Annotated in this window: 105 protein-coding genes, 14 pseudogenes and 1 riboswitch (2 of these 120 running past the window's edge); of the genes and pseudogenes, 63 read left to right on the top strand and 56 right to left on the bottom strand. The window is 71.7% G+C overall.

The features are described 5' to 3' along the window. The 3 genes from Q3Y56_RS32035 to Q3Y56_RS32025 form a co-directional block, all read right to left on the bottom strand. On the bottom strand, positions 1 to 171 hold the 5' portion of the coding sequence (locus tag Q3Y56_RS32035) for an SMC family ATPase (protein WP_304465224.1). Its footprint begins 2,922 nt before the window's first position; only the first 171 of its 3,093 coding nucleotides appear in the window; the start codon lies at positions 169 to 171; the stop codon falls past the left edge of the window. Then, entirely contained in the window at positions 168 to 1,361 is a 1,194-nt protein-coding gene (locus tag Q3Y56_RS32030) for an exonuclease SbcCD subunit D (RefSeq protein ID WP_304465223.1), read from the bottom strand. The genes Q3Y56_RS32035 and Q3Y56_RS32030 overlap by 4 nt, the downstream gene beginning before the upstream one ends. A 128-nt stretch (positions 1,362 to 1,489) precedes the next feature. Beyond that, positions 1,490 to 1,861: a VOC family protein gene (locus Q3Y56_RS32025; protein ID WP_304465222.1), complete on the bottom strand. Its 372-nt coding sequence runs from the start codon at positions 1,859 to 1,861 to the stop codon at positions 1,490 to 1,492. Positions 1,862 to 1,988: 127 nt separating this feature from the next. Between Q3Y56_RS32025 and Q3Y56_RS32020 the strand changes: the two genes are divergently transcribed. Further along, complete coding sequence (locus tag Q3Y56_RS32020) at positions 1,989 to 2,549, top strand: helix-turn-helix domain-containing protein (protein WP_304465221.1); 561 nt, start codon at positions 1,989 to 1,991, stop codon at positions 2,547 to 2,549. A 50-nt stretch (positions 2,550 to 2,599) separates the two neighbouring features. Continuing rightward, entirely contained in the window at positions 2,600 to 3,118 is a 519-nt protein-coding gene (locus Q3Y56_RS32015) for a GNAT family N-acetyltransferase (RefSeq protein WP_304465220.1), read from the top strand. 46 nt (positions 3,119 to 3,164) lie between these two features. On the opposite strand, the gene Q3Y56_RS32010 is transcribed toward Q3Y56_RS32015, so the two are convergent. Beyond that, positions 3,165 to 3,791, bottom strand: coding sequence for a YigZ family protein (locus tag Q3Y56_RS32010; protein ID WP_304465219.1), 627 nt, complete (start codon positions 3,789 to 3,791; stop codon positions 3,165 to 3,167). A gap of 77 nt (positions 3,792 to 3,868) precedes the next feature. Here Q3Y56_RS32010 and Q3Y56_RS32005 point away from each other — a divergent pair, with 77 nt between their 5' ends. Continuing rightward, complete coding sequence (locus Q3Y56_RS32005; RefSeq protein WP_304465218.1) at positions 3,869 to 3,988, top strand: LPFR motif small protein; 120 nt, start codon at positions 3,869 to 3,871, stop codon at positions 3,986 to 3,988. Positions 3,989 to 4,169: 181 nt separating this feature from the next. Further along, entirely contained in the window at positions 4,170 to 5,573 is a 1,404-nt protein-coding gene (locus tag Q3Y56_RS32000) for a cytochrome P450 (RefSeq protein WP_304465217.1), read from the top strand. 9 nt (positions 5,574 to 5,582) lie between these two features. Here the strand turns inward: Q3Y56_RS32000 and Q3Y56_RS31995 are convergent, their stop codons facing one another. Further along, positions 5,583 to 5,774, bottom strand: coding sequence for a DUF6381 family protein (locus Q3Y56_RS31995; protein WP_304465216.1), 192 nt, complete (start codon positions 5,772 to 5,774; stop codon positions 5,583 to 5,585). A 169-nt stretch (positions 5,775 to 5,943) separates the two neighbouring features. Here Q3Y56_RS31995 and Q3Y56_RS31990 point away from each other — a divergent pair, with 169 nt between their 5' ends. Together Q3Y56_RS31990 and Q3Y56_RS31985 are read left to right on the top strand one after the other, a co-directional pair. Next, positions 5,944 to 6,351, top strand: coding sequence for a CoA-binding protein (locus tag Q3Y56_RS31990; RefSeq protein ID WP_304465215.1), 408 nt, complete (start codon positions 5,944 to 5,946; stop codon positions 6,349 to 6,351). 56 nt (positions 6,352 to 6,407) lie between these two features. Beyond that, positions 6,408 to 6,890: a GNAT family N-acetyltransferase gene (locus Q3Y56_RS31985; protein ID WP_304465214.1), complete on the top strand. Its 483-nt coding sequence runs from the start codon at positions 6,408 to 6,410 to the stop codon at positions 6,888 to 6,890. 22 nt (positions 6,891 to 6,912) lie between these two features. Here Q3Y56_RS31985 and Q3Y56_RS31980 read toward each other — a convergent pair whose 3' ends face one another. Together Q3Y56_RS31980 and Q3Y56_RS31975 are read right to left on the bottom strand one after the other, a co-directional pair. Beyond that, the gene (locus tag Q3Y56_RS31980) at positions 6,913 to 7,467 is read right to left on the bottom strand and encodes a YbaK/EbsC family protein (RefSeq protein WP_304465213.1); all 555 of its coding nucleotides are present in this window, start codon (positions 7,465 to 7,467) and stop codon (positions 6,913 to 6,915) included. Positions 7,468 to 7,566: 99 nt separating this feature from the next. Then, a complete protein-coding gene (locus Q3Y56_RS31975) occupies positions 7,567 to 8,352 on the bottom strand; it encodes a DapH/DapD/GlmU-related protein (RefSeq protein ID WP_304465212.1) in 786 nt (261 codons plus the stop codon). 154 nt (positions 8,353 to 8,506) lie between these two features. On the opposite strand from Q3Y56_RS31975, the gene Q3Y56_RS31970 reads away from it, so the two are divergent. Next, positions 8,507 to 9,040, top strand: a complete 534-nt coding sequence (locus Q3Y56_RS31970; RefSeq protein WP_304465211.1) for a gamma carbonic anhydrase family protein — start codon at positions 8,507 to 8,509, stop codon at positions 9,038 to 9,040. 193 nt (positions 9,041 to 9,233) lie between these two features. On the opposite strand, the gene Q3Y56_RS31965 is transcribed toward Q3Y56_RS31970, so the two are convergent. The 4 genes from Q3Y56_RS31965 to Q3Y56_RS31950 form a co-directional block, all read right to left on the bottom strand. Further along, positions 9,234 to 9,929, bottom strand: coding sequence for a DedA family protein (locus tag Q3Y56_RS31965; protein ID WP_304465210.1), 696 nt, complete (start codon positions 9,927 to 9,929; stop codon positions 9,234 to 9,236). A 139-nt stretch (positions 9,930 to 10,068) separates the two neighbouring features. After that, positions 10,069 to 12,288, bottom strand: coding sequence for a glycoside hydrolase family 3 protein (locus Q3Y56_RS31960; protein ID WP_304465890.1), 2,220 nt, complete (start codon positions 12,286 to 12,288; stop codon positions 10,069 to 10,071). A gap of 127 nt (positions 12,289 to 12,415) precedes the next feature. Then, entirely contained in the window at positions 12,416 to 12,547 is a 132-nt protein-coding gene (locus tag Q3Y56_RS31955; RefSeq protein WP_304465209.1) for a hypothetical protein, read from the bottom strand. 195 nt (positions 12,548 to 12,742) lie between these two features. Next, positions 12,743 to 13,180, bottom strand: a complete 438-nt coding sequence (locus Q3Y56_RS31950; protein ID WP_304465889.1) for a DUF4442 domain-containing protein — start codon at positions 13,178 to 13,180, stop codon at positions 12,743 to 12,745. A 110-nt stretch (positions 13,181 to 13,290) separates the two neighbouring features. On the opposite strand from Q3Y56_RS31950, the gene Q3Y56_RS31945 reads away from it, so the two are divergent. Beyond that, positions 13,291 to 14,439: a hypothetical protein gene (locus tag Q3Y56_RS31945; protein WP_304465208.1), complete on the top strand. Its 1,149-nt coding sequence runs from the start codon at positions 13,291 to 13,293 to the stop codon at positions 14,437 to 14,439. 126 nt (positions 14,440 to 14,565) lie between these two features. Here Q3Y56_RS31945 and Q3Y56_RS31940 read toward each other — a convergent pair whose 3' ends face one another. Together Q3Y56_RS31940 and tuf are read right to left on the bottom strand one after the other, a co-directional pair. Then, on the bottom strand, positions 14,566 to 15,411 hold the full coding sequence (locus Q3Y56_RS31940) for a spermidine synthase (protein WP_304465207.1): 846 nt from the start codon (positions 15,409 to 15,411) through the stop codon (positions 14,566 to 14,568). Positions 15,412 to 15,644: 233 nt separating this feature from the next. Next, the gene (tuf, locus tag Q3Y56_RS31935) at positions 15,645 to 16,832 is read right to left on the bottom strand and encodes an elongation factor Tu (protein WP_304465206.1); all 1,188 of its coding nucleotides are present in this window, start codon (positions 16,830 to 16,832) and stop codon (positions 15,645 to 15,647) included. Positions 16,833 to 17,108: 276 nt separating this feature from the next. Between tuf and Q3Y56_RS31930 the strand changes: the two genes are divergently transcribed. Both Q3Y56_RS31930 and Q3Y56_RS31925 read left to right on the top strand, forming a co-directional pair. Then, entirely contained in the window at positions 17,109 to 17,951 is an 843-nt protein-coding gene (locus tag Q3Y56_RS31930; protein ID WP_304465205.1) for a TVP38/TMEM64 family protein, read from the top strand. Positions 17,952 to 17,975: 24 nt separating this feature from the next. Beyond that, complete coding sequence (locus Q3Y56_RS31925; RefSeq protein ID WP_304465204.1) at positions 17,976 to 18,851, top strand: undecaprenyl-diphosphate phosphatase; 876 nt, start codon at positions 17,976 to 17,978, stop codon at positions 18,849 to 18,851. A 114-nt stretch (positions 18,852 to 18,965) separates the two neighbouring features. On the opposite strand, the gene Q3Y56_RS31920 is transcribed toward Q3Y56_RS31925, so the two are convergent. Further along, the gene (locus Q3Y56_RS31920; RefSeq protein ID WP_304465203.1) at positions 18,966 to 19,592 is read right to left on the bottom strand and encodes a flavin reductase family protein; all 627 of its coding nucleotides are present in this window, start codon (positions 19,590 to 19,592) and stop codon (positions 18,966 to 18,968) included. Positions 19,593 to 19,934: 342 nt separating this feature from the next. On the opposite strand from Q3Y56_RS31920, the pseudogene Q3Y56_RS33655 reads away from it, so the two are divergent. Beyond that, positions 19,935 to 20,178: pseudogene (locus Q3Y56_RS33655) on the top strand (hypothetical protein); the annotation flags it as partial. Between the two features lie 139 nt (positions 20,179 to 20,317). On the opposite strand, the gene Q3Y56_RS31910 reads toward Q3Y56_RS33655, so the two are convergent. Beyond that, positions 20,318 to 20,743 carry a VOC family protein gene (locus Q3Y56_RS31910; RefSeq protein WP_304465201.1) on the bottom strand — a complete coding sequence of 142 codons (426 nt, stop codon included), beginning with the start codon at positions 20,741 to 20,743 and terminating at the stop codon, positions 20,318 to 20,320. 277 nt (positions 20,744 to 21,020) lie between these two features. On the opposite strand from Q3Y56_RS31910, the gene Q3Y56_RS31905 reads away from it, so the two are divergent. From Q3Y56_RS31905 to Q3Y56_RS31890, 4 genes and pseudogenes are all read left to right on the top strand, one after another. Continuing rightward, a complete protein-coding gene (locus Q3Y56_RS31905) occupies positions 21,021 to 21,590 on the top strand; it encodes a pyridoxamine 5'-phosphate oxidase family protein (RefSeq protein ID WP_304465200.1) in 570 nt (189 codons plus the stop codon). Positions 21,591 to 21,779: 189 nt separating this feature from the next. After that, positions 21,780 to 21,935 carry a hypothetical protein gene (locus Q3Y56_RS31900; RefSeq protein ID WP_304465199.1) on the top strand — a complete coding sequence of 52 codons (156 nt, stop codon included), beginning with the start codon at positions 21,780 to 21,782 and terminating at the stop codon, positions 21,933 to 21,935. Between the two features lie 138 nt (positions 21,936 to 22,073). After that, the gene (locus Q3Y56_RS31895) at positions 22,074 to 22,493 is read left to right on the top strand and encodes a YciI family protein (RefSeq protein WP_304465198.1); all 420 of its coding nucleotides are present in this window, start codon (positions 22,074 to 22,076) and stop codon (positions 22,491 to 22,493) included. A gap of 7 nt (positions 22,494 to 22,500) precedes the next feature. Next, positions 22,501 to 23,433, top strand: a pseudogene (locus tag Q3Y56_RS31890) (RNA polymerase sigma factor). Between the two features lie 106 nt (positions 23,434 to 23,539). On the opposite strand, the pseudogene Q3Y56_RS31885 reads toward Q3Y56_RS31890, so the two are convergent. Then, a pseudogene (locus Q3Y56_RS31885) lies at positions 23,540 to 23,955 on the bottom strand (VOC family protein). A gap of 211 nt (positions 23,956 to 24,166) precedes the next feature. Next, entirely contained in the window at positions 24,167 to 25,627 is a 1,461-nt protein-coding gene (locus tag Q3Y56_RS31880; RefSeq protein WP_304465197.1) for an MFS transporter, read from the bottom strand. 181 nt (positions 25,628 to 25,808) lie between these two features. Between Q3Y56_RS31880 and Q3Y56_RS31875 the strand changes: the two genes are divergently transcribed. The 4 genes and pseudogenes from Q3Y56_RS31875 to Q3Y56_RS31860 all read left to right on the top strand — a co-directional run bounded on the left by Q3Y56_RS31875 (position 25,809) and on the right by Q3Y56_RS31860 (position 28,899). Beyond that, positions 25,809 to 26,156, top strand: a complete 348-nt coding sequence (locus Q3Y56_RS31875) for a YciI family protein (protein ID WP_304465196.1) — start codon at positions 25,809 to 25,811, stop codon at positions 26,154 to 26,156. 53 nt (positions 26,157 to 26,209) lie between these two features. Beyond that, positions 26,210 to 27,493 (top strand): RNA polymerase sigma factor, encoded by a 1,284-nt coding sequence (locus Q3Y56_RS31870; RefSeq protein ID WP_304465195.1) that lies wholly within the window; start codon positions 26,210 to 26,212, stop codon positions 27,491 to 27,493. Between the two features lie 19 nt (positions 27,494 to 27,512). Then, positions 27,513 to 27,964 (top strand): annotated as a pseudogene (locus Q3Y56_RS31865) (endo alpha-1,4 polygalactosaminidase); the annotation flags it as partial. Positions 27,965 to 28,020: 56 nt separating this feature from the next. Then, positions 28,021 to 28,899 carry an IS5 family transposase gene (locus Q3Y56_RS31860; protein WP_304465194.1) on the top strand — a complete coding sequence of 293 codons (879 nt, stop codon included), beginning with the start codon at positions 28,021 to 28,023 and terminating at the stop codon, positions 28,897 to 28,899. Positions 28,900 to 29,018: 119 nt separating this feature from the next. Here Q3Y56_RS31860 and Q3Y56_RS31855 read toward each other — a convergent pair whose 3' ends face one another. Then, entirely contained in the window at positions 29,019 to 30,077 is a 1,059-nt protein-coding gene (locus tag Q3Y56_RS31855) for a hypothetical protein (RefSeq protein WP_304465193.1), read from the bottom strand. Beyond that, entirely contained in the window at positions 30,074 to 31,069 is a 996-nt protein-coding gene (locus Q3Y56_RS31850) for a hypothetical protein (protein WP_304465192.1), read from the bottom strand. Before Q3Y56_RS31850 ends, Q3Y56_RS31855 begins: the two co-directional genes overlap by 4 nt. Before the next feature lie 728 nt (positions 31,070 to 31,797). Between Q3Y56_RS31850 and Q3Y56_RS31845 the strand changes: the two genes are divergently transcribed. After that, entirely contained in the window at positions 31,798 to 32,022 is a 225-nt protein-coding gene (locus tag Q3Y56_RS31845; protein WP_304465191.1) for a hypothetical protein, read from the top strand. Between the two features lie 189 nt (positions 32,023 to 32,211). Here the strand turns inward: Q3Y56_RS31845 and Q3Y56_RS31840 are convergent, their stop codons facing one another. Then, positions 32,212 to 32,991: a transposase gene (locus Q3Y56_RS31840; RefSeq protein ID WP_304461596.1), complete on the bottom strand. Its 780-nt coding sequence runs from the start codon at positions 32,989 to 32,991 to the stop codon at positions 32,212 to 32,214. Positions 32,992 to 33,032: 41 nt separating this feature from the next. On the opposite strand from Q3Y56_RS31840, the pseudogene Q3Y56_RS31835 reads away from it, so the two are divergent. Next, a pseudogene (locus Q3Y56_RS31835) lies at positions 33,033 to 33,566 on the top strand (dihydrofolate reductase family protein); the annotation flags it as partial. 49 nt (positions 33,567 to 33,615) lie between these two features. Here the strand turns inward: Q3Y56_RS31835 and Q3Y56_RS31830 are convergent. Both Q3Y56_RS31830 and Q3Y56_RS31825 read right to left on the bottom strand, forming a co-directional pair. Next, a pseudogene (locus tag Q3Y56_RS31830) lies at positions 33,616 to 33,747 on the bottom strand (DUF5701 family protein); the annotation flags it as partial. 57 nt (positions 33,748 to 33,804) lie between these two features. Next, positions 33,805 to 34,047, bottom strand: a complete 243-nt coding sequence (locus Q3Y56_RS31825; protein WP_304465190.1) for a hypothetical protein — start codon at positions 34,045 to 34,047, stop codon at positions 33,805 to 33,807. A gap of 30 nt (positions 34,048 to 34,077) precedes the next feature. Here Q3Y56_RS31825 and Q3Y56_RS31820 point away from each other — a divergent pair. After that, positions 34,078 to 34,862 (top strand): annotated as a pseudogene (locus Q3Y56_RS31820) (FAD-dependent oxidoreductase). Positions 34,863 to 34,942: 80 nt separating this feature from the next. On the opposite strand, the gene Q3Y56_RS31815 reads toward Q3Y56_RS31820, so the two are convergent. Further along, positions 34,943 to 36,109, bottom strand: a complete 1,167-nt coding sequence (locus Q3Y56_RS31815) for an MFS transporter (protein WP_304465189.1) — start codon at positions 36,107 to 36,109, stop codon at positions 34,943 to 34,945. Between the two features lie 72 nt (positions 36,110 to 36,181). On the opposite strand from Q3Y56_RS31815, the gene Q3Y56_RS31810 reads away from it, so the two are divergent. Continuing rightward, positions 36,182 to 37,024, top strand: a complete 843-nt coding sequence (locus Q3Y56_RS31810; protein WP_304465188.1) for a LysR family transcriptional regulator — start codon at positions 36,182 to 36,184, stop codon at positions 37,022 to 37,024. 344 nt (positions 37,025 to 37,368) lie between these two features. Here the strand turns inward: Q3Y56_RS31810 and Q3Y56_RS31805 are convergent, their stop codons facing one another. Continuing rightward, complete coding sequence (locus Q3Y56_RS31805) at positions 37,369 to 37,503, bottom strand: hypothetical protein (protein WP_304465187.1); 135 nt, start codon at positions 37,501 to 37,503, stop codon at positions 37,369 to 37,371. Positions 37,504 to 37,591: 88 nt separating this feature from the next. Here Q3Y56_RS31805 and Q3Y56_RS31800 point away from each other — a divergent pair, with 88 nt between their 5' ends. Further along, complete coding sequence (locus Q3Y56_RS31800) at positions 37,592 to 37,927, top strand: hypothetical protein (RefSeq protein WP_304465186.1); 336 nt, start codon at positions 37,592 to 37,594, stop codon at positions 37,925 to 37,927. A gap of 313 nt (positions 37,928 to 38,240) precedes the next feature. Here Q3Y56_RS31800 and Q3Y56_RS31795 read toward each other — a convergent pair whose 3' ends face one another. After that, a complete protein-coding gene (locus Q3Y56_RS31795; RefSeq protein ID WP_304465185.1) occupies positions 38,241 to 38,831 on the bottom strand; it encodes a TetR/AcrR family transcriptional regulator in 591 nt (196 codons plus the stop codon). A 157-nt stretch (positions 38,832 to 38,988) separates the two neighbouring features. Here Q3Y56_RS31795 and Q3Y56_RS31790 point away from each other — a divergent pair, with 157 nt between their 5' ends. From Q3Y56_RS31790 to Q3Y56_RS31775, 5 genes and pseudogenes are all read left to right on the top strand, one after another. Beyond that, a complete protein-coding gene (locus tag Q3Y56_RS31790; RefSeq protein WP_304465184.1) occupies positions 38,989 to 40,008 on the top strand; it encodes an aldo/keto reductase in 1,020 nt (339 codons plus the stop codon). A gap of 347 nt (positions 40,009 to 40,355) precedes the next feature. Beyond that, positions 40,356 to 40,529: pseudogene (locus Q3Y56_RS31785) on the top strand (IS5/IS1182 family transposase); the annotation flags it as partial. Positions 40,530 to 40,787: 258 nt separating this feature from the next. Then, positions 40,788 to 41,240: a DUF1062 domain-containing protein gene (locus Q3Y56_RS31780; protein WP_304465183.1), complete on the top strand. Its 453-nt coding sequence runs from the start codon at positions 40,788 to 40,790 to the stop codon at positions 41,238 to 41,240. Then, positions 41,192 to 41,365 (top strand): annotated as a pseudogene (locus Q3Y56_RS33650) (DUF1062 domain-containing protein); the annotation flags it as partial. The gene Q3Y56_RS31780 and the pseudogene Q3Y56_RS33650, both read left to right, overlap by 49 nt. Positions 41,366 to 41,574: 209 nt before the next feature. After that, positions 41,575 to 41,970 carry a VOC family protein gene (locus Q3Y56_RS31775; protein WP_304465182.1) on the top strand — a complete coding sequence of 132 codons (396 nt, stop codon included), beginning with the start codon at positions 41,575 to 41,577 and terminating at the stop codon, positions 41,968 to 41,970. Between the two features lie 275 nt (positions 41,971 to 42,245). Here the strand turns inward: Q3Y56_RS31775 and Q3Y56_RS31770 are convergent, their stop codons facing one another. Together Q3Y56_RS31770 and Q3Y56_RS31765 are read right to left on the bottom strand one after the other, a co-directional pair. Then, complete coding sequence (locus Q3Y56_RS31770) at positions 42,246 to 42,641, bottom strand: SRPBCC domain-containing protein (protein ID WP_304465181.1); 396 nt, start codon at positions 42,639 to 42,641, stop codon at positions 42,246 to 42,248. A 5-nt stretch (positions 42,642 to 42,646) separates the two neighbouring features. After that, on the bottom strand, positions 42,647 to 43,249 hold the full coding sequence (locus Q3Y56_RS31765) for a CGNR zinc finger domain-containing protein (protein WP_304465180.1): 603 nt from the start codon (positions 43,247 to 43,249) through the stop codon (positions 42,647 to 42,649). A gap of 21 nt (positions 43,250 to 43,270) precedes the next feature. Between Q3Y56_RS31765 and Q3Y56_RS31760 the strand changes: the two genes are divergently transcribed. Then, a complete protein-coding gene (locus Q3Y56_RS31760) occupies positions 43,271 to 43,723 on the top strand; it encodes a VOC family protein (RefSeq protein ID WP_304465179.1) in 453 nt (150 codons plus the stop codon). 250 nt (positions 43,724 to 43,973) lie between these two features. On the opposite strand, the gene Q3Y56_RS31755 is transcribed toward Q3Y56_RS31760, so the two are convergent. After that, positions 43,974 to 44,807, bottom strand: coding sequence for a dienelactone hydrolase family protein (locus Q3Y56_RS31755; RefSeq protein WP_304465178.1), 834 nt, complete (start codon positions 44,805 to 44,807; stop codon positions 43,974 to 43,976). A gap of 275 nt (positions 44,808 to 45,082) precedes the next feature. Here Q3Y56_RS31755 and Q3Y56_RS31750 point away from each other — a divergent pair, with 275 nt between their 5' ends. Together Q3Y56_RS31750 and katG are read left to right on the top strand one after the other, a co-directional pair. After that, the gene (locus Q3Y56_RS31750; RefSeq protein ID WP_369696828.1) at positions 45,083 to 45,634 is read left to right on the top strand and encodes a nucleoside-triphosphatase; all 552 of its coding nucleotides are present in this window, start codon (positions 45,083 to 45,085) and stop codon (positions 45,632 to 45,634) included. 364 nt (positions 45,635 to 45,998) lie between these two features. Continuing rightward, entirely contained in the window at positions 45,999 to 48,188 is a 2,190-nt protein-coding gene (gene katG / locus Q3Y56_RS31745; protein ID WP_304465888.1) for a catalase/peroxidase HPI, read from the top strand. A 77-nt stretch (positions 48,189 to 48,265) separates the two neighbouring features. Here katG and Q3Y56_RS31740 read toward each other — a convergent pair whose 3' ends face one another. Then, positions 48,266 to 48,517: an EF-hand domain-containing protein gene (locus tag Q3Y56_RS31740; protein WP_304465176.1), complete on the bottom strand. Its 252-nt coding sequence runs from the start codon at positions 48,515 to 48,517 to the stop codon at positions 48,266 to 48,268. A 126-nt stretch (positions 48,518 to 48,643) separates the two neighbouring features. Next, a complete protein-coding gene (locus Q3Y56_RS31735; RefSeq protein WP_304465175.1) occupies positions 48,644 to 48,997 on the bottom strand; it encodes a helix-turn-helix domain-containing protein in 354 nt (117 codons plus the stop codon). Positions 48,998 to 49,105: 108 nt separating this feature from the next. Here Q3Y56_RS31735 and Q3Y56_RS31730 point away from each other — a divergent pair, with 108 nt between their 5' ends. Together Q3Y56_RS31730 and Q3Y56_RS31725 are read left to right on the top strand one after the other, a co-directional pair. Next, on the top strand, positions 49,106 to 50,104 hold the full coding sequence (locus Q3Y56_RS31730; RefSeq protein WP_304465174.1) for a nitronate monooxygenase family protein: 999 nt from the start codon (positions 49,106 to 49,108) through the stop codon (positions 50,102 to 50,104). Positions 50,105 to 50,285: 181 nt separating this feature from the next. Beyond that, positions 50,286 to 50,726, top strand: a complete 441-nt coding sequence (locus Q3Y56_RS31725; protein ID WP_304465173.1) for a protein kilB — start codon at positions 50,286 to 50,288, stop codon at positions 50,724 to 50,726. Between the two features lie 371 nt (positions 50,727 to 51,097). Here Q3Y56_RS31725 and Q3Y56_RS31720 read toward each other — a convergent pair whose 3' ends face one another. After that, positions 51,098 to 51,598, bottom strand: coding sequence for a peptidylprolyl isomerase (locus Q3Y56_RS31720; RefSeq protein WP_304465172.1), 501 nt, complete (start codon positions 51,596 to 51,598; stop codon positions 51,098 to 51,100). Positions 51,599 to 52,048: 450 nt separating this feature from the next. On the opposite strand from Q3Y56_RS31720, the gene Q3Y56_RS31715 reads away from it, so the two are divergent. Together Q3Y56_RS31715 and Q3Y56_RS31710 are read left to right on the top strand one after the other, a co-directional pair. Continuing rightward, positions 52,049 to 53,134, top strand: coding sequence for a hypothetical protein (locus Q3Y56_RS31715; protein ID WP_304465171.1), 1,086 nt, complete (start codon positions 52,049 to 52,051; stop codon positions 53,132 to 53,134). A 367-nt stretch (positions 53,135 to 53,501) separates the two neighbouring features. After that, positions 53,502 to 54,053, top strand: coding sequence for a hypothetical protein (locus tag Q3Y56_RS31710; protein WP_304465170.1), 552 nt, complete (start codon positions 53,502 to 53,504; stop codon positions 54,051 to 54,053). 70 nt (positions 54,054 to 54,123) lie between these two features. On the opposite strand, the gene Q3Y56_RS31705 is transcribed toward Q3Y56_RS31710, so the two are convergent. The 3 genes from Q3Y56_RS31705 to Q3Y56_RS31695 all read right to left on the bottom strand — a co-directional run bounded on the left by Q3Y56_RS31705 (position 54,124) and on the right by Q3Y56_RS31695 (position 56,333). Then, a complete protein-coding gene (locus Q3Y56_RS31705; RefSeq protein WP_304465169.1) occupies positions 54,124 to 54,648 on the bottom strand; it encodes a hypothetical protein in 525 nt (174 codons plus the stop codon). A 9-nt stretch (positions 54,649 to 54,657) separates the two neighbouring features. Then, positions 54,658 to 55,491, bottom strand: a complete 834-nt coding sequence (locus tag Q3Y56_RS31700; RefSeq protein WP_304465168.1) for a hypothetical protein — start codon at positions 55,489 to 55,491, stop codon at positions 54,658 to 54,660. A 74-nt stretch (positions 55,492 to 55,565) separates the two neighbouring features. Then, the gene (locus Q3Y56_RS31695) at positions 55,566 to 56,333 is read right to left on the bottom strand and encodes a TnsA-like heteromeric transposase endonuclease subunit (protein ID WP_304465167.1); all 768 of its coding nucleotides are present in this window, start codon (positions 56,331 to 56,333) and stop codon (positions 55,566 to 55,568) included. Between the two features lie 191 nt (positions 56,334 to 56,524). Between Q3Y56_RS31695 and Q3Y56_RS31690 the strand changes: the two genes are divergently transcribed. Then, positions 56,525 to 57,394, top strand: coding sequence for a carbon-nitrogen hydrolase family protein (locus Q3Y56_RS31690; RefSeq protein WP_304465166.1), 870 nt, complete (start codon positions 56,525 to 56,527; stop codon positions 57,392 to 57,394). 185 nt (positions 57,395 to 57,579) lie between these two features. Here the strand turns inward: Q3Y56_RS31690 and Q3Y56_RS33645 are convergent. Both Q3Y56_RS33645 and Q3Y56_RS31685 read right to left on the bottom strand, forming a co-directional pair. Beyond that, positions 57,580 to 57,759 (bottom strand): annotated as a pseudogene (locus Q3Y56_RS33645) (LysR family transcriptional regulator); the annotation flags it as partial. 13 nt (positions 57,760 to 57,772) lie between these two features. Then, positions 57,773 to 58,795 carry a LysR family transcriptional regulator gene (locus Q3Y56_RS31685; protein WP_304465165.1) on the bottom strand — a complete coding sequence of 341 codons (1,023 nt, stop codon included), beginning with the start codon at positions 58,793 to 58,795 and terminating at the stop codon, positions 57,773 to 57,775. Positions 58,796 to 59,078: 283 nt separating this feature from the next. Here Q3Y56_RS31685 and Q3Y56_RS31680 point away from each other — a divergent pair, with 283 nt between their 5' ends. The 6 genes from Q3Y56_RS31680 to trxB all read left to right on the top strand — a co-directional run bounded on the left by Q3Y56_RS31680 (position 59,079) and on the right by trxB (position 64,461). After that, positions 59,079 to 59,798: a tRNA-dependent cyclodipeptide synthase gene (locus Q3Y56_RS31680; RefSeq protein ID WP_304465164.1), complete on the top strand. Its 720-nt coding sequence runs from the start codon at positions 59,079 to 59,081 to the stop codon at positions 59,796 to 59,798. Next, positions 59,798 to 61,156 (top strand): cytosine permease, encoded by a 1,359-nt coding sequence (locus Q3Y56_RS31675; RefSeq protein WP_304465163.1) that lies wholly within the window; start codon positions 59,798 to 59,800, stop codon positions 61,154 to 61,156. Before Q3Y56_RS31680 ends, Q3Y56_RS31675 begins: the two co-directional genes overlap by 1 nt. Before the next feature lie 13 nt (positions 61,157 to 61,169). Next, positions 61,170 to 61,523, top strand: a complete 354-nt coding sequence (locus Q3Y56_RS31670) for a rhodanese-like domain-containing protein (RefSeq protein WP_304465162.1) — start codon at positions 61,170 to 61,172, stop codon at positions 61,521 to 61,523. A 58-nt stretch (positions 61,524 to 61,581) separates the two neighbouring features. Further along, positions 61,582 to 62,028: a co-chaperone YbbN gene (locus Q3Y56_RS31665; RefSeq protein WP_304465161.1), complete on the top strand. Its 447-nt coding sequence runs from the start codon at positions 61,582 to 61,584 to the stop codon at positions 62,026 to 62,028. A gap of 196 nt (positions 62,029 to 62,224) precedes the next feature. Continuing rightward, entirely contained in the window at positions 62,225 to 63,469 is a 1,245-nt protein-coding gene (locus Q3Y56_RS31660) for a S8 family serine peptidase (protein ID WP_304465160.1), read from the top strand. Then, on the top strand, positions 63,466 to 64,461 hold the full coding sequence (trxB, locus tag Q3Y56_RS31655) for a thioredoxin-disulfide reductase (protein WP_304465159.1): 996 nt from the start codon (positions 63,466 to 63,468) through the stop codon (positions 64,459 to 64,461). The genes Q3Y56_RS31660 and trxB overlap by 4 nt, the downstream gene beginning before the upstream one ends. A gap of 380 nt (positions 64,462 to 64,841) precedes the next feature. Here trxB and Q3Y56_RS31650 read toward each other — a convergent pair whose 3' ends face one another. Together Q3Y56_RS31650 and Q3Y56_RS31645 are read right to left on the bottom strand one after the other, a co-directional pair. Continuing rightward, entirely contained in the window at positions 64,842 to 65,831 is a 990-nt protein-coding gene (locus Q3Y56_RS31650) for an ornithine cyclodeaminase family protein (RefSeq protein WP_304465158.1), read from the bottom strand. A 328-nt stretch (positions 65,832 to 66,159) separates the two neighbouring features. Continuing rightward, a pseudogene (locus Q3Y56_RS31645) lies at positions 66,160 to 66,891 on the bottom strand (helix-turn-helix transcriptional regulator). 303 nt (positions 66,892 to 67,194) lie between these two features. Between Q3Y56_RS31645 and Q3Y56_RS31640 the strand changes: the two are divergent. Then, a pseudogene (locus tag Q3Y56_RS31640) lies at positions 67,195 to 67,389 on the top strand (MFS transporter); the annotation flags it as partial. 217 nt (positions 67,390 to 67,606) lie between these two features. Here the strand turns inward: Q3Y56_RS31640 and Q3Y56_RS31635 are convergent. Together Q3Y56_RS31635 and Q3Y56_RS31630 are read right to left on the bottom strand one after the other, a co-directional pair. Continuing rightward, the gene (locus tag Q3Y56_RS31635) at positions 67,607 to 67,954 is read right to left on the bottom strand and encodes a phage capsid protein (protein ID WP_304465157.1); all 348 of its coding nucleotides are present in this window, start codon (positions 67,952 to 67,954) and stop codon (positions 67,607 to 67,609) included. Positions 67,955 to 67,989: 35 nt separating this feature from the next. Further along, entirely contained in the window at positions 67,990 to 69,036 is a 1,047-nt protein-coding gene (locus Q3Y56_RS31630) for a hypothetical protein (protein WP_304465156.1), read from the bottom strand. Between the two features lie 110 nt (positions 69,037 to 69,146). Here Q3Y56_RS31630 and Q3Y56_RS31625 point away from each other — a divergent pair, with 110 nt between their 5' ends. Then, on the top strand, positions 69,147 to 69,548 hold the full coding sequence (locus tag Q3Y56_RS31625; protein ID WP_304465155.1) for a hypothetical protein: 402 nt from the start codon (positions 69,147 to 69,149) through the stop codon (positions 69,546 to 69,548). Positions 69,549 to 69,754: 206 nt separating this feature from the next. After that, entirely contained in the window at positions 69,755 to 70,033 is a 279-nt protein-coding gene (locus Q3Y56_RS31620; RefSeq protein WP_304465154.1) for a hypothetical protein, read from the top strand. Positions 70,034 to 70,189: 156 nt separating this feature from the next. On the opposite strand, the gene Q3Y56_RS31615 is transcribed toward Q3Y56_RS31620, so the two are convergent. Next, a complete protein-coding gene (locus Q3Y56_RS31615) occupies positions 70,190 to 70,387 on the bottom strand; it encodes a hypothetical protein (RefSeq protein ID WP_304465153.1) in 198 nt (65 codons plus the stop codon). A gap of 383 nt (positions 70,388 to 70,770) precedes the next feature. On the opposite strand from Q3Y56_RS31615, the pseudogene Q3Y56_RS31610 reads away from it, so the two are divergent. The 4 genes and pseudogenes from Q3Y56_RS31610 to Q3Y56_RS31595 form a co-directional block, all read left to right on the top strand. Beyond that, positions 70,771 to 72,017, top strand: a pseudogene (locus Q3Y56_RS31610) (glycoside hydrolase family 27 protein); the annotation flags it as partial. Positions 72,018 to 72,147: 130 nt separating this feature from the next. Continuing rightward, positions 72,148 to 74,460 carry a beta-galactosidase gene (locus tag Q3Y56_RS31605; RefSeq protein WP_304465152.1) on the top strand — a complete coding sequence of 771 codons (2,313 nt, stop codon included), beginning with the start codon at positions 72,148 to 72,150 and terminating at the stop codon, positions 74,458 to 74,460. A 127-nt stretch (positions 74,461 to 74,587) separates the two neighbouring features. Further along, entirely contained in the window at positions 74,588 to 76,252 is a 1,665-nt protein-coding gene (locus Q3Y56_RS31600; protein WP_304465151.1) for an AMP-binding protein, read from the top strand. A 10-nt stretch (positions 76,253 to 76,262) separates the two neighbouring features. Continuing rightward, a complete protein-coding gene (locus Q3Y56_RS31595) occupies positions 76,263 to 76,739 on the top strand; it encodes a VOC family protein (protein WP_304465150.1) in 477 nt (158 codons plus the stop codon). Here the strand turns inward: Q3Y56_RS31595 and Q3Y56_RS31590 are convergent, their stop codons facing one another. Then, positions 76,740 to 77,642, bottom strand: a complete 903-nt coding sequence (locus Q3Y56_RS31590) for a LysR family transcriptional regulator ArgP (RefSeq protein ID WP_304465149.1) — start codon at positions 77,640 to 77,642, stop codon at positions 76,740 to 76,742. Between the two features lie 69 nt (positions 77,643 to 77,711). Here Q3Y56_RS31590 and Q3Y56_RS31585 point away from each other — a divergent pair, with 69 nt between their 5' ends. Beyond that, positions 77,712 to 78,335 (top strand): LysE/ArgO family amino acid transporter, encoded by a 624-nt coding sequence (locus tag Q3Y56_RS31585; RefSeq protein ID WP_304465148.1) that lies wholly within the window; start codon positions 77,712 to 77,714, stop codon positions 78,333 to 78,335. An 81-nt stretch (positions 78,336 to 78,416) separates the two neighbouring features. On the opposite strand, the gene Q3Y56_RS31580 is transcribed toward Q3Y56_RS31585, so the two are convergent. Then, complete coding sequence (locus Q3Y56_RS31580; RefSeq protein ID WP_304465887.1) at positions 78,417 to 79,298, bottom strand: zinc-dependent alcohol dehydrogenase family protein; 882 nt, start codon at positions 79,296 to 79,298, stop codon at positions 78,417 to 78,419. On the opposite strand from Q3Y56_RS31580, the gene Q3Y56_RS31575 reads away from it, so the two are divergent. Then, entirely contained in the window at positions 79,297 to 80,208 is a 912-nt protein-coding gene (locus Q3Y56_RS31575; RefSeq protein WP_304465147.1) for an AraC family transcriptional regulator, read from the top strand. The genes Q3Y56_RS31580 and Q3Y56_RS31575 overlap by 2 nt on opposite strands. On the opposite strand, the gene Q3Y56_RS31570 is transcribed toward Q3Y56_RS31575, so the two are convergent. Both Q3Y56_RS31570 and Q3Y56_RS31565 read right to left on the bottom strand, forming a co-directional pair. After that, positions 80,169 to 81,686: a triacylglycerol lipase gene (locus Q3Y56_RS31570; RefSeq protein WP_304465146.1), complete on the bottom strand. Its 1,518-nt coding sequence runs from the start codon at positions 81,684 to 81,686 to the stop codon at positions 80,169 to 80,171. The genes Q3Y56_RS31575 and Q3Y56_RS31570 overlap by 40 nt on opposite strands. 76 nt (positions 81,687 to 81,762) lie before the next feature. Further along, on the bottom strand, positions 81,763 to 83,826 hold the full coding sequence (locus Q3Y56_RS31565) for a SpoIIE family protein phosphatase (RefSeq protein ID WP_304465145.1): 2,064 nt from the start codon (positions 83,824 to 83,826) through the stop codon (positions 81,763 to 81,765). 125 nt (positions 83,827 to 83,951) lie between these two features. Between Q3Y56_RS31565 and Q3Y56_RS31560 the strand changes: the two genes are divergently transcribed. Genes Q3Y56_RS31560 through Q3Y56_RS31550 form a run of 3 tightly spaced genes read left to right on the top strand, consistent with a single transcriptional unit; the run spans position 83,952 to position 85,621 of the window. Further along, positions 83,952 to 84,269 (top strand): DUF4326 domain-containing protein, encoded by a 318-nt coding sequence (locus tag Q3Y56_RS31560; protein ID WP_304465144.1) that lies wholly within the window; start codon positions 83,952 to 83,954, stop codon positions 84,267 to 84,269. A gap of 56 nt (positions 84,270 to 84,325) precedes the next feature. Beyond that, positions 84,326 to 84,994, top strand: coding sequence for a TetR/AcrR family transcriptional regulator (locus tag Q3Y56_RS31555; RefSeq protein WP_304465143.1), 669 nt, complete (start codon positions 84,326 to 84,328; stop codon positions 84,992 to 84,994). Positions 84,995 to 85,018: 24 nt separating this feature from the next. Further along, complete coding sequence (locus Q3Y56_RS31550) at positions 85,019 to 85,621, top strand: DUF2867 domain-containing protein (protein WP_304465142.1); 603 nt, start codon at positions 85,019 to 85,021, stop codon at positions 85,619 to 85,621. Between the two features lie 304 nt (positions 85,622 to 85,925). Here Q3Y56_RS31550 and Q3Y56_RS31545 read toward each other — a convergent pair whose 3' ends face one another. Further along, positions 85,926 to 86,507, bottom strand: a complete 582-nt coding sequence (locus Q3Y56_RS31545; RefSeq protein ID WP_304465141.1) for a TetR/AcrR family transcriptional regulator — start codon at positions 86,505 to 86,507, stop codon at positions 85,926 to 85,928. Between the two features lie 133 nt (positions 86,508 to 86,640). On the opposite strand from Q3Y56_RS31545, the gene Q3Y56_RS31540 reads away from it, so the two are divergent. Next, positions 86,641 to 87,771: an NAD(P)/FAD-dependent oxidoreductase gene (locus tag Q3Y56_RS31540; protein WP_304465140.1), complete on the top strand. Its 1,131-nt coding sequence runs from the start codon at positions 86,641 to 86,643 to the stop codon at positions 87,769 to 87,771. Here the strand turns inward: Q3Y56_RS31540 and Q3Y56_RS31535 are convergent. From Q3Y56_RS31535 to aceA, 5 genes and pseudogenes are all read right to left on the bottom strand, one after another. After that, positions 87,731 to 90,022, bottom strand: a complete 2,292-nt coding sequence (locus Q3Y56_RS31535) for an MMPL family transporter (RefSeq protein WP_304465139.1) — start codon at positions 90,020 to 90,022, stop codon at positions 87,731 to 87,733. The genes Q3Y56_RS31540 and Q3Y56_RS31535 overlap by 41 nt on opposite strands. Positions 90,023 to 90,112: 90 nt before the next feature. Continuing rightward, positions 90,113 to 92,436, bottom strand: a pseudogene (gene metE, locus Q3Y56_RS31530) (5-methyltetrahydropteroyltriglutamate--homocysteine S-methyltransferase). Between the two features lie 206 nt (positions 92,437 to 92,642). Beyond that, positions 92,643 to 92,794: riboswitch (cobalamin riboswitch) on the bottom strand. A gap of 54 nt (positions 92,795 to 92,848) precedes the next feature. Then, positions 92,849 to 93,715, bottom strand: coding sequence for a 3-hydroxybutyryl-CoA dehydrogenase (locus tag Q3Y56_RS31525; protein ID WP_304465886.1), 867 nt, complete (start codon positions 93,713 to 93,715; stop codon positions 92,849 to 92,851). A gap of 17 nt (positions 93,716 to 93,732) precedes the next feature. After that, positions 93,733 to 95,325, bottom strand: coding sequence for a malate synthase A (gene aceB / locus Q3Y56_RS31520; protein WP_304465138.1), 1,593 nt, complete (start codon positions 95,323 to 95,325; stop codon positions 93,733 to 93,735). Between the two features lie 107 nt (positions 95,326 to 95,432). Then, complete coding sequence (gene aceA, locus Q3Y56_RS31515; protein WP_304465137.1) at positions 95,433 to 96,722, bottom strand: isocitrate lyase; 1,290 nt, start codon at positions 96,720 to 96,722, stop codon at positions 95,433 to 95,435. 222 nt (positions 96,723 to 96,944) lie between these two features. On the opposite strand from aceA, the gene Q3Y56_RS31510 reads away from it, so the two are divergent. Next, positions 96,945 to 98,414, top strand: a complete 1,470-nt coding sequence (locus tag Q3Y56_RS31510; protein WP_304465136.1) for a short-chain fatty acyl-CoA regulator family protein — start codon at positions 96,945 to 96,947, stop codon at positions 98,412 to 98,414. A gap of 104 nt (positions 98,415 to 98,518) precedes the next feature. Continuing rightward, entirely contained in the window at positions 98,519 to 99,682 is a 1,164-nt protein-coding gene (locus tag Q3Y56_RS31505) for an AAA family ATPase (RefSeq protein ID WP_304465135.1), read from the top strand. A 32-nt stretch (positions 99,683 to 99,714) separates the two neighbouring features. On the opposite strand, the gene Q3Y56_RS31500 is transcribed toward Q3Y56_RS31505, so the two are convergent. Then, positions 99,715 to 101,505: a DUF885 domain-containing protein gene (locus Q3Y56_RS31500; protein WP_304465134.1), complete on the bottom strand. Its 1,791-nt coding sequence runs from the start codon at positions 101,503 to 101,505 to the stop codon at positions 99,715 to 99,717. A 214-nt stretch (positions 101,506 to 101,719) separates the two neighbouring features. On the opposite strand from Q3Y56_RS31500, the gene Q3Y56_RS31495 reads away from it, so the two are divergent. The 5 genes from Q3Y56_RS31495 (at position 101,720) to Q3Y56_RS31475 (ending at position 105,640) form a co-directional block, all read left to right on the top strand. Further along, positions 101,720 to 102,430: a hypothetical protein gene (locus Q3Y56_RS31495; protein WP_304465133.1), complete on the top strand. Its 711-nt coding sequence runs from the start codon at positions 101,720 to 101,722 to the stop codon at positions 102,428 to 102,430. A 164-nt stretch (positions 102,431 to 102,594) separates the two neighbouring features. Further along, positions 102,595 to 104,088 carry a PepSY domain-containing protein gene (locus Q3Y56_RS31490; RefSeq protein WP_304465132.1) on the top strand — a complete coding sequence of 498 codons (1,494 nt, stop codon included), beginning with the start codon at positions 102,595 to 102,597 and terminating at the stop codon, positions 104,086 to 104,088. Positions 104,089 to 104,153: 65 nt separating this feature from the next. Further along, positions 104,154 to 104,513, top strand: a complete 360-nt coding sequence (locus Q3Y56_RS31485) for a UBP-type zinc finger domain-containing protein (RefSeq protein WP_304465131.1) — start codon at positions 104,154 to 104,156, stop codon at positions 104,511 to 104,513. Positions 104,514 to 104,614: 101 nt separating this feature from the next. Then, a complete protein-coding gene (locus Q3Y56_RS31480; RefSeq protein ID WP_304465130.1) occupies positions 104,615 to 105,049 on the top strand; it encodes a hypothetical protein in 435 nt (144 codons plus the stop codon). Positions 105,050 to 105,055: 6 nt separating this feature from the next. Beyond that, positions 105,056 to 105,640 carry a YceI family protein gene (locus Q3Y56_RS31475; RefSeq protein ID WP_304465129.1) on the top strand — a complete coding sequence of 195 codons (585 nt, stop codon included), beginning with the start codon at positions 105,056 to 105,058 and terminating at the stop codon, positions 105,638 to 105,640. A gap of 40 nt (positions 105,641 to 105,680) precedes the next feature. Here Q3Y56_RS31475 and Q3Y56_RS31470 read toward each other — a convergent pair whose 3' ends face one another. From Q3Y56_RS31470 to Q3Y56_RS31455, 4 genes are all read right to left on the bottom strand, one after another. Further along, complete coding sequence (locus Q3Y56_RS31470; RefSeq protein ID WP_304465128.1) at positions 105,681 to 106,946, bottom strand: alpha/beta fold hydrolase; 1,266 nt, start codon at positions 106,944 to 106,946, stop codon at positions 105,681 to 105,683. A 131-nt stretch (positions 106,947 to 107,077) separates the two neighbouring features. After that, positions 107,078 to 107,749, bottom strand: a complete 672-nt coding sequence (locus Q3Y56_RS31465; RefSeq protein WP_304465127.1) for a GntR family transcriptional regulator — start codon at positions 107,747 to 107,749, stop codon at positions 107,078 to 107,080. 52 nt (positions 107,750 to 107,801) lie between these two features. Beyond that, a complete protein-coding gene (locus tag Q3Y56_RS31460; protein ID WP_304465126.1) occupies positions 107,802 to 109,175 on the bottom strand; it encodes an aldehyde dehydrogenase in 1,374 nt (457 codons plus the stop codon). Then, positions 109,172 to 109,781, bottom strand: the 3' portion of a protein-coding gene (locus Q3Y56_RS31455; RefSeq protein WP_304465125.1) for a proline racemase family protein. It continues 392 nt past the right edge of the window; the window shows 610 of its 1,002 coding nt (coding positions 393–1,002); its start codon lies beyond the right edge, outside the window; its stop codon occupies positions 109,172 to 109,174. The genes Q3Y56_RS31460 and Q3Y56_RS31455 overlap by 4 nt, the downstream gene beginning before the upstream one ends.

Genomic DNA, 109,781 nt, shown 5'->3' with positions numbered 1-109,781 from the left:
GGGCACCGCGCCGTACAGCGCGAAGCAGACGGCGTCCAGGACGGAGGTCTTGCCCGCGCCGGTCTGGCCGTGCAGCAGGAACAGCCCGGCGGTGGACAGCTCGTCGAAGTCGACCTCCTGGGTGCCGGCGAACGGCCCGAAGGCGGTGACGGCCAGCCGGTGCAGCCTCATCGGGCGACCTCACCGAGGCTGTCGGCGAGGCGTACGTCGTCCAGGGCGCCGGTGAGCACCGCGCGCTCGGCGGCGTCCGGCCCGTGGCCGCCGCGCACATGGGCCACGAAGTCCTCGGTGACCTGCTGGTCGGTGCGGCCGCGCAGCCGCTGGGCGTACGAGCCGCCCGGGTCCTGCGGGGTGCGTTCGGGCTCGAAGGCGATGCTGACCGTGTGCGGGAAGCGGGCGGCGAGCCGGGCCATCGGCTCGTGCGGCCGGACGGGGTCGGTGAGGGTCGCCTCGACCCACGCGTCCCGGTGGGCCTCCAGCTCCGGATCGGCCAGCAGCTCCTCCAGTCGGCCGCGGAGCCGGGCCAGCGGCCGGGGCACCGGCCAGTCGACGCGCCGGGCGGCGAGCTCGCCGCGGGCGCCGAGGTCGATCAGCCACATGCTCTTGCGGTGCCGGGCTTCGGAGAAGGAGTACGCGAGCGGGGAACCGGAGTACCGGACCCGCTCGCTGAGGGTCTGGCAGCCGTGCAGATGGCCGAGCGCGGCGTAGTCGACGCCGTCGAAGACCTCCAGCGGGACGGAGGCGACGCCGCCGACGCTGATGTCGCGTTCGCTGTCGCTGGTGGCGCCGCCGGTGACGAAGGCGTGCGCGAGGACGACGGAGCGGGTGCCCGCGGGCCGCGTGGCGAGGTCGGCGCGGACCCGGTCCATGGCGGCGCCGAGGACCGCCGCGTGCCCTCCCCCAGCTACCGCTGGGAGGTGCCCCCACCGCGGGGTGCCGAACTCCCGTCGTACCAGGGCGGGTTCCAGGTACGGCAGCCCGTAGAAGGCCACGTCGCCGTGGTCGTCGGAGAGCACCACGGGGGTGCCGCAGGCCGCGGGGTCGGTCCGCAGGTGGACGCCGGCGCGCCGCATGAGCCCGGAGCCGACGCCCAGGCGGCGGGCGGAGTCGTGGTTGCCGGAGATCAGGATGGCGGGCACGCCGAGGGCGGCGAGCTGGTGCAGGGCGTCGTCGAAGAGCTCCACGGCAGCCAGCGGCGGTACGGCGCGGTCGTAGACGTCGCCGGCGATGAGCACGGCGTCGACGCGCTCTTCGGCGACCGTGCGGACGAGGTGGGCGATGATCTCGCGCTGCGCGTCGCGCAGGCTGATCCGGTGGAACGACCTGCCCAGATGCCAGTCCGAGGTGTGCAGAATCCTCACCGCGCCGCTCCGACCCGCATCTGTTCCCTTCCTCCGACCGCCCGGGACACGGTAATGCCCCCGACGGCCCGCTCGGGCGCCGGCCTCCTTTTTCGGTCAGCGGGGGCGGCGGGAACGGACGGGGTCGGTCAGGCGGCGCTGATGCAGAAGGGCTGCCCGGAGGGGTCCAGCAGCACCGTCCAGTGCTTGCCGCCGGGCTGGTGGTCCGGCTTGGTGGCGCCGAGCGCGAGCAGGCGCTCCTCGGCGGCCGCGACGTCGTCGAAGGCCAGGTCCAGGTGGAAGACGAGTTCGTCCTCGGGCCAGTTGGGCGCGGTGAAGCTCTTGGCGGTGTAGAAGACGTAGGTGGTCGTGCCGTCGCTGATCATCGCCGCGCTGTCGCCGAAGGTCTGGGTGACCTTCCAGCCCAGGGCGGCGGCGTAGAAGTCCGCGAGCGCCTTGCCGTCGTGTCCCCAGAAGGCCGCGCACTTGATCTTGGCTGTCGGGGCGGTGGTGCTGGTCATCGCGGTCGTCAGTCCTGTTCTCAAGGGGAGTGGGTGATGCGGCCACGCTATGACCGGTTGAGGACAGTGGCTGACCTAGACACTCACCCCCTTCCCTGCTTCCCATATCCGGGATAACATCCTGGATATGGGAGAAGACATCGAGGCCCGCCTGGCGGCGCGGTTGGCGGAGCTGCGGGCGGAGCGCGGCTGGTCGCTCGAGGAGGTCGCGCGGCGCGCCGACGTGAGCCGTTCGACGCTGTCGCGGCTGGAGCGGGCCGAGATCAGCCCGACGGCGGCGCTGCTGGGCAGGCTGTGCGTGGCGTACGAGCGGACGATGTCGCAGTTGCTGGCCGAGGTCGAGTCGGAGCCGCCGCAGCTGGTCCGGGCCGACCGGCAGACGGTGTGGCAGGACGAGGCCTCGGGCTTCACCCGCCGGTCGGTGTCCCCGCCCCATCCCGGCCTGCGCGGCGAGATCGTCGAGGGCGTCCTGCGGCCGGGTGCGGACATCTCGTACGACGGGCCGCCCGTGCCCGGCCTGGAGCAGCACATCTGGGTGCTGGAGGGCGCGCTGGAGGTCACCGCGGGCGGCGCCGCGCACCTGATACGGGCCGGGGACTGCCTGCGCTTCCGGTTGTGGGACCGGTCGCGGTTCCGCTGCCCGGGGCCCGACCCGGTCCGTTACGCGCTGGTGCTCGTCCTGCCGTGAGCCGGGCCGCCGCTCCCCTCACATCCCACCCATACCGAAGGAACCCCGCTGTGCGCACGATCACCCGCCTGTCCGCCGACGACTTCCGCGACAGCCTCAAGAGCCTGGCCGACCTCCTCGTCGACGCCGTGGACGACGGCTCCTCCCTCGGCTTCCTCGCCCCGTTCCACCAGGAGGCGGCAGCGGCCTGGTGGCGCACCCGGCAGCCCGCCGTGGCCGACGGCAGCCTCATGGTGTGGGCCGCCCAGGGGCCCGACGGCATAGCCGGTACGGTCAGCCTCGCCCTGGAGCCCAAGCCCGCAGGCCGGCACCGGGCCGAGATAGTCAAACTCATGGTGCACCGCGACGCCCGCGGCCAGGGGCTGGGCCGCGCGCTCCTCACCACCGCCGAACAGGCAGCCGCCCGGGCTGGCATCACCCTGCTGCTGCTCGACACCGAGTCCGGCACCACCGCGGAGGGGCTGTACCGCTCCACGGGCTGGACCCGGTACGGCATCGTCCCCGACTACGCGGCCGAGCCCGCGGGTTCACTCCGCGACTGCAGTTTCTTCTACAAGCGGCTCGGCTGAGCCGGTACAAGCGGCTCGGCTGATCCGGCGCCCGGCGGTCAGGCGGTCAGGCGTCGCCGTACGCCTCGCCGCCCACCTCCAGCGTCGCCGTGCCCGCGGTGGCGTCCGCCAGCCATGCCCCGAACGCCTCGATGTCGGCCTCCGGCAGCCCGATCTCGATCGTGACGGTCTCGGCGTACCGCACGTCGCGCACGGCCCGGCCGGTCGCCCGCAGATCGTTCTCGACCTTCCCGGCCCGCTGGTGGTCCACGGTGACGGTCGCCAGCCGGAAGCGCTGCCGGGTTACCGTGCCCAGGGCGTCGAGCGCCTCGCCGACCGCGCCGCCGTAGGCGCGGATGAGACCCCCCGCGCCGAGCTTGACCCCGCCGAAGTACCGGGTGACGACGGCCACGACGTACCGCATCTCGCGGCGCACCAGCATCTGGAGCATGGGCACACCCGCCGTACCACCCGGCTCTCCGTCGTCGCTCGCCTTCTGGACGCCGCCGTCGGCGCCGATCACGTAGGCGAAGCAGTTGTGGGTCGCGGTCGGGTGCTCGGCACGGACACGGCGGACGAAGTCCTGCGCCTCCCGCTCCGTGGCGGCGGGGGCGAGCGCGCAGATGAAGCGCGACTTGCTGATCTCGACCTCGTGCACGCCTTCGCGCGCGACGGTCCGGTACCGCTCCTGCATCACCCCACCCTACGCGGCCCCCGAAGCGAGATCCGAGGGAGGAGGATGGGGGTGGTATTCCCAGCGAGGAGGTGGCCATGTTCAGCGCCATCGCCGATGTGCTCCGCGCCATCGGCCACGCGATCGCGACCGTCGTCACCCTGCCGTTCCGGGCACTCGCCCGGCTCTTCGGGGGCGCCTCACGCCCCGCCCACTGACGCGGGCCCGGCGCGGGCCTTTCGGGTGAGGGGTGTCCCGCGGCGGTACGCGCGGTACGGGGCCGGGTAGCCGTCGATCAAGCAGGCGCACGGGGCGTCTGGCCCGGTCGTCGATCAAGCAGGCGCCGAGGCGCCTGGCTCGGTCGGGGACGGCGGACGACGGCGGAAGGGGCACGCGCCCGTGGAGCGTTCGAGCACCGCCGCGATCCGCCTGGCGTCGCCCCGGGACCGGGCCCGTGTGGCGGCCGTGGTGATGGCGCCGCTCATCGCGCAGGGGGCTGTCCTCAGGCGGCCGCGGATGCTCGCGCTTGCCGACCGGTGGGACACCAACCGCAAAGCCTGCGACCTCATGGGTGAGCTGCGCGGGCGGTACGGCGACGCGCCCCTGTCGGTCGATCTGATGGGCCGCCGGATCCTGCTGCTGCTGTCACCGGGGGACGTGCGGGCGGTGCTGTCCGCCACGCCCCGGCCGTTCACGCCCGCCGGCCGCGAGAAGCGCGCCGCGCTGGCGCACTTCCAGCCCGACGGAGTCCTGATCTCGCCGCTGCCGGACCGGGACGACCGCAGACGGTTCAACGAGGCCGTGCTGGACACCGCGCGTCCGGTGCACCGGCTCGCGGACGCCATGGCCGGGCGGATCCGCGAGGAGGCCGCGGAACTGGCGGCGACCGCCCGCGGCAGCGCCCTGCTGACCTGGGACGCGTTCGCCCCGGCCGCCGACCGCGTCGTCCGGCGGATCGTGCTGGGGGACGGAGCCCGGGACGACCAGCGGCTCACCGAGCTGCTGCGCGCGCTGCGCGCCGACGCCAACTGGTCCTACCTGCGCCGCCCGCGGCACCGACTACGGGAACGATTCACCCAGCGGCTGCGCGCACACCTGGAGCGCGCCGAGCCGGGCAGCCTCGCGTCGCTGCTGCGGCAGGCGCCCCGTACCGCGCGGACCGAGCCCGAGGGGCAGGTCCCGCACTGGCTGTTCGCCTACGACGCCGTCGCCATGACCACTTTCACCACCCTGGCCGTGCTCGCCGCTCAGCCGGACCAGGCGGACCAGGTGCGCGAGGAGCTCGCGCGGCGCGGCGCGAGCCGGACCGCGGACCCGAACGGTACGCCGCGCCTGCGGGCCTGCTTCCTGGAGACGCTGCGGCTGTGGCCCACGACGCCGGTGATCCTGCGCGAGACCACGGACTCGACGCCCTGGCACGGCGGGACGATTCCGCCGGGAGTCACCACGGTGACGGTGAGTACGTTCTTCCACCGGGACCCGGAGCACCTGCCGCACCCGGACCTCTTCATGCCCGAGCGGTGGCTCGACGGCGACGCCGATCCCGGGCCGGGGGTGGTGCCGTTCACCGCCGGGCCCGCCGAGTGCCCGGGCCGGAACCTGGTGCTGTTCACCGCCGTCACGCTGCTCGCCGCGCTCCTGGAGGAGACCGGGTACCGGCCGCTGACACCGGGTCTGGCCGCGTACCGGCGGCTTCCGTGCACGGTCGACCACACGGCGCTGCGCCTGCGCGCCGAGCCCGCGCCGACCGTCGCCGAGGACGCACCGACTGCTGCCGAGCCCGCGCCGACCGCCGCGGGGTGATCCGCCGCCTCACTCCCGGGGGTAGATGTCCCCTGCCGCCATGCCGCTCTCCTGCTCGCTCTGGCTCTCCAACCGGCGGGCCTCCTCCTGGAGCCGCTTGCGCTCCGCGGGGTCCTTCGCGCGCTCCGCGGCCTGCTTCGTCTCCCGGGCCTTCTCCCGCAGCTGCTTGGCCCTGCCGCGGGACTCGCCTGCGTCGCCCATGATCGCTCCCTGGTGTCGGGTGGTGCTGGTCATCAGCGAAGCACCGGCTCAGGACCGACGCATCCGGAAGGCGCACCCGTGGCCGTTGGGCCCCCGCGCGGGGAATCTTGGGGACGGGCACGCGGTTGTGCCCAGCACGACCGGTTTTCGTCCCCCAGGGAGGCAGGGCATGTACGGCGATCCAGCGACGGTTCGCAAGATCCTCACGGAACTCGGCGACACGTGGGCGGTCGTGGGCCTGTCCGCCAACCAGCGGCGCGCGGCGTACGGCGTGGCGGAGGTCCTCCAGCGCTACGGCAAGCGGATCGTGCCCGTGCACCCGAAGGCAGAGACGGTGCACGGGGAGAAGGGATACGCCTCCCTGTCCGAGGTGCCCTTCGAGATCGACGTGGTGGACGTCTTCGTCAACAGCGACCTCGCCGGAGGCATCGCCGACGAGGCGGTCGCCGTCGGGGCCAAGGCGGTCTGGTTCCAGCTCGGCGTGGTGGACGAGGAGGCGTGGCACCGCACCCGCGCGGCGGGCCTGGACATGGTGATGGACCGCTGCCCGGCGATCGAGATACCCCGCCTCGGCTGAGCGGAGGCCCGGTGAGTGGATACCCGCCGAGCGGAAGTCTGCGCTAGCGTCCGTCCATGATCACGATACGTGCCGCAGGCCCCGACGACGCCGTGGAACTGGTGCGCCTGCGCAGGCTGATGTTCGCGGACATGAGCGGGCGCGACGAACCAGGTCCGTGGGAGGAGACGGCGCGGCGGACGGCGGCGCGGCAGCTGGCCGAGGACGCGCCGGTGCTGGGCGCGTTCGTGGTGGACGGCGAGGCGGCCGACGGGGGTCGTCACCTCGCCGCCTGCGCGGTGGGGCGGGTGGAGGAGCGGCTGCCCGCGCCCGGCCATCCCACCGGGCGCTTCGGGTTCGTCTTCACCGTGTGCACCGACCCCCGGTACCGGGGCCGGGGGTATGCCCGCGCGACGACCGAGGCCCTGCTGGACTGGTTCGCGACGCGGGGCGTCACCCGGGTCGATCTGCACGCGACCCCGGACGCGGAGGCGCTGTACCGGGGCCTGGGGTTCGCCGAGCACTCCATCGCGCTGTCGCTGGACCTGTCCGAGCGCTGAGTGCGGGGCTCCCGGGGCGCCGTCAGACGGCCAGCCCCTCCAGCACGGTGGCGCCGGGGAGCCCGGCCAGAGCCTTGCCCGGCACGATCAGCTTGCCCCGGCGGCTGCCGCTGCCGATGAGCGCGTACGGAGCGTCGGCGACGGCGGCGTCGACCAGCAGCGGCCAGTCGGCGGGCAGGCCGATCGGGGTGATGCCGCCGAACTCCATGCCGGTCGCGCCGATGGCGGTGTCCATCGGCGCGAACGAGGCCTTGCGCGCCCCGAGATGGCGGCGGACGACGCCGTTGACGTCCGCCCGGGTGTGCGCGAGGACCAGGCACGCGGCGAGGGTCGACTCGCCACCGCGCTTGCCCGCGACGACGACGCAGTTGGCGGACTGCTCCAGCAGCCAGGAGCCGTAGTTCTCCACGAGGACGGCCGTGTCCGCCTTCTCGGGGTCGGTGTCCACGTAGGACAGCTGGTCCACCGGCACCGGCCCGCTCCAGGCGCGCAGCGCGGCGGCGACGGGCTCGGTCAGCAGATCCAGGCACTCGATCGCGGGCCGGACATCGTCGAAGGCATCCATCGGTGTCCTCATGGTCGCCAAGGTAACAGCAGCTCCGGGGCGGTCGCGGCGCCGTCTCGGCGGGCGGGAGGCGGGCTCGCCCGCCGGCGCGGTGGAGCGGGCCTCCGCGGGCTAGGCGGTGTCCGGGGCCGCCGCCGGCCGGGGCTCCGGCTCACCCGCCGCCGGGTCCTCCAGGGCGGCCAGGGCCAGCAGTTCGTCGGCGGTCATGCCCACCGGTACGGGCACGGGCGGCGGGGTGCGCAGAGGCGGCTGCCAGCCCGTCCCCGGGTCCCAGCGCCGCACGATCTTCGCGGGCGCGCCCGCGACCACGGCGTGGTCGGGCACCTGGCCCCGTACGACGGCGCCCGCCGCGACCACCACGTTCCGGCCGAGCCGTGCGCCGGGCAGGACGACGGCGCCGGCGCCGAGCCAGCTGCCCGCGCCGATCGTCACCGGCGCGCAGCGCGGCCACTGCCTGCCGACGGGCTGGTCGGGGTCGTCGTAACTGTGGTTGTCGCTGGTGATGTAGACGTACGGGCCGCAGAAGACGTCGCGTTCGATGACGACCGGCCGGGAGGCCACCACGTGGCTGCCCCGCCCGAGGACCACGCCGTCCGCCAGCCGCAGCACCGGATCAGGGCCGAGGTCGACGCCGGGCATCATCCCGGCGGTGAGGGTGACCTGCTCGGCTATGACGCAGTGCTCACCGAGCTCGATCCACTCCTCGCCGAACACCGTGCCCAGCGGGAACGCCAGGCGGGTGCCGGTGCCGATGCGGCGGAAGCGGTACGGGCCGGGGCGCTGGGCGGTCACCGCGCCCGCCTCGCGCACCCACCGCCAGCCGCGGTGCACCGCGCGCGAGACGGCCCGGCGCCGGGCGGCGGCGAGCGATGAGAACACGTTCCGGTTCTTCGGCACCCGCCCACCGTATCGGCCCCGCGCGGCGCCTCCGGCGCCGGTCCGGGAGCTGTGATCTTGCCCGCACCCGTGCCCGGCGGTCCGGCCGGTCGCCTACGGTGCCCCCAGGCGCGACATGTGAGTGGCTGGGCCTTGAGAGAACCGAGGAGCGAGCGTGACGATGAGTGCGTTGATCGCGGGTGTGGGCGGGCATGAGCCGAAGATCGATCCGGGGGCGTTCACCGCGCCGACCTCGGTCGTGCTCGGCGACGTCACGCTGGCCGCGGGCGCGAGCGTCTGGTACCACGCCGTCCTGCGCGCGGACTGCGGCCCGATCGTGCTCGGGGCCGACAGCAACATCCAGGACAACTGCACCGTGCACGTGGACCCCGGGTTCCCGGTCAGCGTCGGCGCGCGGGTGACCGTCGGGCACAACGCCGTGCTGCACGGCTGCACGGTCGAGGACGACGTGCTCGTCGGCATGGGCGCGACGATCCTCAACGGCGCCCGGATCGGGGCGGGCTCGCTGGTGGCGGCTCAGGCGCTGGTCCCGCAGGGGATGCAGGTCCCGCCCGGCTCGCTGGTCGCCGGGGTGCCCGCCAAGGTCAGGCGGGAGCTGACCGCGGAGGAGCGCGAGCACATCAAGCTCAACGCGGCGATGTACCTCGGGCTGGCCGAGGCCCACCGCGAGGTGCCGCCCGGCGACTGAGTCCCGCGGCCAGGTCCCGACCGGGCCGCCGCCCGGCGGCTTCGGGTCGGGCCGCCGGGGCATGCCCCCGAGGTCCCGCCCCGCAGCGCGTGCGCCCGCCGAAACGGCGATCACCCGGGCCGGCCGAGGCCGGTCCGGGTGATCGTCGTGTGGAGGGCGCGAGCGCGGGTCCGGGTCGGGCCCGGCTCGGCGGTCAGTCCCGCGCGGGCACCGACGCCGGGGCGCTCTCCCCGGCGGGTTCCGGCGTGGACAGCGCGGCCTGCGCCTCGGCCGCCTCGCGGGCCGCGGCGGCCTTCTTCGCGCGCATCTTCATCATGACCAGCGAGCCGAGGCCGAAGAGCAGCGCCGCGACCAGGCCCAGCCAGGAGAACTTCTTGAGGTAGTCCTCGGCGACCTTGCCGACGGAGTAGATGACCGCGACGGTGCCGCCCGCCCAGATGATGCCGCCGAGGACGTTGGCGATGGCGAACTTCCAGTACGGCATCCGCAGGACACCGGCGAGCGGACCGGCGAAGATCCGCAGCAGGGCGATGAAGCGGCCGAAGAAGACGGCCCACATGCCCCACTTCTGGAACGACCGCTCGGCGGTCGCCACATGATCGGCGCTGAAGTGCTTGGGGAACTTTCGCCCCAGCCAGTTCAGCAGCGGTTGCCCGCCCTTGCGCCCGATCAGATAGCCGATCGAGTCACCGATGACCGCGCCCGCGATGGCGCAGGCACCGAGGATGTACGGGTTGATGTGGTCCTGTGAGGACGCCATCAGCGTCGCGGTGACCAGAACGATCTCGCCTGGCAGCGGGATGCCCAGGCTCTCCAGCCCGATGACCACCCCCACGATCGCGTACACGCTGACCGCGGGCACGCTCTCCAGCCACTGTTCGATATGCAACGCCGTGTCCTCCCGTGTGACTGTCTGGAGCCCCCGATGTGCGCCCGGCTCCGGGCGCACACCCGGGGAAGACTACTGGATCGCCGCGGCGGTTCCCCTCGTCAGCGGTGCGTCTGCGCATCAGCGGGACATCGGTACATCACCGTGACATCGGCACGTCGACGGAGCCGCGCAGCCGCAGGTCGCGGGAGGAGGAGCCGACCTCGACGGTACGGCGGCCGGTGCCCGCCACCCAGTCGTGCCGGGCGGTGTCCCACGAGGACAGGGTCCGGCGGGTGATGCGGACCCGGAGCGTGCGGGCCTCCCCCGGGCGCAGTTCGACGCGCTGGTAGCCGGCGAGGATCCGTACCGGCTGGGGCATCTGGATGCCGGGCGCCGGGCCGAGGTAGACCTGGGCGACCTCGGCTCCGGTCCGCCGCCCGGTGTTGCGGACGGTGAAGCTCGCCTCCACGTCGCCGCCGCGGGCCAGCAGTCGCAGCCCGCGGTAGTCGAACGTGGTGTACGACAGGCCGTGGCCGAAGGGGAACAGCGGCGCGGTGCGCTGCGCGTCGTACCAGCGGTAGCCGAGGAAGACGCCCTCGGAGTACTCCTCGCGGCCGAGGACGCCGGGGTAGCGCAGGGTGTCCCCGGCGACGGGGTGGCGGGTGTCGGAGGCCGGGAAGGACTGGGTGAGCTTGCCGCCGGGGTTGGCGTCGCCGAAGAGCAGTGCGGTGGTGGCGCCGGCCCCTTCCTGTCCCGGGTAGTACATCTGCAGCACGGCGCCGGTGCGCGCGAGCCAGGGCATGGCGGTGCAGGAGGAGGTGTTGAGGACGACGGTGGTGCGCGGGTTGGCAGCCGTGACCGCCGCGATGAGCTCCTCCTGGTGGCCGGGCAGGGCGATGGTGGTGCGGTCCTGGCCCTCGGTGGCGTCCTCGTACGCGAACAGCACGGCGCTGCGGGCGGCGCGGGCGGCGCGGGCGGCCTCGGCGACGTCGGCGGCGCGGGTGGCGGCGGTGATCCGGCGCAGCCGGATGGTCTGCCCGGCGTCGCCGCCCCGGGCGGTGATCCGCAGCCGGTGCGGGCCCGCCGGGAGCCGGTCGTAGGTGTGGCGGCGTACGGAGAGGCCGTCCGGCGCGGTGCCGACCAGGCCGCCGGTGAAGTACTCGCCGAGGCCGGGGATCGCCGGGAAGAGTTCGACGCCGTCGAGGGTGACGGCGGGGCGCCGGCCGGAGTAGTGGAGGACGAAGGTCCATTCCTCGGCCGCGCCGACGGTGAGGGTGCCGTCGTAGGTCCAGGTCTGTCCGGCAGGTACCCGCTGCTCCTCCAGGTCGGCGGCGGGGCTGAGCGCTCCGGCGGGCAGGGGCTTGCCGTACAGGTCCTCGCCGAGGGCGTAGGCGACGCGGGCGCCGCGTCCGGCGCGGGCCCGGATGGCGTCCAGCGGGCTGTCGGCCCGGTCGGGGATGACGTGGGCGCTGCCACCGCCGCTGACGAAGGGGACGCTGCCGGTGGGGCCGATGACGGCGATGTCGCGGGCGGCGGGGCCGGTGAGCGGCAGGGTGGCGCGCTCGTTGCGGAGCAGGACGCCGCCCGCGAGGGCGACCCTCAGCGCGGTACGGGCGCCGGCGGCCGGGTCGCGCTCGGGTCGGGGCGGCGCGCTGCCGTCGAGCAGGCCGAAGCGGTCCAGGACGGTCAGCACGCGGCCGGCGGCACGGTCGACGTGGGCGCGGGGGACGAGCCCGGTGGTGACGGCCGCCTTGAGCGCGGCGCCGAAGTACGTGTCGTTCGGCATCTCCATGTCGAGCCCGGCGGCGAGGGCGGGGCCGGTGCTGTGGGTGGCGAACCAGTCGGACATCACCCAGCCGGTGAAGCCCCAGCGGTCGCGCAGGATGCCGGTCAGCAGGGCCTGGTTCTCGCAGGCGTAGGTGCCGTTGACCTTGTTGTACGCGCCCATGACGGCCCCGGCGCCGGCCCGTACGGCGGCCTCGAAGCCGCGCAGCTCGGTCTCGTGCAGGGTGCGTTCGTCGATCCGGACGTCGATCGACATCCGCTCGTGCTCCTGGTTGTTCACGGCGTAGTGCTTGACGGTGGCGATCAGGCCCTCGGCCTGGATGCCCTGGATCTCGGCGGCCACCAGGTCGGCGGAGAGCAGCGGGTCCTCGGCGAAGGTCTCGAAGTTCCGTCCGGCGTACGGAGTGCGGATGAGGTTGACCATCGGGGACAGCAGGACGTCCTGGCCCAGGGCCCGGCCCTCGTGTCCGATGGTGCGGCCGTAGGCGCGGGCGAGCTCGGGGTCGAAGGCGGAGGCGAGCAGGACGGGGGCGGGCAGCGCGGTGGCGTGGCGGGTGACCCGTACTCCGGCGGGCCCGTCGGCGAGCCGGATCGGGGGGATGCCGAGCCTGGGGACGCCGGGGAGGTATCCGGCCTGGCCGAGCTTGGCGGGGTCGGTGGCGCCGTGCAGCAGGGAGATCTTCTCGTCGAGGGTCAGCCGACCCAGCAGGGACGCGATGTCAGCGGCGGGGGCGGTCGGCGGGCGGGGGCTCGGGGGCGGCGGCCGCTGGGGAGGCGCCGGTGGCCGCGGCGACGGAGATCGCCCCGCCCAGGAGTCGGATCGCGGACCTTCGGGTCACTGCGTCGGGCATGGGCCGTCACTCCCTATGTCTCCTATGAGGGGGGAAGAGGTGCGGAACTGCGCGATGTCGCGCTGTGTCCAGTGTTGGCCTACGAAGCGTGACGGCCAAGGGGCGACGCGCCGCGAATTCGAAACGGTGGCGGACATGCCGCTGCCCGCCGCACCAGGGGTGCGACGGGCAGCGACGGGTGGGACTGATGGGGTGTCAGCTGTTCGGGCGCAGGGTCCAGACGATGGTCATCTCACCGGTGACGGCGCCGTCCTCGCGGGTGATGGCGATGTTCACCGGGAACTCGGGGCGCTCGCCGGCGTCGAGCGCGGCGACCACCTCGGCGACCGGCCGGCCGATCTCGGCGGTGGCGGTGACCGGGCCCTTGGCGAGCTTCTTGTAGCCGATCTCGGCCCGGACGGCGAGCGGGACGGCGCGGGAGAGCTGGTCGCCGAAGGCGGCGAGGACGATGGCGCCGCTCGCGGACTCGGCGAGGGTGAACATCGCGCCCGCGTGCGGTCCCGCGACGTGGTTGTGGAAGTCCGGCTGGTCGGGCAGACGCAGGACGGCGCGCTCGGTCGAGGTCTCCAGGAACTCCAGGTTCAGGGTGCGCACCATGGGCACCGTGGCGGCGAGCATCTCGCCGATCGACATCCGGGACTGGGGCTGAGTCTGTGACATACCGGAAAGTTACCAGCGGGTAGCCACGGTGGGGAAGACCGGGCGTGGCAGCGCCCCTACCGGCCCGTTTAGGGTTACGTGCCATGTGGCCAGGACAGCAGCCGCCCGGGGGCGAGCAGAACCCGCAGCAGCCGAACCCGTACCAGCAGCCCGGGTATCCGCAGCCGGGCTACCAGCAGCCCGGGTATCCGCAGCAGGATTACCAGCAGCCTGGGTACCAGCAGCCGGGGCCTCCGCAGCCGGGTCCGTACCAGCAGCCGGGCCCCTATCAGCAGCCGCCGGGCCATCAGCAGCCGAACCCGTACCAGCAGCCGGCCGGCCAGAACCCCTATCAGCAGTCCGGGCAGCAGCCGTACGACCAGCCGAACACGGACCGGAACGCGTCGGCCGGTCCGTCCGGCGCCCCCGAACCGCCCCGGAACGGCGGCAAGCGGACCGCCACCATCGCGATCGTGGCGGCGGTCGCCGTCATCGCGGCGGCCGTGGTGACCGGCGTCCTGGTGCTCGGCAAGGACGACGACGGCGGGGGCGAGGCCAAGGGCGCCGCGCGGCCCTCCTCCCCGCCGTCCGCCTCCGCGCAGGACCCCGGGGGCTCGGGCGCGGACGGGGACAACGGGCAGACCGGCGGCGACGGCGAGGTCAAGGCGGTCGTCCCCGGCTGGGATGTCGTGGTCAACCGCAAGCGGCTCAACGCCTTCGACGTGCCCGACGACGACTGGAACGTCAAGGGCTCGTCGTGGTCGACCGGCTTCGCGGACGACAAGGGCAAGCCCTTGGTGCGCATGTCCGCACCCGCGTTCTTCCAGGAAAAGTGGTGCAAAGACAACAAGGGTGGCCACCAGGCCGTCAGTTCGCTGGCGGGCGTGGGCACGAAGGGCGCGCAGGGGGCCAAGAACGAGGCCGAGGCCGCCCGGGTCGAGGCCGGCAACTGGGCGGTCGCCGGATTCGACCAGGACCAGAAGGGCGATCTCAAGGTCTCGGCGGCCAAGCCGTTCCGGAGCGAGCACGGCCTCAAGGGCTATGTCTCCTCGGCCACGGTCACCGGCGTGCCGAAGGAGGGCAAGTGTGACAGCGACGGCAAGGCTTACGCCGTCGCCTACACCGACGCCAACGGGGAATACGCGGTCTGGGTGCTGTACGCCGCCAAGAACGTCACGGGTGAGCTGCCGGACGCGACCATCGAGAAGATCATGAAGACGCTGCGTCCGCTCAAGCCGGCCACCACGTCCTGACCACCGCCGGCCGCCACGTCCCGACCACTCCCGGCCGCCACCTGACCGCCGTCGGCCTTCGCTGACCGGCGCTCATCGTGGCGCTGACCCGTTGAGGTCGGGCGGCCGGGTGGCCGGGTGGCCGGGTCAGCCGATGGTGAAGGCCCCGCCCGGCGGCTGCGGGGAGGGCACGGCGTCCGCGTCCCGGACGGGCGCGGCTCCCGCGGTGAAGCGGTCCAGCGCCGGACCGTATTCCACGCGGGCCGGGAACGCGTCGGCGGCGGTGCGGCGGGCCAGGGCACCGACCGGCAGTTCCGTCTGGGAGGCCAGCAGGACGGCGTTGCCGAAGCGGCGGCCGCGCAGCACCGCGGGCTCGGCGATCAGGCACAGGTGCGCGAAGGCCGTGGCGAACGTGGCGACCTGTGACCGGAGGAAGGCGAACGGGGCGCCGTCGGCGAGGTTCGCCGCGTACCGGCCGCCGGGGCGCAGCGCGCGGGCGGCCGCGTGCGCGTACTCCACGGACGTGAGGTGCGCGGGCACCCGCGAGCCGGTGAAGACGTCCGCGACCACCACGTCGGCGGCGGCGGGCGGCGCGGCCTCCAGCACCGTGCGGGCGTCCGCCCGGCACAGGTCGATCCCGGACCCGGGCTCCACCGGCAGCACCTCGGTGACCAGGTCCAGCAGACCGCCGTCGGCCTCGACGACGCGCTGCCGGGACCCGGGGCGGGTGGCCGCGACATAGCGGGGCAGGGTCAGCGCGCCGCCTCCGAGGTGCAGGACGTCGAGCGGGGCGCCGGGGGCCGCGGCGGTGTCGAGGACGTGGGCGAGCCGCCTCGCGTACTCGAACTCCAGGTGGGCGGGGTCGTCCAGGTCGACGTACGACTGGGGGGCGCCGTCGACGGTGAGCAGCCAGGCCCGCGCACGGTCCACGTCGGGCATCAGCTTGGCGGTGCCGCCGTCCACGGCGCGACTCACGGGTATGGGCTCGTCCACCCCCACATTGTGCCGGGTACGGCGCGCCCGGATGTCGCCGGTGGCTGCGCGCCTGCGCGGCCTCCGGCGCCGCCGCGGGGAGCTGCCGCACGCGGTCCCCGGCGCCGCCGGTGGAAGTTCGGCGTACGGCGCCCCCCGGTGTCGCCGGTGAAGGCGGCCCCGTAGGCGGCCCTCGGCGTCCCCGCTGGAGGCGCCGCACCCGGCCCCTGGTCAGCGCCCTACGCGGGCTCCGGTCAGTCCGCGACCGCGGTCACCGTGCCGGCGCCGACCGTGCGCCCACCCTCGCGGATCGCGAACCCGAGCCCCGCCTCGAGCGGCACGTCGCGGCCCAGCTCGACGCGCATCTCCACCGTCTCGCCGGGGCGCGCCACGCCGGTGGCGCCCAGGTCCACGTCCCCCACCACGTCGGCCGTCCGCAGATAGAACTGCGGCCGGTAACCGGTGGTGAGCGGGGTACGGCGGCCGCCTTCCACGGTGGACAGGACGTAGACCCGGGCGGTGAAGCGCCGCCGGGGGGTGACACTGCCCGGCGCCGCGACGACCTGCCCGCGGCGCACCGCGTCGCGGGCGACACCACGCAGCAGCAGCGCGACGTTGTCCCCGGCCTGGGCGTACTCCATCGGCCTGCCGAACGTCTCCACGCCGGTGACGACGGTGGTGGCGCCCATCGCGTCCGTCCCGCCGAGGAGTTCGACGCGGTCGCCGACGCGGACCGTGCCGCGCTCGACGGCTCCGGTGACCACGGTCCCGCGGCCGGTGATGGTGAGGGCGTTCTCCACCGCCAGCAGGAACGGCGCGTCGGTGTAGCGCACGGGCATCGGCACGAAGGTGTCGACGGCGTCGAGCAGCGCCTCCACCGCGCCGGTCCAGCGCGGGTCGCCGTCCAGCGCGCGCAGCCCGGAGACCCGCACCACGGGAGTGGTGTCGCCGGGGTAGCCGTGCGCGGTCAGCAGGTCGCGGACCTCCAGTTCGACGAGGTCGGTGAGGTCGGGGTCGCCCGCGTCCGCCTTGTTGAGCGCCACGACGATGTGGTCGACCCCGACCTGGCGGGCGAGCAGCACGTGTTCGGCGGTCTGCGGCATGACGCCGTCGAGCGCGGAGACCACCAGGATCGCCCCGTCCAACTGGGCGGCGCCGGTGACCATGTTCTTGACGTAGTCGGCGTGGCCGGGCATGTCGACGTGGGCGTAGTGCCGGGTGTCCGTCTCGTACTCGACGTGCGCGAGGTTGATGGTGATGCCGCGCGCGGCCTCCTCCGGCGCCCGGTCGATCCGGTCGAACGGGACGTAGGCGCCGCCGCTGCCGCGGTCGCTGAGGACCTTGGTGATGGCGGCGGTCAGGGTGGTCTTGCCGTGGTCGACATGGCCCATGGTGCCGATGTTGAGGTGCGGCTTGGTGCGGACGTAAGGCTGCTTCGACATGGGCTTTTCCGTTCCTTCCTCGGAACAGGGGTGAACGTCGCGGACCCCGAGGGCCGGACCGACCCTCCCCTGGCGGGGTCCGTCGGAAGATCCGAGGAGGGTCAGCTTCGGGCGCCGTCGAAACAGGCGGCCACCGAGGCGAGAGGGTGGCGGACGGCAGCCTTCGGCGCGTCCGCGAGGGCGGACGTCGGCTTCGGGAAGGCGTACCGGGGCATGTCGCTGATCATGGCCCCACGGGCTGGGGGGCGTCGACTGGTTTTCCGATACGCTCCTTCGATGCCCCATGCCGCCGCTCCGCCCCCGCGCCCGGCCCCGCGCCGCGCCCGCGTGCTGCTGTCCCCGTGGTCGCGGCTGGGGCTGCTGTTGGTCCTGCTGGCCGGTGCGGCGACGGCGGTGCTGGTCTGGGAGCCGCAGCGGCTGATCGCCGACGGCTGGCCGGATCGGCTGTCCGGCTCGGGCGCCATCGTGGTGTTCGCACTCGCGTACGGGGTGTGTACGGCGGCGCTGGTGCCGAGGCCGCTGCTGAACCTGGCGGCAGGGGCACTGTTCGGCACCCTGGCAGGACTGCCCGGCGCCGTGGTGGGGACCGTACTCGGCGCAGGAATCGCCTTCGGGTTGGGCAGGCTGCTGGGGCAGGACGCGTTGCGGCCGCTGCTGCGCGGCCGCTGGCTGACGGCGGCCGACCGCCAGCTGTCGCGGCACGGCTTCCGCTCGATGCTCGCGCTGCGCCTCTTCCCCGGCGTGCCGTTCGCGGCCGCGAACTACTGTGCCGCGGTGTCGCGGATGGGCTGGCTGCCGTTCCTGCTGGCGACGGGTCTGGGCAGCGTGCCGAACACCGCCGCGTACGTGGTGGCGGGCAGCCGGGCGGCGACGCCCACCTCACCGGTCTTCATGGCGGCCATGGCCTTCATCGCGCTGACCGGGCTGGGCGCGCTGGTCGTCGCCTGGCGCAGACGGGGGCGGCTGCGCCCGGCCGCGGAGGCGGCGGTGAACGGGGACCTTGTGCGGAGCGCCGGGCCCGGGGACGCTACGCTGCCCCGGCCGCCCGGTGATCTCAAGTCGCCCTGGCCTCCCACCCGGAACCCCGCCTGGCCTGCACGTTCGTGGACCAGCGCATGATCAACCTTGGATAGCGTAGACGCAATGTCATGGTTCGAATCACTCATCCTCGGACTCGTCCAGGGGTTGACCGAGTTCCTGCCGATCTCCTCCAGCGCGCATCTGCGGCTGACCGCGGCCTTCGCGGGCTGGGACGATCCCGGCGCGGCGTTCACCGCCATCACGCAGATCGGCACCGAGGCCGCGGTGATCATCTACTTCCGCAAGGACATCGGGCGGATCATCTCGGCGTGGTTCCGGTCTCTGGTGGACAAGCGCATGCGGTCCGACCACGACGCCCAGATGGGCTGGCTGGTGATCGTCGGATCGATCCCGATCGGTGTGCTGGGCCTGACCCTCAAGGACCAGATCGAGGGACCGTTCCGCGATCTGCGGCTGACCGCCACCATGTTGATCGTCATGGGCATCGTGCTGGGTGCGGCGGACCGGCTGGCGGCGCGTGACGAGAACGGCGGTCGGCACCGCGCGGTCAAGCAGCGCAAGACGCTCAAGGAACTGAGCGTCAAGGACGGTCTGATCTACGGCGTGTGCCAGGCGATGGCGCTGGTGCCCGGCGTCTCCCGGTCGGGAGCGACGATCAGCGGCGGTCTGCTGATGGGCTACACGCGCGAGGCGGCGGCCCGCTACTCGTTCCTGCTCGCGATCCCCGCGGTGCTGGCCTCGGGAACGTTCGAACTCAAGGACGCGGCGGAGGGCGGGCACGTCTCCTGGGGCCCCACGATATTCGCGACGATCATCGCGTTCTTCGTCGGCTACGCCGTGATCGCGTGGTTCATGAAGTTCATCTCGACGAAGAGCTTCATGCCGTTCGTGGTCTACCGGATCCTGCTCGGCGTGGTCATCTTCGCGCTGGTCGGTATGGACGCGCTGAGCCCGCACGCGGGCGAGTCGGGCGACTGACGGACCGAACGCACGATACGGCTGTCGCGAGGCCCCGCCCGGATCTTCCGGGCGGGGCCTCGCGCGTACCGTTCCGGCGGCGGAGCAAGGGCGCGCCGCACCGTGACCGGAGGACTATGCGGTGGGACCGCCCGTGCGGTGGCCGGGCCAGTCCGCGTACCGGATACGGCCCAGGTCCGAGACCTCCCCCAGCGTCGCCCACTCGTCCCGGCCCAGGCGGCTGAGCGGACGCAGCCGCGTCACCTCCGGGTGCCCGTCGTCGACGACCTGCTCGGCCACGGCAGCGTGCACGACCCGGCCGAACACCACGGTGGAGTCGCCCAGCCGCAGCGTGCTGTGCAGCACGCACTCCAGAGCCACCGGCGAGTCCGCCACACGCGGCGCCTTGACCCGCAGGCTCGGCTCGCGGCCGATCCCCACGGCATCGAACTCGCTGACACCGCGCGGGAAGTCCACCGCGGTCTCGTTGATCTGCTCGAAGAGGTGCTCGGGGGCGAGGTTGACCACGAACTCGCCGGTGTCCTCGACGTTCCGCAGCGAGTCCTTGCGTCCCACGGAGGTGAACTGGACGACCGGCGGCGCCACGGAGGAGATGGTGAAGAAGGAGTGCGGGGCGAGGTTGTCGGTGCCGTCCGCCGAGACGGTGGAGACCCACGCGATGGGGCGGGGCACGACGGTGGCGGTCAGCAGCCGGTAGAACGCGTGCCGGTCGCACTGCTCGGGGTCGAAGTCGATGCGCATGGCAGCCAGTATCCACACCGAAGCGGCGCACCCTGACGGCGGACCGACGGCCTGGCCCACCCCTGGCGTTTCGGCGGAAGGTGCCCGCATGTTCGGTAGACATCGACTACCGGAGCAGCATCCCTCTGTCGACACCCCCACCTGCGACGACTTCCCCCCCCTCGCCCCCGCAGGCCCGACGCGGTCGGATCACCCTCAACCTGTGGCGACCAGCTCTCGGCCTACCTCCCTCGGCGCCCCGGCGGCTACCTGCGCATCTCCTCCGACCGCTTCGGCCTGGAGGCCGGCGTCGACCGGTTCACGCTGCCCGAGCGCCGCGAGATCAAGAAGATCGCCAAGTCCAAGTTCGGGCCGCTCAACCTGATGCCCCACCCCGGAAAGCAGTGGGCCGAGCGGGGTGGCAAGTACAGGACCCCGACGGCTCAACCGCATCGAGGCCCAGTTCACCGCCCTGCGCTACTTCACCCTCGACGGTACCGACCACGCCGACCACAAGGAGCAGGGCAGCATGATCCGCCGCTACATCATCTGGCGAAACCGTCACGCCGACGACCGGCGCCTACGCGCCGTCGTCGACAGGGCGAGCGGCAACCGGAACGCCCCGGCGAACACACTGGGCATTCGCCATGTCGCGTTCGCCGTCGAGGACATTGACGCCGTCGTCACCGGTCTGCGAGCCCGCGGCGAAGGGTGGAGCTGGACAGATTGACACCCGGGGGTTCTCCTCAGACGACCGGTTCGCCGATGCCCAGCAGGTTCCCCTCGCTGTCACGGAACCAGGCGCCGCGTTCGCCTCGTGCCCCCTTGCTCGGGTAGTTCCCGTCGATGTCGGCGATCCCGTCCCTCGTTCGAAGCCCGGGTACGTCGACGTCTTCGAACACCACACCGCGCTGTTTGAGCTCCGACACGACTGTCTCGATGTCGTCGACCTCCCACCCCATCTGAGTGAAGGTGCCGGGCGAAGCCCCCGTCGATTGGAACAGCGCGAAGTCCACGCCTCCGCACCGGTACAGCAGCCCACCGGGCCGTTCATCGACGGGCTCCAGACCGAGCTGCTCGGAGTAGAAGCGCCGGGCCCGGTCCAGGTCCTGGGCTGGAAGCCTGGTCGCCACGCGTGCCCGGGCCAGAACGTTGCCGCCGCCTGCGTTCATGGCCCCACTGTGCCGTGAACAGCGGCCAAAGAGGCGCAGGCAGCAGGTGCGTGCCACGGCGGTCTCACCGATCGGGTGAAATCCAGGGGCGTCGCACAGCGTGAGCCACCAGGCGTACGGGCCCGCCTGCAGCCGATCCCCATCTCGATCAAGATCCGGGTCCGGGTCCGGGTCCGGGATCAGCCCCAGGCACCGGTTTGCGATGAGTCCGGTCGGCGGGCGGAGTCAGTACGTGAGGGGGACCATGTGAACGACCGAGGGCCGAGAGGAGTCCGCCATGCCGGCACAGGCTCAGAGGCAGGAACCGCAGACCGATCTGGACGCGCGCTACAGCTCCCCCGGCGCCACCGCCACGCCCTGGGCCGAGGCCGTCTCCCGTCTCGAGAAGGCCGAGATCTTCTGGCTGTCGACGGTCCGTCCGGACGGCCGCCCCCACGTCACGCCGGTGATGACGGTGTGGATGGACGGGGCGCTCCACTTCACCACCGGTGAGCGGGAGCGCAAAGGGCTCAACCTCGCCGCCAACCCGCACGTCGTCCTTACCACCGGCACCAACGCCTATGGCGAGGGCTGCGACCTGGTGGTCGAGGGCGAGGCGGTCCGGGTCACCGACGAGAAGCGGCTGGCCGAGCTGGCGGCCGCCTGGGAGGCGAAGTACGGCCCGGGCTGGCACTTCGAGGTGCGGGACGGCGCCTTCAGCCTCGCTACGACGACGGCAGCCCCGCCACCGACCGAGGAGACCAGGGACGCGGGCCGTGCCGTGGTCTTCGAGGTGGCGCCGCGGACCGCCTTCGGATTCGGCAGGGGCGAGGGCTTCAGCCAGACCCGCTGGCGCTTCACTCACTGAGAGCGGTACGCCTACGGAATGGCCTCTTGAGGTGGTCGTCGTGCCGGTCACCGATACGGCTCAGGCCCCGAGCCCACAGACCAGTGCGGCTTCTACGCCGACGCCGACGTGTCTTTTCGTCACCGTGACCACGTCCGACATCGGCTTTCATGTCGCGCAGAGGGCTGGCCGCTCGGGGCGGGCGGGCACGTGATCGTCACGGGACGGGCCCCCGAGAAGCGCCGCCAGGCGGTCGAGCGACTGCGTCGCGAGGACATGGGCGGCGAAGAGCAGGTCTGTCCCGCCTGCGGACAGCCCGTCGAGTGCGAGACGTACATCGAGGAGGGCGCCGAGCACGAGGGGTAGCCCGGCCTGTCCGCCACGGAAGAATCATGACCCCGAGCCCCGAAGCCATGTCGAGAATCCCTGCCCGGCTCCGACGTCCCCTGTGAGAGCCGCCCACCGAGGGGCGGCGGAGCCGACGCACACCGAAGGAGCTGACTGATGAAGTACCTGGTCATGGTGCAGGGCACGCAGACGGACTACGACGCCATGCGAGGCAAGGCGTCCGAGCACTCCCCTGCCTGGAGCGAGGAGGAGATGCAGGCCATGTACGCCTACATGAACGCGATCAACGACGACCTCTCCGAGAGCGGCGAGTTCGTCGACGGCCAGGGACTGGCCGAACCGGACCGGACCCGGCTGGTCTCCCTGGACGCGGACGGCAATCCCGTCATCACCGACGGGCCGTACGCCGAGACCAAGGAGTTGCCGGCCGGCTACTGGGTGCTGGACTGCGCGAGCCTGGAGCGGGTCACGGCGATCGCCGAGCGTGTCGCCCGGTGCCCTCAGCCCGCCGGGGCACCCGAGTACCCGGTGGTGATCCGCCCCATCATGGAAGGCGGCGCCGGGGACATCTGCTGAGGTGCCTGTGAGAGCGACCACCGAAACCGAGGACCTGCTGCGCGGGCACGCACCGCAGGTCCTCGGTTTCGGTGGTCAGGCGGTACGGGCACTTCGACGCTGCCGAGGACGCCGTACAGGAGGCGCTGCTCGCGGCCGCCGGGCAGTGGCCGCGGACCGGCTTCCGGACAACCCACGCGGCTGGCTGATCAAGGTCGCCTCGCGGCGGCTGACGGATGCCCTGCGTAGCCGCCCAGGTCGCGCTCACCCTGCGTGCGGTCGGCGGTCTGACGACGGCGGAGATCGCCCGCGCGTACCTGGTCCCGGAGGCGACGATGGCACTGGGGGTGCCCCCTCTGGGGGAGCATCAGCCGCGCCAAGCAGAAGGTGCGGGGCGTGCGCTTCGGGCATCCGGAGAACTGGGAGGAGCGCCTCCCGGCCGTGCTGCACACCCTCTACCTGATCTTCAACGAGGGCTACACGGCCACCTCCGGCGCCGCCCTCCAACGGCAACGACCTGGCGGACGAGGCCATCCGGCTGACCCGCAGGGGCCACCGGCTGCTGCCCGACGACCGCGAGATGACCGGCCTGCTGGCCCTGATGCTGCGCGCCGCGATCGCCGCCGTGCACGACGAGACGCCGCCGGCCGAGGCCACGGACTGGCGGGAGATCCTGGGCCTGTACGACGTCCTCGTACGCCTGGTCCCCGGCCCCGTCGAACGCCTCAACCGGGCCGTCGCCGTCGCCATGGTCCACGGCCCGCGCGCCGGACTGGCCGAACTTGACTCGTTGGAGGGAGAGTTGAAGGGACACCGCTTGGACGCGGTCCGCGGCCACCTCCTGGAACGCACCGGCGAGACCGAGGCGGCCCGAGCCGCCTACGAATCGGCGGCCGCCCAGACCCTGAGCCTGCCGGAACAGCGCTACCTCCGGGCACGCGCGGCCCGCCTGAGGCGCTGAGAGCTGTCCGATGGGCCAGGTGACGGCCCGTCGGACGCGCCCCGGCGGGACCTGGATGCGGACACAGGTCAGCGACCCCTGCGATCGCCGGCGTGTCGACGCCGGATCAGGTCTGCTGTTCGCTGATGTTGACCATCCACGTGATACCGAACGTGTCCGTGCACATGCCGAACACGTCGCCCCACATCTGCTTCTCCAGGGGGACGGACACCGTGCCGCCGCCGGACAGCTTGTCCCAGTAGCCGCGCAGTTCGTCCGCATCGTCGCCGCTCAGACTCACCGCGATGTTGTTCCCGGGTCTGTGCTCCGTCCCGGGCGGATTGTCGGCCCCCATCAGGGTGAATCCACCGGCGGTCTCGAGCATGCTGTGCATGATCTTGTCGCCGTATCCGGGGGCGTCTCGGAGCCGAAGTCGCCATAGGTGTGGACGGCCAGGCTGCCGCCGAAGACCTCCTTGTAGAACTCCATGGCTTGCTTCGCTTCACCGGAGAAGCTGATGTACGGGTTGAGACGAGAGGCCACGTCCAGTCCTTTCTGACGGATGATCAGTGCGGGCAGCCTACGTGCGCCAGAGGCGAAACCGGCTTGCGCGCCACCCTCGACAGACGACTGCCGCGCCCGAAGGGCCCAAGCCGTAGTCGGCCGGGGCCGGCGGGGCGGCCCGCTCTCACCATCTCCGCCAGTGCGGCGGCTCTATGCGAGCCCAGCGGCGCGAATCGGCGCGGTGTCCCGGCTACGCGCCCGTCAGGCCGACGTCGGCGGGCCGTGTGGTCCGGCGCGTCGTCGCCTCCGGGGGCTGGACTTCGCGCGGGGGTGCGAGCAGCGCCGAGACGATGCCGCCCGCCGCCAGGCCCGCGCCGACCCACAGGGCGGGTTTGAAGGCGTCGACGAAGGCGTCCGGCGTTCCGTAGACGGTCGGGCCCGTGAAGACGGCCGCGAGGACGGCGACCCCGAAGACGCCGCCGAGCTCGCGGATGGCGCTGTTGGTCCCCGAGGCGACGCCGGCCTCCTGGTGCGGAACGGCGCCCATGACCGCGTTGGCCACGGTCGGGAAGCACATCGACGTCCCGATCCCGGCCACCGTGAGGGCGATGCTGAGCTGGGCGTACCCCATGCCGGGCTGGGCGATCGCGGCGACCCAGCCGAGCCCGACCGCCTGCAGCGCCAGCCCTGCGGCCATGAACGGGCGGTTGCCCCAGCGGTCGGCCAGGGCGCCGGCCACGGGCGCGATCACCATCGGCGTCGCGGTCCAGGGAAGAATGCGCAGGCCCGCTTCGAGGGGCGAATTGCCGAGCCCGGTCTGCAGGAACTGGGCCATCAGGAACAGCGCGCCGAAGAGCGAGGCGTACATGAAGAAGCTCACGCCGTTCGCTGTCGTGAAGCCGCGCAGCCGGAACAGGCTCAGGGGAACCATCGGGCTGCGGGCCCGGCGCTGCCAGGACAGGAAGCTGGCGACCAGGACGGCCCCGGCCACGAGCGCCGAGACCACCTCTGCACTGGCCCAGCCGACCGTGTTGGCGCGTACGAGTCCCCAGGTCAGGCCCAGGAAGCCGGCACCGGCAAGGGCGAGTCCGACGAGGTCGAGACGTGGCCGGGGGCCGAAGCTCTCGGTGAGCCTGGCGAGGGCGAGCGGGGCCAGGGCCAACCCGATCGGGACGTTGAGCCAGAAGATCCACTGCCAGTCGAGGCCGTCGGTGATGGCTCCGCCGACGACGGGTCCCATGGCGACCGCCGTACCGGCGACGCCGCCCCACAGGCCGATGGCCATCCCGCGCTTCTCGGCCGGGAACGCCTGGCTGATCAGGGTGAGGGTCAGGGGCATCACGACCGCCGCGAAGGCGCCCTGCACCGCGCGGGCGGCGACCAGGGCGCCGACGGACGTCGAAAGGGCCGCTGCCGCGGAGGCGACGGCGAATCCGAGCAGGCCGACGGCGTACATGCGCCGCCTGCCGAACCGGTCGCCGAGCGCGGCCCCGGTCAGCAGCAGGCAGGCGAAGGCCAGGTTGTAGGCGTTCACCGTCCATTCGAGGTCGGTGAGGGTCGCCTCCAGGTCGAGCCGGAGCACGGGCAGGGCGGTCGCGACGACCAGCGTGTCGAGGGCGACCATGAACAGCCCGAGTGAGGACAGGAACAGGGTCCAGCCCTGGTGGGGCCGGGCCGACACCGGGGCGCGGGGAGGACTCTGGTACGGCATGGCGTCCGCTCCTTGCTGTCGTGTGGCGGATTCCGTCTCACCCCTTCGACGGGCGAGGAGGCGACGTATCGACACGAAGCGCCAGAAAATTGTTCACAGGGTGGTGTCGATACGGGCGGGCGCCGGACGTCGGCATCGATGAGAGGCTCGATCGGCGGGCCCGGACGAGAGGGGTCGCGCCATGGCGCAGTACCTGATCCTGGTCTACGCGGACGAGGCGTCCTTGTACGAAGCCGCGAAGGAGGTGTGGGACGAGGAATACCGGGCGCACCAGGCATTCGGCGAGGCCAACGCGGCCGCCATCCTCGGGAGCAACGCGCTGCACCCGACCAGCACCGCCACCTCGATCCGCCGGGACGACTCGGGCGGCTTCGCCGTCACGGACGGGCCGTTCGCCGAGACGAAAGAGGCACTGGGCGGCTACTACCTGGTGGAGGCCTCCGACCTTGACGAGGCCATCGCCGTGGCCAAGCAGGTGCCGTCCCGCTTCGGCGGTGTCGAGGTCCGCCCGGTGATGGTGTTCGACTGACGGGGACTGACAGGGACTAACAGGGACTGACGGGGACTGACGGGAGGCCCTCGGTGGCCCGAGACCACGTGGCCCCGGCCGTCGCCACCGCGGTCGCGGACGCGCATCGCCGCGAGTGGGCCTTCGTGCTCGCCGCGACGGCGCGCGTCACGCGCGACCTCGACCTGGCGGAGGAGTGCGTGCAGGACGCGTACGCCAAGGCCCTGACGGCATGGAGCGAACGCGGCATCCCCCGCCGCCCCGGAGCATGGCTGACCACGACGGCCCGTAACCGAGCCCTGGACGAGCTGCGGCGGAACGCGGCCCTGCGCCGGTCGCTGCCCCAGCTCCTCGACCGCTCCTCCGACCCGGAGCCGGAGCCGGAGGCCGCGGCGGACACGGATGCGGCAGAGGAGTTCCCGGACGACCGGCTGCGGCTGATCTTCACCTGCTGCCACCCCGCCCTCGCCCAGGAGGCGAAGATCGCGCTGACGCTGCGGCTGCTGTGCGGCCTGACCACAGCGGAGGTGGCACGTGCTTTCCTCGTCGGCGAGTCGGCCATGGCCGCCCGGATCACCCGGGCCAAGAAGAAGATCGCCGCCGCGCGCATCCCGTACCGAGTGCCACCGGCAGACGAGCTGCCCGCCCGTATCGACGCGGTCCTGACCGTGGTGCACCTGCTCTTCACCACCGGGCACACCGCCCCGACCGGCGACGCCCTCATCCGGCGTGACCTCGTGGAACGGGCTCTCGACCTCGCCCGGATGCTCCGCACACTGCTGCCCGAGGACCCCGACGTCGCCGGGCTGCTCGCCCTGATCCTGCTCACCGACGCCCGGCGCGAGACCCGCTCGACCGACGACGGACGGCTGCTGATCCTCGCCGATCAGGACCGTACGCGGTGGGACCGCGCCGCGATCGACGAGGGGATCACCCTCGTGCGCGAGGCCCTGCGCCACAGGCCACCGGGCCGCTTCACACTGATGGCGGCCATCGCCGCGGTCCACGCCGAGGCTCCGACCTGGCAGGACACCGACTGGCGGGAGGTCGTGGCGCTCTACGACGTACTCGTCCAGATATGGCCGTCACCCGTGGTGGCCCTGAACCGGGCCGTGGCGGTGGGGTTCGCCGACGGCCCTGCCGCAGGGCTCGCCGCACTCGACGCGCTGGCCGCCGAGCCGCAACTGGCGAGCTACGGCTATCTGGCCGCCGCCCGCGCGGACTTGCTGCGCCGCCTCGGGCGCACCGCACAGGCACGAGCGGCGTACGAGGAGGCGCTACTCCTCACCGAGAACACCGTCGAACGGAACTTCCTGGAAGACCGCCTCCGGCAGCTCGACCGCGGCGGCAACCCCTGAGCGGACCACGTCCGACGCGATGTGGAGGACGCACCCGACGCCGGCTGCTCGGACGACCGAGCGCGAGGTGGTGCTTCCCGCGTCCCACGTCGGCTTCGATTACCAGATCGGCGGCGCCTATCCCCCGCCGCCGGGGGTGCGTGCGGTCTCCCGCGACCGCACGGCCAAGCCTCCACCGGGCTGTACAACATCTGCTACGTCAACGCCTTCCAGGCCCAGCCGGACGCAACCGGCTGGTAGCAGAAGAACCACCCCGACCTGCTGCTCCGGGACGACTCCGGAGCGCTGGTGATGGACCAGGACTGGGACGAGGCCCTGCTGGACATCTCCACACCGGCCAAGCGCAAGCGGCTCGCCGGCATCGTCGGGAAGTGGATCGACGGCTGCGCCGCCGAGCTGGCGAAGCAGGGAAGGCGCGCGGGATTCGACGTCGCCGTCGCCGAGGAGTGCGGCAAGTACGACGAATGCGGCTAGGGCGTGTCCGACGGGTCGCGTGACCGAACTGCGCTGGTGTCGTTCCGGCCAGCGTGGGGCGAGGTGATCTGTCGGATCGTGAATGGGCCCGGCTTGAGCCGTACTTGCCGAAGAACACAGGACGGGGCGGGCGGTGGACGTGCCACCGCAAGGTGATCAACGGGATCTTGTTCCGGCAGCGGACCGGTATCCCGTGGCGGGACCTGCCGACGCGGTTCGGGAAGTGGAAGACCTGCCATGACCGGCATCGGAGGTGGTCAGCTGACGGCACGTGGGAACGAGTCCTGCAGGCGGTTCAGGCCGATGCCGACGCGGAGGGCCGCATCGACTGGTCCATGGTCAGCGTCGATTCCACATCCTGCCGCGCCCATCAGCATGCCGCCGGAGCCCACCACCGCCCGGCGCGAATACCCGGCCGACAAAGGCGGCCTGCCCATCACCGGACGGACGAGGCGATCGGCCGCTCACGCGGTGGGCCCACCACCAAGATTCACCTGGCGAGCGATGGCGGCTGCCGTCCGCTGGCCGTCCTGGTCACCCCGGGCCAGTGGGGTGATGCCCCGCAGATGATTCCGGTCCTGGACCGTATCCGTGTCCCGCGCCTGGCCGGAGGGCATCCGAGGACGCGCCCGGACCACGTCTGCGGGGACAAGGCGTACAGTTCCCGCCGCAACCGGCGTTACCTGCGGCGACGGCAGATCCGGCACACAATCCCAGAGCGCCGGGACCAGCGGGCCAACCGCCAACGCCGTGGAAGCCGCGGCGGTCGGCCCACCGGCTTCGACCGGGCCCGCTATGCCCGCAGGAACGAAGTCGAACGAACCGTCAACGCCCTCAAGGGCTTCCGGGCCGTCGCCACCAGATACGACAAGAGAGCGTACGTCTTCCAGGGCACGGTCACCCTCGCCGCGATCCGGCTCTGGCTCCGGTAGGGACCTGCCGGACAGTCCCTAGTCACCTTCGGCGACGATAAATACGCCCGTGACGAGACTCTGGATGGATGTGCGGTCGGATGAGCCGCCATGCGCCGAACCGTCGTCCTCGGTGAGGATCACAGCCCGTGGTCGAAGGCGCGTGCCGCATCGATGGTGTTCAGCAATTTGAACCGGGTCTCGTTGCTCTCGGATGGGCCGATCAGGGCTGCTCCGACGACACTGAGGAACCTCGAGGGGCTACCGAAGGCCGATAGCTTCTGCCTGATCGTGATCGTGTCACCGGTGACCGTCGCCCTTGCCTCATCGTCGGCGGCGAAATTAATCGCGTTCGGGAAGTTGTTGGACTCGACACCGTCGTCGGCGTCAATCCGCCCGGTAAAGGCGCGGACCGCTCCGCCCCTCGAGTATTCGTACGCCGCGAAGTACTCCTGATCCGCCGTTTCGAACCGCACGACGAAGAGCAGTCGGTCGGCAGAGGGGACCTCGTCGACCGCCTCCTCGAATCGCTTCGCATCGCCGACCGACAGCTTAAAGCGGATGTTCGCACCGGCCCTGTCCAATTCGACGCCAGTGAGGTCGGCCCCGGGCAGGTTGGTGCCGCCGCCGATGCGGTTGGGCCATGTGGCGTCGCCGGCGGGATCGGCCATCGGACTCGACGGCACTGGGTCGTTGAACGGGGGTTTCCCGGCGATGAGGCTCGGACCGGTGAGCTGTTTCGCGAAGCGAATGCCGGTGCGGTTGCCGTCGTTGTTGTCATCGCTCCACGTGGTGTACAGACGGCCGTCGGGATCCATGCCCACCCTCATCCAGTTGCGCAGACCTCGGGTACCGCCCGCGGGACAGGTCCCCATTCCGTCGGTGCAGAATCCGCCCGTGTGAACCACGCGATGGTCGATGACCGATTGCGTGAAATCCGGGTTCGAGCTGAGGGCGTTGGCCGAGTGCGCAACGAACGGGTGCCATTCGGCATTGTCCGGCTGAGTGTCGGGGATCCCGGAGCCGTTGGTCCCGTAATAGACGATGGCGACGTTGCCCGGTGAGCCGGCGACGACGTTGCTGACGACAGCCGTTTCCGCGGCCCCCGTCGAAACGCGGACGGGGGTACTCCACGTGCTGCCGGGCTTGCCGCCTTGCGTCGGATCATTGGCCGGGTCGGAGATGTTCGACGTACTCATGACGATGTCGGAGCCGCTCTCTGTTCCCCAAACGGCATAGAGATTTCCGGCGGTATCGACGGTCGCCCACGGAAGGGAGAATCCGCGGTAGACACCCCCGGACCGCAGCCGCCGCATGCCAGGTCGTCCCCGACGTGGTGGGTCTGGAAGGTCTTGGTGCCGTCTGTGGAAACGGCGATGCCGACCCTCGGAGTGTCCTTCGCTAGGGGGTCAAATTCCTCGAACACCTGGTAGATGGTGCCGCGCGCAGGGCTCTGCGCCGACCGGTCCATCACCAATCGTGTCGCACCGCCCGCGCGGTACTTCGGAATCGGATCAACGTTCCACGAGGCCCCGCCGTCCTGTGTGGTCGCGTACTGCACGTCCGGACCCGCCGAAGCCGCCAGCGCCAAGTTGGCCCACTCGAGGTACGCCGTCTGGCCGCCCGGGGAGAGCAACCAGGGCCGGTCCATGCCCCCCGGCACGGTCACCGCGTTGAACGCGGGCCAGGTGTCGCCAGCATTGGAGGACGCGGACGCCGACATGGAGCCGAATCCGGGCACGATTCCCGACAGGTAGACGTTGTCATTGTCAGGGGAGAGCGCAAGGGTGCTGTTGCCCATGCCCGGATCGCCGCAGTGCGGCTGTGAGTTGCTGGTCGGGCAGCTCTCATCGAAGAGCGTCCGGAACGTGTCACCGCGATCGAGCGAACGTGCCACGATATTGGGGAGCGTGATGCTCGTTAGGGGGCGGATCCTGCCCCAGGGGAAGTCGACGAAGACGCGGCCATTGCCCCGCGTGTCCACGTCGACGCCGGGATCCGCTCCCGTCACGCGCTGCAGATCCACCCACGTCGCCGCATTGAACGTGAGCGTGTCCTGCTCCGTGGTGTTCGGCGCCGTATCAATGCCGATGTGACGGTCGGTTGCCGGCCCTGCGTGCCCCACGCCGATGGGTGCGAGGACAAGCGAAAACGCAACGGCACAGAGCACGAGGCGAGCGATTCTTGCCATGAGAGAACCGTCCTTCCTTACCGGGAGGCACCCGGTCACACCGCGACCGGCGGCCCCGTCCACCCCGCTGCACGTCGCCGACACGGCGACTGGGGTCGGCCGAGCGCACGCACCTGCCGTAGGCCGCTTGGCATGGGCCCGCACGAGCCGACCTCCGATGCCCGTTCTGCCTCCGCCAGCACCGCCGCACCCGCGCGGACGCGTGGGCAGCGTCTCGCCGCTCGATCTCGGAGCACATCCCCCACATGGGGGGCGCCAGCGCGCCCCAGCGGTCGCACGGAGGGGCGTGCGGGCCGTGAGGCCAACTCCGACCTAAGCGCCCGGCTCTCGTGGAGGTTCGCGCCGGCGATGACGACAACGGCAGAGTGCTGGCCGTTCTCGCCTATCTCAGGAGCTGACGGCCACGACCCATCGGACAGGACCTAGTACGACCTGCTGACGGATCTCGCGTACTTCCCCGTGGACGGCCTGCGGACGGCCGGGGGAACACGGCCGGCCCCGCGGCGGGCGGCCCGCGACGGTGCCGCGCCCGGCCATGTTCACCCTGCACGTCGTACGCCCACCCCACCGTGCCATGGCACGGCGGCAGCCCGTGATCCGTTCGGCTGAGCCGGACGGCGGAGCTCTGGGGACCATGACAGCCTGTCGGACGGGGAGGGGGATCACGAGGAGGACATGCGGTAAGCGTCAAGCCGATTCCCGAGAAGGACCCGCGTGTAGGAGATCGCATGACTGAAAGCCCGAAGGCGACATTCTTCGAGCGGTGCTTCCCCACAGCCGGCCGACTCAAGGAGCAGCGGCTGCTGCACGTCACCCCGGCTGACGAAGAACTGGTGCTCGTGTACTACGAGTACGAGCTGATGACAGGTGACCGGCATCGAAACGTCGAGGCGATCACCGTGCGGGACGGGCTCATCCAGGAGGTGCAGGTCTTCTTCGGCGGCAAGGTGTGAACGTCCACAACGGCAGCGGCGACCTATCGCCACCGTTCCCGGTGCGCATTCCGGCCGTTCGCCTCAGTCGGCCGTTCAGGCGTTATGGGCCCTGGCAGACGGTCGAACCCGTTACCGAGGAGGACTTCTGATGCGCAGCGTGACCTATTCGATGAGCGTCTCACTAAAGCTTGTCTCGTGACGCTGTGATCAGTGGCTGAGGGCGAGGTTGTGCATGTGGGCGACGCCGCTGGTGGCCCACCAGACGCCGTCGCCTTTCAGGCGGCAGTCGCGCAGGATCTTCCAGTTCTTCATGCGGGCGAAGGCGTGCTCGACGCGGGCGCGTACCCGCCGGTGGGAGGTGTTGTGCTGTTCCTTCCAGTCGGGCAGCCGGTCCTGCCCGGCCTGGCGACGGTGGGGCATCAGGACGCCGGTGCCCTGGTAGCCGCCGTCGGCGAGGACGGTCGCGGTGCCGCATGCCCCCTTGATGCCGGACTCGGCGAAGGCGGTGCAGTCGTTGCGGTTGCCGGGCAGCGGGCGGCCGACGGCCAGCACCACCCGGGTGTCCGCTTTGATCAGGACCTGGAGGTTCGCTGAGTACCGGTAGTTCTTCGACGAGGCCGACACCGTCCGGTCTCTCGTGGGCACCAGTGTGCCGTCCACGATGAGGATGTGGTGCCGTCCGGGCTTGTGCTTGCCCGGGGCCAGGGCCAGCAGGGGCCCGTGCCGGCCGATCATCCGGCCGACGGCCGCGGGGGAGATCCCGAAGAGCGGGGCGAGCTGGCGCATGGTGAGGTTCGTACGGCAGTACATCGCCACGAGCAGGACCCGGTCCTCCAGGGGCAGTGCCCACGGGCGGCCCGGCCGGTCCGGGTCCAGAGCCCGGCCACCGTTGCGGTGGACAGCCCGCACCAGACGCTGGAACTGACGCGGGCGGAGCCCGGTGAACACCTCTATGAGCTCACGTCGTTGAGCCGTGACAACCTGCACGACTAGCTCAACGCCGCACCCGACCGCGAGTTACGAGACAGGCTTTAGACGGCTACATCGTCGGGCCGGACGGCGACTTCGACTGGACGGCGCCCGACGAGGAGGTCTTTCGCTTCTGGATCGACGAGATTCGAGAGGTCGACGTCCACCTGTTGGGGCGACGGCTGTACGAGACGATGCTGTACTGGGAGACCGCCGACCAGGATCCATCGCTCGACGACGCAATGCTTGAGTGGGCCGCGCTCTGGAAGCCGCTCCCGAAGGTGGTGTTCTCGACCACGATGTCGGCGGTGGAGGGCAATGCCCGCCTGGCCTCCGGCGGCCTGGCGGAGGAGATCGAGCGGTTGCGAGCCGAGCCGGGGGCGGGCGACATCGCGATCGGCGGCGCGACTCTCGCCGCCGAGGCGGCCGCGTTGGGTCTGATCGACGAGTACCGGGCCATGGTCTACCCGGTGCTGGTTGGCGGTGGCATTCCGTTCTTTCCCCAACGCGAGCGCCGGGTGGATCTCGAACTCGTCGAGACCCGCACCTTCAGCTCGAGAGTCGTCTACCTCCGCTACCGCGTGGCGCGCTAGGTGTATTGATCACGAGCGTTGTTGACACTCGTGATCAATACACCTAGGGCTCGGTGAGCAGCAGCGGGGTGCGGTCCTGCTCAGCGAGGGCAGGCAGCGCCTTCTTCGGACTCCAGTTGGCCATGTGGTCGCCACGATCGAGGTCGGTGACGAGGGAGAAGGAGACGTCGGGCAGCTCCACGGTGTAATGACCAACAAGGCGGCCTGCCGGAATGTTCCCAGCGCGACCGACGCCCCGTCAGCCGCCCACCAGGACCGACAGATCCTTAGCACCGGTTTTCATGCCGATGCTCACCCCCCCCGCACAACAGTTGTGCTCCAGGTGCTCGGCAAGCGGAGTGTTCGAGGCGTTCCGCCAGTCGTCGAGCGAGAGTCGCGGCGATGCGGACGGTGTCGGTCGCATGTCGGTGTCGGTCGGTCCGTTGTAGACGGCGTGCCGGTGGGGTCTGGAACCTTTCAAGAGATCCTGCCGGGTGCCCATCCGGCAAGCGTGCGACAGCAAGGAACCACCATGACCACTGACGTCACGATCATCGGTGCCGGACTCGGCGGCCTGACGCTCGCCCGCGTCCTGCACGTCCACGGCATCCCGGCCACGGTCTACGAGGCGGAGGTCTCTCCGACGGCGCGTGCGCAGGGCGGGTTGCTCGACATCCACGAGGACAGCGGACAGCCTGCTCTGCAGGCGGCCGGCCTGATGAACGAGTTCCGTAGCCTCATCCTGGAGGGCCGCCAGGCGATACGAGTTCTCGACCGGGACGGGACCGTCCTGTTCGATCATGCCGACGACGGTACGGGTGGCAACCCCGAGGTGCTGCGCGGCGAGCTGCGGCAGATGCTCCTCGACTCCTCCCGGCCGGCACCGTCCGGTGGGGCCACAAGGTCAGCGGTACCCGTGCCCTCGGCGAGGGCCGCCACGAGGTGACCTTCGCCGACGGCACCACCGTCACCACCGGCCTGCTGGTCGGCGCGGACGGCGCGTGGTCCCACGCCCCGCCCATCGAGCACCGGTGGGAGCGGGTGCCGGGGGTGACCCTGCTCGGCGACGCCGCCCACCTCTCGCTCCCGAACGGCGAGGGCGCCAACCTGGCCATGTACGACGGCGCCGAACTGGGCAAGGCTCTCGCCGCGCACCCCGAGGACGTCGAGGCCGCGCTCACCGAGTACGAGCAAGCCATGTTCCCCCGCAGCGCCGCGGCCGCCACCGAAGGCACCCAGGTCCACGAGATGTTCTACGGAGCAGGCGCACCCCACAGCCTGATCAACATGTTCACCGGCCACGAGCAGACCCCGTGAGACGCCGGCCGAGGGCACCCCGGTAACTGGCACCTCTTGCTCAGGCGCCTCACCCTGCTGAGGGTTCAGAGACAGGGGCACTACCGCTGTACCGATGGCACCAAGGCCAGCAGGCATCCAGTCAGCGCGGCCGCGAGGCCGGCCAGCCCTGCCGCCGCGAAGCCGCCCGCTGGACCGGAGACGTCGATTGCCACGCCGACGATCGGGGATCCGAGCGCGAAACCCGCACTCTGCGCCGAGGATTGCAGACCTGTCGCCTCACCCCGCACGCTGGCCGGCGCCAGTCGGCTCACCGCGTCGGCCACCGCGGAAAGGGTCGGCGCGGTGAGAAACCCGGTGCCGACAACGGCCACGCACAACCAGGGCCAGTCGTGGGCAAGCCCTGCGGGAATCGTCACGAGCCCGAGCAAGCCGAGCAGCAACCACGTGGGCAGCGACCGGGACAGCGCACCGTAGATCAGCCCGCCGGCGACAGAGGTCACGCCGAGCACGGCCACGACCACGGCGGCCCAGGACACCTGACCTGCTTCTTCGAGCGTGGCGACGATGGCGAGGTCGACGCCGCTGAGCAGCGTCGTCGTACCGAACGCCATCGTCAGTACGGCAATCATGCCGACGCCCAGCCACTCCCGTCGCGGGGGTCGTCCGGCCGCGCCGGCATCCGCCTCGTCCGCGGCACGCAGCGGCGGGTTGAGCAAGGCGATCCCGGTTCCGCCGGCCACGATCGCGGCGCCGAGCCCCCACGCCACCACACCGGGGGACACCTTCGCGGCGCACAGGATCACGACCGCCGGGCCCACCATGTACGACAGCTCGCCCTGCACCGACTCCAGCGCGAACGCGGCCCGGCGCTGTTCCGCCGTCGTCATCGCGGCGATCGCCTGCCTGGTCACCGGCTGGGCCGGCACCATCAGCAGACCCGCCGCAAAGGCGGCACCCAAGAGGGCCCTGTACGGCAGGGTCGGCACGCTCAGCCAGAAGACGACCTGCACTACGACAGTTACCAGCAGCACCGTACGCAGGCCCCGCCGATCGATCATGCGGCCAAGCAGCGGCCCGCCCAGCGCCAGCCCGGTGGTCAGAGCCGCCGCGACACCGCCGGCTGCCACGTAGCTCATATTCAGGCCCAGCACGACATACATCGTCAGTGCCATCACGACAGCCGTGATCGCGGTACGGGCGAGAAAGGAAACGCCCAACAGCGATGCCATCCCCGGCACGGCGAGTATCTGTCGGTATCCGGTCACTGACGTGACGCTAGATCCCCCGCCAGGTCATAGGTAGTGATTCATTTGCTGTGGCTGACATAATGAATCGTTATGGCCAGGGATCTTGAAACCGCATTGCTGCGGTCCTTCGTCACCATCGTGCAGGTGGGCAGCATCAGCCGCGCCGCGACCACGCTCGGACATACCCAGCCCGCGCTCAGCCAGCAGGTGCGCAAGCTCGAGAGGGCCATCGGCCGTCCGCTGCTTCACCGATCACCGTCCGGTGTCTCGCTGACCCGGGCGGGCGAGGAGCTCCTGCCGTACGCCGAACGCATTCTCTCGCTCTCCGCACAGGCACTCACCGAAACCGGGCGCACGCTTACCGGCCGCTGCGGCGTCGGGTTGCTCGAAGACCTCGCCGCGTCCCAGCTTCCGCAGGCCCTCGCCGACCTCGCCCGGCTGCACCCCGGCGCAACGCTGGAGGTGCTCAGCATGTCCAACGCCGCGATGCGCGAGGCATACGACACGGGCCGCGTCCAACTCGTGCTCAACGAGGTGCCGGCCGTTCCCGGGCCACCGCGCTGGACGGTACGCCGCCCGCTGGTCTGGGCGATCGGCCAGGGTGTGGACGTGGCTGCCGATCCGCTGCCGGTGGTGCTGTTCTCGAACACGTGCTCCTGGCGTACGTCGGTACTGGAAACCCTGGAACGTGCCGATAGGCCCTGGCGGTTGGCCTTCGAAAGCAACAGCCTGGTCGGTGTGCTCGCCGCGGTACGGGCAGGGCTCGGCGTCGCGGCGCTCATGCCCACGAACCTTGAACCGGCCATGGCCTGCCACGACGCGGACGCCCTGCCCACCCTGCCGGACGTCGAACTCGGCCTCGCACGGCACCCACGATCCGAAGGTGATCCGCTGATCGATGCCGTTGAGACCGCGCTACGACGCATGATCTGAGTTGCTACGACGCATGATCTGAGTTTCCCAGCTGGCCGGCGCGCCGGTTTGCGTCCAACCCGCAACAGGAGTTGGCCAGGCGCCCATACGCTGGCGTCGTGGACGTACCAAGCTCCGTGGCGGGACGCCTTCCCTTTCCGGGGTGTCGCCGAGGTGAGCCCAGAAGCCACCAGTTGTTGATCTTGAGGCGTCAGCGCATCCGTCGGGCGGCGGGTCGCGTTCGGCGACGTGCCGGGCGACCGCGTCGACGCTCGGGCGTGCGTACCGCTCCAGGGAGCGGACGGAGTCGTGGCGGGAGCGGGCCAGCAGCATCGGGGTGGTGGTGCCCCCCTCGGCGTCGTGTGTCAGGGAGCTGTGGCGGATCCGGTGCAGTGTCCACCCGTCGCGCGCGGCTCGATGCCGGTGCCCTTGATCGCCTTGGCGAACTCGGCGTCGAACCGCTCCTTGCCGAGCGCGCGGCCGAGTTCGCTGGTCCGCACGCGAGACGGTTTCATCTGCAGGCCCGAGGGCGATGTTCCTCCTCGGCATCGCTGGTCCCTGCGGCCGGCCGCGGTCATCACCGACGACATGCTGCACGCCGTGCTCCGGCGCCGCGCAGGCGGTGAGTCCGTCGAACAGATCCAGCCCGACCTGATCATCCCCACCGGCAAGCGCAAGGGCCAGAACCCGTCCGTCGCGAGCATCTACCGGGCGCTGGCCGAGCACGCCAAGCGCGAGGCGTACCCCGAAGCCGTCGGGCAGGCACACGCCGACTTCGCTGCCCTCCAGGCCAGCGAGGTTCCCGGCCCGCGGGCGGCTGAGCAGGCCGGAGCCCACGCGGTGACCACGTACTCGCCGTCCCCCCATTCAGTCCCGACGGCCCGTTCTCTGGGGGTGGGCTGGGTGTGGTGTGACGTGGGGTGATGGAGGTTCATTGAGCCCTTGGGGCTCGTTCTCGGGGGGCTCTGCGGCGGGTTGTTGTACGACTCGGAGCAGGAGCTGCGGTAGACATCGACTACCGGAGCAGCATCCCTCTGTCGACACCCCCACCTGCGACTGTCGACATCCCCACCTGCGACGACTTCCCCCCTCGCCCCCCCAGGCCCGACGCGGCCGGGTCACCCTCAACCTGTGACGACCGGCCTGCGCGTCTCTTCCGACCGCTTCGGCCTGGAGGTCGGCGTCGACCGGCAGCTCGAAGACGACCTGGACCGCCGCCGCCCTGCCTAGCCGGTAGTCAGTGCGGTCGGCCTAGTCCGGCGATGAGGAGTTCGACCAGTCGACGTGCGTCGTAGCGGGGATCGCTGTCCGCGCCGATGCAGAGGTTCCCGACGCCGCGCATGAGTACGTAGGCGTCCATGTCGGAGCGGATCTCGCCTGCGGCGGCTGCGGCTTCGAGCAGCTGGGCGCACACGGGCACGAGCCGGTCGAGGAAGTAGGCGTGCAGCGCATCGAAGCCGGCGTCGTCGGACTGCAGCACGGCGGCGAGTCCGTGCTTGGTGACCAGGAAGTCGACGAAGAGGTCGATCCATCGCCCCAGTGCGGCGTGAGGAGTCGCGCTGGTCTCCAGCAGGGCTGGACCGGCCTTGGCGCAGGCGTCGACCTGGTGCCGGTAGACGGCGATGATCAGATCCGCTCGCGTCGGGAAGTGGCGGTAGATCGTGCCCAGCCCGACGCCGGCCTGGGCCGCGATGTCGCGTACCGGCGCTTCCACACCTGACGTGACGAAGACCGCGGCGGCCGCGTCGAGCAGCGTTTCCTTGTTGCGCCGGGCGTCCTTCCGCTTGGACTGGGCTGCGTGCCCCGCGCCCTCGTCGCTGTCGTTCACCGCGCCGCCTCCTCCGCTACCACTCTTGCCAAAACGGAACAGCGTTCCGTATCGTTACCGGAACAAGGTTCCGCTTCACTCATGATGCCAGGGCAAGGGCCCGGCAACCAAGCCATGCATTGCCACCACGCTTCACCCGCAATGGAGGAACACGGTCATGCAGTACCGCACCTTGGGCCGCACCGGAGTGCAGGTCAGCTCCCTCGCACTCGGCGCGATGAACTTCGGCACGATCGGGCGCACCACCCAGGACGAGGCCACCGCCATCGTCGACGCCGCCCTTGAGGGCGGCATCAACGTCATCGACACCGCCGACATGTACAGCGACGGCGAATCGGAAGAGATGGTCGGCAAGGCCATCGCCGGCCGCCGCGACGACATCGTGCTGGCCACGAAGGCGAGCATGCCGATGGGTGACGAGCGCAACCACCAGGGCACCTCGCGCCGCTGGCTGGTCACCGAACTGGACAACAGCCTGCGCCGTCTCGGCGTCGACCACGTCGACCTCTACCAGATCCACCGATGGGACCCCAGCACCAGCGACGAGGAGACCCTGTCGGCGTTGACCGACCTGCAACGCGCGGGAAAGATCCGCTACTTCGGCTCCTCGACCTTCCCGGCGTACCGCATCGTGCAAGCACAGTGGGCCGCCCGCGAGCATCACCTGAGCCGCTACGTCACCGAACAGCCCAGCTACTCGATCCTGCAGCGCGGGATCGAGACCCATGTCCTGCCCGTGACCGAGGAGTACGGGCTCGGGGTGCTGGTGTGGAGCCCGCTGGCCTCGGGCTGGCTGTCAGGCGCGATCCGCGAGGGCCAGGACATCACCACCAACCGCTCCACGTTCATGCCACAACGCTTCGACACCACCATCCCCTCCAACCGAGCCAGGCTCGACGCCGTCGAGCAGCTGGCCAAAGTCGCCGACGAAGCCGGCCTGACCATGATCCAGCTCGCGCTCGGATTCGTGACCGCGCACCCCGCCGTAACCAGCGCGCTCATCGGCCCCCGCACCCTGGACCACCTGCACTCACAACTCGCCGCCGCAGACACCGTGCTCCCCGCCGACGTCCTCGACGCGATCGACACCATCGTCACCCCCGGCACCGACCTGGCCCCGCACGAGAAGTACGACACCCCGCCCGCACTACTCGACCCATCACTCCGGCGCCGCTAACCGTCCGCGGGACAGCCTCCACACCCCCTCTCCCGCACTTCCCGAGTTCGTCACGGTGAACACCACGCCCTCGCTGCAAACGACCAAGCGCATCACGTCCCCCACCCTTCCGGAAGCACATTCCGCTTGAACTCGGCAGCGCTCCTCCACCACGAGCCGAGGAGTGACCGGCCTGCGATCAGGCCGCAGTCCCGCGGTGAGCCCGCGGGTGAGTGTGCGTCGGGTGATCAACATTACTGCTCCTGCGAGTTGGGGCTCTTGGGGCGCGGGCGGGACTGCGGAGCACGCCGCAAAGCGGCACGGCGGCGCACGCCAGGTGCGCCGCCGTGCCAAGTGGGGTTAGCCACGGTGGCCGACCCGCAGGTTTCGACCGGCTGCGGTAGGCCCGCAGGAACGAAGTCGAACGGTCGATCAACCGGCTCAAGATGTTCCGCGCGGTAGCGACTCGCTTCGACAAGCGTGCTTACGTCTTTCACGGCACCGTCACCGTTGCCGCGATCCGGCTCTGGCTCCGCCCATAACCCGCCGGACAGTCCTTGGGGCATGTCCGGTGGACCGAGAGCGGTGCGGGAGCCCGCCGCGAGCCATCGCTACCCACCCGAAAATCAGTGGATCCGCACTCCCGTGTGCCGTTACCATCCTCCCGCCCGCAGTCACCCTGTCAAGGACGTGCCGTTGTACACCAAGTGAGACCCCCCAAGCGCTGATCCGTCGCGTGTCGCACATGTGCGCCGCGCTCCCTTCGCTGCGGTCATCTCACTGGAATCCGGTGTATCTCTGTGTCCAAGAACTGGGTGGGCGTGCCCACCTGCCTGCCGATCGTTCTCCGCCATTGCCATAGGTGCGCCTCCGGGCACTTCCGGGCGAGCGGCAAATTCCGCGTCAATGCGAACCACAAGCTCCTCGACGCCTGGCTCCTCGCACTGTGCACCGAGTGCGGGGACACCACCAAGCTCGCTGTCCTGGAGCGGATGAACATGCGTTCCGTACAACCCGAGCTCCTGAACCTGCTGCACGACAACGACCCCGGCCTGGCAGCCGAACTGCTCCAGGACCCGCTCGTACGGCGCCGCGACGTGGGCGGCTCGGGTCGAACCGACCGGCCGGCCTGGCGGTCGCCGTACGGTCCGCCGCCGCACCGGGCGCACCGCGGCCGGTGGGCGCCTGTGCCGGTGTTGGCCAGGTCTCGGTCCGCTGTGCGGCGCCGATACCTATGCGGCCGGTGCGACTGATCGCCGAAGGCTTCGGCTTCTCGCGAGCGGAGGTCGACAGACTGCTCGCCGAGGGGAACCTCGTGTCGACAGTCCGCCTGAGCGGCAGGCTCTCGGGCGACTTATCCTTCACGCTCAAGCGCTGAGTCCTTCCTGGCCCGGGGCCTGTCCGGTATCCGATCCACCGGGCAGGCCCTGGTTGGCGAGCTGAGCATTGCGGCTCCCAGGGGCTTGACACACGTATCTGATGTCGGGTCAAGCCCGACTGATGTCCCTGGTCAGGAAGATCCCGGACCTGTCGGACGGGCGGCACGGGCCCATACTCTGAGTCCCGTCCGCACTATCTGGGAGAGTCATGACAAGTAGGTTCACCGAGTTGGCTGTTGACTGCCACGATCCGGAGAGGCTCGCGGCCTTCTGGTGCGAGGTCCTGGACTTCAAGGTGATCGACCGGAGCGAGGGCAAGGTCGAGATCGGTTCCTGGGTACCGACCGTTGAGGATGTTCGGGCCCGCCAGATGTCGCCCACTCTGCTGTTCATCCAGGTGCCCGAGGGCAAGATCGTGAAGAACCGGCTTCACCTCGACGTCAGCCCGATCGACGGCAGCACCGAGGACGAGGTGACCAGATTGCTCGGCCTGGGCGCCGCCAGGACGGATGTGGGCCAAGGCTCAGGCCGAAACTGGGTGGTCATGGCAGACCCCGAGGGCAACGAGTTCTGCGTCCTTCGCACCCTGGCACCGCAGAACTAGGCCGCGAGCGGGCACGCACACGGCGGCCGGCCGGGCGGTGGCGTGGGGGTCAGCGTCCCCGCCGCAGGCCGGACTCGGTCTTCGCGGACCGGGGCTACGACCACGACATCTTCGCCTGGCTCCACGGCTTCAAGCGCCTCCGCATCCGCCTCCGCTCGGAGAGACGCGCCGCAGTCCACCAAGCACCGCGGTCGGGGTGTCCGGGTCGATGGGCACCGGGGGTCCGGGGGTCCGGCTTGAGGCGCCAGGCTCTGCCCCGGTATTGCACGCCGCCGTCACTGCCGGTCGAGGGCGTCAGCGACCTGGTCCAGGATGCGCTGCCAGTGCGCCCGCTGCTGTTCGCGCTCTTCGGCGCTCGCCAGGTGCTCCTGGTGGAAGCGGAGCATCGTCCGGGCCCCGTCGGCAGTGGGGGCGAGCGCGGCCTGGACCGTGGTGGTGCCGTGGGTGACGCGGATGCGGTCTGCCGGGCGGTAGCCGCGCACCTCGCCCGTCACTCCTGCGGCCGTCCGGTAGGGTGCGCCGCGTTCCGGGGTGAGGACCGCGCCGGGGCCGAGCCAGAGGGCGAGCCCTTCGGGGCTGCTGATGAAGTCCCAGACGACGGGCGCGGGGTGGGGCAGCGTGCGGGACACGCCGATCTGCCAGCCTGCGTCTTTGGTGAGTCCGGTGGGCATCGGGGTCATCCTTCCTCGGAGTGGCGGGCGCGCAGCGCCCTGACCTTGTGCCGGTTGCCGCAGTGCTCCATGGAGCACCAGCGGCGGCGGCCGGGGCGTGAGGTGTCGACGTAGACGAGGTGGCAGTCTTCGGCGGCGCAGGTGCGGATGCGGTGTGCGAAGGGGCCGGTCAGCAACTCGACCGCGTCCCGGGCGACGGTGGCCGCCAGGTGCGTGCCGCTGGGGGTGCCGGCCCACTGCCGCTTCCCGGTCGGCGTGATAGCGGGTGCCAGGGCGGGACGGGCGGCCGCCTCGTTGATGGTCTCCAGGTCACCGGGCGGGTGCGGCTCGCCGCGTGTGTGGGCGATGACCACTCGGAACAGTGCGTCGCGCAGCCTTCGTATGTCGGCCACCTCGGCTTCGGAGATCTCCAGTGCGGGCGTCGGGGTCAGCCGCGATCGGTCCGCCCAGGCGGCCAGGTCGGCGGGCTCGTGCAGGACCTCGTACCGGCGGTATGGGCCTGGGCCGCCGGTGACCAGCAGTTCCAGGCACAGCGCGCCAGGGTCGAACCGGTAGGCGACGCCGGTATGGGAGTGCAGCGTCAGCCCCTTGGTTGCAGTGGAGTCCATGTAACCAATATAACTGGTTACATGGCAATGAGTTGGAAGCTGGTCATCGACAGCACGAACGCACCTGCCCTCGCGGACTTCTGGGCCGCTGCCCTGGAGTACGAGGTGGAAGACCCCAGCGCTCTCATCGAGCAGCTGCTGGCCACCGGCCGCATCGGCGAGGAGGCGGTCATCGAGCATCACGGCCGCAGGAACTTCCGCGGCTACGCCGCGATCCGCCACCCCGAGGACCCGTTCGACGAGGCCAGCGGCGTCGGCCGCGGGCGGAGGCTGCTCTTCCAGGACGTACCCGAGGGCAAGGTGGGCAAGAACCGCCTGCACATCGACATCCACAGCGAACCCGGCGGCCTCGACGAGCTGGTGGCCCGGCTGGAAGACCTGGGGGCAACCCGCGTCCGCGAAGTCGACCAGGGGCCCGCTGGGCACTGGTGGATCATGCAGGACCCGGAAGGCAACGAGTTCTGCGCGGCGTAAAGAGCGGCGTAAAGAGAGCAACGCCTACGGAATGACCCCTTGAGGTGGGCTCCGTGCCGGTCACCGACGTGCGCCAGGCCACGAGCCCACGGACCCGTGCAGCGCCGCGCGCCCAGCGCACCAGGTCGCACCGGATCGGCACGTGCCCACGGCCCGGTCGCCTCCAGGTCGCGGGTGCCGGCGGTCGTCGTACGGCCCCCGGCCCGGGGGCGGGCCGGCGGGCCCACGCGCCGTCCCGGTCGGCCGTGGGTCACGATCCGCGCTGCGCTTCGAGCAGGCGGGTGCGGAAGAGGTCGAGTACCTGGTCCAGCGCCGCGCGGGTCGGCTGGCCGGGTTCGTCGATCAGGTGCTCGGTCAGCACCGAGTGCGGCGGCATGGCCGCGCCGGGGTTGGCGACGGAATCGTCCAGTTCGACGGCGGTGAACGCGTCGCCGAGTTCGCGCCGCAGGAAGGCGAAGCGGTCGCCCGGTACCAACCGGTCCCCGCGGAACCGCAGCCCCATGACGCGAAGACCGTCGCGTTCGCAGCGGCCCCGTACCGCGGCGAGGTCCTCGGCGGAGATGTCGATGCCCGCGGCCCGGCTCCTGGTGAGGGCCAGCGGCAGGGACGGCTGGGACAGAACGGGGGCGAGAAGACGCTCATCGGCGGCCATGGCCAGCGCGAAGCCTCCGGTGAGACACATGCCGACGGCCCCGACCCCGGGGCCCTGGCAGCGCTGGTGCTCGTGCGCGGACAGGGCACGCAGCCAGGTCACCACCGCTGAGGTCTTCCCCGTGGCCAGTAGGGTGAACTCACGGCTCACGCACACCCGCCATATCGACGAGGCCATGTAGCGCCCGGACTTCAGCCGGCCGTCGGCCACGGGGTCGGCACTACGTCCGGGCGTGCCGAAGAGCACCGGGAGCACGGCGGTGCAGCCGATCGCGGCCACCCGTTCCGCGAACTCCAGCACCTTGGGCGTGATCCCCGGGATCTCCGCCATCACGATCACCGCGGGCCCCGTGCCACGCCGGAGGATCCGGCGGGTGGTGCCGTCATGGGTGAAGGTGTCGCGGTCGAACCCGTTCAGATCGTGATCGGCCATGGATTACCACCGTCCTGGTCCACTGGTCGGATTGTGCTCTCCGGGCCGGGGCGCCTCGCCCCGCACCGTGCGATGCAACGCGAGACCGCACAGCGGTCATCCTCGCCCACGCCCGGCGCGTTCGCCGCAGCCGCCGGCCATCGAGTGGTATGACAACTCATCCGGTCACGGCTGGGAGCTGCGGTTTCGCCTCCTTGACTGCCTGGATGTCGGCACCGAACCAGCACCGGTCGCCGCTCCTGCGGACTCGCGCTGCGCGAGGATCGGGGGGCGCCATGAACACATGCTCGGAGGTTGCGATGCCGACACGAATCCTGCTCGAGGGACGCCCTGGCGTGGGCAAGACGACCGTCGTGCGGCGGCTCGCCTCCCTGTTGCACACCCGTACGCCCGTCGGATTCACGACGGAGGAGATCCGGGAGGGCACCGCCCGAGTGGGTTTCGCACTGGAGACGCTGGACGGCAGGCGGGCCGTGCTCGCGCATGTCGCCTTCCCCGGGCCGCCGCGCGTCGGCCGGTACGGTGTCGATCTGCGCGTCATGGAGGAACTGGCGCTGTCGGCCATCGCCCCGCTGACGCGGAACCCGGCACCGGGGGATCTCGCGCTCATCGACGAGCTGGGCCGGATGGAGCTGTCCAGCTCCGCGTTCCGGGAGGCCGTGGAGGAACTGTTCACAGCCGGCATCGACCTCGTCGCCACCGTGCACGCGCACCACGACCCGTTCACCGACGCCCTCAAGCGGCGCGCCGGCATCGAACTGGTCCGGGTGACAGCGCAGAACCGGGATGCGCTGCCCGGGACACTGGCGGCTCGGCTGGAGCCGTAAGGGGGAGGTGATCGGGGGGCCTCGGCCCGGCGCCGGCGCTCGGCCACGTCAGCGGCGTGATCCCGATAATCATAAAGAGCCGCCTTTTCTCGCATGGTTCAGAAGCCGGGAGAGCCGTCGGCCATTGAGCCAAGTCCCGCATTCGCCTACGGATTTTGAGTCCTTGTTACGCGGGGGCGCTCTGCGTGTTCTCGTAGCGGTGCGGTCTGCGATGCGCGACCATACGGACGCCGACACCGGAACAATCACCGGCGTCGTGGTGAGGAAAGGCGAGCGCGGGCCGAACGCTCGACACCGGCAAGGCGAACAACGTCAAGAGCAGCAGCCAGCAGAAGGAAGCACCGAGACAGAAAGAAGGACGGACGTGTCCGGCAGCGAAAGCGAGAACCCAGTAATCCCCTCTCCGGCCCCCACGCCGACTCGCCCCAAGACGAACCGGGACTGGTGGCCGAATCAGCTGGACCTTCAAGTTCTCCACCAGCACTCGCCCCACGCCAATCCGATGGACGAGGACTTCGATTACGCGGAGGAGTTCGCGACCCTCGACCTCGGTGCGCTGAAGCGGGACGTGTTCGAGGTGATGACAGCGTCCCAGGACTGGTGGCCCGCCGACTACGGCCACTACGGGCCGCTCTTCATCCGGATGAGTTGGCATGCCGCGGGAACGTACCGGATCGCCGACGGCCGGGGCGGTGGCGGCAGCGGCGCGCAGCGCTTCGCTCCCCTCAACAGTTGGCCGGACAACGCGAGCCTCGACAAGGCGCGCCGTCTGCTCTGGCCGGTCAAGCAGAAGTACGGCCGGAAAATCTCCTGGGCCGACCTTCTCGTCTTCGCCGGCAACTGCGCCATGGAATCCATGGGGTTCAAGACGTTCGGGTTCGGCTTCGGGCGAGAGGACATCTGGGAACCCGAGGAGATCTTCTGGGGGCTCGAGGACACGTGGCTCGGAGATGAGCGCTACAGCGGCGAAAGAGAGCTCGCCGGTCCTTTCGGTGCCGTGCAGATGGGACTGATCTACGTCAATCCGGAGGGGCCCAACGGCAACCCGGATCCCCTGGCTGCCGCCAGGGACATTCGCGAGACGTTCGGGCGTATGGCGATGAATGACGAGGAGACGGTTGCGCTCATCGTCGGCGGCCACACGTTCGGCAAGTGTCACGGTGCGGTCGATCCCTCGTACATCGGTCCGGAACCCGAGGCCGGCCCCATCGAGCAGCAGGGCCTCGGTTGGAGGAACACCTACGGCAGCGGCAAGGGCGCCGACGCGCTCACCAGTGGGCTCGAGGGCGCATGGACCTTGGAGCCGACGAAGTGGGACAACGGGTACCTGGACAACCTGTTCAGGTACGACTGGGAGCTGACGTCGAGCCCCGCCGGTGCGAACCAGTGGACTCCGACGGATCCGTCGGCCGCGGGCACCGTGCCTGATGCTCATGATCCGTCGAAGAGGCACGCTCCCATGATGCTGACGACGGACCTGGCGCTGAAGGTGGACCCGGTCTACGGGCCGATCGCGAAGAGCTTCCACGAGAACCCCGACAAGCTCGCGGTGGCGTTCGCCAAGGCGTGGTACAAGCTGCTGCACCGCGATATGGGACCCATCGCGCGTTACCTCGGCCCGTGGATTCCCGAGCCGCAGTTGTGGCAGGACCCGGTCCCCGCGGTCGATCACGAACTGGTCGCGGACGAGGACATCGCCGCCCTCAAGGGCAGGATCCTCGACTCGGGACTGTCCGTCGCCCAGCTGGTCACCACCGCTTGGGCGTCGGCGGCGAGCTTCCGCGGCACCGACAAGCGGGGCGGGGCCAACGGGGCACGGATTCGGCTGGCGCCGCAGAAGGACTGGGAGATCAACGACCTGCCCGAGGTGGCCGAGGTGCTGCGGACCCTTGAGCAGATCCGGCAGGACTTCAACCGCTCACAGACCGGCGGAACGAAGGTCTCACTCGCCGACCTGATCGTCCTGGGCGGGTGCGCGGCCGTCGAGCAGGCCGCGAGGAACGCCGGGCACGACATCACCGTCCCGTTCGCCCCGGGGCGCACGGACGCTTCGCAGGAGCAGACGGACGTGGAGTCGTTCGCCGTGCTCGAGCCCAGGGCGGACGGCTTCCGCAACTACGTCCGGGCGGGAGAGAAGCTGTCGCCGGAGACCCTCCTGCTGGACCGCGCCAACCTGCTGACACTGACCGCTCCCGAGATGACGGTTCTGATCGGCGGCATGCGGGCTCTGAACGCCGGCTTCGGGCGGTCCCCGCACGGCGTCCTCACCCACCGGCCGGAGACACTGACCACCGACTTCTTCGTCAACCTGCTCGACATGGGCACCGAGTGGAAGGCGTCGGCTTCGGTCGAGAACGTGTTCGACGGCCGGGATCGCGCCACGGGCGAGGTCAAGTGGACCGCCACCGCCGTCGACCTCATCTTCGGTTCGCACTCCCAGCTCCGTGCGGTCTCGGAGGTCTACGCGTCCGCGGACGCGGGAGAGAAGTTCGTGCGCGACTTCGTGGCGGCGTGGGACAAGGTGATGAACCTCGACCGGTTCGACCTCCCCTGAGCCCGATGTCCCTGTCGGCCGCTCGTCGGCCGGGGACATCCCCGGAGCCGAGAGTGGGGTGTCCTCCTGCCAGCCGACTACCAGCCGAAGCGGCGGTCGACCTCCCGGGCGAACTCCTCATACGTCAGCACGCTGTCGCCGTTCTGGTCGGCGGCGTCGAACAGGGCCGAGGAGGCGTCGACGTCCCCCACGCCCCAGAACGGCAGGTCGCCTTGGGCGGCAAGGGTCGGGCCCTTGGCGCGCAGGGCGAGGATGACCTCCACCCGGGTCAGAGTGCCGTCGTCGTCGAGGTCCAGCGCTTCGAACAGCTTGCGGGCCTTTTCGCTCACGACCACACCGTACTGCGCCGGCCCGACACCTGCCCAACGACTGGGCCGGGAGCCTCTGCGCGCTTGAACAGCGCTGCTGCATGTCGCGTCGCATCGAGCATGTGCGTCGGGCGCGGTCGCGCGCATTCAGCGGTGTTCGTCGTCGGGCTGCTCGGTCAGTGCGGCGGCCCAGGTGGCCGACCAGCCGACGAGGGGGTTGAGCGCCGTGCGGGCCTCCCGTCCGAGCTCGGTGAGGGCGTAGCGGCCGTCCGGGGTTTGGTGCACCAGACGGGCCTCGATCAACTCGACGAGTCGTTGGCGCAGCACGCTGGAGGACATGTTCTCGCAGCGCTCGCGGAGGGCGCGGAAGCCCAGCGCGCCTTCGTGCAGTTCCCACACCACTCGCAGGGTCCACCGCCGACCGAAGAGATCGAGCGCGGCCATCAGGGGGCGTCCGGTGGTCGAGCCGCGTACCGGCCGTCCCGGCGTCGGTGTGGCCATCGCCGCCCTCCCGCGCTGCGGATCCACAGCGCCTAGCGCTTCGGTTTCCGAAACACTAGCATCGTCCGGTGATTCGGAAAGAGAATCACTCTTCGCGGGGAGGACAGCATGGCGGCGTTCACCACACCCCTGTGCGGACGACTGGGCATCGAGGTGCCCGTGGCGCAGGCGCCCATCGGGTCCGCGGTCACCACGGAGCTGGTGGCTGCGGTGGCGGACGCGGGCGGGCTCGGCACCCTCGCTCTGACGTGGGTCACCCCGGAAGAGGCGGTACGCCGGATCCGGGAGGTCCGGCGATTGACGCCGAGGCCGTTCGCGGTGAACTTGGTGCTGGACTTCCCGGTGGACGAGTTGCTCGACGCCTGTCTGGCGGAGGGCGTGCCGATCATCTCGACGTTCTGGGGTGATCCGTCCACTGTCGCCGGACGCGTGCGCTCGGCCGGCGCGGTTCACCTCCACACGGTCGGTTCCGTCACCGAGGCCGAACGCGCCGTCGCCGCGGGCGTGGACGTCGTCGTCGCCCAGGGCTGGGAAGCCGGCGGTCACGTGCGCGGGGAGGTCACCACGATGGCGCTGGTGCCCGCCGTCGTGGACGCCGTGCGTCCGGTGCCGGTCATCGCGGCCGGCGGCATCGCCGACGGGCGCGGGCTCGCGGCGGCACTGGCGCTCGGGGCCCAGGCCGGATGGCTGGGCACCCGCTTCCTGACGGCACGGGAGGCGGCCACGCACGAGGTCTACCGCGACGCCGTGATCCGGGCCGCCTCGCAGGAGGCGGTGCATACGCGGTGCTTCGACGGCGGCTGGCCCAACGCCCCGCACCGCGCCCTGCGCAACTCCACGCTCAGCGCCTGGGAGGCCGCCGGCCGCCCCGCTGCGCCGAACCGCCCCGGCGAAGGCGATGTCGTGGCCCGAAGCGCCGACGGACGGGCCTGGCCGCGTTACGAGGACATGGTCCCCGTGCCCGGCATGTCCGGCGACCTGGGGGCCCTGGCCCTCTACGCGGGCCAGAGCGTCGGGCTGGTCCACTACGTCGCCCCGGCGGGCCGCATCGTGGCGGACATCGCCGCCGATGCCGCGGCCCTCGTGAGACAGCCACGGACACTCTGACCGCGACGCCCGCCCCGGCGGGTCACGTCGATCCGCTGCTCGTGACGGGCGCCGCTGTGCCGAGGAGCCGGCCGCCGGACAGCGGAACCGGCCACCGCCTTCCGCACGATGTACCAGACCTGATGCCGGAGGGCGCTTGCGGCGGCCGGCATCATCACCGCTCCGACAGGAGGTCGTTTCCATGTGGTCCACCGTCATCGCCGTGGCGGGCACGCTGCTCGGCGGCGCGCTCACCGGACTGCTTCAGTTCAGGGGTGAGCGAGCCGCCCGCGCTGAGCGGAGGGCGGAAGCGCTGCGCTTGGCGCTGGGCGAACTCGTGGCCGCCTTGGGTGACCATCGGCGGGCCATGTGGCACCGCGAAGACCTTCGCCTGAACGGGGCGAGCCAGGAAGCCCTCCAGGCAGCCCGTGCAGCGTCCCACGTCACCCGCTCGGCCGTGACCGCCCCCTTGGTCTCGGTCTCCGTCCTCGAACCGTCCCTCGCCGAACCGGCGCGCAAGGCCGCCCTGGCCGCATTGGAGATACGCGACGTCGCCGACCGCACCGTCCTGGCCGCCCGCCGCGAGGCCGCCATCGCGGCGACCGACGACCTGGTCGCCGCCGCGGGCCGCGTCATGGCCTGATGAGCCAGGCGCCCGGCACACAGCTGTGACTGAGCGCTGCACCTGGCGGGGCTCGCCAACTGAAGCGCTCAATCTGCGCGCCTCTGACCTGCGGCGGTGTGACGGAAGGCCCTCCGCCGCGGCGATCCCTCGCCCAGCGACCGTCCACATCAGGCGCACCGGTGGCCCTCCAACGCCCATGAGCGGACCGTACGACCGCTGCGGTCCGACGGCCGGCCCTGCGGCGCCGGGCCAGCTCACCAGCGGTGGCCCGATTCCGTGGGAGACGCGCGGCGCGCGTAGGACGGTCTCATAGCAATAAGTGACGGCGGCACAGACGAACGGCTCCCAGGACCTTCTCGGACCTGGGAGCCGTGTCACCTACTCAAGGCTTACGACGCGCGCTCCGCGCGCTCGATGATCACGGGCTCAACCGGAACGTCCTGATGGTAGCCCTTGGAAGTCGTCTCGACACCCCTGATTGCATCGACGACGTTCATGCCCTCGATGACCTGGCCGAACACCGCGTAGCCCCAGCCCTGCGGCGTCGGCGACGTGTGGTCCAGGAAATCGTTGTCGACGGTGTTGATGAAGAACTGCGCGGTCGCCGAGTGCGGGTCGTTCGTCCGCGCCATGGTCACGGCGCCGCAGATGTTCTCCAGGCCGTTGTTCGCCTCGTTGTCGATCGGGGCGTCGACCGGCTTCTGCGCCATGTCGGCGGTGAAGCCGCCACCCTGGATCATGAAGCCCGGGATCACCCGGTGGAAGATCGTGCCGTTGTAGTGGCCGCGGTCGACATAGTTCAGGAAGTTCTCGACGGTCTTCGGCGCCTTCTCGCTGTTGAGTTCCAGCACGATGTCGCCAAGGCTGGTGCTGAGCCGGACCCTGGTCATGAGTTCCCCACTCTGTTGGTCAGAACACCCTGCTGGGCGTGTGGTCAAAAGTGATCTTGAGTCTGTCACAACGGTGACTTCACCTACGGCGGTGTCACCACGGACGCGGAGGGAGTGGTGCGGCCGAGAACAGTGGCGGGGCTGTTGCTGGATCCCCACGGAGGCGAGGGAGGCCCGCCCGGTGGCGCAGTACGCATCTGCGGCTATCGCTGTTTTCCGCTCCTGACCTGCGAAGACTGGCTGGTACTCAATCCGCCGACTCGGCCGCTCAGCCGCCAGGTGAAGCGCTCAGTCACATCAGTTGTGACTGAGCGCTTCAGTCGGCCGGTTGAGAAAAGGCGGCGCGCCCACACCGTCCGCCCAGCCGGCCTCACTGTCAGCGCTCTGTAACATCATGCGGACGCGTCCCAGGGGAATGGGCCGCGGACTACTGATTGCCAGGGGTTGGGGATGGGTGCGGGTACGGAGCCGGACGGCTCGTCCAGGTCCGACGAGGAGTGGGAGCGGTTTCTTCGCGAGTCGGTGGCGGGTGCCGCCGACGCGCCCAAGGAGCCGTCGGCGCGGGCCCGCGAGGTGGCAAAGCGGCTGCGCGCGGAGCCCGGTCACGGCCTGGAGGGCTGGCGCAGCTACACGCCCGCGCGGCCCAAGCGGCGCACGGGCTGGTACGTGGTCGGGCTGCTGGCCTCGCTGGTGCTGCTGGTAGTGGCGCTCGCGCCGGGGCGGATAGTGGACCTGTTCGCCGACGCTGACTCCCCGCCGCCGGCGGCCCGCCCGACCCAGGTCCCCCCGGCGGAGGCGGCCCAGCGCCCCACCATGGACGAGCCGTTCCGCGGCTCGCCAGCGGCGAGCTGGGCGAGCGGAGCGGCGGGGATCACGGTGCCGAAGGCCGGGGCGATCGGCTGGATGAGCGCGGCCGAGGTCGAGCGGGCCCTGGCCAGCAGCCGGGACTTCCTCGTCGCGTCCAGCCTGGACCGTGGCGTGCTGCGGGGCGAGCGCCCCGAGAAGGCGATTGCACTGATCAACCCGCACCAGAAGGACGTCCAAGACCTTCTGAAAACCGCTTTCCGATCTCCGAGCGAGAAGAACGACCCCCTCCTCCTCTTCAGCCGCTTCCAGCCCTCCCGCACCCACTTGGTCGGCGACGTCGTGAAGACCCGGGGCCGGCTCGCCTACCGGGAGGGCGAGCGCGGCGCGCTCCAGGTGACCGCCGACGTCACCTTCGTCTACCCGGTCACCCGCGCGGACGCGGGCGGCGACGACGAAATCGTGCGCACGATCGTCCGGCGCGAGCTGGTCCTGAGCTGGGACGACCCCGACAAGGTGATCACCGAGCCGGGCACGTTCTCGATCGTCTCGTACAAGTACGACATGACCAACGGCGGCTGCGGCGCCCCCACGGGCTACTTCGTCCCGCCCTTCGGCACGGACCGCCGGGCGGACGAGGCCGGCACGGAGGTCGACCCGTACGACCGCAGCGCGCCGGTCGGGCGGGGCGAGTCCACTGGGGACGAGTGCGCGAGGGCGACACGGTCCTAGCGCGCGTCACCCGGTGGCGGCCACTCCCCCCACGAGGGCGATGAGCATCCAGCCGCCGATCCGCTCCCAGCGTCGGCGCCAGGCCGGTCGGCCGAGCACCGCGCGCAGCCGGACGGCGACGTGCACGAGTGCCAGCCAGTAGACGACGATCGCGACGAGCGCGCCGAGTCAGCCACGTCCGGTACGCAGCACGAGTTGCGCTGGACAGTTCCGCGCTCAACGGCCCAGTGCAATGCTCACTGGCCAACTAGAGCGCTCAGTCACAGCACCGCCGTGACTGAGCGCCTCAGGTGGCGGGTCCGCCCGTTTTCATTGTTTGGGGACTTGCCTCCACCCACCAGGAGCCTCGGTCCGCTTTACTCGACGCATGGCACACCTGGTTTACATCGACGAGACGGGCTCCGTCGGGAAGGGTGCCAACAAGCAGAAGCTGCTGACGCTGGCCGCTGTGCTCGTGCATGAGGACAAGGTGCAGCCCCTCGCGGAGAAGTTCTGCCAGGTAGCGAGGAAGCACCTGCAAAGGGTGCCAGCCGACTTCGAGCTTCACGGAAACGAGATCTGGAATGGCACAGGCCCCTGGGACTCCCTGCTGCCCGCCGGGCTTTTCGCCGTGTACGAGGACGCGATCGCGGTCATCAACGATCTCGACATCGACGTGTCCCACGCCAGCATCCACAAGGAGCGCTTGCACACTCGTTACGGCGGAGATGCAGACGGGAACGCCTACCTCTTGGCCTTGCAGTTCCTCCTGGCGGCCGGGACATCGTCGCCGGGCGGCAGGCCATTCCAGTCCAGTGCCTGCCAGGAGCCCGGCTGCTCGGGGTCTTCGAAGAAGACCTGGCGGCAGTCACGCGGATCGCGGTGGATCGCCCACTTGCCCGCGTGCCGTCCTCCGCGGCCCGAACGCCGGCCCCGGTAGGGATCGAGCACGGGATCGGTGCCGCCGTACCAAAGTCCGCCGATCTTCACCCCGCGCCGGGCGTCGATCTTCACAAAGTGAGCGGGCAGCAGCTCGAAGTACGACTCCGGATCAGGGATCTCCAACTGATCCCGTCGCGGGCGGCCGCCGCAGCGAACAGCGTGTTCGGGCTATGTCGCCCGCCCGCGTCCCAGGCTGGGGCGTACTGGTCCAGCCTGCGGTTTTGCCACACCGTCACGATCCAGCTGGCCAGCAGGTGCTCCATTTGCGAAACCGTCCAGACCGCATCGCCCTCCGGGTCGGCGCCACGGTCGGCAACGTCGGTGCCCCGGTAGCCGAGCAGGAGTTCCAGCAGCAGCGACTGGATTCCGGCGAATGCGCGCTCGACCGCGGCCTTGTCGGTTGGCCGCATGGCGCGGGCCGGCAGTAGATCGATGCCGAGTCGGCGAGCGGAGGCAACGATGTGGTGGTTCTTGTAGACGCTGCCGTGGTCGCTGGTCACCATTTCCGGGGCGAAAAACGGCAGATCCGCCACAGGGCGTCCGGCGAACTCCGCCACCAGCGCGGCCGGCACTCCGGGATAGGTCCAGGCCATCTCCTCTCCTCAGTCCGGGCGCATCGGCAACGGCCGCAGCACGTCCCGCAGCAGCATCGCCACCTCCACCGACGACTCCGACACCGACGTGAGCCGGAAGGCGACCAGGGAATGTGAGTAGGCATCGAGAGCCAGGGTGAGGTGGGCGGTCATCGGACTGCCGAACACATCGTCGAGGACTTTCACTGGCAGCGGGGTGGTATCCAGCGCGACGACCTGCCCGGGGCGGGTGATCACAACTTTCGCCTTGCCCGTCTCCACCGCCGCGGCCGAGCGCAGGTAGCGCTGCCGGGAGCCCTCGGGGCCGAACCACTCCTTCCAGATCTTCGCCGGCGTCGTGTAATGCGGGACGTGTACCTCGGTGCCGAACTTCTCAGCCACATACTGGTGGATCATCCGCTCTTTGGTCTTCATGCTGACCTTCGAGCGGTGCAGGCACTCGGCGTGAACGGCCCGGATCGCCTCGGTGATCTCCTCGGTAACCGCTCGTCGGCCCCGCAGCGGCGGCGTCCACCGCCCGTCTGCTAGCCCCATCAGGCCGTGCTCGGCGTACTGGGCGGCCATCCGCTCCAGCGTGCGCTCGCTGATCCACTCCAGTCCCAGCTGCTTGGCCCCCTGCCGGTCCATCCCTTTCAGCTCAGCCACCTTCGCCCGGCGCCGCTCGGCCAGCGTGGTGCGTGCCGGGTCGTACTCACCCCGCGGCTCTCCCGGCTGGGCCCAGTGCCGACTGCCGCTGCGGAATCCGGTCTGGACCTCAAGCAGATGTGCCGCCCGGATCCGTGCCCGGACCAGGTCGTGTTCGGGCAGATCCTCGCTCCGCAAGCGCTGCCGCCCCTCGGCCATCACCGTCTCCCCACCGGGTAGATCCATGAGGCATCGCCCAGGGGCTGGGCCAGGTCCACCGCCATGCGCCGGTGTCAGAGCAGATGGACGGCATGGGCGCGGGCGACGGCGGGCAGCGACGTAGCCTCGACCAGGTCGCCGAACCGCCGGGGACGCTCGGCAACCATCTCCAACAGCTCATCGTGCAGCCCCAGGCGGTCGGCCATCGGTCGGCGCCGGGCCGACAGCGCGTCCAGCCCTGCTGCCACATGTCGGCGCCAGCCGGTCACCACCAGGTAGCGCCACCCGGCCGAGGCAGCCGCCCGCTCAGCCGCGGCGAACTTCACCAAGTCCTTGTCCTTGACCCGATGACCGGGGCGGACATCGATCAGCACCGCCGTCCCGTTCAGCAGCACCAGGAAGTCCGGGGTGTGGTCCTCGCCTCCGCCGATGGCGGTGAACCTGAGCTTGAACGGCTGGGACAGCACCTCCTCAATACCGCCCGTGAAGTCCAAGGCCAGCAGCAGGCGGCGCTCTTCCAAGCTCTCGAAGCCGTGCATCCGGCTCGTTGCCAGCACAAACTGCAGCCCCGGGCGGTGCCGCTGTCGAGCCTGCCAGGTGAAGCTCCGCACCGGTGCCGAGGCGAGCGTGGGGAAGTCAGCCAGGTCCGGGACCGGGCAGACCACCCGCGCCCGGGACGCCCTCCACACCGCCGTCCACCGACGAGCCCATCCCGGCCCCGCCTCCAGCCGTGCGACCACCGTCGGGTCGACGGCGTACGGCGTGACGAGATCATCCAGGGTGCAGCTATGCGACCACATCGCCCGGGGCTCGACGGCCGGTGTACGGACCGAGATCTCCATACCCTTCAGGACAGCCGGACCGTACGGGTCTGCGTGCCACCTTCCATGAAGCGCCGCAGGTGAGCGAGCTGCCCGCTACCCTGCCCGCCAACTCATACGCTCAGCCCCGCCAACTCGGCCGCTCACCCGCCACCTGAAGCGCTCAGTCACAACAGCCTCCGTCGAAGCCCGGTCTGGCTAGAGTGAGGGCCGTGATCGAACGCCTGGATGATTCCCTGCCGTTGCCCTCCCGCCCGCTTCGCGTCGCCGCCGCGCAGGCCCAGGCCGCCGCCGGGGACATTCCCGCCAACGCCGCGACGGTGGCCCGGATGGTGCGGGAGGCCGCCGACGACGGGGTGCGGGTCGTCGTCTTTCCCGAGAAGTTCCTCACCGGGTACGAGCCGGAGCTCATCCGCGCCGACCCCGCCCGGTACGCGGTGCCCGCGGACGGCGGCCGGGACGCGCGGCTGGACCCCGTGGCGGAGGCCTGCCGCGACACCGGCACGGTGGCCGTGGCGGGGGCCGCCGTGCACAGGGCTGGGGACCTGTACGTGTCGGCGCTGGCGTTCGGCCCCGACGGCGCTCTCGCGGCCCGCTACGACAAGCAGACGCTGTTCAAGACGGAGCGCGAGGTGTACCGGGAGGGTGCGAGCGGGTGCACGCTCGTCGTCGACGACTGGCGGCTCGGGCTGGGCATCTGCTACGACTCCGGCTTCCCGGAGCACGCCCGCTCCGCCGCACTCGACGGGTGCCACGCGTACCTGGTGGGCGCGCTGTTCAGCGTGGGCAACGGCTACCACGAGTCCCGCGTCTGGTTCCCCGCCCGGGCCTTCGACAACACCCTGTACGCCGTCCTGGCCAACCACATCGGCACCCCCGGCGGGTGGAACACCTGCGGGTCGAGCGCCATCTGGGGTCCGGACGGCCGCACCGTCGCCGAAGCCGGCCCGGACAAGCCGGAGCTGGTCGCGGCAACGCTGCATCCGGAACAGCTGCGGGCCGCCCGCGAAGCGGAACCGATGCTGCGCGACCTCCGGCAGGAGATGGCCTCCGCCTCGCGCACGGTGCACCGGCTCGCGTAGTCGGACCGGCTCGCATAGTCGGACCGGCTCGCGTAGCCGGACCGACGAGCGTACGGCCTATGCCTCGTGCGAGGTGGGGGAGAGGGGCGAGGGTCGGGGTGGGGGGTTCGGCCGGTGGCCGCGAGCAGCTGATCGACCAGCGGGATCAGCGCGTCGGCTCCGTGAAGCAGGAGCCGCCCCGCCGCGGTCGGCGTGACGCCGTGGTGGTTCCGGCGGAAGACGACCAGGCCGGTGGCCCGTTCGATCCGTTGCAGTCGGCGGCTCAGATTGCCCTGGTGGGTGCCGAGTTCCCGGGCGGCTCCGGCCAGGCTCCCGGTCTCGGCGATGGCCCGCAGGAGGCGCAGGTCGGATATCTCGATGTCCATGGCGGTCAGGTGTTCATCGGTGGGGCCAGGAGGGGTGGGGCCGTGGGCCTCCGGCCGCCCGCGTGTCCGTGGCGGCGGGCCGGCCGGTCAGTCCGCCCGGTGTCCCGCTCCCGCTCGCCAGCTCTTCGTACGCCTGGCCCAGGAGTTCGACCAGCAGCGGAATCTGCGCGGCGAAGTGGCTGTCGCGGCGGAAGGCGACCGCGTGCCGGACCCGCATCGGCAGGTCGGCGATCTCGCGGCGGACGACTCCCGGGCCCATCGGCCGCATGGCCTGAACGAGCGCCACACAGCGCTGGTGGCGGATCACGTCACTGCGGGGGCCGCTGACCGGGACGTCGTGACCGATGCGGGGCGTGAAGCCGAACTTCCCGCAGATGCGGCGCAGTTCCTCGTGGCATCTGTCCGGTCCGTACACGGATATCCAATCCTCCTCGGCGAGATCGGCCATGGTGATGGCCGGGGCCGTGGCCAGTGGGTGGTCGGCGGCCAGGGCGAGGAGCACCGGGCTCTCGGCCCAGACGATCTCGGATACCAGGTCACCGCCCGACTCGGTGGAGACGCACCGCGTGTCGGCCAGCTCCTCGCTGGTGCAGCGGTCGCGCAGCGCCACGTCGACGTCCCCGGCGCGCAGCATGCCGGTCAGGCTGCGGGAGGAGTCGGCGACGACGATGCGCGGCCGTGCGCCGCCGGGGAGTTGGCGCAGGCAGTGCAGCAGCGGTTCGTGCAGCGCGCTGGTCGCCCAGCACACCCGTACACCGCTGCGCCGCTTGAGGCGGTGGGCGCGGAGCTGCTCACCGAGGCGGTCGGAAACCTGGATGATGGACTCGGCATGGTGGATCACCTCCAGGCCGAGGGCGGTGGGCCGTACCCCGTTGCAGTCCCGTTCGAAGAGCGGGCCGCCGAGCAGTTGCTCCAGCCGCCGGACCTGACGGCTCAGCGCCGGCTGGGGAAGGCCGAGTGCTATCGCGGCGCGGTTGAGGCTTCCCGCGTCGGCAATAGCGCACAGATGACGTAGGTGCCGGAGCTGTAAGTCCATAAGCCAGAGATTAACCGCGCTTTAGCGGCCGCGACCAGGCCCGGACAGGGAATCCAACGGATTTATCAGCGGCGCCCTGCGCACAGCGTGACGGCAGGGTTCTCGTCGTAACGCAGTGCCTTCCATAGGCGGCCGGTCCCCTGACCCGCGAGGGTATGCGTTCACGGCATAACGGTCTGACACTACCCAGGACCTCCGGCATCGAGCGACGATCTGAGTGATCCGGCCGGCGATTCCTCTCCCCCCACCTTATTGGTCCAGACCAATATGCGAGGACGAAGCCATGTTCGATACCCAACCCCTCACCGAGAATTGCTGTGCGGCACAACAAAAGGCGTCACACGCCTGCATCGGCGTCAGCCCGTTCAACAGCTACTTCAGCACCCGGCGACTGATCGCATTGGCGGAGTGGGCCCTGTCGGAATTCGACAGCTGCCACTTCTTCGTCCCCGACGCGGTCGCGGCCTACACGCTGGAAGCGCTCGGCTATCCGCCGGCCCGCGCCCGGCACAAGGCGCAGCGCCAGGGGCAGTACGTGCACAACAAGATCACCACGGCCCTGCGCGCGCTGTCGGTCGACAGCCCCGCCGAACTGATCCTCGGCATGGCCCGACTGGACGAGAACCCCCGCTACCGCGAACTACTGGACCACGCGCATGCGCTCTACGCCGACGACCCGATTTTCCGGCGGGCATGCCTGGACGCCTCGCACTGGGTACTCGACCGCAAACTGCCGCCGGATACGCCACCGAGCCCCGAGCAGCTCCGCCACGCGGTCCGCTATTTCCTTGCCGAGCTACCGCTTTTCGCCGATTCAGGCGGAATCACGCAGAGCGGCCCCTCGATGTTCGTCTATCACCACCCCGTGGACTTTCTGGAGCGCTTCTACCGGAATGAGCTGACCTGGTCACCGGTCCCGGGTCAGGGTTTCCTCGTCGTACGGGAACGGGAATGCGCGATCCCGCAGGACGGCGGGCCCCTGACCGGCGAAACGGCCCTCTGATGGCCGCCGCGGCGCAGCCCGGCCAACCGGACGAGCGGCTCGACGACTACTCGCTCACCCGGGTGCCGGAGGAATCCCGGCATTCCTGGGTCTCTGTCGCCGTCCAGCGTTTCGGACAGGTGTCGTCGTTCCAGCAGTTCATGGTCGGGGCCGTGCTCGGTTTCGGCATGGACTTCACCGACGCGGTCCTGGCGATCACCATCGGATCGGTGATGCTGGAGGTCATCACGATCCTGCTCGGCATCGCCGGGGTCCGGGAGGGGCTGTCCACCTCGGTGCTGGCCCGCTGGTCCGGCTTCGGCCGCAAGGGCTCGGCGCTGGTGGGCCTGCTCATCGCACTGAGCCTGGCCGGCTGGTTCGGCGTACAGAACGGCGTCTTCGCGCAGGGCATGCACGATCTCGCGGGCTGGGCACCGGAGTGGATCTGGGCGCTGGTCGGCGGCGGCGTCATCACCGCGATCACCGTGCTGGGCTTCCGGATGATGGCGTGGACGGCCTATCTGACCGTGCCGGCCTTTCTGTTGCTCGCCGCGTTCTCGATAACGGACGCCCTCGCGGACCATTCACTGGCCGACCTGATCAGCTCCGCCCCACCGGGACCGGCGATGTCGCTGGCGGAGGGCACGACCCTGGTCTCCGGCGCGTTCATTCTCGGCGCGATCATGACGCCGGACATGACGCGGTTCAATCGCCGCCCCTCCGACGTCGTCAAGCAGACCGTGATCAGCGTGACGCTCGGGGAGTATCTGATCGGGCTCACCGCGGTGCTGCTCGCGCACGCCGCCCGCACCTCGGACATCGTCGGGATCATCACCTCCTCCTCGGGATTCCTCGGCACCCTGATCCTGGCGACGGCCATCCTGAAGATCAATGACTGGAATCTCTACTCGTCCTCACTGGGCCTGGTGAACTCCGTCGACGTGCTCCTCGGCCGACGCGTCGGCAGACGGCCGGTCACCCTGCTGATCGGCACCGCCGGAACCGCCCTGTCCGCCATGGGAATCGTGGACGACTTCACCGATTTCCTGGAGACGATCGGCATTCTGGCGCCACCGGTAGCCGGAATCATCATCGCCGAGTACTTCGTGGTCCGGCGGTTCCGCGCCGAACTCGACCGGGCCCGGCTCAGCGGTGTGATGCCCGGCGAGAGCGCCGACTGGATGCCGCTGTCGCTGGTGTGCTGGGCGGCCGGCGCCGCGGTCGGCAAGTACCTGGACCACGGGATCCCGTCCATCAACGCGGTGCTCGTCGCATTCCTGCTCTACGCGGCCATCGGCCGGATCGCTCCCGCGGGTGCCGCGCTCCGCCCCGGCCGAACCGCGCTGCCCGAAACCGACCTGACGCAATCCGGAGGCTGACGTGCTACCGCTGGTGAAGAGAGAAGAGCTCAAAGCCGAGATCGAGGCCGGATCGGTGACCGTGGTCGACACCATGCCGGTGGACTACTACGAGCGCGAGCACCTGCCGCACGCGGTGAACATTCCGGGATTCCCGTACGAGGAGGCATCCCGCTTCACCGACGAACTCGCCCCCACCGTACTTCCCGATCCCTCCGCCCCCATCGTCGTGTACTGCGCCAATGTGCCCTGCCGCAACAGCGAACTCGTCGGTGCCCGGCTCGTGGAACTCGGATACACCAACGTCCGCAAATACCGCGAAGGCATCGAGGACTGGGTCAGCGGCGGCCTGCCGACCGAGAAGTCCCAGGTGTCCCAGGCCGACTGACCGACCGACGGACCGACCCACTCAGCACATCCGGATTCCCCAACGAAAGGACACGTCCATGCTCCGCAAACTCTCCGCCGCGGCGGCCGCTGTGACCATCCTGACCTGCGGCGCGGCCGTACCCGCGGTCGCCGCCCCGCTCCCCGCGGCCACCCCCCACGCCGCCACCGCGGCCGAGATCCCCGACGCGGTCGACGTGACCTCGGCCAACTTCGACCAGGTCATGGAGTGGTCGAAGACCAAGCCGGTGGTCCTGGACTTCACCGCCGAGTGGTGCGGCGCCTGCCAGGCGCAGAAGCCCTATCTGGAGAAGTACAACAAGGAAGACAACGGCAAGTGGGTCTGGGCGCGGGTGGACGTCGACACCAATAAGGAAATCTCCGACCGGTACAACATCGAGTACATCCCCACCCTGATCGACATCAAGAACGGTGAGGAAGTGGGCAGCCGCCAGGTCGGTTTCGACGACCCCGAGTCGCTGCGCGCCTGGCTGAACAAGCTGTAGCAGCCGCCCGCGGGCCAGCCACGACTCTTCTCTCCATCCCCCACACCTCGGGGCAGGGCAGGGCCGCCTGCCCTGCCCCGAGGTCACCGCGCCCACCCGGCTCCCCGACGCGAAAGGCACCCCCCACACCATGAAGCAGACCCCGCCCCGTGCGACTCCGCCCCGTGCGACGCCACGCCGTGCGACTCCGCGCCTTGTGACGTCCCGCCGTGCGCAGACCGTCGCGGCGGCCGTGGCCGCCGCGGCCGCGTTGGCCACGCCCCTCCTGTTCTCCGGTCCGTCGGCGAGGGCAGCCGAGCCGCACGCCTCCGGCGCCGTGCACATCGTCCAGATACGGGGCGTGGGCGCGTCGGCCGACGAAGTGCGGAAAGCGGCCGAGGAGATGACGGCCCGAAACGGCGGCGAGCTGCGGCGGATCTACTACTCGGCCTCGCAGGGCTTCTCCGCGACGCTGACCGACGAGCAGGTGACGAAGTACCTCAACGACAGCCGGGTGGACTCGGTGACGAAGGACCGCACCTACCGGGTCGCCGGGAAGCTGGGAGCCGCTCCCGACCGCGCCGGCGAAGGGCCGTCGGCACCGGGCTGGGGGCTGGACCGTATCGACCAGCGGGAGCTGCCGCTGGACGGCGGTTACTCCGCACCCAACACCGCCTCCGGCGTGCGCGTCTACGTCGTGGACACCGGAGTCCGCACGACCCACGAGGAGTTCGGCGTGCGGGCCCGCACCGCGTACGACGCCATCGCCCAGAGCACCGGCGAGGAGGGCGACTGCCACGGGCACGGCACCGCCTCCGCCGCGATCGCGGCCGGAGACCGGTCGGGTGCCGCCAAGGAGGCCGAGATCGAGTCGGTCCGGGCGCTCGGCTGCGACGGCACCGGATCGATGGAGCACATCATGTCCGCGGTGGACTGGATCGCCGCCCATGCCGAGCGGCCCGCGGTGGTCAGCCTCGGCTTCTCCGGCGACCCCGGCACGGTGATCGACCGCCAGCTGTACAACATGACGCGCCTGGGCATCCCCTACACCGCGGCGGCCGGTGGCAGCACCGGCGACACCGGCGGCGACGCCTGCATGAAGACCCCCGGCAGGCAGACCACCGGGGTCACCGTCGCCGCCACCGGCCAGCGGGACAGCCGCCCCGCCTGGTCCGGCTACGGGGCGTGTGTGCACCTGTTCGCGCCGGGCGAGGACATCCCCACCGCCGGGGCCGCGAGCGACGACGCCTTCGGCGGCCTGTCCGGGACCTCCGCCGCGACCGCCGCGGCCACCGGTGCCGTGGCGATGTACCTGTCCGACCACCCGGACGCCGCCCCGGCCGACGTCGACAAGGCGCTGATCGAGGCATCCACCAAGGACCACGTGCAGGATCCGGGCGCCGGGTCCAAGAACCGCCTGCTGTACGTCGGCCCCGCGTCCGCTGACCGGGACCCCCGGTGAGCGCCCCGGCCGGGGGCGGCGGGTCCGCCGTCCGGGACGTCGTCGTCATCGGCTCGGGCCCCGCCGGATACACCGCGGCCCTCTACACCGCCCGCGCCGGACTGCGCCCCCTGGTCTTCTGCGGCAGCGTCTTCGTCGGCGGCTCGCTGGCCACGACCACCGAGGTGGAGAACTACCCCGGCTTCCGGGACGGTGTCCAGGGCCCGGACCTGATGGACGCGATGCGGGACCAGGCCGTCCGCTTCGGCGCCCGGATGGTCGACGACGACATCGTCGCGGTCGATCTGGCAGGTGTCACCAAGCACCTCACCGACGCCCGCGGCCGCACCCACCGGGCGCGGACCGTGATCGTGGCCACCGGGTCCGGCTATCGCAAGCTGGGTCTGCCGCGCGAGGAGGAGCTGTCCGGCCGCGGGGTGTCCTGGTGCGCCACCTGCGACGGGTTCTTCTTCAAGGGGCAGCATCTGGCGGTGGTCGGCGGCGGGGACACCGCGCTGGAGGAGGCCACGTTCCTCACCCGCTACGCCGAGTCGGTCACCCTTGTCCACCGCCGTGACACCCTGCGCGCCTCCAAGGCCATGCAGGCCCGCGCCTTCGCCGATCCGAAGATCTCCTACGCCTTCGACAGCGAGGTCACCGAGCTCAGGGGCGAGGAGCGGCTGAACGGGGTGACGCTGCGCAACACCCGCACCGGGGCCACCTCTGAGCTTGCGGTCACCGGGCTGTTCATCGCGATCGGCCACGACCCGCGCAGCCGGCTGTTCGCAGGCCAACTGGACACCGACGGAGACGGGTACCTGCGGGTCGCGGCACCCTCCACCCGGACCAGGTTGCCGGGGGTGTTCGCGGCCGGTGACGTCGTGGACCGCACCTACCGGCAGGCCGTCACCGCGGCGGGCAGCGGATGCGCGGCGGCCCTGGACGCGGAGCGGTACCTCGCCGCCCTCGCCGACCGCGCCCGCCGCTCCGCCCCGGTACCGGTCGTCGGCTGACGCCGGACCGGCAGTGCGTACATGATCTTGAGCGGGCAGCATGACCACCGACCGGCACCGCGGCCGTCAGACCGTGTCCTTGCCGGGAGTGAGGAGCGCTCGGGATCGACGCCGAGTTCCGGACGCCTCGTACCCGACGGTGGGGATGCTGCGTGTGACGCGTGAGCGGAACGGTACGTAACTCGGGCCGCGTACGCGTACAGGCGGCAGCACACGTACGGGGGCGGGTCGCCGCAGAGTGCCGGAAGAACTCCGCCTCGGGTCACCGCGGGTGGTCGGGGCGCTGCCCCGGCGGGGCCCACCGGAGCGGCCACCGCCCCTTGGTTCCCTCGTCCGTGCCGTGGGCCCGGCGCTTGCCACCGGGCGCTTCGGCGTTGGCATTACCGCAGGGTGATCTCCTCGCCGACCGATTGCTCGCGGGCTGCTGCGAGCACCAGTGCGGCGGCCGCGGCATCCTGGACGGCCACGCCGACCGACTTGTAGAGGGTGATCTGGTCCGGTGACGTGCGGCCCGGTTTGGTGCCCGAGACGAGTTGGCCGAGCTCGGCGTGCACATGCTCGTCCGTGATGACGCGGTCGCGGATCGGCATCAGCAGATCGTTGCTCCCTGCCGGGAAGGGGGCCAGAGCGGCATCCCGTGATTCGACGCAGACCAGTGCGTCCGCGATGGTCGCGTCATCGATCTCGCGGCCGGCCGGGTTGTAGCCCACCGAGGTGACGTGTACCCCGGGCGAAAGCCAGGGGCGGCGGACCACCGGTTCGAGGGCATGGGTGGCCGCGGCGGCGATGTGCGCCCCGCCGAGCGCCTCGGCGTAGGTGGGGACCGCCCATACATCGGTGTCCAGGACGGACGACAGTTCAGCGGCGAGGAGACCGGCTCGTGCCGGGTCCCGGCCGGCGACCCGGATCTCACGGATCGGGCGGACCCGGCACATCGCGTGAGCGTGGGACCGGGCCTGTACCCCTGTGCCCAGGATCGCCAGCACCGTGGCATCCTCGCGTGCCAGCAGCCGCGCCGACAGCGCCGAGCAAGCAGCGGTCCGCGCCGCGGTGATGGCCGTACCGTCCAGCAGCGCGACGGGCGCGCCGGTGGCCGGATCGAACACCGCGATGACCGCCTGATGGGTCGGCAGGGACGTCCCGGCATTGCCCGGGAAGGCCGTGACGAGCTTGGCCATGAGGACATCCGCCGACGGCACGTGACCCGGCATTGCGGCCAGGAACCCCTTCTGTTCGGGCACCAGCGCGGCGATCCGGTCCGGGGCCGAGGCGCGCCCCGCGCTGAGGTCCGCCATGGCCGGAGCCAGGGCGTCGATCAGCTCGTCCATATCGATGAGGGCCTCGACCTGCGAGTGCCCGAGAACAAGCATGCGCCACAACCTCCCGGGGCCGTGCCGAGCCCGGCCACGGCCGGTCAGTCACAGCGTCGTCCACCGCGACATGGCCCAGAGGCAGCACATCGCCCATGAGCACGTTCATCCGTACACACCTTGGCAGGTCCGCCCGTAGACCGACAGTCAGGCGTCGCCGGCGCTGCCCGCGTCATCCTGTCGTCGGGGCAGGTTCTGCGTGTCGCGCGACAGGCAACGGGGGCAGGGCTCCTGTTCACGTACCGGAAGGACCCTGAGGGGAATCGGGTGGGTTCTCTGGGGGCGGCGGGGCATCGAACAGGTTTGCGTGACCGGCGGGCCGGTCCCCCTACGGGGAGGGCTGACGCCCATACGGCTGCCGCCCGGCCCCCTCGGGGAACGCTGCGTCCTCGGGGCCGGCCATGTCCGGCAGCAGCGCGTCGTGGTCCGGGGTGCCGGGCGGCGCCTGGTAGGTGACGAGGCGCTGGCCGTCCGTGCGGAAGATCTCCATCACCTCGAAGGTGAGGCACATCGAGCCGACCTCCGGGCGCTGGAAGTGCTTCCGGTCACCGCCGCGCGCCCGTACGTCGTACCGCTCCCACAGCCGGGCGAACTCCGGGCTCTTCACCATCAGTTCGCCGACGACCTGGGCCAGCTCCGGCAGGTCCGGGTCGGCGCCCGCCATCGCGCGCAGGTGGGCGCAGGCCGGGTCGGTTGGCGGCCAGCAGGTCGTTGGTGCGGCTGACGACGTACGCCGGTGAGGGGCGCAGCGTCTCCAACATGGCGCGGACCGACTCGCGGACGGCGCGGGCCGGGGGCGGCGCGGGCGCCTGGCCCGCGGCGAGGGCCACCAGCTCGTGCAGCCGGTGCAGCGCATCGGAGGGGAGTTGGAGCGCCTTTCCGAGCGCGGCGACGACCGCGGGCGAGGGCCGGGTCTCGCGGCCGCGTTCGAGCCGCGTGTAGTAGTCGACGCTGACCCCGGCCGGCGTCGCCAGCTCCTCGCGGCGCAGCCCCGGAGTGCGGCGGATGCCTGTGCCTGCGGGCGGATCTGCTCACGGCGAGCGCGCAGGAAGCGGCCCAGTTCCGTATCGCAAGGGGTTACGTGGGCAGAGGGGCCGTACCAGGGCCAGGCACCGCGCTCCCCCGCACAGCTCGGTCTGCCGAGGGCCGCACGCGCCGAGCACGCTGCTCTCCGTATCCGACAGGACGGCACGAGCGAGGAGCGATGCGCACGATGAGCGCGACGCGATGCGGGGCAGGCGCGGTGGTCGAGGCGAGGGCGGATACGCCGGGCGTACCGGGCGGGCCGGGTGCCGCGCGCGTACTCGGTGCCCCGCGTGTACCCAGTGCCCCGTGTACCGGGTGCCCCTCATGTACCCGGTGCCCCGCCTCGCTGGCGCTGATCCGGCAGGCGTTCCCCGATCCGGCCGCGCGTGGCATCGCGCTGTGGACGGTCGGTGGCGCCGTGGCCATCGCCGCGGGGCCCGTCCTGGGCGGGCTGCTCACCACAGCGTGGAGCTGGCGCGCCGTGTTCTGCCTCAACGTGCCCGCCGGGACTGCCGGTTTCCTGGCTCTGCTGTGGGCAGCGCGCTCCCCGCGCCACCGTGTCGCGCCTCCACCCTGGTCGCGGCGTTGTCGTACAGCGCGTGCCCCGCGGCGTCCGCGGCGCCCTTGACCTGGCCGAGGGCGCGACCGCGGTCGCGGGATTCAGTTTGAACAACGCGCCTGCAAGTCCTCGGCCTTGGTGCCGAACAGGGCGACCGCAACGGCGTTGCGCTTGGCACCTGATCGTGGGATCAAGCCGAGCCAGACAACGGCCCAGCCTGCAACAGGTCTGTCGGCAGCGCGATGCCGTTCTCGTCGCGGATGGCATCGACCTCGGCCTGCACCTGTTCGTCGGACCAATCCGTGTGCAGCTTGCGGACCTTGGTGTCGGTCGATGCGGCCTCGGCCTGCGCGAGCAGGGCGAGTATCTGCGCGGTGGTCTGCGGGTCCTCGCTGACGGCGTCGCCGAACTGGAGCCGCTGGCGCTGCTCGGCGCTCACGGTGGAGAAGCCGAGCAGGCGGTCGAGCCTGAGCATGACGTGCAGCATGTCGAGGATGGCCGGCGCCCAGTACCGGGCCTTGACGTCGCGTGTGATCATGCTGCGGCGTTCGCGGGCGGTGACCTCGGTTGCAGTCACGGCCGGGCCGTCGCCGAGGCCGAAGGTTTGCGCGCTGTAGCTCGCGGACTCGACAGCGTGCCGCACGATGGCCTCGGCGGTCTGCTGGTGCTCGGCCACCCGGATGGCGAACTGAGACAGCGTGATCCCGTTCCCGGTTTCGGCGGGCGGGATCGCCAGCGGCGTCCAGATTTCCCGGTCGGCGTCGAACGTGGCGCCGGGTGCCGGGGCCGTTGTCGCGCAGGTACCCGGCAGGCACGATCAGGCGCCCGCGGGCGAGCCGTATGTCGCGCATCCAGCTCGACCACACGGTGTCGAGCGCGTCGACACAGGTCGTGTATCGGGTCTTGGAAGTCCGAGCGGCCGAGTGGGCTGCCGCGGTGTCGGCGGTTGGGCTTGATGTTGGGCACGTAGGCGGCGGTGAGCGCGTCGGGCAGTCCGGTCTCGATGGTGTCGCCGGTCTCGCCGAGTGAGTCGGCGAGGTCGGCGACGTCGGGGTGGTCGGTGAGCGGCACACGGACGCCGAGGCGGTCGGCGGTGCCCTGGTACAGGGCGTGCGTGATCGCGCCGGGCTCGTGCCGCTCCAGGTGGCGCCATACGGTTGCCGAGTCGCTCGGCAGCTCGTGCCAGAACGTCACGGCACGCAGCAGTCCGAACCGGAACTCGGGCAGTGCACAGTCGGCGTGCACGATGGTCAGCAGCGGCCGGTCGACGAGCTCGCGATCCCACGTGATGCGCAGGTACACCCCGCCGAGCGCGGCGGCGACCTCGGCGGCCTCGATCAGGGTGTTGGCGATGCCGCCGGCCCCGGCGAAGTGGTCGAGCCGCTGCTGCGCCCCGGGATCGGTCCCGGTGAGCGTGGGCGGTTCGGAGAACAGCAGAGAGGCCGAGGTGCTCGCGATGTCCGCGGCGAGCGGGATGTGCATCCGGGTCTCGGGGCGCAGCGGTGCCTCGGGCCGGCGGCTCCACAAACGGCGGCGCCCGTCCGGGCGGCGCTCCTGGCGGGCGTTGACGGCGGCGAGGCGGTCGCGGTCACCGGAGTACCACGCGTCGTCGACGTGCATCTCGCGGTACTCGGCAGCGAACCGGGGCGGCGGCCACGGTAGTCGGCCTCAGGCAGGGCCATACGCCCTCCAATGGTGATCTTTCAAGGCCCCGGCGTATCTTCCGAGGTATGGATGAACAGCCGTATCTGCACAACGAGTTGAGCGGCGACGTCGGAGGGCCTGTGGTCCAGGCAGGACACATCCACGGCGACGTGGTCATGCCTGCGACAGCGCCGCCCATCAGTCCTGAGCAGGCAGAGCTGCGAAGGCGCCTGGATGCGCGAGCCAGAAGGATTCTGGACGCAGAGGACGCTGAGCGTGAGGCAGCGGCACGCAGACAGGAGAGATTTCTGCGGGCGACCCACTTGCGCAAGTGGGTGTCCATGGTGGTGATGTTGGCAAGTCTGTTTGCGGCCATCGTGTCGACGAGTGCCCTTGGGGACGTGTTCGCCCTTCTGTTCGGCCTCGTTGGTCTGGGCGCGTGGTTCAGCAATGTGCGGATCTTGAAACGGCATGACTGGAAGCGATGACCTGGTTGCCCGCTCTGGAGACGCTTGACCCCGAAGAACCGATGCGAGCGTTGGTGCTCTCGGCGACCTGATGGCCAACTAGCCATCAGGGGGGCCGAGACCGCATGCAGGATCGGCTACACGAGTTCATGGGCGAGGTCCGGAGGGTGAGGGAGGCTCCGCCTGTGTGATGGCTGCTCGCCGTCGACAGTGGCACGCCCGCGTGGGTGACAGCCCTGCTGATGGTCCCGCTGGGCGTCGGCGGCGCCCTCGCCATGCCGGCGCTGACCTCGCTGATGCTCGACAGCGTCGCCGCCGAGCGGGCCGGAACGGCAGCCGCGCTGCCCAACACCAGCCGCCAGACGGGCGGGGCGGTCAGCATCGCCGTCTTCGGTGCGCTCCTCGCGGGGGATTCCGCGCCGGGGATGCGGGAGAGTCTGCTGCTCGCCGCCTGCCTGCTGGTGGCCACGGCGCTGGGCGCGGCGGCACTGCTGCCGCGACGGTGAGGACGGCAGCGCCGCATCCGGTCGAGCGACTTTTCACCATCGCACGTCGGGGTGTCGGCCATCCGGGTGATGTCTCCGTCGGGCACCCGACGTGGATGGCCGGCCGGCCCGTTCCCCTCCCCGGCGTTGCGTCGAGGACGACCCCGGCCCGCCCTGTCAGGGCAGGTAACGCTCGATGGCCGCCGCTCCCTCTTCCTGCAAGCGCCTCCTGGCCCACTCGATCCGCTCAGGCGTCGGGTCCCGACCGGAGACCCGGACCAGGTCCTCCGGATCGATCGGCTGCTCGCTGCCCGTGCGGATCGTGGGTGGCCGACGACGGTCGGGGTCGGGCTCGTGTACGTCCTGGTTGCCCATGGCTACAGCTCCTCGGGATCTCTCCACCGTGAGCACGATCCTTCCCAGTATCGGGCGTCCGCGCCGTTCTCTCCTGCTGGGCGCGACGCGATCGCCCAGGACGTCTCCCGGCAGCCGGTGGGCCAGGAGCCGGGCGATCCCGGCCCGACGCCGCGGTGGGGTCGGGAGTGTGGGCGAGGACGCCGACTGGGCCGAAATCCGACACAACCGAACGCGCGACGTGTCTTCCCGTCAGCCATCGCGCCCCATCGACGGGAACACCCCCATCAAGCAATCACGGACACACCTCTTCCAACAGACTCCACCAAGCCCTACCGTAAGCGCACGCTGCTGACGTGCACACGGCGTCACCCACCTCTCGTGGAGTACGGAGGAAGGTCACGATGTCCCGCGTCCCCACCCGCACACCTCGGCGAAAGACGGCCGGAGCACTGCTGTTCGGCCTGCTCTGCGCGTCCTCCCTCGCGGTGCCTGCCGCGGCCCGCGAGGCCGACAGCCCCGCACGGCACACGAGCCTGCACACGGACCCGTACACGGATCCGCTGCTCGACGACGGGCTTGCCCTGACCCCGCCGATGGGGTTCAACAACTGGAACTCCACCCACTGCCGGGCCGAGTTCAACGAGTCCATGGTCAAGGGCATCGCCGACCTCTTCGTCGAGAAGGGCCTCAAGGAGGCCGGGTACGAGTACGTCAACCTCGACGACTGCTGGGCGCTGCCGCAGCGCGACGGCGACGGCAAGCTGGTGCCCGACCCGGTCCGCTTCCCCGGCGGGATCAAGGCGCTCGCCGACTACGTCCACTCCAAGGGCCTGAAGTTCGGCATCTACACCTCCGCCGGCACCAAGACCTGCGACGCGCTGGGCTTTCCGGGCGCGCTGGGGCACGAGGAGTCCGACGCACGGCAGTTCGCCGACTGGGGCGTGGACTACCTGAAGTACGACAACTGCAACAACCAGGGCGTGGACGCCAAACAGCGCTACGCCACGATGCGCGACGCGCTGAAGAAGACCGGCCGCCCCATGGTCTACAGCATCTGCGAGTGGGGCGAGAACAGGCCCTGGGAGTGGGCCGAGGGCGTCGGACACCTGTGGCGCACCACGGGTGACATCAGCGACCGCTGGGACTCGATGCTCTCCATTCTGAAGCAGAACCTGCCGCTTGCCTCCTCCGCCGGCCCCGGACACTGGAACGACCCGGACATGCTCGAAGTGGGCAACGGCGGCATGACCGACACCGAGTACCGCACCCACTTCTCGCTGTGGTCGATCATGGCGGCGCCGCTGCTCATCGGCTCCGACCTGCGCAAGGCCACCCCCAGACGCTCGAGATCCTCGCCAACAAGGAGGTCATCGCCGTCGACCAGGACCCGCTCGGCAGGCAGGGCCGGGTGCTGTCCTCCCGGGGCGGGCGCTGGGTCGTGGTCAAGGAGATGAAGGACGGCAGCCGCACGGTCGCCCTGTTCAACGAGGACTCCGGCGCTCAGCGCATCACCACCACCGCGCGGGCCGTCGGCCTGCCCGCCGCCGACGCCTACTCGGTGCGCGACCTGTGGCAGCACGAGACCTCCAGCACGAGGGGCACCCTGGCCGCGACCGTCCCCGCCCACGGGACCGTCCTGCTGCGTGTCGAACCTGCCACGGCACCACCGGCGGGAGCCTCCCAGCCGAGCGCGGCGGCTCCACGCTCGAAGCGCTCCGTCGAGTAGTGCGGCGCCGCGCCGACCCACCACCTCCTCCCCCCGACCCCGGAGCCGCCCCATGGATCGACGCGATTTCCTGATCGTCAGCGCCCTCACCCCGCTGGCGGCCACCCTGGCCGGCGAGGGCCGCGCGGCCGCCGCCGACCACACCTTCGGCTTCTCGGCGGACGGCAGCCAGTTCCTGCTCGACGGGAAGCCCTTCCAGATCCGCAGCGGTGAACTGCACCCGTGCCGCATTCCCGTGCAGTACTGGCGCCACCGCATCCAGATGGCCAAGGCCATGGGTTTGAACACCATCGGCGTGTACCTCATGTGGAACTACCTCGAGGAACGCCCCGGTGTGTTCGACCTGACCACCGACCGGCGCGACTTCGCCGCGTTCATCAGACTGTGCCAAGCCGAGGGCATGTGGGTGCTGTTGCGCCCGGGACCCTACGTGTGCGCCGAGTGGGACCTCGGTGGCCTTCCCGCCTGGCTGCTCGCCGACCGCTCGGCCAAGCTGCGGGTCCGGGCTGCGGCCGACCCGGCCTACATGCCCGCGGTCCGCCGCTACATCCGCACGATCGCACCGGTCGTCAAGCCGCTCCTGGTCGGCAACGGCGGCCCCGTCCTCATGGTGCAGATCGAGAACGAGTACGGATCGTTCGGCGACGACTCCACGTACCTTGCCGAGATCCGCCAGGCATGGATCGACGCCGGAATCGACAGCCCGTTCTACACCCAGGACGGGCTGGACCAGGTCAGGACCAACCACACCAACGTGCCCGGCGGGGCCATCGGCCTGTCCGACGGCGACGCCGCGGCCATCGCCGACTGCCGCCGCGCCTTCCCGGCGGTACCCGCGTTCGTCGGCGAGTCGTGGGCCGGCTGGTTCACCGCGTGGGGGGACAGCACCTTCGGCGGCATCGGCAAGGACAAGTCCGCCGTCCTGCGCGGGCTCATGGCAGCCAGGCTGTCGTTCAACATCTACATGATCCACGGCGGCACCAGCTTCGGCTACTGGGCCGGAGCCAACGCCGACAACGACGGCCGCAGCTACACACCCGACATCACCAGCTACGACTACAGTGCGGCGATCACCGAGCAGGGGCGCCCGACCGCGCGTTACACCGCGTACCGCGACCTCATCGCCGACTCCCTGGGCGGTGCGCTGCCTTCGGTCCCGGCGCCCGTGCCCACCATCTCCCCCGCCCCGGTGACCCCCGCCGCGTACGCCTCGCTGTGGGACAACCTTCCCGCTCCGCTGCCCCCGTCCCGGACGGTCGAGGCCCAGCCGATGGAGAGCTACGGCCAGAACTCCGGCTTCATCCTCTACCGCCGCGTGCTCTCCGGATACAGCGGCGGAACGCTCACGGTCTCGGGCGTGCACGACTACGCCACCGTCTTCCTCGACGGCGCCTACCAGGGCGGCCTCAGCCGACCTGCCGTGTCCCCGTCGTACGCCGCGCCGTTGAAGGTGACCGACGGCAGCACCCTGAACCTCGGCGCTGCCACCGCCGACCCGACGCTCGACATCCTGGTCGAGGGGCTGGGCCGGGTGAACTTCGGGCACGCCATCGTCGACCGCAAGGGCATCACCGGGCAGGTGTCGCTGTCCGGCGCCGGTCCGCTCAATGGCCCCCTCACGCGGTGGCAGACCTACTCACTGCCCGTCGACGAGAAGTTCGTGGCCGCCCTGCGCCCGACGATCAGCGATCCCGACAAGGGCGGCATCTTCTTCCGCGCCACGCTCACCCTCGACAAGATCGGCGACACCTACCTGGACATGTCCGGCTGGACCAAGGGCGTGGTCTGGGTCAACGGCCGCAATCTCGGCCGGTACTGGTCCATGGGCCCGCAGCAGCGCCTGTACTGCCCCGCGCCCTGGCTGCGCGTCGGCCGCAACCAGATCACCGTCCTCGACCTGCACCAGACCACGGCGAGGGCCATCGGCTTCGCCACCGCCCTGCAGAGCCGCCACGTGCTCACCAACCGGCGCAGCGGCAAGGCCCTCGACGTCCCCGACGCCTCGACCGGCCAAGGCGTCCAGCTGATCCAGTGGTCCCGCCACGGCGACAGCAACCAGCAGTGGATCCTCGCCTCCCTGGGCCATGAGATCACCACCCTGGCCAACGCCCATTCGGGACACCTCGTCGACGTGCAAGGCGAGTCCACGTCCGACGGCGCCCCCATCGTCCAATGGCCCGCCACCCGCGGCGTGAACCAGCAGTGGCGCGCCACCGACGCCGGTGGCGGCTACGTGAAGCTCGTCAGCGTCCACAGCGGCAAGGTCATCGGGGTCGAGGGCGGCTCCACCGCGGACGGGGCGAAGATCACCCAGCAGGACGACACCGGTGACATCAGCCAGCACTGGCGGCTCGACCAGCTGTAGCGCGTCAGCTCCACCTCTCGATCAGGCATCTTCCTTTTCGCACCGCGTGAGAGCCGCGCGGCTCGGGGCGTCCCCTGACCGCGCTCGCCAACAGGCGCCGAGCGCCCTCGGTCGGCAGGGTGGAGGCATGAGCGACTCACGCCGACCCCGCTTGGGCGCCGGGCTCCTGCACCATGCGGAGACGCTTCCCGACCGCATCGCGCTGACCATCGGCCGGCGCGAGTACACCTACCAGGAGGTCGCGCACACCGCCCGGCGCTGGGCTGCCTCGATCGTCGAGGCAGCCGGACCCCGGCCGCGGCGGGTCGGTGTGCTGGCCTCTCGCAGTGAGGCCGCGTACGTGGGGGTGGCGGCCGCGCTGTTCGCCGGAGCGGCGTTCGTCCCGCTGAACCGGAATCTCCCCGTACGGCGGACCCGGACCATGCTGGAGCAGTCCCGCGTCGACGCGCTGATCGTCGACGAGGCGTCGCTGCCCCAACTGCCTGACCTGCTGCGCGGCCTGCCGCGGCGGCCGGCTGTGCTGCTGCCCGACAGCCTGCGCATCGACGTCCCGGATCTCGGTGACGGCCAGGATCTCGGCGAGGGCGCGGGGCTCGGTGACGGCCCCGGGCTCGGTGACAGCCCGGCGCTCGGTGACGGCCCGGTCCTGGACGCGGCCGATCTCGCGGCCGCCGCGCCGCTGGAGGAACTGCCCGAGGTCGGCCACGACGACCTGGCGTATCTGCTGTTCACCTCGGGCAGCACCGGTGAGCCCAAGGGAGTCCCCGTCACCCACGCCAACGTCCGGTTCTTCCTCGACACGAACCAGGACCGCTACCGGCTGACGCCCGACGACAGCCTCACTCAGATCGGCGACCAGACCTTCGACCTGTCGGTCTTCGACCTCTTCATGGCCTGGGAGAACGGGGCGCGGGTCTGCGCGCTGGACCCCGTGGAGCTGTTGGAGCCCTTTTCCTACCTGGAGCGCAACGGGATCACGGTCTGGTTCTCGGTGCCGTCGGTGGCCGCGGGCCTACGCAGGCTGGGCGTCCTCACGCCCGGATCGATGCCCACCCTGCGCTGGAGCCTGTTCTGCGGCGAGGCGCTGCCCCGGGCCACCGCCGAGGCCTGGCAGGCCGCCGCGCCCGGATCGGTCGTGGAGAACCTGTACGGGCCGACCGAGCTGACCATCGCCTGCACGGTCCACCGCTGGGACCCGCGGACGAGTCCGGCGCGGTGCGTGCACGACAACGTGCCGATCGGGCAGCCGTACCCCGGCCTGCACACGCTGATCGTGGACGAGGACCTGGCTCCGGTCGCGGACGGGGCGACGGGAGAACTGTGCGTGGCCGGCCCCCAGACCACGCCCGGCTACTGGCGGGCGCCCGACCTGACCGCTGAGCGCTTCTTCGCACGCGATGGCAGGACGTACTACCGCACAGGCGACCTGGTGCGTACGCATCACGGCGAGCTGGTCTGCATCGGCCGCAACGACCAGCAGGTCAAGATCGACGGATACCGGATCGAACTGGGCGAGATCGAAGCGGTGCTGCGCCGGTCCGGAGCGGTGGAGGCGGTGTGCCTGACGTGGCCGGACCCGGGGACGATCACCGCGGTGATGTCCGGTGCGGCGGATCCGACCGGCGTGGCCGCCGCGTCCGCGGACAACCTGCCGCCCTACATGGTGCCCACGTCGGTGCACGCCGTGGAGACCATGCCGGTCAACGCGAACGGCAAGGTGGACCGCCACGCGCTGCGCCGCTGGCTGGACGAGCGGGCGGCCTGTCCGCAGCACCGACACCCGGCGACGTGAGGAGAGGACGATGCCCCGGATCACCCCGAATCTCTGGTTCGACACGCAGAGCAAGGAGGCCGCCGAGTTCTACTGTTCGGTGTTTCCGAACTCGAGGATCACCAACGTCACGTACTACGGGGAAGCCGGGCCGCGCGAGGCGGGCACGGTGATGACCGTCGACTTCGAGCTGGACGGGCAGGCGTTCACCGCCATCGACGGCGGCCCCGAGTTCACGTTCGACGAGGCGGTCTCGTTCCTGATCAACTGCGACGGGCAGCAGGAGGTCGACTACTACTGGGAGAAGCTCACCGCGGACGGCGGCCGGGAGGTCCAGTGCGGCTGGCTCAGGGACAGGTTCGGCCTGGCCTGGCAGGTCTGGCCCACCCAGGCCGACGCTCTCCTGGGTGACCCCGACAAGGAGCGCTCGACCCGCGCCATGCGGGCCATGCTCGGCCAGAAGAAGATCGACCTCGCCGCGCTCCAGGCGGCCGCGGACGGGGCGTAGCTATGCGGGGGCGCGCAGTGCCTCGGCCGCCACCGAGGCGATCGCGCCCGCCGCGGCGGCCAGGGCGGGCGAGTCGAGCCGCCACTGCTGCCAGAAGAGCGGGATGTCCATCGGGTGGTCGGGCGCGAGCGTGATGAGCTCGCCCGACCGCAGCCCCGGCGCCGCCTGCGCTTCCGGCAGCATGCCCCAGCCGAGCCCGGCGGCCACCGCGTCGCAGAACCCCTCGGACGTGGGCACGTGGTGGCGCACCGGGCTCGCGCCCGTCCCCTCGCCCGAGAGCCTCCGTACGAAGGCGTCCTGGAGGTCGTCGCGGCGGTCGAAGACGATGGCCGGCGCGTCGCGCAGGTCGCGCGCGAGCGGCCCGGTCAGGTGGCGTGCCGCGAACCCGGGACTGGCCACCGGCAGATACCGGACCAGGCCCAGGAGGCGGACGGTGCAGCCCGCCACCGGGTCGGGCGACGAGGTGACCGCCGCCATGACCTGGCCCTCGCGCAGGAGCGCGGTGGTGTGGGCCTCGTCCTCGCGGTGCAGTTCGAAGCAGACCGGTGGGTCCTGCGGCACCCGGGTCAGCGCCGGCAGGAACCACGTGGCCAGGGAGTCGGCGTTCACCGCGATGGGCAGCCGTGCCGGGCCCTGCTCGCCGGCGATCCCGAGGTCCGCCCGCGCGTCTCGTTCCAGGCGGGCGAGCTGGCGCGCGAACCGCACCACGACCTGACCGGACTCCGTCGGCCGCACCGGCTTCGTCCGCAGCAGCAGCACCCGTCCGATGCGCTGCTCCAGCGCCTTGACGCGCTGGCTGACCGCCGACGGCGTCACGTGCAGGGCTGCCGCGGCCGCGTCAAAGGTGCCCTCGTCCACCACGGCGAGCAGCGTACGCACCTGGTCGAGGGGAAGCTCATCCATCACGAGAGCTAAGGATACGTAAGAAAGTTTAGCTTTACTGATGGCGACGTGCTCCATAACGTCGGCCGCATGACGCACGGCATCCTCACGGCGGCACTCGCCGGATTCGGCACCGGACTCTCCCTCATCGTCGCCATCGGCGCGCAGAACGCCTTCGTCCTGCGCCAGGGGGTGCGCCGGCATGCCGTCCTCGCGGTGGTCGCCATCTGCGCCGTGTCCGACGCGGTCCTCATCGCACTCGGCGTGGCGGGGGTCGGGGCCGTGGTCACCGCATGGCCGGCCGCGTTGACCGCGGTCGGGCTGGCCGGCGGCGGCTTTCTGCTCTGCTACGGCGCCCTGGCCGCCCGCCGGACGCTGCGGCCCGCGCACGACGCGGCCCTCACCGCGCAGGGCGCCGCGGCCGGCTCCGCCCGGCGTGCGGTCCTGACCTGCCTGGCGATGACCTGGCTCAACCCGCACGTGTACCTGGACACCGTGCTGCTGCTCGGCTCCGTCGCCTCCGACCACGGCTCCCTGCGCTGGGCGTTCGGGCTCGGCGCCGCACTGGCCAGCCTGTTCTGGTTCGCCGCCCTCGGCTACGGGGCCCGGCTCCTCAGCGGCGTACTGGCGCGCCCCACCGCGTGGCGGGTGCTGGACGGACTGGTCGCCGCCACCATGGTGACGATGGGCGGACTGCTGGTGGCAGGGGCGTGATCCCCACCGTCAGGGCACATCGTGGGCACATGATCGGTATCGGGCCCGCCGGCACTCGCCCCGCCGGGAACGCGTGGGGCCTCAGCCGAGGGCCACCACGATCTTCCCCGTGTGTGCGTTCGACTCCATCAGGCGGTGCGCGTCGGCCATCGCCTCCAGCCCGTCGAAGGTCTCGGCGATGACCGGCGCCAGTGTGCCGTCGGCCAGGCCCGAACCGATGAAGGCGGACGCGCGTCGGCGGTAGCTCTCGGTACTGGCCGGCACGCCGTTCGCGTACATGTGGACGGTCTGCGGCCAGTTCATGGACAGCTGGGCGGGGCGCGGGTCCAGCCAGCCGTACAGGACCGCCGCGCCGCCGGGCGCCAGCGCGTCGCCCAGGGCCGCGAACCCGGGGCCGCCGATGGCGTCGAAGGCCACCTCGGCGCCCTTGCCGCCGGTGAACCGCCTGACCTCCTTCGCCAGGTCCTCGGAGTCCGTCGTGATCACATGCGCCGCCCCCAGCTCCAGCAGCCGCTGCCGCTTGGCCTCGCCGCGCGTGGTGGCGATCGGGATCGCGCCCACCCGCAGGGCCGTCTGGAGCGCGGCGGTGCCGACCCCGCTGGACGCGCCGGTGATCACCACATGGTCGCCGGGGGCGAGTCCGGCGGTCTCCACCATGCCGCCGTACGCGGTCGAGTACGACAGCCAGGCCGCCGCCGAGGTCACCGCGTCCACGCCCGCGGGCCTGCGGATGACCGACTCCTCGGGCAGCAGGACGCGTTCGGCGTAGACGCCGTGGACGCCGAAGTCGAAGTTGGCCGCGGCCATCACCGGGTCGCCGGGCTGATACGCCGTCACGCCCTCGCCGACCGCCTCGACCACGCCCGCCGCCTCATAGCCGAGCCGCGAGCCGGGCAGCGTCGGCTGGTAGTAGTACGTGCCCGAACGGAACAGCGACGTCCTCAGCGATGCGATCGCGGCCATGCGCACCGGCCGGCCCCACTCCTCCCGTACGGCCAAGCGCGCGCCGTGGGGCGTGCGGTTCCCCGAATCCGACGGCGCCGGATTCCATGTGGTGCTCCAGGGCTCGGCCTGGCTGCTGGGTCCCGGGGGCGCCGACCCCCTGCGGCTGGGGCCGGGCGACGTCGTCTTCCTGGCCCACGGATACGGCCACGGTCTCGCCGACCACCCCGAGAGCGCCTTGGAGGACGTCGAGCTGGAGCCCGACGGGTCCTGGCCCACGCTGCCCGACCCGGGCGCGGTCCCCACCGACGAGACGCTCCTGCTCTGCGGCGCCTACCGGCTGAACCGGGCGCGGGCGCACCCGCTGCTCACCGAACTGCCGCCGGTCATCCACATCCCGGCCCGCGTCGGCTGCCACACCCGGCTGCGCGCCGCCATCGACCTCCTCGGCGCCGAACTGGCCGAGCCCCACCCCGGCTCCCACGCGATCGTGTCCGGACTCCTGGACACCCTGCTGGTGTACCTGATGCGCACCTGGTGGCTTCGCGAGCGTCCGGAGGAGACGGGCGGCTGGTCGGCCGCGCTGCGGGACCGGGCCGTCACCGCCGCCCTGCACGCCATGCACAGCGACCCGGCCCGATCCTGGACGGTCGAGGAGTTGGCCAGCCGCGGCGGCCTGTCCCGAGCCGCCTTCGCCCGCCGCTTCACCTCCCTGGTCGGCCGCCCCCCGCTGGCGTATCTGACCTGGCTGCGCATGACGACGGCGGGCCATCGGCTGCGCGAGACCGACACGCCACTGCGGGCGGTGGCGGCGGAGTGCGGCTACAGCTCGGAGTTCGCCTTCGCCAAGGCCTTCAAACGGGAGTACGGCGTGGCGCCCGGCCGCTACCGTCAGTCCCGCGGCGTGACGACGAGCCGGATCCTCGCCTGATCACCGAGGATGGGCCTCGCGGTGTCGGGCAGCGGGATGTGCGCGCGCCACACCCCGCTCGCCGGGTCCTCGTCGCCCAGCGCGGTGCCGCCGGGTTCGTGGTCCCTGATCGCGCCGGGGATGGCCGAGTTCCAGGCCGCCCAGACTCCGGGCTGACCGGTCCGGCCCGTCCCGACATCGACGACCAGGATGTCGTCGAAGTCGGCGGCCTCTTCGAGGTGGTCGAAGAAGTGCAGGACCCCGTGGCGCTCCCGCAGGGAGAGGACCCGCACGTGCAGCGCGTAGCGCATGGTGGGGCTCTCGCCCGGCCGCGACAGGTCGCTGCGCAGGAACGTGGTGGTCAGCGGAACGGGCGCGCCCGGCGTGCCGTCGGCGTGCCGGGCCGGCAACGCGACCGGGCACCAGTGGGAGGCCAGGCGTTCGTGCATCACGATCGGCAGCCCGCGCACGGACAGCCTCACCTCGCCCTGCCAGGTGACGCGGCCGTCGTCGGAGGGCAGTTCGTAGTCGACGAGGGCGGCCGCGACCTGTGTGTCGCCGAAGAGGAAGCGCCGCAGGTTCTGGTAGCCCTCCTCCGAGTTCACCAGTCCGTACCGGCCGCTGTGGCTGCGGTGCACGTACGCGCCGTGGGCTCCTGGCACGTACGCGTTGTCGATCTGCACGAGCCCGTCGCTGCGGGCGCCGACGGCTGCCGAGGACAGGCCGAGCGCGACCTCGTAGTCCGCCGGGTCGGTCCCCACCAGGCAGAAGACCCGGTGCCGGGGGAAGGCCCCGTCGCGCTCGGGCATCTCGCGTGCGCTCCAGGACGGGGGCGGGCCGTCGGGGTCCAGGTCGGCCTTGGGCGTGAGGTACTCGTACATGCGCCGCGGGCCGAAGATCTCGGCTCCGTTGATGCCGATCGCGTCGCGCAGCTTCTCCAGCAGGCCGAACCCCATGTCGAAGGTGATCCCGCCGTGCGGGGTTCCGTACGTGAACAGCTTCTCGACGTAGTCCGCCGGCCGGCGGCCCAGGTCGGGGAGGATCTTCTGCAGCAGGCAGCGGCAGACGAGTCCGCCCATGGAGTGGGCCACGAGGTGGACCCTGGGCGCCCCGGTCTTGTCGCGCAGTTTCTCGATCAGGCGCAGCAGGTCGAGCGCGGCGTCCTCCAGCCGGAACTCCCGTGACTCCGCGCCCCAGGTGCTCGCGGACACGTCGTAGAAGCGGTGGACCCAGATGCTGTGGGAGGGGATGTCGTCGTGCGCGTCGAGATAGGCCTCCTGGCCGCCCTCGACGAGGATCCTGTAGTCCTCGTCCAGGTGCAGACGCAGCAGCGGGCTCTCGAACTGGTAGAAGCTGGGCTGGTTGTCCGGTCCGACGCGGATGTGCGTGGACCCCTCGTTGAAACCGTAGAACGGATCCTTGACGACGCTGTTGATCCCCGAGGTGTCGCCGGCGAATCCCCTCACGTAGACGATCGGGAGTTTTGCCTTTTCCGGCATGGCTTCTCCATAAGACGGGGCGCATCCGGATCTTCTTCACTATAGGCGCGCCCGTCCCGGCGGGCGACCGGGGCGGTCACGGCTCCATGCGGTGGACGCGGGCGAGGAGCAGCACGGTGTCGTCGGTCGGGGCGCTCGGCGCGAGGCGGGCGAGGATGCGGTCCGCCGCGGCCTCCAACGAGTCGAAGGCCTGGCCCAGTTCGGTACGGAGTGCGTCCAGGCCCTCGTCGATGTCGTGGCCCCGCGCCTCGATGAGGCCGTCGGTGTACAGGGCGAGGGTGGCGCCGTCGGGCAGCTCGACCTCCGTCGTCCGGAAGGGGTGGCCGCCGACGCCGAGGGGGACCCCCAGGACCTCGCCGATCAGCTCGATCCGGCCGTCCGGGTGGCGCACGAGCGGCGGAGGGTGGCCGGCGCTGGCCATCCGGGTGCGCCCGGTGGCGGGGTCGTAGCGGATGTAGAGGCAGGTCGCGAGCTCGATGCCCGCCTCGTCGGCGCAGTGGTCGAGTTCGGTGAGCAGCCGGTCCGGTTCCTGGTCGTGGCGGGCCAGCGTCTTGGCGGTGATCCGCAGCCGGCCCATCGCCGCGGCGGCCGACACGCCGTGCCCCATGACGTCGCCGACGACCAGGGCGACCCGGTGGTCGGGCAGGGCGACCACGTCGTACCAGTCGCCGCCGACCTCGGTGACCCGGCCGCCGGGCAGGTAGCGGTGGGCGATGCGCAGGTAGGGGCTGGTCGCCAGGGAGCTGGGGAGCAGCGCCCGTTGGAGGGTGAGGGCGATGTCCCGCTCCCGGCTGTACAGGCGCGCGTTGTCCAGGCACAGGGCGGCGCGGGAGGCGAGTTCCCCGGCCAGGCTGAGGTCCTGCTCGGTGAAGGCCGGTCTGGCCGCGGACCGGCCGAAGATCGCGATTCCCTGGACCGTACCGCGGGCGATGAGCGGGGCGAGGAGGAGGCAGGTCAGACCACTGTCGGCCAACAGCCGGGCACGCGACGCGTCCAGCACGGTACGGACCATGAACTCCTGGTCGACCGGCACGGAGATCGGACGGCCGGTGCGCAGCATCTGGTGGATGGCGGAGCCCGGTGGGTAGCGCACGGCTTCCACCGAGCCCACCAGTTCCGGCGCGGGAGGGGGCAGGACGGTGCCGGAGGCGATGCGGCGGGCGGCCACCGGCAGGGCGGGGTCGAACGGCTCGTGCTCGTCCTGCCATTCCACGAGCTCCACGACGGCTCCGTCGGCGAAGTCCGGAACCGCGGCTTCGACCAGTTCCTGGGCCGTGGTCCGCACGTCCAGGGTGGTGCCGATGCGGGCGGAGGCCCGGTCCAGCAGGGCCAGCCGCCGCCGGCCGGCGGTGGCCTCCGCGATCGCCTGCTCCCGGTCGGTCACGTCCACCAGCAGCCCGCCCAGCCCCGGGCGGGTGCCGACCGCCTGGGTGAGCGGGAAGAAGCTCACCGACAGGACCCTGTCGCGATCCGGATGGCCCCGGGTGCGCAGGCCCACCAGCACCCCGGTGACGGGCTCGCCCCCGGCGCTGACGGCGCGCAGCATGCGCTCGTACTCGCCGCCGTCCGAGGTGATCATGATCTCGGGGAGGCGCCGCCCGAGGTGCGCCTCGATGGGCAGCCCGTCGATGTCCGCGAGCGCCTGGTTCAGGTGGAGGTAGCGCAGTTCCTCGTCGAGCATGACCAGGCCTATGGGGCAGGTCTCGAAGAGGGCGTCGAGGAAGGCGAGATTGGTCTTCACCCGATCCAGCTCGTCGCTGCGGCTCGCCAGGGTCATGACCACCGAGGTTCCCTCGGCGCCGGCCACGGGGAAGACGCGGAATCCGCAGTCGAAGGCCGTGCCGTCCTGGTGCGTGGCGCGCAGCCGACCGCGCCAGTACCCCAGGGTCCGGCCCCGCTCGGCCATGCGGGAGCATGCGTCGGGGCCACCCGGGGGCCCGGGGAGGATCAGGGCGCCGGGCCGCGACAGCGCGTCCGCGGCGCGGTAGCCGAAGAGCTCCCGTGCGCCTGGGCCCCAGTAGCAGATCCGGTTGTCGTCGTCGATGCCGAACACGGCGACGGGCACGTGCTCCAGCAGCGACCCGGGCTCGGACCAGAGCGGGCCGCTGGCCCTTTCGTCGCTCGGCCGATCTGCTGGCACCGGCATTCCCTTCCACCCGCCGCGCACGGTGGCCCGTCCGCCCTCCGCGAGCGGAGCGGCTCCTTCAATTCTGCGCGCACCGGGTTCGCGTTGCCCGGTGCGGCGTGGGCCCGGAGGATCCAGGCATGGGCAGAACGACCGTGGTCAACCTCAAGGGCCACCGCGACGACCCCGAGTACGCGGACGTGGTGTACGTCGGCAGGACCATGCGCCGGGGCGGCTGGGACCTCGACGCCTCACCGCTGGCCTGCCCGTTCCGGCCGGGCCCCGACGGCACCCGGGAGGAGGTGGTCGAGCGGTACCGCGCCTATCTGCTGGAGCGGCCGGAGCTGCTCGCCCTCCTCCCCTCGCTGCGAGGGCGCAGGCTGGGCTGCTGGTGCGTGCCGGAGCGCTGTCACGCCGAGGTGATCGCGGAGCTGGCCGACGCGGGCGCGGGGAGCTGACCGCTGTCGCCCCACCCGCCGCCCGCCGCTCCCACCCCGTCCAGTAACATACATACATGCATGTACGAGATCGGGAGGCGGACCGACCGACCGGCCGGGGCGCCGCGAGCCCCCGCCGTGCCACCCAGGCCGATCGCAGCGCGCGCACGCGCAACGCGCTGCTGGAGTCGGCCGCGCGGGGCCTGTCCCGCTACGGCTACGGCCACCTCAAGCTCGAACAGGTGGCGCGGGAGGCCGGGTACACGCGCGGCGCGCTCTATCACCAGTTCAAGGACAAGCAGGACCTGACGCTGGCCGTGGTCGAGTGGTGGTGCGCGAGCTGGGGTCAGGAGATCGGTCGCCTCGTCGACCAGGAGCCGGACCCCGTCGCGGCGCTGCTCACGATCGCGCGCGGGCACGCCGTCTACTGCCGGCGGGACGTGGCGCGCGTGCCGATCGCGCTGCGGCTGGAGTTCAGCGGGCAACCGGACCATCCCGTCGGGCGCGAGGTCGAGCGGAACTACGACATGCTCCTCAGGCGCTGCCGTCGCCTCATCGACGTCGGCCGCGAGGCGGGAGCGATCCCGCCCGGCCCGCCGACGGAGACCCTCGCGCTCGCCTTCGTCGGCGTACTGGAGGGAACCGTGATCGCCCTGGCCGGCCGGGCCCCCGATGACGAACTCCTCGCGGCCCGCGCCGCCGCCGGCGTACTCGGACTCGACTCCGTCGCCGTGACACATCACTGAAAGTGAACACATGGAGGTCGACGAATGAAGCTCCCGAACACCGCGCACACCTCCCGGCCGTGGCGGATCCACGAGATCACGCCCGACTTCCGCCTCTATGACGTGTGGGCGCTGCCCACGCCGGGAGGCCCCGACGACTTCCCGCGACTGATACGGCAGACCACCGGGGGCGACACGGCGAACAACCCGTCCTGGGTCGCCCGCACGCTCTTCGCGATCCGCTGGAAGCTCGGAAAGCTGCTCGGCTGGGACAACCCGGACTCCGGCGTCGGCTCCCGGGTGCCGACGCTGCGCGACCGGCTGCCGGCCGATCTGCGCGACGGCCCGTCAGGACCGGAGTTCGACCGACTCCCCTTCACCTCGGTCTACCTGACGGACAACGAGTGGGCGTCGGAAATGGGCAACCGGACCTGTCACGGGGTGATGCACCTCAGCTGGGTCCCGGACGGCGCCGGCGGGTACCGGGGCCAGATGGCCGTTCTGGTGAAGCCGAACGGCGTATTCGGGAAGGCGTACATGGCCGCGATCGGGCCGTTCCGGCACCTGATCGTGTACCCGCCGCTGATGCGAGGCATCGAACGGGAGTGGCGGGCCGGCACGCCGCAGGACTCGCCGCCCACGGCCTGACCCGGCCGCGCCGCCGGACCCGTCAGAACATCGTCAAGGAACCCGGGATTCCCGTATGCGCCGCATCAAGGGGCGGTAGGGAGCAGCGGTTCGTCGGCGACGCTTGCCCTGCCAGGGGGCGGGCCCCGGCTGCCGCGGTGACGAGAGACGGCGCGGCCGTGCGGGGCGGGGGAATGCCGATGCCCGCCGGATCACGGGGGGTGGTCCGGCCGGGACCCGGTCGGCTGTGGGTGGCGGCACATCAGCGCCGCCACCCACACACTCCGCCTGGCTGTCGGCGTGTCAGGGGCCGGGGTGGGCGGCGTCAGTGGCCGGGGTGTACGGCGGCCCAGCCGCGGTCGAGCAGGGCGAAGACCTCTTCGGCGGCGCGCCGCGGGTCGGCGTGGCCCCGGGTCAGGGAGCGGGCCTCCAGCGCGTAGCGGGCCAGTGCGGCGCAGGTGACGTCGTCTTCGGGGGCGCCGACCTCCTCGGCGATGGCCCGCGCCACGGCCGCTTCGTGGCGCATCCACATGCGGTGGGCGTATGCGCGCAGGTCCGGGGCGTCCTCCACCATGCGGGCGAACGCGGCGGCACGGGGGTCAGCCGCGCGGGCGCCCATCGCCAGGACGCACTCGCGCAGGGCCTGCGGAATCGACTGGTCGGGCGGCCGTTGCCGCACGGAGGCGACGAGCGCCGCCTCGACGTCGTCGTCCTCGTCGAAGACCAGCGCTTCCTTGCAGGGGAAGTGCTTGAACAAGGTCGTCACCGACACGTCGGCGGCGTCGGCCACGTCCTTGACGCCGACCTGGTCGTAGCCGCGGTCGAGGAAGAGCTGGAGCGCGGCGTCCGCCAGGGACTTGCGGGTCTGGGCCTTCTTGCGCTCGCGGCGCCCGGTCGGTTCGGTCACACGGCACACCGTACCCCTCAGCACACCCACTACGAAAGTTTAGTGATTGCACTTTCGTAGTCGGTTGTGCTTCGCTGGCGGTGCGCCGGACGCTCCGGCGGCCCATTCGCCCACCTCCTGAGGGGACCTCACCTTGACATCCGCTCGTGCCCCCCGTGTCGCGGTCATCGGCGCCGGCCCCGGCGGCCTCACCTGCGCCCGCATCCTGCAGACGCACGGCCGCTCCGTCACCGTCTTCGAACGCGAGACGTCGCCCGACGCCCGTCCACAGGGCGGCACCTTGGACATGCACGCCGACACCGGCCAGGCGGCCCTGCGCGCGGCGGGGCTGCTCGACCGGTTCCGGGCCCTGGCCCGCCCCGAAGGGCAGGAGTGGCGCACGCTCGACCACGCCACCGCCGACGTCGTGCGCCACGGACGCCCCGACGGCGGCGAGGACGACAGGCCCGAGATCGACCGGGGCCAGTTGCGCGGGCTGCTCCTGGAGTCCCTCGACCCGGGCACCGTCCGGTGGGGCCGCACCCTCAGCGCGGTCACCCCGCTCGGCGGCGGCGCGTGCCGCCTCACCTTCGCCGACGGCACGGCCGAGGACTTCGATCTCGCCGTCGGCGCCGACGGCGCCTGGTCGCGGGTCCGCCCGGCCCTGTCGGACGCCGTACCCGGCTACACCGGCGTCACCTTCGTCGAAGCCGGCTTCGACGACGCCGACACCCGCCACACCGGCATCGCGCGGCTGGTCGGCGACGGCACCATGTTGGCCAAGTGCGGCACCAGGGCCCTGTTCGGCCAGCGCAACAGCAACGGCCACATCCGCGTGTACGTCGCCTTCCGCGCCCCGGTGGACTGGCACGAGACCGCCGGCCTGGACCTCGGCGACACGGCGGCCGTCCGCGCCCATCTGCTCAAGATGTTCGACGGCTGGGACGAGAGCCTGCGCGATCTCCTGCGGGACAACGACGGCGGGTTCGTCAACCGGCCCCTGTTCGCGCTGCCCGTCCCGCACACCTGGGAGCACGTCCCCGGCGTCACCCTGCTGGGCGACGCCGCCCACCTGATGCCCCCGCTCGGCCTGGGCGCCAACCTGGCCATGCTCGACGGCACCGAGCTCGCCCGCGCCCTCGTCGCCGAGCCCGGCGTCGACGACGCCGTCCGCGCGTACGAGAGCGTCATGCTGCCGCGCTCGACCGAGGCGGCCGCGGCCTGCGCCCAGGGGCTCGCCAACCTCATACCGCCCGACGGCCCCGCGGCGACGGGGCGTCGCTGACGCCCGCACCCTCGACGTCCAGGTGCGGCAGCAGCCGGTCCAGCCAGCGCGGTGTCCACCAGGCGGACCTGCCGAGCAGCGTCATGGCCGCGGGCACGAGCAGCAGCCGGACGATCGTGGCGTCGATGAGCACGCTCGCCGCCAGCCCCAGACCGAGCATCTTGACGACGACGTTGTCGCTGACGATGAAGGCCGCGAAGACGCTGACCATGATGAGCGCCGCGCAGGTGATGACGCGCGCGGTGATCTCCAGGGCGTGCGCGACGCTCGCCCTGGGGTCGCCGGTTGCCAGCCACGCCTCCTGGACCCGGGACAGCAGGAAGATCTCGTAGTCCATGCTCAGCCCGAAGACGATGGCGAACATCATCATCGGCACGTAGCTCTCGATCGGCACGTCCCCCGAGACGCCGAGTGCCGGGCCGCCCCAGCCCCACTGGAACACCGCCACCACGACGCCGTAGGAGGCCGCGATCGACAGCACGTTGAGCACCGCCGCCTTGACCGCCACGAGCAGCCCGCGGAAGACGATCACGATGACGACGAACGCCAGGCCGACGACCACCGCGATGATCAGCGGAAGCCGGCTGGAGACGATGTCGAGGAAGTCGACCTGCGCGGCCGTCGTGCCGGTCACGTACGTCGTCGCATCGGTCCCCGACACCGCCTCGGGCAGCACGTCGTCCGTGAGGCGGTCGACCAGGTCGACGGTCTTCTCCTCCTGCGGAGCCGCGGTGGAGTAGGCGGTGGCGATCAGCACGTCGCCGTCCGACGTGGGCGTCAGCGGCGTGATCGCGGCGGCGTCGGGCACGTCGGTGAGAGCCTTCTGGGCCTGGGTGGACAGCGCGGACCGGTCGGCCTGGGGCACCCGGCTCTGGTCGATGACGAGGGTGAGCGGCCCGTTCGAGCCGGGGCCGAAGGCGGACGACATCAGGTCGAAGGCCCGCCGGTCCGTGAAGGACTTCGGGTCCGCGCCGTCGCCGATGTGCCCGAGCTGGATGGAGAAGAGCGGGACCGCGAGGACGGCCAGGGTGAGGGCGCCGCCGGCCAGGAACCACCAGGGGCGGCGCTCCACGCGCCGCGCGTGGCGGTGCCACGCTCCATGGGCCTCCTCCTCGGGCCCGGAGTCCGACTCGGCGACGGGCGTACGCACGCGATACGTGTCGATCCGCCGCCCGATGAGCCCCAGCAGCGCGGGGACCAGGGTGATCGCCCCGAGGACCGCGGAGACCACGGTGACCGCCGCGGCCAGCCCGAGCTTGCCGATGAAGGAGACCCCGCAGACCCACAGGCCCGCCAGCGCGATGATGACGGTGCATCCCGAGACCAGCACCGCCCGGCCGCTGGTGGCCGCGGCCAGGCCGGCGGCGCGCACCGGGTCCGCGCCGTGCATGAGGTTCTGCCGGTGCCGGGTGACCAGGAACAGAGCGTAGTCGATCCCGACGCCGATACCGATCATCGTGGCCAGCGTCGGTGAGACGGTGGCGAAGGTGAACGCGGCCGCCAGCAGCCCCAGGCAGGCCAGGCCGCAGACCACGCTGATCAGCGCGGTCAGCAGGGGCAGCCCGGCGGCCAGGACACTGCCGAACCCGATCAGCAGCACCACGATCGCCACGCCGAAGCCGATGGCCTCGCTGGCGCGGTCGTCCGGCCTCGGCCGATCCAGCTCGCCGAGCGGACCGCCGTACTCCACCTGGACGTCCGCCGCCCTCAGCGGTCGGACGGCGTCGTCCACGCCGTCCAGATAGTCGTCCCCCAGCGTCGCGGGCTGCGCGTCGAAGCGGACGGTGATGTAGGCCGTCTTCCCGTCGGTGGACAGCGGGCCGACGTTCCGGCCGCCGCCGGGCTGCGGCGGTGGCTTCGAGCCGGGTGCGGGCAGCGGGTTCTGGACGGCGAGGACGTGCGGCAGCTTCTTCAGGTCGCCGACGGCGGAGGAGACCTGGGCACTGGCGTCGGTGAGCGGCTTGTCGGCGTCGTGCAGGACGATCTGGGCGCTGTAGCCGCCGGCCGCCGGCTCGTGCGCCTTGAGTACGTCGATGCCGTCCTGCGACTGCGTGCCGGGCAGCGTGAAGTCGTCCGAGTACTCGCCGCCGTGTGCTCGGTCCAGCACCTGGAGTCCGGCGAGGGCGGCCAGCCACAGGACGACGACGGTCACGAAGTGGCGGGCGCACCACTCGCCGATGCGCCGCAACCCGCCCTTCGGCGGCGGTGAACCGGCCGTGGCCGGCTCCCGCGGGGGCTGTCGCGCGCGCATGCGAGCATTCCATGCCCGCCGGCCGGTCACCGCACCCTGTCACCGGAGAACGGGTGAAAGGGGGCGGCGACCGGGTGGGGTGGCGGTGCCTCAGGAGTGCGCGGCGGGCAGGCCGTCGCGGACGTCGCGGGCCGCCGCCACCATGTTCTCCAGCGAGGCCCGCACCTCGGGCCAGCCGCGGGTCTTCAGCCCGCAGTCGGGGTTGACCCACAGCCGCTCGGCGGGGATGGCCTCAAGCCCCTTGCGCAGCAGGGCCGCGGCCTCGGCCGTGGTCGGGACGCGCGGGGAGTGGATGTCGTAGACGCCGGGGCCGGCCTCGCGGGGGTAGCCGGACGTCGCCAGTTCCCGGGCGACCTGCATGTGGGAGCGGGCGGCCTCCAGGCTGATGACGTCGGCGTCGAGGTCGTCGATCGCCTGGAGGATGTCGCCGAACTCGGCGTAGCACATGTGGGTGTGGATCTGGGTGTCCGGACGGACCCCGCCGGTGGTCAGGCGGAACGCCTCGGTGGCCCACTCCAGGTACGCCGGACGGTCGGCGGCGCGCAGCGGCAGCGTCTCCCGCAGTGCGGGCTCGTCGACCTGGATCACCGAGGTGCCGGCCGCCTCGAGGTCGCCCACCTCGTCCCGCAGGGCGAGCGCGACCTGCCGGGCGGTGTCGCCCAGCGGCTGGTCGTCGCGGACGAAGGACCAGGCCAGCATGGTGACGGGGCCGGTGAGCATGCCCTTGACCGGGCGGTCGGTGACCGACTGGGCGTACGTCGTCCAGCGCACCGTCATCGGTTCGGGGCGGGAGATGTCGCCGGCCAGGATCGGCGGGCGGACGTAGCGGGTGCCGTAGGACTGGACCCAGCCGTGCTGCGTGGCGAGGTAGCCCGTCAGCCGCTCGGCGAAGTACTGCACCATGTCGTTGCGTTCGGGCTCGCCGTGCACCAGGACGTCGATCCCGGCCTTCTCCTGGAAGGACAGGACGTCGCGGATCTCGTCCCTGATGCGCTCCTCGTAGGCGGCGGTGTCGATGCGGCCGGCGCGCAGGTCGGCGCGGGCGGCGCGCAGCTCGGTGGTCTGCGGGAAGGACCCGATGGTGGTCGTGGGCAGCAGGGGCAGCCGGAGGTGGGCGCGCTGGGCGGCCGCCCGTTCGGCGTACGGCTGCGAGCGGCGGCCGTCGGCGTCGGTGACCGCCGCGGCGCGCCTGCGCACCGCCGGGTCGCGGGTGAGCGCGGAGCCGGCGCGGGACGCCAGGCTGGCGCGGTTGGCGGCGAGTTCGGCGGCGATGGTGTCGGTGCCGCGTGCCAGGCCGCGGGCGAGGGTGACGATCTCGGTGGTCTTCTGGCGGGCGAAGGCGAGCCAGCGGGCGACCTGCGGATCGAGGTCGCGTTCGGCGCCGGTGTCCAGCGGGACGTGCAGCAGGGAGCAGGAGGCGGACACGTCGACCCGGTCGGCGAGGCCGAGGAGCGTGCCGAGGGTGGACAGGGACTTCTCGAAGTCGTTGAGCCAGATGTTGCGGCCGTTGACGACGCCGGCGACCAGGCGCTTGCCGGGCAGCCCGCCGACGGCGGCGAGGTCGTCGAGGTGGGCGGCGGCGGACTCGGTGAAGTCGAGCGCCAGTCCGTCGACGGGCGCCTTGGCCAGCACGGGCAGGGCCTCGCCGAGCCGGTCGAAGTAGGAGGCGACGAGCAGCTTCGGGCGGTCGGCGAGACCTCCCAGATCCCGGTAGGCGCGGGCGGCGGCGTTCAGTTCGGCCGGGGTGCGGTCCTGGGCCAGGGCGGGTTCGTCGAGCTGCACCCACTCGGCGCCGGCGGCGCGCAGGTCGGCGAGGACCTCGGCGTACACGGGAAGCAGCCGGTCGAGCAGCGTCAGGGGACGAAGTCCGCCGCGACGCCGGGCGCCGGCTTGGCCAGCAGGAGGTAGGTGACGGGGCCGACCAGGACCGGGCGGGCGGCCGCCCCGAGCGCGAGGGCCTCCTTCAGCTCGGCGACCTGCTTGGCGGAGTCGGCGGTGAAGACGGTGTCGGGGCCGAGTTCGGGCACCAGGTAGTGGTAGTTGGTGTCGAACCACTTGGTCATCTCCAGCGGCGCCGCGTCCTGGGTGCCGCGCGCCATCGCGAAGTACCCGTCCAGGGCGTCCGCCGCGACGGCGGCGCGGTGCCGGGCGGGGATGGCGCCGACCATGACGCTGGTGTCCAGAACGTGGTCGTAGTACGAGAAGTCACCGGTCGGCACCTCGTCGATGCCGGCGTCGACCAGCTGCCGCCAGTTCGCCCGGCGCAGGCCGGCGGCGCACTCCCGGAGGGCATCGGCGTCGACGCGGCCCTTCCAGTAGCCCTCGATGGCCTTCTTCAGTTCCCGGTTCGGGCCCTGGCGGGGGTAGCCGTACACGGTGGCCCGTGCTGCCGCGGCTGCGGACTTCGCTGTCACAGAACTCTCCTTCGCGAGCATCTCTCGTCACAGATCCCGGAACGGGGCGAGGGGCGCGAAGGGACGGCGAGTCGAGGCGGGCCGCACCACCATCTGCGTGTGCGTCCGCCTGCTGTACTCCCCCGGACGTCGTCCGGGGCACCGCCGACCCGCCCTCGAGGTCACCGAGATCTCCGCGCGCGATCGGTCGCGCGCGGGCAACGGGCAGGTCTTCGGACTCGCGGGCACGTCCGCCCGTGAAGGGCGGACACCTACTGGCCGTCGCTTCCCGGACCCGGTCGGGTCCAGTGCGTATGACGGCGGTCGTTCCCACTCACCGCTGCGGGGCAGTCCCGGATTCCCACCGGGTTCCCTCTTACGACGCGCCTGCCTGGCGGACAGGGCGAACCAGCTGCGTCCGCCAGCCTATCGGTCACCGGTCGTACGTGTGGAACCCCCGGCCCGTCTTCCGTCCGAGCAGCCCCGCCTCGACCATGCGCTGGAGCAGCGGCGGCGGGGCGTAGAGGGGCTCTTTGAACTCCTCGTACAGCGACTCGGCGATGGCGGCGACCGTGTCCAGGCCGATCAGGTCGGCCAGCTTCAGCGGTCCCATCGGGTGGGCGCAGCCCAGTTCCATGCCCGCGTCCACGTCGGCGGCGGTGGCGAAGCCGGACTCGGCCATCCGGACCGCCGCGAGGAGGTAGGGGATGAGCAGCGCGTTGACGACGAATCCGGACCGGTCCTGGGAGCGGATCGCGGTCTTGCCGAGCGTCGCGGTGGCGAAGTCCTCGGCCGTGCGGACCGTTTCGGCGCTCGTGTGCAGCGAGGTGACGACCTCCAGCAGCGGCATGACGGGCGCCGGGTTGAAGAAGTGCAGGCCCAGCACGCGGTCGGCGCGCCGCGTCGCCATGCCGAGGCGCATCACGGGGATGGCGGAGGTGTTCGTGGCCAGGACCGCCGCCGGATCCTCGACGATCTTGTCGAGGGCGGCGAAGATCCCGGTCTTCACGTCCGGGTCCTCCACGACGGCCTCGACGACGAGCTGCCGGTCGGCGAGGTCGTCGAGACTGCCGGTGAAGACGAGCCGGGCAAGGGCGTCCTCGGCGTGGACGCGGTCCAGTTTGCCGCGCTGGACTGCGCGTTCGAGGGATGCGGCCACGCGTTCCCGGGCGGCGCGGGCCGCCGTGGCGTCCGCCTCGCAGACCACCGTGTCGAGCCCGGCGCGGGCGCAGACCTCCGCGATGCCGGCCCCCATCTGGCCGCCGCCGACGACGCCGACCCGCTGGATGGGTGCGCTCATGACCTGGTCGGGCTTGCTCATGGCCGCACCGCCGGGCGGTGGACGAGGTGGCGGGCGTAGGCGTCGGGGGTGAAGAACGCCGGAAGGTCCTTCGCCAGAGCCGTGCGTTCGAAGATACCGCGGGCCTCCGCGGCGCGTGCGTCCGGTTGTTCCCGCTCCAGGGCCGCGCTCTCGGCGTCGAGCAGGCGCAGCACGGTGGCGCGGTCGGCGGCGCCGTGGCGCAGCCACTGCCAGACCTGGCAGCGGGCGATCTCGGCGGTCGCGGCGTCCTCCATCAGCCCGTTGAGGGCGACGGCGCCGCTGCCGCGCAGCCAGGCGTCGAAGTAGCGCAGCGCGACGGCGATGTCGGCGCGGATGCCGTCCGGTGTCGGCGGGCCGCTGGTACGGCGGACGGCGAGCAGGTCGGCGGCGGTCACGTCCACGTCGTCGCGGGTGCGTGTCAGCTGGTGGGGCCGGTCGCCCAGCACGTGGTCGAAGACGTCGCGGCAGACGGGGACGAGGCCGGGGTGGGCGACCCAGGAGCCGTCGAAGCCGTCCTCGGCCTCGCGTTCCTTGTCCAGGCGCACCGTGGCGAGAGCCGCCTCGTTGGCCTGCGCGTCGCGGCTGGGGACGTGGGCGGCCATGCCGCCGATCGCGTGGGCGCCCCGCTTGTGGCAGGTGCGTACCAGCAGCTCGGTGTAGGCGCGCAGGAACGGCGCGGTCATGGTGACCTTGGCCCGGTCCGGGAGGACGAAGTCGGGGCGGTGCGCGAAGTTCTTGATCAGGCTGAACAGGTAGTCCCAGCGGCCCGCGTTCAGTCCGGCGGAGTGCTCGCGCAGCTCGTGGAGGATCTCCTCCATCTCGACCGCGGCGGTGATCGTCTCGATGAGGACGGTGGCGCGAATGGTGCCGCGCGGGATGCCGAGCAGGTCCTGGGCGGCGACGAAGACGTCGTTCCACAGGCGGGCTTCGTAGCGGTTCTCCAGCTTGGGCAGGTAGAAGTACGGGCCGCTTCCGGCGTCGATCTGCCGCTGGGCGCAGTGGAAGAAGTACAGGCCGAAGTCGACGAGTGAGGCGGGCACGGGGCGGCCCTCGATGAGCAGGTGCTGCTCGGTGAGGTGCCAGCCGCGGGGTCGGACCATGATGGTGGCGAGGTCGTCGCCGAGCCGGTACTCCCGGCCCTCGGGGGTGGTGAAGTCGATGCGGCGCTGGATGGCGTCGAGCAGGTTCAGCTGGCCGGTGACGATGTTGTCCCAGGTGGGGGCGGTGGCGTCTTCGAAGTCGGCCATCCACACCTTCGCTCCGGAGTTGAGGGCGTTGACGGTCATGCGGCGCTCGGGCGGGCCGGTGATCTCCACCCGGCGGTCGGTCAGGCCCGGCGCGGGCGGGGCGACCCGCCAGTCGGGGTCGGCGCGGACGGCGGCGGTCGCGAGCGGGAAGTCCAGGGGCGCGCCGGAGGCGAGCCGTTCGGCGCGGCGGCGCCGCTCGGCAAGCAGTTCGAAGCGCCGGCCGGCGACGGCCGCGTCGAGGCGGGCGATGAAGTCCAGCGCCGCGGGGGTGAGGATCTCGTCGTGGCGGTCGCCCGGCGCGCCCAGAACCTGGACGCGGCTGCTCAATCGGGTAGCGGACATGCGGGTCTCCTCAAGGGGAGCGGTGGGGGCCGGGTGAAGCGGAGTGGCCGGCCCCCACCTGTCTGCGGGTTGCCCGGCGCGGGGTGGCGCCCCGGCCGGCGGGGTGCCTAGTGGAACTGCTCCTCTTCGGTGGAGCCGGTCAGCGCGGTGGTGGAGGAGGCGGGGTTGACGGCGGTGGACACGAGGTCGAAGTAGCCGGTGCCGACCTCGCGCTGGTGCCTGACCGCGGTGAAGCCGTCGCGCTGGGCGGCGAACTCCCGCTCCTGGAGGTCGACGTAGGCGGTCATGCCGTGCTCGGCGTAGCCGCGGGCCAGGTCGAACATGCCGTGGTTGAGCGAGTGGAAGCCGGCCAGCGTGATGAACTGGAAGCGGTAGCCCATCGCCCCGAGCTCCCGCTGGAACTTGGCGATCTGGTCGTCGTCCAGCGCCGCCTTCCAGTTGAACGACGGCGAGCAGTTGTACGCCAGCATCCGGTCGGGGTACTCGGCGTGGATCGCCTCGGCGAACTCCCGCGCCTGCGCCAGGTCCGGCGTGCCGGTCTCCATCCACAGCAGGTCGGCGTACGGGGCGTAGGCCAGGCCGCGGGCGATGGCCGGTGCCATGCCGTTCTCGACCCGGTAGAAGCCCTCCGCGGTGCGCTCACCGGTGCAGAAGCGGGCGTCGCGCTCGTCGACGTCGCTGGTCAGCAGGTTCGCGGCGAGCGCGTCCGTACGGGCCACGATGACGGTGGGGACGTCGGCGATGTCGGCGGCGAGGCGGGCGGCGTTGAGGGTGCGGATGTGCTGGGCGGTGGGCACGAGCACCTTGCCGCCGAGGTGGCCGCACTTCTTCTCGGAGGCGAGCTGGTCCTCGTAGTGGATGCCCGCCGCGCCGGCGGCGATCATCGCCTTGGTCAGCTCGAAGGCGTTCAGCGGGCCGCCGAAGCCGGCCTCGGCGTCGGCGACGATCGGCGCGAGCCAGTCGGTGGTGTCCGAGCCGCCCTCGGCGGTGGCGATCTGGTCGGCGCGCAGCAGCGCGTTGTTGATCCGGCGCACCACCTGCGGCACGGAGTTGGCCGGGTAGAGGGACTGGTCGGGGTAGGTGTGCCCGGCCTGGTTGGCGTCGGCCGCCACCTGCCAGCCGGACAGGTAGATGGCCTGGAGCCCGGCCTTGACCTGCTGCACGGCCTGGCCGCCGGTGAGCGCGCCGAGGGCGTGGAGGTAGTCCTGGCTGTGGAGCCCGCGCCACAGGCGCTCGGCTCCGCGCCGGGCCAGGGTGTGCTCCTCGCGGACGCTGCCGGACAGGCGCACCACGTCCTCGGCGCCGTAGGTGCGCTCCACTCCCCTCCAGCGGGGGTCCGTCGCCCACCGCCGTGCCAGCTCTTCGGCCGTCGCCGTCGTCGTCCCTGCCTGCGCCATGACCGTCTCCCGGAGTCGCGTGGATGCGCACCGCTGTTGTGAACAGTGCGAAGGGCACGTCACTGAGTGCCGATTTCTGCTGAGCGGCCGCCGCACCACGGGGGTTGACCGGCCGTACTGAGACTCTGTCAGCGGCACTGGGTGCCATCAACCGTGGCCGCGTGCCAAGATTTGCGCATCTTCTGCACGTGGTTTGCCAATCATGCGAAGGGTGGATTCCGAGTGAGCAAGACCTACGCGGGGGCGCGGCTGCGGCGGCTGCGCGAGGAGCGCCGGCTCAGCCAGGCCGAGCTCGCCCGGGTGCTGGCCATCTCCCCGAGCTATCTGAACCAGATGGAGCACGACTCCCGGCCGCTGACCGTGCCCGTGCTGCTGCGGCTGACCGAGGCGTTCGGGGTGGACCCCGGCTTCTTCTCCGACCACGACACCGGCCGGGTTCTGGCGGACCTGCGGGAGGCGCTCGCGGACGAGGTCGCGAGCGCCCGGATCTCCCCCTCCGACCTGTCGGAACTCGCCTCCCGGCTGCCCGCCGTCGCCGCGGTCCTGCTCGACCTGGGGCGGCGCAACCAGGCGCTGACCGAGCAGCTCGCGCACGTCTCCGAGGGGCGTGCCGGGGCCGCCGCCGGTACGGCCGCGCCGCGCTCGCCGCACGAGGAGATCCGCGAGTTCTTCTACCGGCGGCGGAACTACGTGCACGATGCGGACCTCGGCGCCGAGGAACTGGCCGGCGAGCTCGGCATCCGGCCCGGCGAGGTGCTGCGCGCCCTCACCACCCGGCTCGCCGAACGGCACGGCGTACGCCTCGCCGCCGACTCCGACCCGCCCCACCACTCCGACCGGCCGCACCGCTCCGACCCGCCGCACCCATCCGACCGGCTGCACCACTACGATCCGGCCGCCCGGGTCCTGTATCTGTCGAGTCGGCTGCGCCCCGGCCAGCAGGCGTTCCGCATGGCCACCCAGCTCGCCCTGCTCGAACACGGCGCGGAGCTCTCCCGGCTGGCCTCGGAGGACTACGAGGAGGGCTCCGCCACCTGGTCGCTGGCCCGGATCGGGGTCGCCAACTACTTCGCGGCCGCGCTGATCCTGCCGTACCGCGCCTTCCACACCGCCGCGGAGGAGGTGCGCTACGACATCGAACGCCTCACCGACCGCTTCGGGCTCGGCTACGAGACCGTGTGCCACCGGCTGAGCACCCTCCAGCGCCCGCGGCTGCGCGGGGTGCCGTTCTCCTTCGTCCGCGTGGACCGGGCGGGCAACATGTCCAAGCGCCAGTCCGCGACCGGTTTCCACTTCTCGCGCGCGGGCGGCACCTGCCCGCTGTGGAACGTGTACGAGGCGTTCGCCGCGCCGGGCCGCATCCATGTCCAGATCGCCGCCATGCCGGACGGGCAGCGCCATCTGTGGACCGCTCGCACGGTCACCCGCCACCGGGGCGGCTGGGGCGAGCCCGGGAAGACCTTCGCCATCGGCCTGGGCTGCGAGATCCGGCACGCCTCCCGGGTCGTCTACTCCGACGGGCTGGACCTCGACAACGCCGCCGCCGCGACCCCGATCGGCATGGGCTGCCGCGTCTGCGAACGCCTGGACTGCCCGCAGCGCGCCGTACCGCCGCTCGGCCGGCCCCTCGCCATCGACGAGAACAGCAGCACCTTCGTGCCGTATCCGGTGCGGGAACGGCCGGCCCGCTGACCGGCCGGGCCGCTGACCAGCCGGTCCGCCCCGGGCGGACCGGCGCTGTCAGACCCCCTTGCCACACTGGGGAACGATCCGCCCGCTCCGTACCGAGAGATCCGATGCTCACCACCCTCGCTGTCGAGAACTACCGCTCCCTGCGCCGCCTGATCGTCCCGCTGGACCGGCTGAACGTGATCACCGGCGCGAACGGCACGGGCAAGACCAGCCTGTACCGGGCCCTGCGGCTGCTGGCGGACGCGGCCCGGGGCGGCGCGGTGGCGGCGCTGGCGCGCGAGGGCGGGCTACCGTCCACCCTGTGGGCGGGCGAGCGGCGGGGTACGGGCCGCTCGCCGGCCGTCAGCCTCCGCCTCGGCTTCGCCGGGGACGAGTTCGGTTACGCGGTCGACTTCGGGCACCCGGTCCCGACCTCCGGCAGCACGGGTGCGCCGTCCCTGTTCAACCTGGACCCCGAGATCAAGCGCGAGTGCAGCTGGGCCGGCCCCGTGCTGCGCCCGGCCGCGCTCCTCTCGGACCGCTCCGGCCCCGCCGTGCGCACCCGCGCCGCGGACGGCACCTGGCACACGTCGGTGAACACCCTCCGCCCCTACGACAGCATGCTCGGCGAACTCGCCGACCCGCGGCTCGCCCCCGACCTGCTGCGGCTGCGCGAGCACATGCGGTCGTGGCGGTTCTACGACCACGTGCGCACCGACGCGCACGCACCCGCCCGCAGCGCGCAGGTCGGCACCCGCACACCGGTGCTCGGCCACGACGGCGCGGACCTCGCGGCCGCGCTCCAGACGATCCGCGAGATCGGCGACCACGAGGCGCTGGACGCCGCCGTGGACGCGGCGTTCCCCGGCAGCAGGGTGGAGATCGCCAGTGAAGGCGGCCGGTTCGAGCTGCGGCTGCGCCAGAGCGGGCTGCTGCGCCCGCTCGGCGCGGCCGAGCTGTCCGACGGCACACTGCGCTACCTGCTGTGGACCGCGGCGCTGCTCACCCCTCGCCCACCCGCGCTGCTCGTGCTCAACGAGCCGGAGTCCAGCCTGCACCCGGCGCTGCTGCCCCCGCTGGCGGACCTGATCCTCACCGCGTCGCGGGACACCCAGATCGTGGTGGTCACCCACGCGCCGGACCTGGCCGACGCCCTCACCGCGGGCGCCGGACGTCACCGGCTCGACGTCAACTCCCTGGCCCTGGTCAAGGACGGCCTCGGCCAGACGGGGGTCGCGGGCCGCGAGGGCCTGCTGGACGAACCGCTGTGGCACTGGCCCAAGCGCTGAGGCCCAAGCGCTGACGTGTCGGCCGGGAGCCGTCAGAGCAGGGCGAGTTCGGTTTCGAGGTCGGCCAGGCCCAGCGAGCCCTGGGACAGCGCGGCCATGTGCCAGCGCTTGAGGTCGAACGCGGAGCCGTGCCGGGCGCGGGCGGCCTCCCGGCCCCGCAGCCAGGCGCGTTCGCCGAGTGTGTAGCCGATGGCCTGGGCCGGCCGGCCCTGGTAGCGGATGATCTCGCTGTCGAGGTACGCGGCGGGGCGGCCGGAGTGCCGGCCGAAGAAGTCCCGCGCCAGGGCGGGCGTCCAGCGCTCTCCGGCGTGGCAGGGCGAGTCCGCGGGGATCCGCAGCTCCAGGTGCATGCCGATGTCGACGACGACCCGGATGGCCCGCATCATCTGGTGGTCGAGATAGCCGAGTCGGCGTTCGGGGTCGGTGAGGAAGCCCAGTTCGTCCATCAGCCGCTCCGCGTACAGCGCCCAGCCCTCGGTGTTGGCGCTGATCTTGCCCACCCGGGTCTGGTACCGGGAGAGTTCGTCGGCGAGCAGGGTCCACTGGCCGAGCTGGAGATGGTGTCCGGGGACGCCCTCGTGGTACCAGGTGGAGACCAGACCGTGGACGGGGAAGCGGGTGCGGCCCAGCGTGGGCAGCCAGGTGCGGCCCGGGCGGGAGAAGTCCAGCGAGGGAGAGGTGTAGTAGGGCGCGGCGGCGCTTCCCGGTGGCGCGATCCGGGACTCGACGTGTTTGATCCGCTCCCCCAGCTCGAAGTGGGCGCCGTCCAGTGCTTCGGCGGCTTCGTCCATGAGGGACTGCAACCAGGCCCTGGTCTCCTCGACGCCCTCCACGGCCTGGCCGTGCCGGTCCAGCCAGGCCAGGGCCTCCCACGGGGTGGCTGCCCCGGGCAGCGCCTTCTCGGCCTCGGCCCGCATCTCGGCGTGCAGGCGGTGGAACTCGGACCAGCCGTAGGCATAGGCCTCGTCGAGGTCCAGGTCGGTGCCGGTGTGGTAGCGGGCGAAGCGGGCGTAGCGCTCACCGCCCACCACGTCCGGGGCGTCCGCGACGCGCGGACCGTACACGTTGAGGAACCAGTCGTGCAGTTCGGCGACGGCGTCCGTGGCCGTCTCCGCGGCCTCGGCCAGCTCGGTACGCAGCGCCTCGGGACCGGCGGCGACGAAGTCGGCGAACCAGCCGCCGTCCGGTCCCAGCCACTCCTCCAACTGGCCGATGTTGGCGCGGACCTGCGCCGGTCCGGCCGGCAGGCCGCGGCGTACGCCCTCGGCGAGCGCGGCCCGGTAGCCGTCGAACGCGTCGGGGACCGCCCGCAGCCTGCGGCCGATCGCGGCCCAGTCGTCCTCGGTCCCCGTGGACATGAGGGGGAAGATCTTGCGGACCCGGTGCAGCGGAGAGGCGAGGTTGCTGACCTGCCGCAGCCCCTCCCCCGCTTCGTGCAGGGCGAGCTCGGCGGTCAGCCGCTCGCGCAGCAGGCGCGCGCAGCGCCGCTCCGCGTCGCTGTCCGCGCCCGGCCGGGCCTGGGCCTCGCCGAGCTGTCCGAGCGTGGTGCGGGCGAGCTCGGCGGTGGCCTCCTGACCGGCGGGCGAGAAGTCCGGGAGGTCACCTGAGCTCTCCGGTACGCCGAGGAAGGTGCCGACGAGCGGGTCGAGCCGGATGAGGGCGTCCACGTAGGCCTCGGCGACCCGGCGCGGCAGCGCGCCGCCGCCGTGCACCGCCCCGTGCCCGGTCCCCGCGTGGTCCTCCCCTGCCCCGCTCCGGTGCGCCGCGTCGTGTGCGGCCGTCCCCGCGGTGTCGCCGAGACGGTCGAATGCCCCACCGGCCATGTCCGCTCCCCTCGCGCCTGTCACTGCCCGCGGCGCTCTGCCGCACCGTCACGCTGCCCAGCGGGCACGACCGTACGCATGACCGTGGTCGCGGCGGCCCGGGGACGGGCCGGAACCGGCCGCCCCGTGCCAGCGCAGGGGCGGCGCACGGCCCCACTGGTAGAGGCCGCCCCGCCGACACGCCCGTCGTGCCGTGATGCGAACATGTCGCGTCATGGTGGAAGCCCGGTCGCCTGTGCGGCTCGTACGTGCCGCGCTGTTCGCGGCGGTGTGCGTGCTGCTGGCAGCGGTCGGACACGCTGCGACATCGGGCCATCACATCCCGCCGTCGGCGCTCCTGGCGGCGTTCGGCGTCACGGGCGCGACCGCATGGCTCGCCGGGGGCCGCAGGCGCGGCGTCCTCGCGATCGGCGGCGGGCTGCTTGCGGTGCAAGGGGGCGTCCACCTGATCTTCGCGGGCGGGCAGGGGGCAGTAACGCAAGGAGCGCATGCCACGCACGGCGCGCATGCGCGGCACGCCGCTGAGCACGCGGCCCGCCACGCGACGCATCCGCCGGACCCGGCGATCCTCGCCGACCGCGCCGAGTCGGCCATGGGCGCGACCGGCTACGGCTCCACGGCCATGCTCACCGTCCACCTGCTCGCGGCGCTCCTCTGCGCGCTGTGGCTGTGGCGCGGTGAGGCCGCCTTCTTCCAGCTCCTGCGCTGCGTGCGCGCGCTCGCCTTCACACCGCTGTCGCTGGCCATGGCCGCCATCCGGCCATGGGCCACGGCTCCGTCCGTACCGCCACCCGCGCGGTACACCGGCGACGGGCGCCTGCGGAGCGCACTCCTCGGTCACGCCTTGTCCCGGCGCGGGCCGCCGCCGACCAGCGCAGTGTTCCTCCACACCGCGCCCGTCGGCCCGCAGGCACAAGGGACGTAAATCCTCCTGAGGAAGCGACCTGGGGAAGGACCGGACAGTCCTTCCGGCCTCGGCCGGGCGATGGGCGCGCGCCGCCGTGGTCAGACATCACGGCGGCCACTCCCCCTCGTCATCGCCGCGTACGGCCCTGCCCGGACGCGGCCGCCGAATCCCGAAGGAACCCCATGTCCGTCGACGACCCCGCGCAGGGGACCGATCCCGTCCGCGCCGAGGACCAGGCCGCCGAGAGACCCGAGGAGGCGCCTCCCACGGCGGACACCACCGCGCGGCAGCGCGGCTGGGCCGGGCTGCGCCCGCTCGTCCTGCGGCTGCACTTCTACGCGGGCGTGCTCATCGCGCCCTTCCTGCTCGTCGCCGCCGTCACGGGGACGCTCTACGCGGCGTCGTTCCAGATAGAGAAGTACCTCTACGCGGACGAGCTGCGCGTCCCGGTCGGTGAGCACACCGTCCCGCTGTCGCGTCAGGTGCGGGCGGCCCTCGACGCGCATCCGGACGGCACGCTCACCTCGGTACGGCCGTCCGCCGAGGACGGCGCCACCACCCAGGTCATCCTCAGCGACCCGAGCGTGGCCGAGGACAAGTCGCTCACCGTGTTCGTCGATCCGTACACCGCCAAGGTGCGCGGCGCGCTGGAAAGCGACTTCGGCGCGCTGCCCTTCCGCTCCTGGGTCTCCGACCTGCACGGAAACCTGCACCTGGGCGAACCCGGCCGGCTCTACAGCGAGCTGGCCGCCAGCTGGCTGTGGGTCGTCGCCCTCGGCGGCCTGCTGCTGTGGGTCAAGCGCAAGCGGGACGGCCGCGGCGCGCGCGGCCTGCTCCTCCCGGAGCGCGGCGCGAAGGGCCGCAAGCGCACCCTGACCCGGCACGGGGCGGTCGGCCTGTGGGCCGTGCTGGGGCTGGTGTTCCTCTCGGCGACCGGTCTGACCTGGTCGACGTACGCGGGCGAGAAGATCGACGTGCTGCGTACGGAGCTGCGCGGCGCCACCCCGGCCATCACGGCGACGCTGCCCGGCGCCGGCGAGATGGCCGGCGGAAGCGGACACGGGGACCACGCCGGCCATGGCGGTGGCGGCGGCAGCCACGCCAAGGACCCGGACATCGGCATCGACCGGGTGTTCGCCGTCGCCCGCGAGAAGAAGCTGACCGAGGCTCCCCTCGAGATCGCCGCGCCGAGCGAGGGCGGCGCGTACGTCGTCAAGCAGATCGACAAGCAGTGGCCGGTGCACCTGGACTCGATCGCCGTGCACCCGGGTACGGGCGCGGTCGTCGACGAGCTGCGCTTCGCGGACTATCCGCTGCTCGCCAAGCTCACCCGCTGGGGCATCGACGGCCACTCGGGCGTGCTGTTCGGGCTGGCCAACCAGATCGCGCTGGCGGCCCTGATGCTGGGGCTCATCCTGCTCATCGTGTGGGGCTACCGGATGTGGTGGCAGCGGCGGCCCGCGCGGGAGCGCCGGCTCGGCGTCGGACGGCCGACGCCGCGCGGCACGTGGCGGCGCGTCCCGCTGCCGACGCTGCTGCCGCTGGTGGGCGCGCTCGCGGTGGTCGGCTGGCTGGTGCCGCTGTTCGGCATCGGACTGGTGCTGTTCCTCGCCGTGGACACGGTGGTCGGCCTGGTCGCCCGCCTGGTCGCCCGTAGCCGCTCCGCCCGCGCCTGATGCCGGACCCGCCGGCTCCGGTACGCGCGAACGCGCGCCGAAGCCGGCGGATGCATGCTGGGTCCATGGGACAAGAACCGATCCCGGGCATCGATCCGACCGCGGCTCCGAGCGGAGACGGCTGCGTCGAGTGCCTGGCGGGTGACGGGCCGGGATGGTGGCTGCACCTGCGGCGCTGTGCCGCGTGCGGCCACATCGGATGCTGCGACTCCTCGCCCTCGCAGCACGGTACGAAGCATGCGCGCGAGGCCGGACACCCGTTCCTCACCAGCTTCGAGCCGGGCGAGAGCTGGTTCTGGAACATCGAGACCGACCAGTACCACGAAGGGCCGCCGCTGCCCCCGCCCACCGCGCACCCGGCCTCCCAGCCGACCCCGGGCCCGCGGGGCAAGGTCCCCGCGGATTGGCGGCGGCACCTGCACTGATGCCATCGCTGTCGCCGTTCCCCCGAGCGGGCCGCCCGCGTTTGACAGGCTTCGGGCGGGTGGCAGGGTGGTAGGCGGGGGCGACCGGTTGGAGGCTCCGCATGGGATCCGGTTCCGCATGGCGATGCGCGGCGCGGCAGCTGCCGCTCAGGCTCACCGTCGGCGCGTTCTTCCTGAACTCCGGGTTGGCGAAGCGGGACGCGGACGAGGCCACCGCCGAGGGGTTGCAGCAGTTCGCGGCCGGCACCTATCCGTTCCTGGGCACGCTCGACGCCCGGCGCTTTGCCCGGTTGCTCTCCACCGGCGAGCTCGCCGTCGCCGCCGCGCTGCTCCTGCCGGTGGTCCCCGCCGCCGTCGCCGGAGCCGCGCTGACCGCGTTCTCCGCCGGCACGCTGGGGCTCTACCTGCGCACGCCGGGGATGCGCCAGGAGGGCAGCCTGCGCCCCACGGAGCAGGGAATCCCGCTGGCCAAGGACGTCTGGATGCTGGGCATCGGCCTCTCCCTCATCGCCGAGGGCGCGAACGGGCACCGGTGACCGGCCATGGCAGCGACCAAGACGACCAAGTGGTTCTTCGAGCCCAGCCATACGGGCGCGGAGTTCCGTGCCCGGCACATGATGGTCACCTACGTGCGTGGGCAGTTCAAGAACGTGCACGGCTCGTTGGAGGTCGATCCCGACGAGCCGGAGAAGGCCCGCGTCGAGGCGGTGATCGACGCGACCCAGGTGTACACCGGTTCCCCCGAGCGCGACGCCCACCTGCGCAGCGCGGACTTCTTCGACGTCGAGCACCACCCGACGTGGAGGTTCGCCGGGTCGCGCGTCCGCCAGGTGGGCTCCACCGGGTTCGAGGTCACCGGGGATCTCACCGTGCGCGGTGTCACGCGCCCCGTGACCTTCGACGTCACCTACCTGGGGCAGTGGGACACCCCCTGGTGGGAGGACGGCCGGAACCTCGGCCCCAGGCGCCGCGCCGGCTTCTCCGCCACGACACGCCTCAACCGCCACGACTTCGGGGTGAGTTGGAACGACGTCGTCGACCGGGGCGGCGTGGTCGTCAGCGACATGGTCGATGTCGTCGTCGACGTCGAGGCCGTCCTCGAGTCCGGTGAGCCGGACGTCCGGTGAGGCGGATGTCCGGTGAGACGGAGGTCCCCTGCGGGTCGGTTTACGCCCGGCCCGCGGCCATGTCCATGAGGCGGGACAGCACGCGGCCGCCCGAGGCCGAGATGCCGTCGTGCTCCCACTCGTTGGTGACCCAGACACGGGTGGCGCCCACCGCGCGGGCGGTGCTCAGCGACAGGCCCGCGTCGACGTACATGTCGTCGTGGAAGACGACGGCCGCGAGCGGCACCTGGTTGGCGGCGAGGGCACGGGTGTCGTACAGCGGCTGCCAGTCGGTCTTCTCGGCCAGGGCGTCGGCGGCGTCGGCGAAGGGCCGCAGGCCGGCGACCTCCCGGAACATCCACGGGTAGATCATTTCGCCGGTGAGCAGCAGGGGGTCGGCGTCGTCGGCGAACTCCGGGTGTCCGGGCAGAGCCCGGTCCGCCGCCCAGCGGGCGGGGGCGGCGCCCTGGCCGTAGATCGACTCCTGCATGACGGCGAAGAGCGGGTTGTCCGTGAACCCCGTCACGTGCATCACCTGGTGGAGGAAGGTGTCGGTCAACTCGCCGCGCGCGTCGAGGGCTTCGTCGAGCAGCCAGTGCACCCGCTCGAAGCCGTCGCCCATGCCGAAGGAGAGGCCGAGCGTGCGCAGGCGGCGGACGGTGAGCCGGTCTCCGTCGGGCAGGCGGACCTCGGTGGCGGCGAGCAGGTCGGCGATACGGCGCAGCCGGTCCGCGTCGTCCGGGTAGCGGGCGTAGTACTCGCGCACGCGGTCCCGCACCCGGGGGTAGGTGCGCGCGTACACGTCGTCCGCGGTCGCGGTGAGGCCCGGCAGGCCGCCTGCGACGTAAGCCGCCTTGAGGCCCTGGGGCGCCAGGGACAGGTAGGTGAGCGTGATGAAGCCGCCGTAGCTCTGGCCGAGCGTCTCCCACGGCTCGTCGCCGCACAGCTCGCGGCGTATCAGCTCGGCGTCGGCGACGATCGCGTCGGCGCGGAAGTGGGTGAGGTACGCGGCGAGCCGGGCCGGGTCGGCCACCGCTGCGGCCTCGCGTGCCGTGACGGGCGTGGAACGGCCGGTTCCGCGCTGGTCGAGCAGCAGCACCCGGTGGGTCTTGAGCGCGTGGTCCAGCCAGCCGGGCGACCCGGCGGACGGCCGGGGCGACTTGCCGCCCGGGCCGCCCTGCAGGTACAGCAGCCAGGGCAGCTTCCGGTCGGCACGGGCCCGGTCGGCGACCTCCCGGGCGAACACCTCGATGGTGGGCCCGTCGGGTCGGGAGTGGTCCAGGGGCACGGTGAAGACATGGTCGACGGTCGCGTACGCGGGGTTCATGGCTCCCTTTCCGGCAGCGGGAAGAACGGGGCAGTGGCCGTCACATCGGCAGCGGGATGGATAGGGCAGTGGCCGAGATGAATGGGACAGTGGCTGTCACGTCGGCAGCGGGATGAACAGGACGGTGGCCCTCACGACCGCTCGGACTTCGCCCACAGCGACCGCACGTGGCCCAGATGCCGGCGCATGCACCTCTGCGCCCCCTCCGCGTCGCCCGCCAGCATCAGCTCCAGCAGCTCCAGGTGCTCCTCGGCCGAGGGGATCAGCTGGTTCCGCTCGTCCAGCGCGGTCAGCCCGTAGAGGCGGGACCGCTTGCGCAGGTCGCCGACGGTCTCGACGAGCCGGTCGTTGCCGGAGAGCGCCAGCAGCGAGAGGTGGAACCGGCGGTCGGACTCCAGATAGCCGATGAGGTCGTGCTCGCGTGCGGCGCGCACGATCTCCTCGGCGACCGGTCGCAGCGCCTCCAGCGCCGCGCGGTCCGCGGTGCCGGTGATCCGGCCCACCATGGGGATCTCGATCAGGGCCCGGATCTCGGTGTACTGGTCGAGGTCGCCCTCGGTGACCTCGGTGATCCGGAAGCCCTTGTTGCGGACGGGCTCGACCAGGCCCTCCCGGGCCAGGTCGAGCATCGCCTCGCGCACCGGCGTCGCGGAGACGCCGAAGTCCTCGGCGAGACCGGGCGCGGAATAGACCGCGCCCGGCCGGAGTTCGCCGGAGATCAGGGCGGCCCGCAGGGCGTGGGCGACCTGGTCGCGCAGCCGCTCCCTGGTGGTGACGAGGGTGCGCTGCCTGAGGTGCCCCATGGTGTTCCTTTCGCGCCGCAACGGACCACCCGATTGTACAATGTCACATTGTTTACCCGGGTGACAGTGTGTACGTGCGGCCCGCGGTGTAGAACTCCAGGGCCGCGCGGCCCTGTTCGCGCGGGCCGTGGCTGGAGGACTTGGCACCGCCGAAGGGCAGGTGGAAGTCGACGCCGCTGGACGGCGCGTTGATCCGGATCATGCCGGTGTCGAGCCGGTCGAGTCCGTACAGCGCCGCGTCCAGGTCCGCCGTGTGCACCGAGGTGACCAGGCCGTACGGCACCGAGTTGGTGACGCGTACCGCGTGGGGCAGGTCGTCGGCCGCCAGCAGGGCCGCGACGGGCCCGAAGACCTCCTCGCGCAGCAGTCGGTGGTCCGGTGCCACTCCCTCGGCCAGGGTGGGGGCCGCGTACCAGCCGGAGCCGTCGGGGACGGTGCCGCCGGCGACCACGGACAGGCCGTCCCAGGCGCCGCTGACCTGCCCGCGGGCCTGCTCGGAGATGAGCGGCCCGCAGACCGTGGCGGCGTCGGCCGGGTCTCCCACCGGCACGGTCCGCAGCGCCTCCGCCAGGGCTTCGCGCAGCGGGTCGTAGGCGGCGCCGACGGCGATCACCCGGCTGGTGGCGGTGCACTTCTGGCCCGCGTAACCCGAGATCGCGGCGGCGATGTGGGCGGCGGCCCGCTCGACGTCGGCGTCCGGGAGGACGATCGCCGCGTTGAGGCCGCCCATCTCCGCCTGGACCGGGACGCCTCGGGCGGTGGCCGCGCGGACGACCGCCTGGCCGACCGCGGTCGATCCGGTGAAGGAGACGACGTCGGCGGCCGAGATGACGGCGTTGCCCTCGGCGGCGCCGCCGGGGACGACGGTGAACACCGCCTCCGGCAAGGCCTGCTGGAGGATCTCGGCGAGCCGCAGGGCGCACGCCGTGGCCTCCGGCGCGGGCTTGAGCACGACCGTGTTGCCGGCCGCGAGCGCCGGGGCGGCCTTCCAGCTGGGGATGGCGAAGGGGAAGTTCCAGGGCGTCACGAGCCCCGCGACCCCGTGCGGGCGGCGGCGGGTCAGCAGCAGCCCCGCGCCGGCGGCCGGCTCGTGGACGGCGCCGGCCGGTTCGTAGGGCGCCTGGGCGTAGTAGCGCCAGATCGCGACGGTCCGCGCCACCTCGGCCCGTGCTTCGGCGAGCGGCTTGCCCACCTCGCGTACGGCGAGGGCGGCCAGCTCGTCCGCCGCGGCCTCGATGGCGGCGGCGATCGCGGTGAGCGCGGCCGAACGGGCGGCCGCGCCGCCGAGCAGCCAGCCGGGCTGGGCGGCGCGCGCCCGCTCGACGCCGTCGGCGGCGGCGAACGCGCCGGGCGCGGCCACCTCCACGACGACATCGGAGGGGTCGGCAGGGTTGCGCGAGACAACCGGGGACAGGGTGGTGGTCACAGGAGGAAACCTCCGGGGAAGGGGTCGTCCGGGTCGAGGAGGTACTGGGCCGTCCCGGTGATCCAGGCCCGGCCCGTGACGGTGGGGACGACGGCCGGCACGCCGCCGACCTCCGTCTCACCGACGAGCCGGCCGGTGAACCGGGTCCCGATGAAGGACTCATTGACGAAGTCGCGGTGCAGCGGCAGCTCGCCGCGCGCGTGGAGCTGCGCCATGCGCGCCGAGGTGCCGGTGCCGCAGGGCGAGCGGTCGAACCAGCCGGGATGGATGGCCATGGCGTGCCGGGACCGCTCGGCGTCGGAGCCGGGAGCCGCGAGGTAGACGTGCTTGACGCCGCCGATCTCGGGGTGCTCGGGGTGGACCGGCCGGTCGGTGGCGTTGATGGCGTCCATGATGGCGAGCCCTGCGGCCAGCAGGTCGTCCTTGCGGGCGCGGTCGAACGGCAGGCCCAGGGCGTCGAGTTCGACGAAGGCGTAGAAGTTGCCGCCGAAGGCGAGGTCGTAGCTCACCGTGCCGAACCCGGGCACGTCGACCTGCTGGTCCAGGCCCACGCAGAACGCGGGCACGTTGGTCAGCGTGACCGACCGCGCCGCCCCGTCCTCCACC

This window comes from Streptomyces sp. XD-27 (assembly GCF_030553055.1).
In the GTDB taxonomy this organism is placed as follows: Bacteria; Actinomycetota; Actinomycetes; order Streptomycetales; family Streptomycetaceae; genus Streptomyces.
This window is presented reverse-complemented; position numbering and strand designations above follow the sequence as displayed.

Excerpts from the sequence above, each read along its gene's own strand:
- Q3Y56_RS31825 (WP_304465190.1), bottom strand. The coding sequence starts at position 34,047 with ATGGGCACCCGGCAGGATCTCTTGAAAGGTTCCAGACCCCACCGGCAC.
- Q3Y56_RS31750 (WP_369696828.1), top strand. The coding sequence starts at position 45,083 with ATGAACACATGCTCGGAGGTTGCGATGCCGACACGAATCCTGCTCGAG.
- Q3Y56_RS31630 (WP_304465156.1), bottom strand. The coding sequence starts at position 69,036 with ATGCACGTCGACGACGCGTGGTACTCCGGTGACCGCGACCGCCTCGCC.
- Q3Y56_RS32020 (WP_304465221.1), top strand. The coding sequence starts at position 1,989 with ATGGGAGAAGACATCGAGGCCCGCCTGGCGGCGCGGTTGGCGGAGCTG.
- Q3Y56_RS31880 (WP_304465197.1), bottom strand. The coding sequence starts at position 25,627 with ATGCCGTACCAGAGTCCTCCCCGCGCCCCGGTGTCGGCCCGGCCCCAC.
- Q3Y56_RS31725 (WP_304465173.1), top strand. The coding sequence starts at position 50,286 with ATGTGGTCCACCGTCATCGCCGTGGCGGGCACGCTGCTCGGCGGCGCG.
- Q3Y56_RS31695 (WP_304465167.1), bottom strand. The coding sequence starts at position 56,333 with ATGGAGATCTCGGTCCGTACACCGGCCGTCGAGCCCCGGGCGATGTGG.
- Q3Y56_RS31685 (WP_304465165.1), bottom strand. The coding sequence starts at position 58,795 with ATGGACTTACAGCTCCGGCACCTACGTCATCTGTGCGCTATTGCCGAC.
- Q3Y56_RS31735 (WP_304465175.1), bottom strand. The coding sequence starts at position 48,997 with ATGGCCACACCGACGCCGGGACGGCCGGTACGCGGCTCGACCACCGGA.
- Q3Y56_RS31675 (WP_304465163.1), top strand. The coding sequence starts at position 59,798 with ATGGCCGCCGCGGCGCAGCCCGGCCAACCGGACGAGCGGCTCGACGAC.
- Q3Y56_RS31550 (WP_304465142.1), top strand. The coding sequence starts at position 85,019 with ATGAAGCTCCCGAACACCGCGCACACCTCCCGGCCGTGGCGGATCCAC.
- Q3Y56_RS31930 (WP_304465205.1), top strand. The coding sequence starts at position 17,109 with ATGCCCCATGCCGCCGCTCCGCCCCCGCGCCCGGCCCCGCGCCGCGCC.
- Q3Y56_RS31650 (WP_304465158.1), bottom strand. The coding sequence starts at position 65,831 with ATGCTTGTTCTCGGGCACTCGCAGGTCGAGGCCCTCATCGATATGGAC.
- Q3Y56_RS31950 (WP_304465889.1), bottom strand. The coding sequence starts at position 13,180 with ATGTCGATCGGCGAGATGCTCGCCGCCACGGTGCCCATGGTGCGCACC.
- Q3Y56_RS31810 (WP_304465188.1), top strand. The coding sequence starts at position 36,182 with ATGGCCAGGGATCTTGAAACCGCATTGCTGCGGTCCTTCGTCACCATC.
- Q3Y56_RS31845 (WP_304465191.1), top strand. The coding sequence starts at position 31,798 with ATGACTGAAAGCCCGAAGGCGACATTCTTCGAGCGGTGCTTCCCCACA.
- Q3Y56_RS31775 (WP_304465182.1), top strand. The coding sequence starts at position 41,575 with ATGACAAGTAGGTTCACCGAGTTGGCTGTTGACTGCCACGATCCGGAG.
- Q3Y56_RS31500 (WP_304465134.1), bottom strand. The coding sequence starts at position 101,505 with ATGGCCGGTGGGGCATTCGACCGTCTCGGCGACACCGCGGGGACGGCC.
- Q3Y56_RS31490 (WP_304465132.1), top strand. The coding sequence starts at position 102,595 with ATGTCCGTCGACGACCCCGCGCAGGGGACCGATCCCGTCCGCGCCGAG.
- Q3Y56_RS31580 (WP_304465887.1), bottom strand. The coding sequence starts at position 79,298 with ATGGCCGCGATCGCATCGCTGAGGACGTCGCTGTTCCGTTCGGGCACG.
- Q3Y56_RS31600 (WP_304465151.1), top strand. The coding sequence starts at position 74,588 with ATGAGCGACTCACGCCGACCCCGCTTGGGCGCCGGGCTCCTGCACCAT.
- Q3Y56_RS31955 (WP_304465209.1), bottom strand. The coding sequence starts at position 12,547 with ATGCCCGACGCAGTGACCCGAAGGTCCGCGATCCGACTCCTGGGCGGG.
- Q3Y56_RS31480 (WP_304465130.1), top strand. The coding sequence starts at position 104,615 with ATGGGATCCGGTTCCGCATGGCGATGCGCGGCGCGGCAGCTGCCGCTC.
- Q3Y56_RS31635 (WP_304465157.1), bottom strand. The coding sequence starts at position 67,954 with ATGATCACACGCGACGTCAAGGCCCGGTACTGGGCGCCGGCCATCCTC.
- Q3Y56_RS31770 (WP_304465181.1), bottom strand. The coding sequence starts at position 42,641 with ATGCCCACCGGACTCACCAAAGACGCAGGCTGGCAGATCGGCGTGTCC.
- Q3Y56_RS31570 (WP_304465146.1), bottom strand. The coding sequence starts at position 81,686 with ATGCCGGAAAAGGCAAAACTCCCGATCGTCTACGTGAGGGGATTCGCC.
- Q3Y56_RS31575 (WP_304465147.1), top strand. The coding sequence starts at position 79,297 with ATGCGCACCGGCCGGCCCCACTCCTCCCGTACGGCCAAGCGCGCGCCG.
- Q3Y56_RS31615 (WP_304465153.1), bottom strand. The coding sequence starts at position 70,387 with ATGGGCAACCAGGACGTACACGAGCCCGACCCCGACCGTCGTCGGCCA.
- aceB (WP_304465138.1), bottom strand. The coding sequence starts at position 95,325 with ATGTCCGCTACCCGATTGAGCAGCCGCGTCCAGGTTCTGGGCGCGCCG.
- Q3Y56_RS31910 (WP_304465201.1), bottom strand. The coding sequence starts at position 20,743 with ATGAACGCAGGCGGCGGCAACGTTCTGGCCCGGGCACGCGTGGCGACC.
- Q3Y56_RS31680 (WP_304465164.1), top strand. The coding sequence starts at position 59,079 with ATGTTCGATACCCAACCCCTCACCGAGAATTGCTGTGCGGCACAACAA.
- Q3Y56_RS31585 (WP_304465148.1), top strand. The coding sequence starts at position 77,712 with ATGACGCACGGCATCCTCACGGCGGCACTCGCCGGATTCGGCACCGGA.
- Q3Y56_RS32005 (WP_304465218.1), top strand. The coding sequence starts at position 3,869 with ATGTTCAGCGCCATCGCCGATGTGCTCCGCGCCATCGGCCACGCGATC.
- Q3Y56_RS31755 (WP_304465178.1), bottom strand. The coding sequence starts at position 44,807 with ATGGCCGATCACGATCTGAACGGGTTCGACCGCGACACCTTCACCCAT.
- Q3Y56_RS31945 (WP_304465208.1), top strand. The coding sequence starts at position 13,291 with ATGTGGCCAGGACAGCAGCCGCCCGGGGGCGAGCAGAACCCGCAGCAG.
- Q3Y56_RS31475 (WP_304465129.1), top strand. The coding sequence starts at position 105,056 with ATGGCAGCGACCAAGACGACCAAGTGGTTCTTCGAGCCCAGCCATACG.
- Q3Y56_RS31605 (WP_304465152.1), top strand. The coding sequence starts at position 72,148 with ATGGATCGACGCGATTTCCTGATCGTCAGCGCCCTCACCCCGCTGGCG.
- Q3Y56_RS31800 (WP_304465186.1), top strand. The coding sequence starts at position 37,592 with ATGCTGCACGCCGTGCTCCGGCGCCGCGCAGGCGGTGAGTCCGTCGAA.
- Q3Y56_RS31555 (WP_304465143.1), top strand. The coding sequence starts at position 84,326 with ATGCATGTACGAGATCGGGAGGCGGACCGACCGACCGGCCGGGGCGCC.
- Q3Y56_RS31525 (WP_304465886.1), bottom strand. The coding sequence starts at position 93,715 with ATGAGCGCACCCATCCAGCGGGTCGGCGTCGTCGGCGGCGGCCAGATG.
- Q3Y56_RS31535 (WP_304465139.1), bottom strand. The coding sequence starts at position 90,022 with ATGCGCGCGCGACAGCCCCCGCGGGAGCCGGCCACGGCCGGTTCACCG.
- Q3Y56_RS31920 (WP_304465203.1), bottom strand. The coding sequence starts at position 19,592 with ATGCGCATCGACTTCGACCCCGAGCAGTGCGACCGGCACGCGTTCTAC.
- Q3Y56_RS31700 (WP_304465168.1), bottom strand. The coding sequence starts at position 55,491 with ATGGCCGAGGGGCGGCAGCGCTTGCGGAGCGAGGATCTGCCCGAACAC.
- Q3Y56_RS31485 (WP_304465131.1), top strand. The coding sequence starts at position 104,154 with ATGGGACAAGAACCGATCCCGGGCATCGATCCGACCGCGGCTCCGAGC.
- tuf (WP_304465206.1), bottom strand. The coding sequence starts at position 16,832 with ATGTCGAAGCAGCCTTACGTCCGCACCAAGCCGCACCTCAACATCGGC.
- Q3Y56_RS31760 (WP_304465179.1), top strand. The coding sequence starts at position 43,271 with ATGGCAATGAGTTGGAAGCTGGTCATCGACAGCACGAACGCACCTGCC.
- Q3Y56_RS31720 (WP_304465172.1), bottom strand. The coding sequence starts at position 51,598 with ATGACCAGGGTCCGGCTCAGCACCAGCCTTGGCGACATCGTGCTGGAA.
- Q3Y56_RS32025 (WP_304465222.1), bottom strand. The coding sequence starts at position 1,861 with ATGACCAGCACCACCGCCCCGACAGCCAAGATCAAGTGCGCGGCCTTC.
- Q3Y56_RS31625 (WP_304465155.1), top strand. The coding sequence starts at position 69,147 with ATGGATGAACAGCCGTATCTGCACAACGAGTTGAGCGGCGACGTCGGA.
- Q3Y56_RS31765 (WP_304465180.1), bottom strand. The coding sequence starts at position 43,249 with ATGGACTCCACTGCAACCAAGGGGCTGACGCTGCACTCCCATACCGGC.
- Q3Y56_RS31560 (WP_304465144.1), top strand. The coding sequence starts at position 83,952 with ATGGGCAGAACGACCGTGGTCAACCTCAAGGGCCACCGCGACGACCCC.
- Q3Y56_RS31895 (WP_304465198.1), top strand. The coding sequence starts at position 22,074 with ATGAAGTACCTGGTCATGGTGCAGGGCACGCAGACGGACTACGACGCC.
- Q3Y56_RS31595 (WP_304465150.1), top strand. The coding sequence starts at position 76,263 with ATGCCCCGGATCACCCCGAATCTCTGGTTCGACACGCAGAGCAAGGAG.
- Q3Y56_RS31790 (WP_304465184.1), top strand. The coding sequence starts at position 38,989 with ATGCAGTACCGCACCTTGGGCCGCACCGGAGTGCAGGTCAGCTCCCTC.
- Q3Y56_RS31665 (WP_304465161.1), top strand. The coding sequence starts at position 61,582 with ATGCTCCGCAAACTCTCCGCCGCGGCGGCCGCTGTGACCATCCTGACC.
- Q3Y56_RS31730 (WP_304465174.1), top strand. The coding sequence starts at position 49,106 with ATGGCGGCGTTCACCACACCCCTGTGCGGACGACTGGGCATCGAGGTG.
- Q3Y56_RS31710 (WP_304465170.1), top strand. The coding sequence starts at position 53,502 with ATGGCACACCTGGTTTACATCGACGAGACGGGCTCCGTCGGGAAGGGT.
- Q3Y56_RS31465 (WP_304465127.1), bottom strand. The coding sequence starts at position 107,749 with ATGGGGCACCTCAGGCAGCGCACCCTCGTCACCACCAGGGAGCGGCTG.
- Q3Y56_RS31985 (WP_304465214.1), top strand. The coding sequence starts at position 6,408 with ATGATCACGATACGTGCCGCAGGCCCCGACGACGCCGTGGAACTGGTG.
- Q3Y56_RS31705 (WP_304465169.1), bottom strand. The coding sequence starts at position 54,648 with ATGGCCTGGACCTATCCCGGAGTGCCGGCCGCGCTGGTGGCGGAGTTC.
- Q3Y56_RS31905 (WP_304465200.1), top strand. The coding sequence starts at position 21,021 with ATGCCGGCACAGGCTCAGAGGCAGGAACCGCAGACCGATCTGGACGCG.
- aceA (WP_304465137.1), bottom strand. The coding sequence starts at position 96,722 with ATGGCGCAGGCAGGGACGACGACGGCGACGGCCGAAGAGCTGGCACGG.
- Q3Y56_RS31715 (WP_304465171.1), top strand. The coding sequence starts at position 52,049 with ATGGGTGCGGGTACGGAGCCGGACGGCTCGTCCAGGTCCGACGAGGAG.
- Q3Y56_RS31995 (WP_304465216.1), bottom strand. The coding sequence starts at position 5,774 with ATGGGCGACGCAGGCGAGTCCCGCGGCAGGGCCAAGCAGCTGCGGGAG.
- Q3Y56_RS31850 (WP_304465192.1), bottom strand. The coding sequence starts at position 31,069 with ATGGCAAGAATCGCTCGCCTCGTGCTCTGTGCCGTTGCGTTTTCGCTT.
- Q3Y56_RS31470 (WP_304465128.1), bottom strand. The coding sequence starts at position 106,946 with ATGAACCCCGCGTACGCGACCGTCGACCATGTCTTCACCGTGCCCCTG.
- Q3Y56_RS31590 (WP_304465149.1), bottom strand. The coding sequence starts at position 77,642 with ATGGATGAGCTTCCCCTCGACCAGGTGCGTACGCTGCTCGCCGTGGTG.
- Q3Y56_RS31505 (WP_304465135.1), top strand. The coding sequence starts at position 98,519 with ATGCTCACCACCCTCGCTGTCGAGAACTACCGCTCCCTGCGCCGCCTG.
- Q3Y56_RS32010 (WP_304465219.1), bottom strand. The coding sequence starts at position 3,791 with ATGCAGGAGCGGTACCGGACCGTCGCGCGCGAAGGCGTGCACGAGGTC.
- Q3Y56_RS31925 (WP_304465204.1), top strand. The coding sequence starts at position 17,976 with ATGTCATGGTTCGAATCACTCATCCTCGGACTCGTCCAGGGGTTGACC.
- Q3Y56_RS31980 (WP_304465213.1), bottom strand. The coding sequence starts at position 7,467 with ATGAGGACACCGATGGATGCCTTCGACGATGTCCGGCCCGCGATCGAG.
- Q3Y56_RS31855 (WP_304465193.1), bottom strand. The coding sequence starts at position 30,077 with ATGAGTACGTCGAACATCTCCGACCCGGCCAATGATCCGACGCAAGGC.
- Q3Y56_RS31990 (WP_304465215.1), top strand. The coding sequence starts at position 5,944 with ATGTACGGCGATCCAGCGACGGTTCGCAAGATCCTCACGGAACTCGGC.
- Q3Y56_RS31875 (WP_304465196.1), top strand. The coding sequence starts at position 25,809 with ATGGCGCAGTACCTGATCCTGGTCTACGCGGACGAGGCGTCCTTGTAC.
- Q3Y56_RS31495 (WP_304465133.1), top strand. The coding sequence starts at position 101,720 with ATGGTGGAAGCCCGGTCGCCTGTGCGGCTCGTACGTGCCGCGCTGTTC.